The following is a 115343-nucleotide window of genomic DNA, read 5'->3' on the forward strand; positions in this document are numbered from 1 at the left end:
CTTTGCCATTGAACTCAATACCTAATTTTCTTAATTGACGTTGAATAATCGCGGCAGCATAAGCATCCGTATTTTGCACGGCAAAACTTAAGCCAAAAGGTTTATATTGACGGGCTAAACATCCTTTTACTTGATAGCGATTATTGTCGTGTACAACAACATCGAGCTGACAATAAGGCGCTTCATTGCTATCCACTACATAAACTTGTCCGAACACTTGAATTGGAAATTGTGCAGGCACATTAATTTTTACTATTTCACCTGGATTTTTATTCGCATCTAGTTCCGCATAGAAACAGTTGTTATCAATATTTGCAGCTGCTGGTGGAGAGTTGAAACACATTGTGAGATCGTTCCAAATCCAACCTAATCCTCGGTCGTGACTAGAAAAAACAGAGGTATCTAATACTAAATCGCCATTAATTTTTTTGATGCCTTGTTTTTTTAATTCTGCAAGTAAGCTATAAAGCTGACCTCTTGTGAGATCAGGATCGCCTGTGAAACGCACGATTAAGTGACCATCTAAATTCCCACTTTGAATTTTTCCATTACTCAAAAGTGCGGTCTCAAATTGGAATTGATCGCCTAATGCAAGTTTAGCGGCAACGGCTGTAAAAACTTTTTGTGTACTCGCAGGCAGCATAAAGGTTGAGCCATTATAATTAGCAATTATTTGATTTTGATTGATATTTTTAGCAATAACACCTGTGTTAGAGCCTTCAGGCAGTTTTTGTGTTAAATCTGAAACATTAATATTGGCGAAAGTTGGTAGACTAAAACTCACTGAAAGTAAAAAGGAACCAAGTGCGGTGGAAATTGAAGATAATTTTTTCATATTAGGTTTGTTATGGTTGCTATTTTTTTTTAGACGAACAATAATAAGCCCCGAATGAAATTGAGTAAATCATTTTCTCATTTCAAGTTTATTTTTAATAATACTGCAGTAAGATTTTAGAATTTTACTGTGGTTTTTGTTTTATTTAGTAAAAGGAAAAACAATGCAACAAATTCCAATGACTGTGCGTGGCGCAGAACAATTACGAGAAGAATTGGATTTCTTAAAAAATGTACGTCGTCCAGAAATTATTAAAGCCATAGCAGAAGCCCGCGAGCACGGAGATTTAAAAGAAAATGCAGAATATCACGCAGCGCGTGAGCAACAAGGTTTTTGTGAGGGGCGTATTCAAGAGATTGAAGGTAAACTTGGTAATGCTCAAATTATTGATGTCACAAAAATGCCAAATAATGGTAAAGTGATTTTTGGTGCAACAGTTGTACTTGTAAATACAAATACAGACGAAGAAGTCACTTATCGCATTGTAGGCGATGATGAGGCTGATATTAAATCTGGTTTAATTTCGGTAAACTCGCCCATTGCGCGAGGCTTAATTGGTAAAGAATTAGATGATACCGTTAATATTACAACGCCTGGTGGTGTCGTTGAGTTTGATATTATTGAAGTGAATTATATTTAAATAAAAAAAGTGCGGTTAAAAATGACCGCACTTTTGTTGTTATTTGCGTGGAAGCTGAATTTTTGCTTCTTCGCTTGGGCGATAAAGCACCAAAATATGCCCGATAGTTTGTACTTGTGCTGCTTTAGTTTCACGCACAATCGCATTGATAATAAGTTGTTTTGTTTCACGATCTGCACCAGCAACTTTTACTTTAATGAGTTCGTGATGATTAAGTGCATTTTCAATTTCAGCAAGTACGCCTTCGGTTAAGCCATTTCCACCAAGCATAACGACTGGGTTAAGATGGTGCGCAAGACCTTTTAAAAATTGTTTTTGTTTGGTTGATAAGGTTGTCATAAGGATCCCTAATAAAAAAGAGCGGTTGATTTTCTCAATGTTTTTTACTGATTTCAATCAGCCTCGACTTGAATTTGACAGATTGTACCCAAATATAGGCGAAACGACTACAAAAAATAGAAGATTATGGGAAAGAAAAAACGTTCAGCGAGTTCTTCTCGTTGGCTGAATGAACATTTTAGTGATCAATTTGTGCAAAAAGCACATAAGCAAAAGTTGCGATCACGCGCTTATTTTAAGATTGATGAAATTCAGCAAACGGATAAATTATTTAAACAAGGAATGACCGTGGTCGATCTCGGCGCAGCACCAGGTGGTTGGTCACAATACGTAGTAAGCCAAATTGGTGGCAAAGGTCGAGTGATTGCTTGTGATATTTTAGAAATGGATCCCATTGTAGGCGTTGATTTTCTGCAAGGCGATTTCCGTGATGAAAATGTTTTGAATGCTTTATTAGCACGCGTAGGCGAAGATAAAGTTGATGTTGTGATGTCTGATATGGCACCAAATTTTAGTGGAATGCCATCAGTGGATATTCCACGTGCAATGTATTTGGTCGAGCTTGCTTTAGATATGTGTAAACAAGTCTTGGCAAGCAAAGGAAGTTTTGTTGTTAAAGTCTTTCAAGGGGAAGGCTTTGATGAATATTTAAGAGAAATTCGTTCTTTATTTAATGTGGTAAAAGTGCGTAAGCCTGAAGCATCACGTGGACGATCTCGTGAAGTATATATTGTAGCAACAGGCTATAAAGGATAATTGCTTTGATAGCTTTTCATTGCTAATGATGTGTAGTATCTTGTGACGAAATTTTTTAACTTAGGAAAGGTAGGTTAGACTTTGAACGATATGGTCAAAAATCTAGTGCTTTGGGTGGTAGTGGCAGTCATTATGATGACAGCATACCAAAGTTTCAATTCATCTTCGGTAGAAAATTCTACTGATTATACAACCTTTGTTTACGATGTAAGCAACGGACAAGTAACAGCGGCACGTTTTGATGCCAATGAAATTACGGTAACGAAAACCGATGGTTCTAAATATTCAACCGTAATGCCACCACTTGAAGATAAAAAATTGCTTGATGATTTATTAAGCAAAAAAGTGAAAGTGGAAGGCACGCCATTTGAAAGACGTGGTTTTTTATCCCAAATTTTAATTTCTTGGTTCCCAATGTTATTCCTTGTTGGTGTATGGGTATTCTTTATGCGTCAAATGCAAGGCGGTGGCGGCAAAGCGATGAGCTTTGGTAAAAGCCGAGCCAAAATGTTGAATCAAGATCAGATTAAGGTGACTTTTGCGGATGTGGCTGGTTGCGATGAAGCAAAAGAAGAAGTGGGCGAAATCGTTGATTTCTTGCGTGATCCGAATAAATTCCAAAATTTGGGCGGTAAAATTCCAAAAGGTATTTTGATGGTAGGGCCTCCAGGTACTGGTAAAACTTTACTTGCTCGTGCGATTGCGGGAGAGGCAAAAGTTCCATTCTTCACTATTTCTGGCTCTGATTTCGTAGAAATGTTTGTAGGTGTTGGCGCATCACGTGTACGTGATATGTTTGAACAGGCTAAGAAAAATGCACCTTGCTTAATCTTCATTGATGAAATCGATGCAGTGGGTCGCCAACGTGGTGCGGGCTTAGGCGGCGGACACGATGAGCGTGAACAAACCTTAAACCAAATGCTAGTTGAAATGGATGGCTTTAGCGGTAATGACGGCGTAATTGTTATTGCGGCAACTAACCGTCCAGATGTACTTGATCCAGCTTTAACTCGTCCAGGCCGTTTTGACCGGCAAGTAGTTGTTGGCTTACCTGATGTGAAAGGTCGTGAGCAAATCTTAAAAGTGCATATGCGTAAAGTGTCTGTTGCGCAAGATGTTGATGCAATGACGTTAGCGCGTGGTACGCCGGGCTATTCTGGTGCAGATTTAGCAAATTTAGTCAATGAGGCGGCTTTGTTTGCTGCTCGAGTGAATAAACGTACGGTAACCATGCTTGAGTTTGAAAAAGCGAAAGATAAAATCAATATGGGGCCAGAGCGTCGCACTATGATTATGACGGATAAGCAAAAAGAATCCACTGCTTATCATGAAGCAGGTCATGCGATTGTGGGGTATTTAGTACCTGAGCATGATCCTGTACATAAAGTGACCATTATTCCTCGTGGTCGTGCCTTGGGTGTGACATTCTTCTTACCTGAAGGTGATCAAATTAGTATTAGCCAAAAACAATTAGAAAGTAAGCTTTCTACCTTGTATGCAGGGCGTTTAGCGGAAGATTTGATTTATGGTGAAGAAAATATCTCAACAGGTGCATCAAATGATATTAAAGTCGCAACTAATATCGCGCGTAATATGGTGACGCAATGGGGATTCTCTGAAAAGTTAGGTCCGATTCTTTATACAGAAGATGAGGGCGAGGTTTTCTTAGGTCGTTCAATGGCGAAAGCGAAACATATGTCAGATGAAACTGCACATTCGATTGATGAAGAAGTGCGTGCAATTGTAAATCGTAACTATGCGAGAGCAAGAGAGATTTTGATCGACAATATGGATATTCTTCATGCGATGAAAGATGCGTTAGTCAAATATGAAACCATTGAAGAAGAGCAAATTAAACAATTGATGAATCGCGAACCTGTCACACCGCCATCAGGTTGGGGAGAGCCGAAAACTCAGCAGGCTGCTTATGCAAATTCAACAACGAATGATACAAAGCCTGAAAGTGCGGTAGAAAATACCGACAATTTTAATGTTTAACTTATCAAAGCCTTTCTTCGGAAAGGCTTTATTTTTTCCTAATGATTTTTTTCTTGGATGTATTTCGCTATAATCGCCCACCAAAATCACTCTAAAAATTAACCGCACTTTATGAAACTTTACGCAAATAATAAATGTCTTGATTTAAGCGTGCCCCAAATTATGGGGATTCTTAATTTTACGCCTGATTCTTTTTCTGATAGCGGACAGTTTTTTAGTCTAGATAAAGCGCTTTTTCAAGTTGAAAAAATGTTGGAAGAAGGTGCGGCAATTATTGATATTGGTGGAGAATCCACTCGTCCGAATGCAGATGAAGTTTCTGAACAAGAGGAATTGCATCGTGTTGTACCAGTAGTGGAGGCGGTGCGAAACCGTTTTGATTGCTGGATTTCTGTTGATTCCTCAAAAGCAATTGTGATGCGTGAAGCGGCAAATGTTGGAATGGATTTGATTAATGATATTCGTGCTTTGCAAGAGCCAAATGCCTTAGAAACGGCGGTAAAACTGGCTTTACCTGTTTGCATTATGCATATGCAAGGGCAACCTCGCACGATGCAAGCAAATCCTTATTATGAAAATGTCGTGCAAGATGTATTGGCTTTTTTACAAAAACGTACTAATGAATGCCTTTCTGCTGGCATTAAAAAAGAAAATTTAATTTGGGATATGGGCTTTGGCTTTGGTAAATCTGTACAGCATAATTATCAATTATTACAAAATCTGAATGAATTTTGTAAGAATGGCTATCCAGTATTAGCGGGATTATCTCGCAAATCAATGATTGGCGCAGTGCTTGATAAACCTGTTGATCAAAGAATAATTGGCAGTGCGGCAGGCACGCTTATTGCAGCGCAAAAAGGTGCAAAAATTTTACGCGTACATGATGTTGCTGCGACATCAGATATGCTCAAAGTTTGGCAGGCAACAGAAAATGCCTGATGGCTTTAGAACGATAAAAAATTAAAGGAATTTTATTATGGCAAATCGTAAATATTTTGGAACAGATGGTGTACGTGGAAAAGTGGGTACTTATCCAATCACAGCAGATTTCGCATTAAAATTAGGTTGGGCTGCGGGAAAAGTATTAGCTTCCCAAGGTTCGAAAATGGTTTTAATCGGTAAAGACACCCGAATTTCTGGATATATGTTGGAATCAGCCCTTGAAGCAGGTTTGGCCGCTGCGGGGTTATCTGCTGCATTTACTGGCCCTATGCCGACACCTGCTATTGCTTATTTAACCAGAACTTTCCGAGCTGAAGCAGGTATCGTGATCTCAGCCTCTCATAATCCTTATTATGATAATGGGATTAAATTCTTTTCAGCAAAAGGCACTAAATTACCTGATGAAATTGAAGAAGCCATTGAAGCAATGTTAGAACAACCTATGGATTGTGTGGAATCTGCCGAATTAGGTAAAGCAAGCCGTATTAATGATGCAGCAGGACGCTACATTGAGTTTTGTAAAGGGACATTCCCAGCACACTTAGGCTTGGAGGGTTATAAAATCGTGGTAGATTGTGCAAATGGTGCAACCTACCATATTGCGCCTAACGTGTTTAGAGAGCTAGGTGCGGAAGTCATTGAAATTGGTACGGATCCAAATGGTTTGAATATTAATGAAAAATGTGGTGCAACTGATGTAACAGCATTGCAAGCTAAAGTTGTTGAAACGAAAGTTGATGTTGGCTTAGCTTATGATGGCGATGGTGACCGCATTATGATGGTCGATCATTTAGGAAATAAAGTCGATGGCGACCAAATTCTCTTTATTATTGCGCGTGAAGCATTGCGCTCAGGTCAATTAAAAGGCGGTGTCGTTGGCACCTTAATGAGTAATATGAGCCTAGAGATTGCGTTGAAAATGCTTGGTGTTCCCTTCTTACGTGCAAACGTGGGAGACCGTTATGTATTGGAAAAAATGGTTGAAAATGATTGGACGCTTGGGGGGGAGAATTCAGGACATATTATCATTGCGGATAAGAATACAACGGGAGATGGCATTGTTGCGTCATTGGCTGTATTGGCGGCGATGGCACAGCATAAATTATCATTAAATGAATTAGCAAGTGCGGTTAAATTATTCCCTCAAGTGTTAATCAATGTACGTTTTGCGGGTGGGGAAAATCCACTTGAAAGTGATGCTGTAAAATCTGTTGCCGCAGAGGTTGAAAAACGTTTAGAAGGTAAAGGTCGTATTTTATTGCGTAAATCGGGTACGGAACCACTTATTCGCGTTATGGTGGAATGCCAAGATGCTGAACTTGCACAACAATGTGCAGAAGAAATTGCAGAAGCCGTGAAAAAAATTAATTAATTTTTGACCGCACTTAGTAAAGTGCGGTTTATTTTTATAAAGTTTTTAGGAAAGCAAAATGAACATTTTTATTATGCGTCACGGCGAAGCGGAAGTAATGGCTAATAGTGATAAAGCTCGCCATTTAACTGTTTATGGTTCTAAACAGGCTTTTTTACAAGGGCAGTGGTTAAAACAGCATTTAAGCACGCTAGTAATTAATTCACTAGACCGTATTTTAGTGAGCCCTTATGTCAGAGCTCAAGAAACCTTTCATCAAGTTAATCAAGCGTTTGATTTGGAGTTAGAAAATAAATTTGAAATTTGGGAGGGGATTACGCCTTATGGCCATGCGCATTCAGTCATTGATTATTTAGAAGTGCTAAAAGACGAGGGCGTTAAATCTGTATTGATTGTTTCCCATTTGCCCTTAGTGGGAGAAATTGTTGCTGAACTGTATGGAAAACGAAATCCAATATCATTTTATCCTGCAACTATTGCTCAATTATTATGGGATGGTAATAAATCAGAAATATTGATGCATCAAGCATCTCCTGTAATTTATTTAAAATAAACTATTCTTTTTTTACAAAAAATAAAATTTTTATTGGTTTTTTATATAATCTATTAAAAATCAATATCTTAGATGTTGTTTTATAAAGTAATCTTTTTAAAGAAAGGTAAAATTTTACTATTACTGTTTTTCTTTTTATGAAAATTCCCGTAAACTAAACTGCATCAAAGTAATAGGGCTTTGTAATAATCAAATTATTCTATGGAGAAAATAATGAAAAAATTAACATTAGCATTGGTTTTAGGTTCAGCTTTAGCCGTGACAGGTTGTTTTGATAAGCAAGAAGCAAAACAAAAAGTTGAGGATACGAAACAAACTGTAGCATCAGTCGCATCAGAAACAAAAGATGCTGCAGCTAATACAATGACTGAAGTAAAGGAAAAAGCACAGCAGCTTTCTACAGACGTGAAAAATAAAGTAGCAGAGAAAGTGGAAGATGCGAAAGAAGTAATTAAATCAGCAACAGAAGCAGCATCAGAAAAAGCAACTGAAATAAAAGAGGCGGTTTCAGAAAAAGCAAGTGAGATGAAAGAAGCTGCATCAGAAAAAGTAGGCGAAATGAAAGAAACAGCATCAGAAAAAGCAAGTGAGATGAAAGAAGCAGCATCAGAAAAAGCAACTGAAATAAAAGAGGCAGTTTCAGAAAAAGCAAGTGAGATGAAAGAAGCAGCATCAGAAAAAGCAAGTGAAATGAAAGAGGCGGTTTCAGAAAAAGCAACTCAAGCAGTAGATTCAGTGAAAGAAGCGACAAAATAATAGGTTTAATTTAAATAACAAAATCCCTGTTAAAGAAATTTAACAGGGATTTTTTATAGATTAATCCAATTTGATTTTTACAAATAATATCCCGCCATTGAGCTATATACCGCATTTTCACTTTGCAGCACTTGATATTTTGCATTCAAAATCGCAAGTTGTGATGATTTTTCCGTATTGGCTGCAACTAACCATTCGCGCAATTCGGATACGCCCGCATTATAGCGGTTTCGATAATATTGCGTGATACGCTGATTGTAACTATGGGTTTGCTGTAAATTACTTAATGTACTTTGCGCTTGGGTAAATGCGAAATAGTTGGTATCCACATTATTGAGAGCGGTGGTAATACGTTGTTCGTAATTTAAACGTGCTGTTTCATAGTCAGCTTCAGAAATTTTAACGTTCCATTTTACGGTGTTCCAATTTAAGAACGGTAGGCTAATTCCTACTGTGCCAGCAGCCACAGGGTTATGTAACGCCGTACCAACCGTGCTTGCTGTTGAAGAAAGGCTTGCACCTAAATTAACCTCTGGGAACCAACTTTTTTGAGTTGCTTTGGCATTTTTGAATGCACTGCTTAAACGGAATTGTGCTGCTTTTACATCAGGACGATTTGCAATTACAGACACAGGCACGTTTAAGTTTACGCCTACCGTTTTCACATTCATAATGTGAGGGAACGTGATATTTAATGCTTCATTTGGTTTTAGGTTGAGAAGATTACGCAGTGTTTGTTCTGCTGTTTTGCGTTGGGTTTCAAAATTTAATTTGTTATTACGCGCCGTTAATATGGCTTGTTGTGCTTGATCAACGCTGGCTGCATCAGCCACGCCTTGCGCTAAACGCGTTTGCATAATATTGCCAATATCCGTGTAATATTTGATCGTTTCGTTGGTTGTGCTAATTGCATCATTTAAATAAGCAATTTGATAATAAGTTGTTACTACAGAATTGATTAATGATAAACGAGCCGATTCCATATCTTCTGCAGTTGCTTTGTGCGACCATTCCGCCGCATCAACAGTATTGGCCAAACGTTGCCACAGATCTAATGTATAGCTCACATTTAAAGAACCTTTGTGTGAAATGGCAGAGTTTGTACTGATATCAACTCGGCGTTGTGCTGCTGATGAAGTTGAACCATTAAATGCAGGCACTAAATTTGCACCCACTAAATTCGCACTATAAAGCGCACGGTTTACCGCTACAGCAGCTTTAGCTAAATCTTTATTGTTTGTTAAAGCTTGCTCTATAACACGATTTAATTGCGCATCATCATATAACGACCACCAATTTTCTTTTACATTATATTGCTTGGTAATTTCTTCATATTGCTTGTAATCTTCAAGGCTTGCTTGATAAGAATCGCCAATATTGGCACATCCCACCAATGCACCAGACATCAACAAAGCAAGCGTGATATTTTTCATTTTAAACATTGAATTTTCCTTTCTACGAACTAAAAAGTGCGGATGATTTTAACCGCACTTTTTTATTTATAAAATAAATATTGTGACTTTTATTTATAATGAATGTTTGTTCAGAGGCAAGTATTTTAAAGTTAAATATTGGAATTTGCACGAAAAAATTTGTATTTCCTTTACATATCAATTTATTTAACGTAAAGTCACGCTTCTTTTTTGTTTTATCCTAGGAGGATATAACATGTTTTATTACAATTCTGCAAGCAAGCAAGCAAGCAAGCAAGCAAGCAAGCAAGCAAGCAAGCAAGCAAGCAAGCAAGCAAGCAAGCAAGCAAGCAAGCAAGCAAGCAATGCTAATCTTTTCTTTTCATCTGTCAAGCTAACCACGACAGCTTAACTTATCAGCAGTTTGCTGATCTCTTCTCAAGCCTTTGCGGCGAGTGACAATTCAATTAGTACGAATTACGGCATTAAAGAATTTGGCGTATAGCCTGATCATTGGTAATTTAAAGAATAATACAATTAATAGTAAAATTTCCAATCAGGCTTTAACGAGTTAAATGGCAAAATTGGTAAGTTAGACAGCAAATTAGAACGTGGTTTAGCGGCGGCTAACGCCCTTTTTGGTTTAGTGTTACCACAAGTCGTTGGAAAAGCGAGTTTTTCTGCAGCGGTGGGCGGTTATGGCAGCCGCAATGCAGTGGCAATTGGTGTCGGCTACACACCAAGCAAATATCACGTTAAAAAGCGGTATCAATTATTCTTTTCTTAAACACCTGATTTTTTCCTAACTTCGCAAAATAGATTCAATATAAAATTTTTCATTTTAAATTTCCTTTTTTGAGTGTAAAAATAGCTACCTTAGTTTGTTAAAAGAAGTGAGTTTCATTTCTTACATAAGTTTTAAAGGAATTAAAATGAATGTTATTTCTGATCTTGAGCTTCAGCAAATTCGCACTCAAATGCTGACATTTGCACAATTGCAAGTAAATCAAGCCGATCTTGCTGAAGATTTAGTACAAGAAGCTTTTTTAAGTGCATTCAAAAATCTCGCTAATTTTAAGCGTCAATCTGCATTTAAGACTTGGATTTTTGCGATTCTTAAAAATAAGATTATTGATTATTTACGTCAGAAAGGGCGGTTTGTTTTAGAAAGTGAACTTGAAGATGAAAATACTAATAATTCATTTTTTGATGAAAAGGGGCATTGGAAACCAGAATATCACCCGAGTGAATTACAAGGCGAAGAAGAAACGGTTTATTCCGATGAATTTTGGCTGATTTTTGAAAGTTGTTTGACTTGTTTACCTGCTAAACAGGCAAAAATTTTTATGATGCGAGAGTTTTTAGAGCTTTCATCTGAAGAAATTTGTCAAGAAACACATTTAACTTCGTCTAATTTACATACCACCCTTTATCGGGCTCGTTTACAGTTGCAAAACTGTCTTTCAAAAAAACTTTAGGAGAAAATTATGCGTTGTCACCAAGCCACTCGAATGATTTCCGAATCGCACGAACGTTCATTAGATATACAAGAAAAAGTTGGGTTAAGAGTTCATTTAGTTACCTGCCCACATTGTCGTCGTTTTCAAAGAAATTGTAAAACTTTAAGTATGATGATGAAGAAATTTAAAGATTCACATTAAGAGTGATGAAAGTATTAAAAACACCGCTATTTTGACCGCACTTTATAGCGGTATTTCTAACTTATCCGTATGGCATTTTGTAATCTTAAAGGTTTTATTTCTTCAGTTTCGCCAATAAACTTACTGCTCCCACAATTACAATTGCACCGAACCAAAAATAGAGATTAGGCGTATGATGCCAAAAGAGCCAGTCGAAAACGCTAGAGAAAATTACGCCAGTAAAAGCAAAAGGGGTAATAACGTTGGCTGGCGCATATCTGAAAGCACGAGTGAGCAATAATTGGAAAATTAATCCAAATCCGCCCACTAATAGCAATAAACCAAGCTCATATAAATTAGGGATTTTCCATTGATTAATAAAGAAGATTGGTAACATGAACGTACCAATCAAGTGAAAATAAAATACGATATTTTTCGGTGTGTTGTATTTGTTTAATTCTTGTAAGCCAATAAATGCCATTCCTGCCAATACAGCACCAGATAATCCAATCAGCACATAAATAGGATCAACATTGCCATTGTGATTGGTGAGTAAAATAATGGAAACGCCAAGAAAGCCGATTAAGCTACACAAAAGCACATTAAGCGGTGTTTTTTGATGGAAAAAGAGCAATAAAATTGGGATAAATAGAGCAGAGGTATTCATCAATAAGACAGCGATGGAAAGCGGTAAGAACTTCACGACATAAAAGTTAATCAACATATTCGATACACCCGCGGCATTTCGCAGGATTAAAAATTTCCATTGACGAGTATCCACTTTAAAATCATGATCTTTAATTACAAAAGGCAGTAAGAAAAGCAAGCCGATTAAAAAGCGTGAAAATAAGGTTTCACTTGCAGGGATTGTTTCAGAAGCGGTTTTGACAAATACATTCATCAAAGTAATGGAAAAGTACGCTGACACCATAAAACTAATCGCTTTGTGATAAATCGAAGGAGTGGAATATGATTGCATATAGATTTTTTTACCTTAGAAAATAGGGATAAATAGTGTTTTAACGCTTTATTATTGGTTATAACAATGGATTTTAATCAATTTCTTTAAAAATTTTGCAAAAATCTGTAAGAAATCGAATTATCCGCCGTCTAACCTTATGTAACGTTAATTTTTACTTCATAAGGAAAAGCAATGAAACTATCAAAAACATTTCTATTTATTACCGCACTTTGCAGTGCTACACCAACTTTAGCAATACAAAATTCAACATCATCATCTGGAGAACAAAAAATGGCAATGGAAAATACACAAAACATCCGAGAAATTTATCTTGCTGGTGGTTGTTTCTGGGGTATGGAAGCATATATGGAGCGTATTCACGGTGTGAAAGATGCGATTTCTGGCTATGCCAATGGTAATACGGGGAAAACCAGTTATCATATGATTGGGCTAACCGATCACGCAGAAACGGTAAAAGTCACTTACGATGCAAACCAAATTTCGTTAGATAAATTGCTTAAATATTATTTTAAAGTGATTGATCCAACGAGTGTAAACAAACAAGGTAACGACCGTGGTAGACAATATCGCACAGGGATTTATTATCAAGATGGGGCAGATAAAGCAGTGATCGAACAAGCTCTCGCCCAGCTTCAAACCAAATATAAAAAACCAGTACAAATTGAGGTGCAGCCGATTAAAAATTACATCGTAGCAGAAGAATATCATCAGGATTATTTGAAGAAAAATCCAAATGGTTATTGCCATATTGATATTACCAAAGCAGATGAACCTGTGATTGACGAAAAAGATTATCCGAAACCGAGTGATGCAGAACTCAAAGCGAAATTGACACCGTTGCAATATTCCGTTACTCAAAATAAACATACTGAACGCTCTTTTAGTAACGAATATTGGGATAATTTCCAACCAGGTATTTATGTTGATGTCACCACAGGCGAGCCTGTTTTCTCTTCAAATGATAAATTTGAATCAGGTTGTGGCTGGCCAAGTTTTACGAAACCGATCATTAAAGATGTGGTGCATTATGAAACCGACAATAGCTTCAATATGCAACGTACCGAAGTGTTAAGCCGTGCGGGCAATGCTCATTTAGGTCACGTATTTGATGACGGCCCGAAAGATAAAGGCGGTTTGCGTTATTGCATTAACAGTGCATCAATTAAATTTATCCCGTTAGCAGAAATGGAAAAGGCAGGATATGGATATTTGATTCAATCCATTAAAAAATAAGGAGATGTAGGATGTTAGATCAACAACTCCTTATTGGAACTGTATTTTTAGCTGGGCTTGCTTCTTTTCTTTCGCCTTGTATTTTCCCGATTATTCCAATTTATTTTGGTATTTTGAGTAAAGGCGGTAAAAAAGTCTTAAATACTTTTTTATTTATTTTAGGGCTTTCCCTTACATTTGTCAGTTTAGGCTTTAGTTTTGGTTTTTTAGGGAATATTTTATTTAGTAACACCACCCGCATTATCGCTGGCGTTATCGTGATTATTTTGGGTATTCATCAACTTGGCATTTTCAAAATTGGTTTGTTGGAACGCACGAAATTGGTGGAAATAAAAACATCAGGAAAATCAACCGCACTTGAGGCATTTGTCCTTGGTTTAACCTTTAGTCTTGGTTGGACACCTTGTATTGGCCCGATTCTGGCTTCCGTGTTAGCTTTATCAGGCGATGAAGGCTCTGCACTTTACGGTGCATCAATGATGTTTGTTTATGTCTTAGGGCTTGCGACCCCGTTTGTACTGTTTTCGTTCTTATCTGACAGCTTGCTCAAACGTGCCAAAGGGTTAAATAAACACTTAGACAAATTTAAAATCGGTGGCGGAATTTTAATTATCGTGATGGGTATTTTATTAATTACGAATAATTTTTCGTAAAACATAACCTCAACAAAAGAAATTTATAAAAGGAAAAAAGCAATGAAAAAACTACTATCAATATTTCTAATGGCATTCAGCCTAAACGCTTTTGCACAAACTAATTTGGCAGATGTGCAACTCAAAGATTTAAATAATCAGCCAGTTACTTTAAGCCAATATAAAGGCAAACCTGTATATGTAAAAATGTGGGCATCTTGGTGTCCGATTTGCTTGGCTGGATTAGCTGAAATTGATGATTTAAGTGCGGAAAAAGATCGTAATTTTGAAGTGATTACCATCGTTTCGCCCGATCACAAAGGCGAAAAAGACACCGCTGATTTTATTGAGTGGTACAAGGGATTGGAATATAAAAATATCACGGTGCTTTTAGATGAAAAAGGAGAAATCATTGATAAAGCAAGAGTGCGTGGCTATCCGTTTAATCTCTTTTTAGATAGTGATTTAAACCTGAAAAAAACCGTACCAGGACATTTAGGTGCAGAGCAAATTCGAGTGTTTGCTGAAAAATAACGATGATAAGCGGCTTATTTTTAAGCCGCTTTTTATATTCCATTTTTACAGAGCAAAGAAATAAAGTATCTAAGATTGGCGTTTGTGCATTGAGCATTTGGTAGATTGATAAAAAAACTATATTATAAGCGGTATGATTTTATTGCTTGTATAATAGTTTTTTATTTTTACGTTATCGTTACTTTTTCCAAATAACGTGAAATTCGCGATCTTCTTCTCGGTGAGAAATTAAGAATTTAGCAAAGACATCATCCATTTCATCTTGTTCATTGACTAAACCCACCCACACTTCAGCGTATTCTTCAGGATCAATCAGTACACCAATTTCTTCTTCCCAATTATCGGCGGTTTCAACAAATTCCACACCACCGCGTTCTTCAAATTGTAAGTTGAATAAAAGAATATCGGCAGGATCTAAATTTTCTCCAGCCATTTCTAAGAAAATATCGTAAGCAATATCAATGGCTGTATCGGGATCAAGTTTTTTAATTTCTGTTGTCATAGTATTTTGTCGTAAAGGTTATGGTTAATAAAAGTGCGGTTAAATTTTTTTCTCTTTTTAAGGGTTTTATTCCATATTGGTTGGAAGTTTAATTTCTCGAATATTCATCGAAAAACCGTCAATCATCAATAAGCGTCCACACAAATTCTTACCGATTTTTAACCGCACTTTAATTGCTTCTAAGGCTTGAATGCAGCCCACAATACCGACGATTGGTGCAAGCACGCCAGCTTCCACACAGCTTAATACATTTTGTCCAAATAATTTGCTGAGATCACGATAAGTAGGCGTATTTGGTTCATAAGTGAAAACGGAAATCTGACCTTCCATCCGAATTGCGGCGCCAGAAATAAGAGGAATTTTTGCATGATTACATTGGCAATCCAATTGATTACGGATTTCCACATTGTCTGTACAATCTAAAACAATATCAAAGTGCGGAATGATTTCTGCGAGTTTTTCTTCGTCTAACTTTGCATTAATCGTCTCTATGTTTATATGTGGATTGATTTGTTCCAGTGCAATTTTAGCTGACTCCACTTTGGGCATATTCAAGCGAGCATCGCAATGCAAGACTTGGCGTTGAAGATTAGAAAGCGAAACTGTATCGAAATCCAACAGTGTTAAATTTCCAACGCCTGCCGCTGCGAGATATTGGCTGGCTGCACAGCCTAAGCCACCAAGCCCAACGATCAGCATTTTGCTTGCTTTAAGTTTTTCTTGCCCGTCAAAATCTACGCTTTTAAGAATAATTTGACGGTTATAACGCAATTCTTCTTCGTGACTAAGTTCGATCATTTTTTATCCTAATAAATGATTGAAAGGCTCAATTGTCACTGTTTCGCCCGCAGAGACATTGCCACGTTCTTGTTCTAACACGATAAAACAATTGCTTTTTACAAAAGCACTAAAGAGATGAGAACCTTGGAAACCTACTGATTGCACTTCAATTTGACCTTGTTCATTGATGTAATAAAAACCCCGTTGGAAGTCTAAACGTCCCACTGATTTTTTCAAATTCATTGTAGCAATGGCTGAAAAGTGCGGTGGATTTTTCCATTGTTTTTGTCCTTGCAGTTTAGCGATTAATGGCTGTACAAGTTGATAAAATGTTACTAATGCGGAAACAGGATTGCCGGGTAAACCACAGAACCAAGCATTTTCTAATTTACCAAAAGCGAATGGTTTGCCCGGTTTGATTGAAATTTTCCAGAAATTTACTTTGCCTACTTTTTCCAATACTGCTTTAGTGAAATCCGCTTCACCAACGGAAACACCGCCACTGGTAATCACTAAATCGGCTTGGCTTTGTGCGGCAATAAATGCTTTTTCAAATTCCACTTCGTTATCAGGTAATAGTCCTAAATCAATGACTTCACAGTTTAGTTTTTCTAGCAGTAATTTTACGGTGAAACGGTTAGTATCATAGATTTGCCCACTTTGTAATGGTTTGCCGACTTCCACAAGTTCATCGCCAGTTGAGAGTACGCCGACTTTTAATTGACGATAGCATTTTACTTCTGCAATGCCTAGAGAGGCTAATAACGGCAAGGAAACAGAGGTGAGAGGTGCGCCTTGTTCTAATACCACATCGCCTTTTTTTACATCTTCGCCAATACGGCGGATGTTTTGATTTGGTTTAGGCAATTCACTAAAAGTGACGGTGCCGTCTTCATTGAGTGTCACGTGCTCTTGCATTATCACTGCATCTGCGCCTTCAGGAATCATCGCACCAGTCATAATTCTGACCGCACTTTTTGATGGCCATTCCTCTTTGAATGGATTACCTGCAAAAGATTTCCCTGCCACTGAAAGGGTTAAAGATTGTTGTAAATCCGATAAACGTACAGCATAACCATCCATTGCTGAGTTATCGAAAGAGGGAACATTGATAGGCGAAATAATATCTTCTGCACAAATTCGATTGGCGACTTCTTGTAAATTTAGGCATTCAGTTTGAGTCGGGGAGGGAAGCTGTTCAAGCATTTTCGAGCGAGCTTGATCCAATGTAAGCATAGAAAATCCTTATTTGATAAAATTTGTCAGCTATTCTATATCTAAAGCCTAATTCATTCAAATTTGCAATTTTTCTCATTTTACCATCCTATTATCCTTTGCTAGAATAGCCGATTATTTTTTTAGGAAAGACTATTATGAGCAAAATTTCACTGGATGCACTGAATGTAAGAAATGCCTTGATTGAAAAAGGTATTGAGACACCCATGATTGATCCAACACAGGCTAAAAATGAACGTCGAGAAAGCATTGCAAAACACATGCATGAAGTAATGAAGCTGATTGGATTAGATTTGCGAGATGATAGTTTAGAAGAAACGCCAAATCGTTTAGCTAAAATGTTTATTGATGAGATTTTTAGTGGAATGGATTATGCGAATTTTCCAAAGATGACAAAAATCAAAAATCAAATGAAAGTCAGCGAAATGGTGCAAGTGAATGACATCACGCTAACAAGCACTTGTGAACATCATTTTGTGACGATTGATGGTAAAGTTTGTGTGGCATACTATCCAAAAGATTGGGTGATTGGTCTTTCTAAAATTAATCGAATTGTTTCATTTTTTGCGCAACGTCCACAGGTTCAAGAACGCTTAACTGAGCAACTTTTGACAGCATTTCAAACCATTCTTGAAACCGATGATGTGGCGGTATATGTGAAAGCGACCCATTTTTGCGTGAAAGCACGTGGTATTAGAGATACAAATAGTTATACTGTCACATCTGCTTATGGTGGCGTATTCTTAGAAGATAGAGATACTCGTAAAGAATTTTTAGCCACAGTTCAAAAATAGGAAATGATAAATTGTAATCCGCACGTAAAATGTGCGGATTTTTATTTCGGGAAATCAAATATGCTATGTGCCATTTATAAAAGTAAAAAGAAGTTAGGAAGTTACCTTTATGTTGCTAATAGAGAGGATTTTTCTTTAGTTCCCAGCGTTTTACTCGAACATTTTGGTAAACCAGAATTAGTGATGATGTTTAATCTGCTTGGGCGTAAAGCACTATACAATGTAGATTGTAATGAAGTATTGGAAACAATTAAACGCCAAGGATTTTACTTACAAATAGCAAAACAAGATGATGGTTTATTTAATAGCTTGAGTGAGATCAAATAATTTGTCTATTTATAAGATAAAAAAAGTGAAAATTTGCGTTATCTCAAATTATTAAATAAAAAATTCCTTTAAAATCCACCGCACTTTTTAAAGGAGAAAAAAATGAGTAGCTTTTTTGTCGCAGGGACAGATACGAATGTGGGGAAAACAACAGCAGCGCGCGCAATGATTCAAGCCTTGCAAGGGCAGGGAGTGCAAGTTGTCGGCTATAAACCTATTGCTTGTTGTGGAGAAGAGAGTATTTATCCCGTCGCGCAATCAGAAAATACATCTGATTATGATCATTTCGTAAATGCTGATGTATTAACGCTGATGCATTCAACAAAAGAAAATGTGTCTTATCAGGATATTAATAGCTATACTTTTAGTCATTGCGCACCCATGCTCACGCAAGATAAAATGCGAATTAAATTAGATAAAATTAATTATGATTTAACGCGTTTGAATCAAACTTATCAATCTGTTGTGGTGGAAGGATCTTTTGGTTTAATGACACCAATGGCAGAAGGAAAAAGTTTTGCAGATTGGATTACTCAACGAAAAATGCCAGTAGTACTTGTAGTTGGAATTAAAGATGGTTGTGTAAATCACGCTTTATTAACGGTAAAGGTTATCCAACAGTTGGGTGTGCCGTTATTAGGTTGGATAGCAAATCGAATTAATCCATTATTAAGCCATTATGCAGAAATTGTTGATTTACTTGTTGAACATATTGATGCGCCGCTTTTAGGTAAAATTCCTTATTTACATAAACCCGAAGAACAAGAATTAGGGCATTATTTAACGAATATAGATCGATTAATGTATATGCAAACAGAGTTCATAAAATAATAAAGTGCGGTTGAATTTTTTTAGTTTTGTATAAGGGCGAAATATCGCCCTTATTTTGTGTTTGAAAAGAAATATATTATTGTGATAATTAAGGTCTTACACCTAACATATGACAGATAGCATAAGTTAATTCACTACGATTTAATGTATAAAAGTGGAAGTCATTCACGCCTTCGCGAGATAAAATTTTTACCATATCCATTGCAACACTTGCTGCTACAAGATTACGTGTAGTTGGATCATCATCCAAACCATCATAGGCTTTAACTAACCACGCTGGAATTTTCACATTAGTGAATGATGCCATTTTTTGGAGTTGTTTAAAATTAGTAACAGGTAAAATACCGGGTACGATTTCAGTATCAATACCAATTGATGCACAACGATCACGAAAACGTAGGTAGTTTTCAATATCAAAGAAAAATTGCGTAATGACGTGGTTTGCACCTGCATCAATTTTACGTTTTAAATTAATTAAGTCTGCTTGTGCGGATTTTGCTTCAGGATGAACTTCAGGATAAGCGGCTACAGAAATATCAAAATCAGCGACAGAACGGAGTAATTCCACAAGATCTGACGCATAAAATGGTTTTTTCGCGTAACCTTTAGGTTCATCACCGCGTAACGCAACAATACGGCGAATACCACTATCCCAATAATCTCTCGCAATTTGTTTTAATTCTTCAGGTGTGGCATCAATTCCAGTTAAATGTGGTGCGGCTTCTAAGCCAGTTTCTTGTTTAATGGCTTTCACAATGCCGTGAGTGCGGTCACGTTCTCCCGAATTTGCGCCGTAAGTGACTGACACAAATTTAGGCTTTAATACTTTTAAACGATGAATTGAATCCCATAGAAGGGTTTCCATTTTTTCGTTTTTAGGTGGAAAAAATTCAAAGGAGACATTAATTTTTTTATTAAAATCTGCAATATGTTGATTTAATCTATCAATTTCTTTCGCGTAGCTCATAAGGCTTCCTTTAGGATTCTAAAATAGTATTTGTACAATAAAATAGGTTTTAATATGAGTCAATTTCAATTTATTCATTAAAAGTATGATTATTATTAATAATTCAATAAATGGATAATTATTGTTCAATAATAACTAATTTTTAGATCAACACATACTCAAAACTACCGCACTTTTGTTAGCAATGATTTATCCCATTTTACAACGAAAAAGAAAGTGCGGTAATTTTTTGTGTATTTTTATAGAAAGATAAATGCGTGTTAAATAAATACAATAGATTTGTTTTTTAGCGCAAAAAATTAGCATTTTATGAAAAAACGAGTATAATACGCCGACCCTGTAAATGTGCGAATTCCCATCGTACATTATTTTATCGAGATCGCACTCGAAGGGGTGATGATTAAGATTAATGGTTGTGTTCATAAGAACACTGGGTATCAAACTAATTTTTGGTAATTAATTAATGAAAACTTTTGTAGCAAAACCAGAAACGGTTAAACGCGACTGGTACGTAGTAGATGCGACAGGTAAAACTTTAGGTCGTTTAGCGACTGAATTAGCACGTCGTCTTCGTGGTAAACACAAGGCTGAGTACACTCCACACGTAGATACTGGTGATTACATCATCGTTATCAACGCAGACAAAGTGGCAGTAACTGGTCGTAAAGAAACAGATAAACTTTACTACTGGCACACTGGCTATGTAGGTGGTATTAAACAAGCGACTTTCAAAGAAATGATCGCTCGCCGTCCTGAAGCAGTGATTGAAATTGCGGTTAAAGGTATGTTGCCAAAAGGTCCATTAGGCCGTGCAATGTTCCGTAAATTAAAAGTGTATGCAGGTGCTGAACACCAACACGCTGCACAACAACCACAAGTATTAGATATTTAATCACGAGGTTTAGAAAATGGCAGAGAATCAAAACTACGGCACAGGCCGCCGCAAAAGCTCTTCAGCTCGTGTATTTATCAAACCGGGCAGTGGTAAAATCACTATCAATCAACGTGAATTAGATGTTTACTTTGGTCGCGAAACAGCGCGTATGGTAGTACGTCAGCCATTAGAGTTGGTTGAATTAACTGATAAATTAGATCTATACATCACAGTTAAAGGTGGTGGTATTTCTGGTCAAGCGGGTGCAATCCGTCACGGTATCACTCGTGCATTGATGGAATACGATGAAACATTACGCCCAGCACTTCGTGCAGCTGGTTTCGTTACTCGTGACGCACGTCGCGTAGAACGTAAAAAAGTGGGTTTACACAAAGCACGTCGTCGTCCACAATACTCAAAACGTTAATTTTTATTTTCGTTTCGAAAAAGAAAAGCAGAGAGAAATCTCTGCTTTTTTATTATTTGAGTTACTCTAACTTATTGATTATAAAACAATAAAAAAGATTATATTGGCAAATAGGTAATGCTTTATGGTAGAATATTGCCCCTTAAAAACCTAGAATATTTTTGGATCTTCGGAGGAATAAATGTCCAGCGCATCAAATAAACGTTCAGTAATGACCCTTTTTTCAAATAAAGATGATATTTATTGCCATCAGGTAAAAATTGTTTTGGCTGAAAAAGGTGTGCTTTATGAAAACGCAGAGGTTGATTTGCAAGCACTACCAGAAGATTTAATGGAATTAAATCCATACGGCACTGTGCCTACGTTGGTTGATCGTGATCTCGTATTATTTAATTCACGCATCATAATGGAATATCTTGATGAACGTTTTCCACATCCTCCATTAATGCAAGTGTATCCTGTTTCTCGTGCTAAAGATCGACTTTTAATGTTACGTATTGAACAAGATTGGTATCCAACCCTTGCAAAAGCAGAAAATGGTACAGAAAAAGAAAAAATTTCAGCATTAAAACAGTTAAAAGAAGAATTATTAGGGATTGCACCAATTTTTCAACAGATGCCTTATTTTATGAATGAAGAATTTGGTTTGGTTGATTGCTATGTTGCACCATTATTATGGAAATTAAAACATTTAGGTGTGGAATTTACGGGCACAGGAAGTAAAGCGATTAAAGCTTATATGGAACGTGTGTTTACACGCGATTCTTTTTTACAATCTGTAGGGGAAGCTGCACCAAAAAATTTAATGGATGATAAATAATGGAACATAAATCTTCTCCTAAACGCCCTTATTTATTACGTGCCTATTATGATTGGCTAGTAGATAATAATTTTACGCCTTATCTAGTTGTTGATGCGACTTACTTGGGCGTAAATGTTCCTGTCGAATATGTAAAAGATGGACAGATTGTATTAAACTTGTCTGCTAATGCTACGGGTAATTTACAACTTACAAATGATTTCATCCAGTTTAACGCACGCTTTAAAGGTGTTTCTCGTGAACTGTATATTCCAATGGGCGCAGCCCTTGCGATTTATGCTCGTGAGAATGGCGATGGCGTGATGTTTGAACCAGAGGAAATTTATGATGAACTTAACATCGAGCCAGATACTGAACAACCAACAGGTTTTTATGAAGCAGTAGATAAGCCTAAAAAACGAGAAGAAAAAAAGAAAACAAAATCAGTTTCCCATTTAAGAATTGTGGATTAATGATCTAAAAAATAAAAAGAGGCTATAGCCTCTTTTTTAATAATTAAAGCATTCGTTTAATTTCTGAAATATCTGTGTAGCCACGGTTTTTTAGTTCTGAATAAGCAACAGTTCTTGCTTTACCGTCTTTATTTATGGCAATGTGAGCCAATTCTCTATCTGATTTTCTAGACATTTCTTCTTTTAATTCTCTAATTTCATTTGCACTTTCTTGAATAGAATTTGCTGCGCTTTTGGCTACGCTACCAACAACATCCCAAAATCCCATATTTATTTCTCCATTGTTGAAATTGTTAATAATGTTATGTTTTAAGATTTTAACCCCAAAACAGGTTTATTATATATTGCACCTAAAATAGGTGCAATGGGAAATTTAAGATTATCAGTTCATTCGGCTGAACATACTTGGTTGAGAAAGTTATTTATTCAACGACGTAATGATTTAGGATTATCACAGCGTGCATTAGGTAAAAAAATGGGCGTGCTTGCGTCATTTATTGGAAAAGTAGAAACAGGTGACCGAAGACTAGATATTCTTGAATTTATTCAATATTGTAAAGGATTAGAGCTTGATCCCGTTCAGATATTAGATGATATTGAAAAACGATTTTATTCTACTTTAGAAACTAGAAAACACATCTAATCTTGACGGCACTTTAAAATTTAAGGAATGGGCGGAATTATTCCGCCCTTTTTAATTTGGAGTTTTCTGAATAAAAGAAAGAATTTTTTCTTCAATGCCTTTTGTATCTAATCCTAAATCTGCCAATGCTTCTTGCTGTGTTGCTTGGGGAATAAAATAATCGGGTAAACCAAGTTGTAAAAGTGCGGTTGATTTTCCTGATGAATTTAGTACTTCTGCCACCGCAGATCCCGCTCCACCTTGAATTGCATTTTCTTCTAATGTGACCAAATAATCGTGAGTTTGAGCAAGCATATTAATCATTTCAATATCAATCGGTTTCACAAAACGCATATCGACAACTGTTGCATTGAGTTTTTCTGCTGCCACTAACGCAGATGGTAACAGGGTACCAAAGTTTAAAATCGCAATTTTTTGACCCTCTCGAATTAAACGTGATTTACCAATAGGTAGCATTTCCAAAGGCGTTAGTTCAACACCAACGGCATTTCCGCGAGGATAACGCACTGCCGCAGGTTTTCCACATTGATAACCTGTATAGAGCATTTGACGGCATTCATTTTCATCACTTGGCGTCATAATGATCATATTTGGAATGCAACGCATAAAGCTGAGATCAAATGCACCTTGATGTGTCGCTCCATCTGCACCAACTATTCCCGCTCGATCAATCGCAAATAGCACAGGGAGATTTTGAATGGCAACATCGTGAATTAATTGATCGTAAGCACGTTGTAAAAATGTCGAGTAAATTGCGACAACAGGTTTGTATCCGCTAATTGCAAGTCCTGTAGCAAAAGTGACAGCGTGCTGTTCTGCAATTGCTACGTCAAAATATTGTTTTGGGAAGCGTTGGGAAAATTCTACCATGCCTGAACCCTCACGCATTGCAGGTGTGATACCTATAATTTTGGCATCTTTTTCTGCCATTTCGCATAGCCAATCGCCAAAAATTTTCGAATAAGTTGGTTTACTATTGTTTTTGGGCAATTCGCCACTGATTGGGTCAAATTTGGGTACACCGTGGAAACCAATCGGATCTTTTTCTGCGGGTGCGTATCCTTTACCTTTTTTCGTTTTTATATGCAAAAATTGTGGGCCTTTCAGATTACGCATATTCGTAAGCGTTGCCACTAATTCCTCAATGTTATGCCCGTCCACTGGGCCAATATAATTAAAACCGAGTTCTTCAAATAATGTACTTTCGGGCGAAAACATTACACCTTTCATATGTTCTTCGGTTTTTTTCATAAAGTTTTTGATTGGAGGAACTTTATCAAGGATTTTTTTACTGCCATCACGAAGTGTAGAGTAGAGAGAGCCAGAGAAAATACGCGCAAGATGATTATTTAATGCGCCAACGTTTTCTGAAATAGACATTTCGTTATCATTTAAAATAACTAACATATCTGTATGCAATGCTCCCGCGTGGTTTAATGCCTCAAATGCCATTCCCGCCGTAATTGCACCATCACCGATGACACATACCGTTTTTCTACCTGCATTTTCTCGTTCTGCAGCGACAGCAATACCTAATCCAGCACTAATAGAAGTAGAGGAGTGGCCAACGCTTAATACATCAAATTCACTTTCTTCACGCCAAGGGAAAGGATGAATACCGCCTTTTTGACGAATTGTGGACATTTGCTCTCGGCGACCCGTTAAAATTTTGTGTGGATAAGCTTGATGTCCCACATCCCAAATTAACTGATCAAATGGCGTCTTATACACATAATGCAGTGCAACTGTAAGTTCCACCGTACCTAAACCTGACGCTAAATGTCCGCTAGTTTGACTAACTGATTCTAAAAGATAAGCACGTAATTCTTGGCAGAGTTGTGGTAGCTGGTCTTTATTTAAAAGACGTAAATCTTCTGGAGAATTAATTAAAGATAAAAGAGGATAATTGTTCATATTGTTAGTCATTTTAAAAACGTTATAAATTTTGACCGCACTTTTGTGAGTGTTTAACTTTTTCTGGTAATAATAAATTCAGCTAATGCACGGAGTGCGGTCGTATCAAAAGGAATTTTTTCTAATTCAGACAAAGCACTTTGATATAGATCTTGCGCTTTTTGTTTTGCGCCACTTAATCCAAGTAATTTTGGATATGTACTTTTATCTAAATCAAGATCGGCGCCCACCTGTTTGCCAATTTCTGCACTATCGCCTTCAATATCTAAAATATCATCTTGAACTTGAAAGGCTAAGCCAATGGCTTCCGCATATTGTGTTAAGGATTGTTCTAACCTTTTGTCGGTAAAATGCGGAGAACAAATAAAACCTAATTTCAATGCGGCAATTAGTAATGCACCCGTTTTGTTACGATGGATTAATTCTAATTCCTTTAAACTAATTTGTTTATGTTCAGAAATAAGATCTAAACTTTGCCCTAAGCACATTCCTTGTACGCCAGCACCTTGTGCTAAAATTTGAATTAAAGCCAGTTTTTGTTCAGCAGAAATATTCGGAGTTTTGGTCAATATTTCAAATGCGAAACTTTGCAGTGCATCGCCCGCAAGAATAGCTGTAGCTTCATCAAATTGGATATGACAAGTAGGATGTCCACGACGTAGATTGTCATCGTCCATCGCAGGTAAATCATCGTGAATTAAGGAATAGGCGTGAATGGCTTCAATGGCAGCAGCAGCGTAATCTAAGGTTTGTTTCTCTGCGCCAAGCATTTGACCAGTTGCGTAAACCAAAAAAGGTCTAACTCGTTTACCACCAAGTAATAATGCGTATTTCATCGCATCAAGCAAAGGTGCATTATGACTTTCAATGCCCTCAAATTGAGCTTCTAAAAAGTGATTAATACGATTTTGAACCTGTTGTAATTCTTCAGAAAAGTGACCCATTAAGCATTCCCTTCATAATCATTCCCTTTATAATCATTCAGTGGAGCATCTTCTGTTTTTTGCAATAAGATCTGAATGCGTTGTTCTGCTTGTTGTAAACGTTCTTGTCCTAACTTAGCGAGTTGCACACCTTGTTCAAATTCTTTTAATGCTTCTTCTAACGGTAGATCGCCATTTTCTAAATGTGTAACAATATTTTCTAACTGCGCTAACGTTGTTTCAAAATCTTGTGAAGATGCAGGTTTACGCGCCATTTAATCGTCCTTTTTCACGGTAAAAATTGTTTGCCATTGTACTGTATTTTACTTGAGTTGTTAAAAAATTATTTCAAGCTAGGACCAGTGGACTTTTCACTATCTTTGCGTAAAATACTCGCCACTTTAAATACCCAAGAAATACTTAAGCTATTTATATGAAATTTATCGTTAAACTTTTTCCTGAAATTATGATTAAAAGCGAGAGTGTTCGTAAACGTTTCGCAAAAATTTTAACCTCTAATATCCGCAATATTTTACAGAAATATGATGAAGAAACTGCAGTTGTACGTCACTGGGATTACATTGAAGTGCGGTCAAAAAATGAAGAAAATCGTGAAGAATTAATCGCCTTGTTACAACGTATTCCTGGTATTCATCATTTTTTAGAAGTTGAAGAAAAATCCTTTACCGATTTACATCATATTTTTGAATTGACGCTTGCTGATGTCGCGCAACAACTTCAAGGCAAAACCTTTTGCGTTCGAGTAAAACGTAAGGGAAAACATAAATTTAGTTCGATTGAAGCAGAACGTTATATCGGCGGTGGATTAAATCAACATATTGAAAGCGCAAAAGTGCGGTTAAAAAATCCAGATGTGACTGTTCGTATTGATATTGAAGATGACAAAATGATGTTAGTTAAAGCACGTCATGCAGGGATTGGCGGTTATCCGATTGGGACGCAAGAGGATGTGCTTTCTTTAATTTCGGGGGGATTTGATTCAGGCGTATCGAGTTATATGTTGATTCGCCGTGGTTCTCGAGTTCATTATTGTTTCTTTAATCTTGGCGGCGCAGCCCATGAAATTGGCGTAAAACAAATGGCTTATCATATTTGGCAACGCTATAGCGCTTCACATAAAGTACGCTTTATTGCAATTAACTTTGAAGGCGTTGTGGGGGAGATTTTAGAGAAAGTTGATAACGGTCAAATGGGTGTTGTATTAAAACGGATGATGGTGCGAGCAGCAAGTAAAGTCGCTCAACGTTTTAATATTGAAGCGATTGTGACAGGGGAGGCATTAGGGCAAGTTTCTAGCCAAACTTTAACCAATTTACGCTTGATTGATGAAGCTGCTGATGCCTTAGTATTACGCCCGTTAATTACGCACGATAAAGAACAAATTATCGCGATGGCGAAAGAAATTGGCACTGACGATATTGCAAAATCTATGCCTGAATTTTGTGGTGTGATTTCAAAAAATCCTACGATTAAAGCTGTTCGCGAGAAAATTGTTACAGAAGAAGGGTATTTTAATTTCGAGATTCTAGAAAGTGCGGTGCAAAATGCGAAATATTTAGATATTCGCCAGATAGCAGAAGAAACAGAAAAAGAAGTCGTGGAAGTTGAGGCAATTTCTGTATTGGGAGAAAACGAGGTAATTCTAGATATTCGTAGCCCAGAAGAAACGGATGAAAATCCATTTAAATCGGATGCACATGAAGTCATTCAAATGCCGTTCTACAAACTTTCCTCTCAATTTGGTAGCCTTGATCAAAGTAAAAATTACGTGTTGTATTGTGAACGTGGTGTGATGAGCAAATTACAAGCCTTGTATTTGAAAGAAAATGGTTTTTCAAATGTGCGTGTATTTGCAAAAAACATTCATTAATTAGGATATAAAATATGCGTAATCAAACTAAACAGCATCTTGAACAGCTTCAAATTACCATGCAGCAGCTTAATTTATGGCAAACGATGCCCCCTGCTGCAGAGGCTTTTTTAAGTGAGGAGCCTTTTTCAATTGATACGATGTCTGCCGAAGAATGGCTACAGTGGATATTTATTCCACGCATGCAGGCATTATTAGAAAGTGGTTCAGCCTTGCCAAATAAAATTGCCATTTCGCCTTATATTGAAGAAGCAATGAAAGAATTTGATGAATTGCAAAAATTATTAGCCCCTTTGGTTTCTTTAGAAGAACTTCTGAACAAGAAAGAATGTTAGAAATTTTATATCAAGATGAGTTTCTTGTTGCAGTGAATAAGCCTGCTGGTATGTTGGTTCATCGCAGTTGGTTAGATCCTCATGAAACTCAATTTGTGATGCAAACTTTGCGAGATCAGATTGGTCAGCACGTATTTCCTATTCATCGTTTAGATCGACCGACATCTGGCGTGTTGTTATTTGCATTGAGCAGCGAAATTGCGAATTTAATGTGTGAACAATTTGAACAAAAGTGCGTTCAGAAATCTTATTTAGCTGTAGTGCGAGGGTATCTACAGGGAAAAGAGCGGATAGATTATCCACTAAAAATCCAATTGGATAAAATCGCAGATAAATTTTCTCAAGAAGATAAAGAGCCTCAAGAAGCGATTACTGATTATGAAGGATTAAAAATAGTCGAAATGCCTTATCCTGCTGGGCGTTATCAAACAGCACGTTATTCTTTAGTTAAATTAATCCCTCATACAGGCAGAAAACACCAATTACGTCGCCATATGAAACATATTTTTCACCCAATTTTAGGGGATACGCAATATGGTGACTTACATCAAAATCGTGCATTAATGTCACATTTAGGTTGTTCTCGATTATTTTTACATTCTAATAGTTTGTCTTTTATTCATCCAATAACGAAAGAGCAAATAACAATTACAGCAGGTTTAGATGAACAATGGCATCAATTAATGAATCAATTTGGATGGGAAAATGTTTGATATTAACTTAACACACGAACAGCAACAAAAAGCAGTTGAACAAATTCAAGAACTTATGGCAAAAGGGATTAGTAGTGGAGAAGCGATTCAAATAGTGGCGAAAGCACTACGAGAAATTCATAAAAATGATAAAAAAACTCCAGAAAATTAAATTTTTTGTGATCTACTTATCATTTTTGAATATTGCTCGTTGCATAACCGTTCAAAATATTTAAACATAGCGAACCTAATTAGTAGGTAATAAGGCGAGAGTCTTGTTGATTTATTGTTTTAATAGGCGAAGCCTAGAGAGGTCTTTTATGGAAATTGGTATTGTAAAATGGTTCAATAATGCAAAAGGATTTGGTTTCATTTCCGCAGAAGGTGTAGATGCCGATATTTTTGCACATTATTCAGTGATTGAAATGGACGGCTATCGTTCATTAAAAGCGGGTCAAAAAGTACAATTTGAAGTTCTCCACAGCGATAAAGGATCTCACGCCACAAAAATAATCCCAATTGCGGATACTCAAGAATAATAAATACCCTAAATTTTTTTCTATTAATCCTAACTTAAAAGACAAGAATTAAAAGTTAGAAAGTCAGTAAAGGACTAAGCTTTGTGATTAAAAAAAGCTTAGTCCTTTTAGTTCGTATTAAATAAGAAATCCGCCTTTAAATTTATAAGTCCATCACTTATTCATCAACAATATCAGTAAATTCTGCACCTAATACTTTTGCTAAATCTTGTGGCGCAATTTCTACGCTTAGCCCACGTTTTCCGCCTGAAACATAAATCGTTTCAAACTCAAGTGCGGTTGAATTTATTACGGTTTTCACGCGTTTTTTTTGACCTAGCGGGCTAATTCCTCCTACAAGATAACCTGTACTTTTTTGTGCTGCATCTTTATCCGCCATTTCCACTTTTTTCACACCGATAGATTTTGCTGCTTTCTTTAAATTCAGCATATTGGCCGTTGCAAGCACAAAACAAGCGAGTTTTTTCTGATCGCCATTTTCCGCCACAAGTAAGGTTTTAAAAGAGCGGTTAGGATCAATACCTAATTTTTCTGCCGCTTCATCACCAAAATGTTGATTATTCGGATCATGATCATAAGTGTGCAAGATAAAAGGAATTTTTTGTTTTTTAAGTAAATCAATTGCGGGTGTCATTATTTCGTTCCTGGTTTTGGTGTAAAATAATGCTGATTATTTTACAGCGGAGAGAAAAATGGACGCAACCTTAAATATTGCGATAGCAGCAGAATTTGAATTAAGTGAAAAAATTGTAGAGCGTTTAGAACAAAGTGCGCTTGAAATTAGCAGCGTTTCTATTGTTGAAATAACACCTTTTGAAGAAGAACAAAATATTCGTTTTCGCAATAAAGGCGTTGAACAACTTTCGCCAAATGAAGTAGAGTGGGCTGATTTTAATTATGTCTTTTTTGCAGGAAAACTTGAGCAAGTTGCCCATATTGCGCAAGCAGCAGAGCAGGGCTGTATTGTCATTGATATGTTAGGCGTTTGTAGTGCGCTTTCGGATGTGCCAGTTGTTGTTCCAACGGTAAATGAATCACAATTACTTGAATTGAGACAACGTAACATTGTTAGCTTGCCTGATCCTCAAGTAAGCCAACTTGCTTTAACGCTTGCCCCGATTTTACAAGAAACGAATCTCAATCAAGTATTTGTCACCTCTTTATTGCCGACTTCTTATACGGATGCGGAAACCGTGACGAAACTTGCGGGACAAACAGCCCGTTTATTAAATGGTATTCCATTGGATGAAGAAGAAACGCGCTTAGCCTTTGATGTCTATCCGTATCAAACACCTAATTTATCGAATCAATTACAACGAATTTTTCCGCAATTAGAGCGTGCTACATTTCATGCAATCCAAGTACCTGTATTTTATGGATTGGCACAAAAAGTCACCGCACTTTCAGATTATGATTTCGACTATCAGCCTCAAAATAGCGAGCTTGTCGCTTTAGAAGAAACCTTAATTACACCTGTGCTTAATGGAGAACAAGAAAATGGCGAAGAATCAGTAAAACTTCATTTAAGTCAAATAAGTGCGGTAGAAAATGGCGTAGAATTTTGGTCTGTGGCAGATGAACAACGCTTTAATCTCGCCTTACTTTCAGTGAAATTGTTGGAAGGAATTTATCAGCAAGGTTATTAATGAAATTAAGGAGAAGAGTATGCAAAATATTCTATTTATTATCCATTCATCCCCTTATGGTGGATGGAAGCTGACAAAGTATTAAATTTTTAATTTTCTCGATAAAAGAAACCCGCTGCAAGTGCGGGTTCTTTTTTGCTTGATGATGACAAAGCCTTGTAAAATTGTCGAAAAAGATAAAATTACTCGCCAATCACACTTTGATAAGTAGATAACTCACGATCAGCGTATTTAACGACATCGGCGATAACTAATTTCTGAACAGCTGAACCGATGATTTCCATTTGTTCATAATTTGGCTCACTATTTTTAATAGGTAAACTAATATTTAATTCATCGGCATCTTTGGCATAAAAGTTTTTAGCATAACTAAACTGACCTGCATTAGAAACTTTATGAATTGCTGATGTTAAAAAACAAACAGCCTCTTTGGTTAATTTATCACAGTGAACTACCGCAATATGATCATCTGCACCATATTGATAATTTCGATATTTTGCGGATCCGAACATATCGATAGTGATTGTATTCGCTTTAAAAAGCTCTACATCATTTCCAATAAACGCAGAAATACCAGTATCATTTTCCCCTGCTGTAACAAAAGGTAAATCGCCAGAAATTCTATCCGCACTTTTTAATCGTTTACCACGAGTTGCTTTGCCAAATAATTTTTCGATATTAAATGTTCCCCATTTAACGTTATCCAAATCATCTATCGCTCGTTGTTCTTCTTCGGTCAATGTATAGTTTGATAGCCCTGTTACTTTTAAATAGCCTTGCAGTTCCTGCAATCGTTCCGCTTGCAGTTCCTGCAATCGTTCCGCTTGCAGTTCAGTGATGAAATCTTCCATATAGGAAAATGCAGGTTTATTATTTAAAAGCGGGAGTGTAAATGGTTCATTTTTTATCCGCTCCCAACCTGCTTTATTAGACCAATCATATCTAAAACGGATACTTTTTTGTAATGCAGAAACTAAATATAAATATGCATTTTTAGAAGGAGTTTTATTTTTAAAACGAATTGCATAAGAATCCTGTAATACAGTAAATTCTTTTGGTTGGTAATACATAACACCTGTATTTGCACCATTTGCCGAAACACTAATCACATTCTTTAAAATAGTTGCACCTTTTCTAGGAACAAAAAATGCGAGTCCTTGATTATCTACTCCGGCGGTTAAAGCAGGTAAACAATATTCTTCATCATATTTACCTTTTAAATCATTAGCCGAATATGGCAAAGCATTTATTTTTATCTTTTCAAAGTACTGCTGAATAGATGTTTCTTTATATTCTCCCCCACTTGCCAAAAATTCTTCTTCCAATTTCTGCAAGCGAGGGTTTATTACTTTCCCTGTTCACTTTCCTTTTTTAATAATTGTGAAACTTCCCACGCTAAATAATCGGCAACGGTTTTCTTAAAATCAGCAAGAGTGGGTTTAGTATCAATTTTTTTGTGTTGAGTGAAGTTCCAATCGCAACCAGCATTATCGCCTGATACTGAGATTTTATCTTCAATATATTCATTTTCAGTAAAGTGATTTAATTCTCCTTTACCAAATTTCACTAAATTAACTAATTCCTGATAACGTTCTGTGGCATGATCAACATTACGTAAATTTGTACTGGCTTTCGCTTTTTTACGGCTTGAGCGTTTGTAACCATCATTTGTAAAATCAATAAATTTTACTAGTTGTTTTTCTTCATGTTTTTCGCCAACTTTAAACACATAAATTGCTGTTTGCACACTAGACTTACCAATAAATATATCAGCTGGCATTTTTATACTTGCAATCAAAGAATGTTTTTGCAGAATACGTTGATTAATTTCTTTTGCTTTACCTGTTCCAGCGGAATCTTGAATAATAACCGCTGCATAACCTTTGTTCATCATATTCAAGGCTTTTTCAACAAAGATCATACCATTACCTTCTTTAGAATAAGGAGGGTTTAGAATAAAGGCATCTGCTGGAAATGCTTTATCTTCAAATCCTTTTCCTTCAAAGTCAGATAATGAGTTTTTATTTAATACATTTGAGCTACCATCTCCCATTAAGATCATATTTAAAATGGCTAACATATATACGCTAGATAAGATCTCAACACCTAATAATTGATGGGCTTTGATATGGGCTTCTTTTTGGCGTAATTCATCTGGAGATGTAATGCTGTTTTTAGCATCAATTAGCATCTCATTCATTGCTGCAACAAGTAAACCTGCCGACCCCGTTGCAAAATCCCACACATAAGAATCTTTATTTACACGAGCTAATTTAGCTAAAAGCGTTGCAACATAAGACGGTGTCAAAACAACATCATTTAATTTATCTTGACTAAATCCAAGCCAAGAATACATTTCATTAAATAATTTTCCTGTAAAATCGGTAGTTAAGCCAATTTTGTAATAAATACCCAAATCATCAACAATTTTTATAAATACTCGTTTTAACTGACTTTCTCCATCAACAACTTTGTTGATATTCTCTGTCAAAACAGTATTTGATAATGTTCGAATAATTAAGTTTTTCTTTTCCTGAGGTAAATTTTTAGCTGATAAAAAAGCATTTATTTTTCTGATTAGAATATCACCATCTCTTTCCCCTTCTTCTGTTTTAGATTTTAAATCTTCTTTTTCAAGCGGAGAAACCTTACCTTGAACACCTAAAGTTGCCATAATAGATGCTGCAACTAAATAAACCCTATCATTCTCTCCTAATCCAGATTCATTCTGATAAATATCATTATTTAGTTTTGTCAAACTAGCATCTATTTCATTTTCACGTTTAGCTTTTATTCTTTCTAATTCATTTTGAGATAAAGAAAGATTATTTACTTGTGTAATAAAATCTTCAAAATGCTCTGGAGCTAAAAATGATAAATCTGAAAACTCCCCTATTTTTTGCCCAATACCTAAATTTGCTTTAGATACATAATATACGCCAATTTCATAGCACAGCTTATCTGTATGAGATTCTTTATAACCCGTCATACCAATCGCAATAATATCGGTATAGCTTGTATGATGTAATAATGCATTGGCATAATGCACGGCGCCATTTACTGCATATCCATTGATATTTTTAAATATAGGTTCATTCTTAGCCGAACGATTTTCAACATTGCCATCCGTATCTAGTTTGGCTAATTTATCTTTATAACCTTTATATTCAATAAGGATAGGGTAATCTTTTTGAGTAATGTTTGAACGCAATAATAATTTTGCATCGGGGCGATTTCCGCCAACACCTCCATTTTTGCTGAAGTAAGCATCTAAAGCTTTATCAATTTCCGTATTTAATTGTTCTTGCTCTAATTTATAGTTGAGTTTATACGAGGCTAACCAGCCGTTTGCTAAATTAGCAATGTTCGGTTCAACCGATTGAATTTTTGACGGAGACTTAGCCATTTAAGCCTCCGCATTTATTTAATATAGAAGTGAAAGCGGTGAGATTTTTTGAAAAATTTGCAATTTTTTGCTTGCAATTAACGTTAAGTTTGTGCAGTGCAGTGCAGTGGCATTTTTTCGTCCTTAATTTATGAATGTCAATAAAATTTTGAAATTATAAAGCAAAAACGGCTAAATTTCCTTAATCTTGTGATTCAAACTAGAAAATTTAACCGCTTGTTTTTCTTTACTTAATTTAGCCTTTGGTTGCTTGTTTCATTTCTCTCACAAAACCGCTAAGTTCTTCGAGCAATTTCGCTTGATTATCTAAATTCCGCTCAATAATTTTTACCGTTGCCGAACCTGAAATTGCACCAGCCGCTCCCAAAGCTAAGGCTTCTTTAACTTGTGCAGGCTGTGCAATACCGAAGCCTTGTAAAATTGGTGGGGCATTATGCGCCTTAAGTTGTTCTACAAGGGTATCTAAATTTGCTGCGTGAGCTTGATTTTCAGCACTGGTTACGCCTGCGCGTGAGACTAAATAGGTATAGCCTTCGCTATTTTTCGCTACGCCTTGAATAGTTTTCTCGTCTGCATTGGGTGGGCAAATAAAGACGGGTTGAATACCGTATTTTTTGGCCGCTTGTACATAATCTTCTTTTGCCAGTAACGGAATATCTGCTACAAGCACAGCATCAACACCAACTTCTGCACAGCGTTGATAAAAAGCATCTAAACCTTTAGCAAAAATTAAATTGGCACAAAGTAATAAGCTAATCGGAATCTCGGGATATTTTGACCGCACTTTTTCCAATAGTTTAAAGCTATCTTCACTGCTATGACCTGCAGTTAAAGCACGATTATTCGCGGCTTGAATAACTGGGCCATCGAGTAGCGGATCGGAAAAAGGAAAACCGAGTTCTAAAGCATCTGCACCGTTATCCACAAGTGTGCAAATGATCTCAAAAGAGCGGTCGAAAGTAGGATCGCAAAGGGTAACGAACGGCACGAAAGCCCCTTCATTTTTTGCGTTAAGTGTCGCAAATTGCGTTTCAAAACGGCTCATTAGTTCGTTCCTCCATTTAAAATTTTATCAACGGTAAAAATATCTTTATCGCCTCGTCCTGAAAGATTAACCACTAAAAGTTGTTCTTTTTCAGGATTTTGTTTAATCAATTTCAAGGCATAAGCCAAGGCGTGTGAGCTTTCTAATGCAGGAATAATACCTTCGTGTTTTGCCAATTCTTGGAATGCGTTAAGGGCTTCTTCATCGGTAATCGATACATAATCAGCACGACCAATCTCATTTAAATAAGCATGTTGCGGCCCGACAGAGGGAAAATCTAACCCTGCAGAAATGGAATAGGATTCCTCAATTTGTCCATCTTTATCTTGCATAATTGGCGATTTCATTCCGAAGTAGATGCCTGTTGTGCCGTGCTTGAGCGGTGCACCGTGTTCGCCCGTTTCAATACCTTTACCCGCAGGCTCAACACCAATTAAACGCACATTTGATTCATCAATAAAATCAGCAAACATACCAATTGCATTCGAGCCACCGCCAACAGCAGCAATGACTGCATCAGGTAAACGACCTTCCCGTTCGAGAATTTGACGTTTGGTTTCTTCGCCAATCATTTTTTGAAATTCTCTCACAATCGTCGGGAAGGGGTGAGGGCCTGCCGCCGTTCCAAGTAAATAATGGGTGGTTTCATAGTTTGCTGACCAATCACGCATCGCTTCACAACAGGCATCTTTTAAAGAACAAGAGCCTTTTTCTACAGGAATTACTTCAGCCCCCATTAAACGCATACGGAACACGTTTGGTGATTGACGCTCAACATCTTTTGCACCCATATAAACACGACACGGCATATCTAACATAGCACAAGCTAGGGCGGTCGCAACACCGTGCTGACCCGCACCTGTTTCGGCAATAATACGCGTTTTGCCCATACGTTTAGCCAATAAAATTTGCCCTAACACCTGGTTGGTTTTGTGTGCACCACCGTGTAATAAATCTTCACGTTTAAGATAAAGTTTAGTTTTTGTACCTTTGGTTAAGTTACGACAAAGAGTAAGTGCGGTCGGTCTGCCCGCATAATTTTTGAGTAAATCAGCAAATTCTGCTTGGAATGTAGGATCATTTTGAGCTTCCACAAAGGCTTGTTCTAATTGCTTTAAAACAGGCACTAAAATTTCGGGTACATACATTCCGCCAAATTCGCCAAAATAAGGGTTAAGAAGTGTGTCTGACATATTTTTTCCTATGATTTTATTTTTTCTTTTGAAACACTCATTCCTGCAAAAGATTGAGCGGTTGGCATTACTTCAATGCGATTAATGTTCACGTATTCAGGTTGTTATTCACTAATAAATCGACCGCTTGCCAACCTTCAGGAAGGGTATTTAGAGCGTTAATTGTGACTTGTTCATCACGAATATCAAAGGCAAGCGGTAGAAAATTATTGCCCAATTGTGAATGGATTTCTGCCAATCGATCTGCACGCCTACCCGTGCCAATCACTTTATAGCCTGTTTCGATTAATTTTTTACAGATCGCCAAGCCAAAGCCTGCGGTTGCACCTGTAACTAATGCAGTAGTAGTTTTCATTTTTTCTCCTAAATCTTGAGCTTATTTGTACTATTAAAGTAGTACAAATAAGTTTTGATTGCAAGCAATTTCATTTTAATTTTAAAAATGTCATTAAATGAATTAATTTAACAATATCGCAAACGTTTGCTTGATGGTATAATCTGCTCAGTTTTTATTTCAATTGATCGAGGTTAATCGTGAGCAACACACAACTGAGCTATAAAGATGCTGGCGTTGATATTCACGCTGGAAATGAATTAGTCGAACGTATCAAAGCCGATGTAAAACGCACTAACCGCTCTGAAGTCATGGGTGGATTAGGTGGTTTCGGCGCATTATGTGCTTTACCAACCAAATATAAAGAGCCAATTTTAGTTTCTGGTACAGATGGCGTTGGCACAAAATTACGCCTTGCGATTGACTTGAAAAAACACGATACCATTGGTCAGGATTTAGTGGCAATGTGTGTAAACGACTTAATCGTACAAGGGGCAGAACCGCTTTTCTTCTTAGATTACTATGCTACAGGGAAATTAGACGTTGATGTGGCAGCAAGTGTGATCAAAGGTATTGCAGACGGTTGCGAAATGTCTGGCTGTGCGTTAGTGGGTGGCGAAACCGCCGAAATGCCAGGAATGTATCACGAAGGCGACTATGATTTGGCGGGTTTCTGCGTAGGCGTGGTAGAAAAATCAGAGATTATTGACGGCACAGCAGTGAAAACAGGCGACACGCTTATCGCACTCGGCTCAAGCGGTGCACACTCAAACGGTTATTCGTTAATTCGTAAAGTGCTTGAAGTAAGTGGTGCAAATCCAACGGATTTATTAGAAGGTAAACCACTTAGCGAACACTTTTTAGCACCAACCAAAATCTATGTAAAATCGATTTTACAGTTGATCAAGCAGACCGAAGTTCACGCCATTGCTCACTTAACAGGTGGTGGTTTCTGGGAAAATATCCCGCGTGTATTGCCTAACAATACCAAAGCAGTGATTGATGAATCAAGCTGGCAATGGCCTGCGATCTTCAACTGGTTACAAGAAAAAGGCAACATCAGCCGTTATGAAATGTATCGCACCTTCAACTGTGGCGTAGGTATGGTAATTGCATTACCAGAAAAAGAGGTTGAAACCGCTCTTACATTACTTGAACAAGCAGGCGAAAAAGCGTGGGTTATCGGCAAAATTGAACATCTTGGCGAAGGCGAAGCACAGGTTGAGATTCAATAATAAAATCTTAAATTTAAATTCAGCCCTTTTGGGCTGATTTCTATAAGGAAGAAAATGAAAAAAATTGCCGTCCTTATTTCTGGTCAAGGAACAAATTTACAAACTATTATTGATGCCTGCCATTTAGGCGATATTCCCGCCAAAATTGCTTGTGTGGTAAGTAACAAAGCTGATGCTTACGGCTTAGTTCGAGCCAAACAAGCACAGATTCCGCAAGCGGTCTTTCTTCGCAAAAATTTTTCCAATAACCTAGAAATGGACGACGCCATTGGCGATTATTTGCAAAGCCTAGCCGTAGATTTGATCGTCCTTGCTGGTTATATGAAAATTCTTACCCCAAAATTTACCCAACGTTTTGCAGGGAAAATTTTAAATATCCATCCTTCTCTTCTTCCTAAATACGCAGGCTTAAACACCTACCAACGTGCGATTGAAGCAGGCGACAATGAACACGGCACAACCGTTCATTTTGTCAATGAAGAAGTAGATGGTGGTGCGATTGTCTTACAAGCAAAAGTGCCAATCTTCCCTGAAGATAGCATCAAAGAAGTGGAAGCTAGAACCCGTGAGCAAGAATACCAAATTTATCCGCTTGTGATTAAATGGTTTACCGAAGGGCGGTTAAGACTTAAAGATAATTTGGCATATTTAGATGGGAAAGCTCTGCCAAAATCTGGATATGCAAATGAATAACTTAGAATTTAGACAGACTATTTCTGTATTTTTTATTTAATTAGGATGTAAAAGTGCGGTGAAATTTTACCGCACTTTTAAAATTAGTGATGATGGTGTTCTGGTTTTGGAGGTAGTTTAGCTAATCCTTTACCAACCGGTAAAATTAATGTGCTATAGCTTGCAGATTGCTGACAAATTTGTTGATCTGCAAATGGTGTTTTATGAATAACTTTAATTTTCCAAATACCATCAATTAATGGAATGATATTCACACGTCCTTGACTATCTGTTTTACCTGAAAAACCTTGTGGTTCACGATGACCTGTACTTGCTTCAAGATCTTTCACGATAATAGTATCAGCGGTTGCGATGACAGTTTCGCCTGCTAATGGCTGATCTTGGTAGAAAATTTGAACAGGGAACGGTTCGCCTGATTTCGCTTTGCTAGGATCACGCAAAGGAACAATTTCCAGTGGTAAACCAACTCTTGTCATTGCCATTTCTGCATTTAATGGCTTTTTCCCTACAGTAATAAGACTTTTACCAAACATTTGAGTTTGTTCACAATAAGTGGGATTTTCTAATCCTTTCAAATTATCCATTTTCCAACCTTCAGCATTTTGTGACCAAAAAGTTGGTTTATAAGTGGCTGTTATCCAATAAGAACCATCAGACAATGCTTTCTCTGATTGATATTGATAGTTTTCGCCTTTTTGGATTAAGGTTTGTTTTTCTCCATTTTGATGAATAATTTCCATTGGTGCAAAAATTTTTAAGCGTGCTTCAGGAATTTTTTCTACATAAGGGTAATCCCCATAAGCTAATTCTGCTTTTAATACAGAACCAGATGCCAATTTTGCAGGTGCTTGAACCCAAACTTCATGAGCTTGCGCTGCACCAGCTAAAACCAATAAACTTGCAATTAATGTTTTTTTCATATATTTCCTTAATAAGAATGGGGGAGTTAAAAAATGAGTGCAAAATACTAAATGAAAATAGCTATCATTTAAATAGCTATTTAAATAAAATTTTAAGATTTGTGATCGAGATCACAAAATGAAAAATACCATAAGAAATAGTATAAAAATGCCCTAAATACAAAATATTTAGGGCGTCTTATAAATTGAGGAAAATGTTTTAATCGTCTTTTTTCGATGGTTTAATGCCTAATAAATTACAACTTAATTTACTAATTACATGTTCTGCAGTATTGCCTAATAATGCGGCAGATAAACCTGTGCGTCCCACTGTGCCTAAAATCACTAATTCAGCTTCAATTTCTTTCGCCACTTCAGGAATAACTTCCTCTGGGAAACCTTCGCGTACGTGAGTATGATCTTCATCAATCCCAAACTTCTGACGTAACGCTTTCATATTAATGAGATGCTGACCTCGAATACCGTTTTCATAACCTGAAGTATTAAATTCAGGCAAATCAATCGCCATATTAATTGGCGCGGAAGGGTAGGCTGCCACCAAATGGACATTACCACGATTTAGATTTTCCGCGAGTGAAATACCAGTTTCTACCAGCTCTTGATTAAATTCATCTTGATATTCTTGTTCTCCAGATACATTAACAGCCACAAGAATACGGCGTTGATGTTTCCAATCGCCATCACGAACCATTAAGACAGGAATAGGGCATTTACGAAGAAGTTGCCAATCAATGGGAGTAAAGATTAGAGACGTAAGTTTTTCTTCGTCTTTGGTATATTTTACGACTAGATCGTAATTATTATTTTCTACTTCTTCGTTAATTGCATCAGCTTCATTGCTATTCCACACAATATGAGATTGTAATTCAATTTCTGGATTTGCATATTTATCTAAGTAATATTGAACAGCGTGACGGTGTTTTTCTATTACTTGTTGATGCATTTCTGAACGTTCTTCAGAAGAAAGTAAAGCTGACATTTCATAAGATAAATCATAGACTGATAAAAGTGCGGTGATTTTTACCTTAGTTTCATTTTTTTGTTCTTCAACTAAACGCACTGCACGAGCTAGGGCGTACTGTTTTTCATTACTGGGATTAAGTACAACGAGAATATTTTTAAATTTCATAATAGCCTCCAAAATTGAGGCATAGGATAAAAAAGAATAGCAAAAATGGCAAGGTACAAGATTAATTTGGATAAATTTATTTTTATCAAGCACAAAAAGGCGTGATATTCACGCCTTAAATTTATTTAACTAATGTAATTTTTGTTTTATTCGTACCAGTTAATTCAATTAAACCATTTAAATCATTGATTGTAATATATTTGCCTTGTACGCTAATCACGCCGAGTTTTTGAAAGCGACCTAATAAGCGGCTGATGGTTTCTACTGTTAAACCTAGATAATTACCAATATCGCCACGTGTCATTGTTAAACGAAATTCTTTTGCTGAAAAACCTCGAGCAGAATAGCGTTTAGAAAGATTATGAATAAAAGCAGCCAAACGTTCTTCTGCATTCATTTTAGATAGCAATAAAATCATCTCTTGATCACTTTTAATTTCACTGCTCATCAAACGTAAAATTTGCTGGCGTAGTTTTGGCATTTTTCCTGCCAAATCATCTAAAATATCAAAAGGAATTTCACATACCATAGCCGTTTCTAGAGCTTGCGCAAAACTAGGGTGTTGCATTTGAGTAATGGCATCAAAACCAACTAGGTCACCGGGCAAATGAAATGAAGTAATTTGTTCTTCGCCAGATTCACTAATCGTATAGCTTTTTATTGTGCCTGAACGAATAGCATAAATTGAATTGAGAGAATCTCCTGCTTTAAACAATACTTGAGACTTTTGAATCGGTTTTTTTCTCTCTATGATATTATCAAGCTGATCTAATTCTTGTTCATTTAAGGTAAAAGGAATACAAAGCTGACTAATACTGCAATCCTGACAATGAATCGCACAACCGCCTGATTGAATTTTGCGCCCTGATTGAGCTCCTGCAACGAAATTTTTCATGTACGCCTCAAATATTGAAAAAAAATAGTGTAAAATTGATCTAACGCAAATATTCTACCACTAATTAGTCAGATTAAGAAGAGTAAAGCATTATGGCAGCTGAAAAATTAACAAAAAAACGTTTAGCTCAAATTTTAATTATGTTGTGCATTTTAATTATTGCATTTGTTTGGCGATATTTTTAGAAAACAGAAAATTCTTGCTTATTTTTAAAACAAATGGATTATTTCCAATAAATTTTGCTTGTCACATTCTTATATATACGTATAATTCAACCCCATTAAGCCTGGGTGGCGAAATTGGTAGACGCAGCGGATTCAAAATCCGCCGTTGAATAAACGTGTCGGTTCGAGTCCGACCCTAGGCACCACATACAAACCCTTGACCGTTGGTCAGGGGTTTTTCTTTTATGCATTTCAACCAGTAAAATCAATACGTTACGTTCACATCAGCCATAAACCCCTCATTAATTCCAACCTCAAATATTGCCATTTTTTAAGTATTTTTATGCATCGATTACGCCAATGCAACATTCCGAAAACTCAAAAAACTTGCCGAGCGAGAATATTTGCATTTTCACGACACACGGCGTGAGGCATTAACTAGACTATCTAAAAAAGTAGATGTGATGACATTAGCCAAAATATCTGGGCACAGAGATATTTCGATTTTACAAAATGTCTATTATGCCCCTGATATGGCGGAGGTGGCGGAATTACTTGATTAGCTAATACGTTTAGCATTGATCCGCCCCCAACGAACAACTTCGCCTGCGATATAGCGTGGGCGAGAATTTTGTTAATCGACCGTAACGGGGTTGGGAAAATTAGGCAGTTTTGAAATAATCTTGGCAACGGTTTGATAGTGTCGCCCAAAATATATTGCGATATCCTCAAGCGTAATTAAATTTTGGCTTTTTTCAGTCAAATTGGATAACGCTGCCATTCTTGCCGCATTCACAATTTCCTCTTCGGCTTTCTGCGAAAGTTTAATTGGTTCCATATTTCCTCCAATAAAAAATCGCCCATAAGAGCGGTGGTTTGTTAATATTGTTGTGTCTGTTCGGTGTGACAGATTTTGCCGTCACAGTCTTGATTAAAGTTTAGGGCGTGTGCCATATACACCACAAATGCACACACGAGCGTAATGATTAATTTGTTCATTTTCTGTTCCTTTTGTCGGATTTTAGGTGTGAGAATCCGCCGCAGGCTAAAAAAAGTGCGGTCAGATTTTGTGGTGTTTTATTGGGCGATGAGGTTTTTCGCTCTTTCCCAGTTAATTTGATTAGACGCTTTAAATGGTGCAATTAATTTCTGAGTTCTTTGCCCATATCGAGGGTGATGTGATATTCCTTGCGTGGGCGTCCATTGGTGCGTTCGGTAATGACGAGGTAGTCTTCATCTTGGATGAATCCATATTCGTTGATGCGGTTTTTGATCCAGTCATTGTAACGAGTTTGTATTTCTAGGAATGCGTGAAGTTCACGAGCGTTGCAAAGTTGAACAGGTTGATTTTGGATTAATCCGTTAAAAACAGGGATAAGATTTAAATGTGTCATTTTGTGATTCTCTTAAGTAAGTTTTAAAACTCATCACGAACCACTGCGAATAGTTGGTGATGAACTGAACGAGGTTCGCAGTACCGTACTTAAGAGCAAAACGGCGGATCTTTCGATCCCCTCATTCAGCTCATCATTGGACTTTTTCGGAAATTTCCGAAAAAGGTAGATTTGCTGTTTTACGGCTATAAAAAAAGACGCTTGAGCGTCTATCTTTTCACCGCTCCAAGTTATTCAGAAACTGCGACATTCCCGACTTTCTGTTGAAAGTGAGGGTATCTTAATCCGAAGTGAGGGCGGTGTCAAATAAAAAGCCCCGAATTTTCGGGGCGGATTTTTATGATTGATTTTTTGCTTTTTGGTAAGCTAAACGTGAAGCAAGCATAGCTTGACGTTTAAGTTCTTTTGCACTGGGTTTAGTTTCTGCCATTGCTTACTCCTTATAGTTTGGGGTTTTGATAATAAAACAATCAGAGTTTTCGCCTAGTTGCCCGATTGGTTGAAAGTCTATCATAAGTGGATGGCGATTGTCGCACATTTTTTGATACATTCGGCTCAATGAGGGGCGTTCAGCAATGAAAAAATAACATTCAGGCTGGTAAATTGAATAGTGCTTATAGAGCAATGTTTCAAGTTGTTCTTTTAAATGCTGAATATCGGTTTTCTTTAGCTGATGATTGATTGGTGGAGCGTATAGATCGATACTTGGTTCGGTGCTTTCGTAGTATTCTTTTACGCCAAATTTGACACTGTATGTTTTACGATTTTTTAATAGCGGCACTAAGCGTTCATCTAAAGAAAAGAGGCTTTCAATCACATCATTATCCGATGAGAAATCAATAATATAATCAACATTTGCTACACGAAATTCAGCAAATTGATGAGGAATTGAATGATATTCAGATTCAATAAATAATTCTGTCATATTCCACGCTTTGGGTATAAAAAAACCTCTAAAAGAGGCTGTTGAAAGTAGTACTATCCTAATTCGAAGCAGGAGCGGTGTCAAATATTTAAAAAAGACCGCACTTTTCAGGCGGTCAGTGGAGTAGTGCAATCAGTCTTTGCTGATTTTGTCTAGAATAAGGTGCCTTTCTTTATGCTTGTAAGGCTCAAGCCCTTATTGTTACCACAACACATAAGGAATATAATTTTCTCCAACCACAACACGAACAAGGAGAAATTATGGCTAATTTAATTCTTACCTATGATTTAAGAAATCAACGTGATTACAAATCATTAATTGAGGCAATTAAATCCTACGGAACTTATGCGAAGCTATTTGAATCGGTCTGGTATATTCGTTCAAGAACACATACGGCCGAGCAATGTCGGGATTATTTGCTTCAATTTATAGATAATGATGATCGTCTTGGCGTATTTGATTGCTCAAATAATGACTTTGCAACTATGAGAGCGTTAAATAAAGTTAGCAACCTATGGTCTAACTAACACGTAAACTTCACCAGTTTTATTATCAATTAGCTCTTCTTTTGTTTGGGCGTCACTAAATCGATTTATATAAGAAATTGCTTGGCATGCTCGCTCCTCTAAGCCAGGATGATAAGCACCGTTTTCAATCGCTTTCAAAATACAAGCGCGAATATGTTCTTTTTGAATTTCAGTTATGGTGTTGCTGGTAACACTGCCAGCCTCTGAATAGCGTTTTTCTTCCATTTTTAACCTCGTTTGTTTTATGTTTGCCATTTCAAAACACACTTCATCTATCATTCGCAACGGTTTCACATGCCGTTGTGTCTCTGTACTAGCAAATGTGTTTTGAAATATCCACATTGGGATATTCGCCTGCTTGAGCTCCACTTTCGGCAACTGCACCGTTTTTCACTGGCTTTGCATGGGCAGACTTTAAAACTCACTCTTAACTAAGTAGGTTAGGGCTTTCAATCTAACGACCGCTTAGCACCGTTGGGCTTCCGTCTGCGCTTCCGCCGAGTGAGTTTCTTTAACCAAATTGTTTAAAATTTGTGATGAAAGTCACTGACTTACATAAACTTTTTAGCTATTCTTGTAATCAACCTTGATACTTTCGATAGCGGATTTTCTGGGATGTGAATCTCAAATTTTAATTCGCCGTCATAAATAGCTTGGGACATTGCCTTTATTTTTTCTTTGGCTTCTTCCGGGTTATTTGCGTAAACATCGCATGCCCATTTGGTGCCTTGGAAGTAATAATGGAATAAATACTTTTTCATTGAGGAACCCCTTATGAAATTTGAAACTTATATGGACTCTCGCATTGAATGGCGATGGCGTCTAAAAGCGGATAACGGTAAAATCATTGCAGATAGCGGGGAAGGCTATAAAAACTACACTGATTGTTTACACGCTATTGACTTAGTTAAATCAACTAACCAATCAACTAAGGTTGAAACGGTTTAATTAACAAAGCTCCGAAAGGGGCTTTTTTCATCACAAATTTTTAAAGAGCATTGAGATTGTGTATCTCGTTTTGATGGGGTTATTACCACACTTTGAAATAATATAATCGACACAAATTGTGATTTTTTATCTAAAAAATTTCATAATGTGATTATATTGTTGATTTCTAAAGAAATAAATTTTTGAAAATGGCGTTTAATTGCTTGTTTTTTAATCAGTAGATGAGCAAGAATAGAAAAGTGCGGTTGATTTTTGAGGTGCTTTTGTGAGTGTAAGCAAGTTTTAGTTGTAATTAAGCAAGTATGATGAGGGTGGATTTTTAGAGAGTTGCAGTAAATTGAGATGGAGATAAGCAAGATTTGGCGAATTTAAGCAAGGTAGATTTGAGTAATAAAAAACCGCCAGAAGAGGCGGTTTATTGTGGTTGATATGTCTCCGACATTAATGTCGGAGACATCAGATGAGGCGGCGTTAGTGCACGGTTTAAAGGTTAGATTGCTTTGGCGAAATTAATAATTTGTTTATCTTCATTCCAGCTAATGTGTTGTAACTTGAAGTGATCAAATGTTCGCTTAATTGTGTCGAGAATATTAGCTTTATGTGCTGTGTTTGGTGTATCAAGCGCAAATAAAATATTCTCTCTTTTAATAAATCCTTCTTGCTCTGCGCGATTAATTTTCGCTACCCAACTATCACAATGTTCAATCATGCTCGGACTTTCAACCTGATCGAATGCAAGAGGTTTTACCGCTTTTAAAATATGTTTATCTTGTTGGTTTTTCAATGCCAAAGGAAGGGCAAATTTAGCAAAATCACCATTCACCATATATTGTTTGTATTGTGCAAGAACACTGTCGTTTTCTTGTCTAAACAAGGTTTTGTAATGTTTCAAAATCACTTGTTCTTGGCTTTCTGTTTTTACTCCAGCATTTTGGATAAATTGCGTATATAGCTTGTTAAAATAATCTTGCGGATCATCCACCATACCTACCGCAGCATTGCTATATTGAACAATACCTTCTTTTACATCAATGTAATGGTGAAAAAAAGTCGCTATATCCTGCGCACTTCCGTTAAATGGCTGATTAACGACATATTGTAATTCATCATTAATCGTTTCGCGGACAGTTTCAAACATTTTGCTTTTATAGAAAAAATCATTCACGCGCTTGTTATTTTTAGGTACAAGTTGATAAGTGAGTTTTTTCTTTTCGGGCTCGCACATCAATAAGCCAACATTGACGAACTCGCCTGTTTCAAAGTACGGACGATACCTCACAAAGCTGTATAAAATAGGTTGTTTCATTCTATGTTGTCCCAGTAATTTTCTTGTGTTATTCGGTTTAAAAGTGCTTTTATTCGGTTGATTTGGTGCTCAATTTTGTGAAATTCTTCGTCTCCAACAAACCAATCATCAGGAATGGACTGATAAATATTTCCTGTGCCGACTTGTGATGCGGTTCTGTCAGAATTTAAAATCCAACGATCAAACATATAGAGTAATTTTTGTTCTGGTTCCGATAAAAATGCAGGATTTTTGACTTGAACGGTTTTGGCAATTTTGGCATTTACCACAAATGATGATACGAATGCTATTCCTTTGGGCAAGTCTTGTCGCCACTCCGAAGAAACGTATTGGGTTGATTCCGGCGTTATTTCAACAAAATCAATACTTGGGCACGGGAGCCCTATTTCATGAGCCAGTGTTGAGCCTATGACTTCCGCTAATAATTGACTGGTTGGCATCATAGACAATGTTTTTATGATAAACCAATTCTCTTTATCTGTTTGACAAATAAAGGGACGGGTTATCCCCATTTCCATTCTTTCTCTGATAAATATGATTTTATCCATTCTCTTATCCAATAATACTTCCTCTACCGTTCCCATTACAACCCATTAAACCCACATTCTCACTCCACGCTATAACGTTTCTACACGCTCTCTTGCCACACCAATAATGCGGATCTCTTGGTTGAGCGAGCTTAATGTTGGGAACATAGGATTAAGCGGAACAAGCTCAAAGTGCGGTATGCCTTCTGGTGTTTTCGTGCCAAGCTCTTTGTATTGTTTAAATGTCGCCTCGTTGTCGCCATTAATTGCTGCCACGAATTTTCCTGGCGTTGGCACAATATCAGGATCGATTAAAACCAGATCGCCCTCGTTGAATCGGGGGAGCATAGATTTCCCTTCAATTCGTAGATAAAAGGAATTTTCAGAGGCGATGGCAGTGCTTGGGATCATCTCGTAACCGTCAAATCCTTCGAGCGATCTAATATCAGTCCATAGTCCTGCTTGGATTGGGCTTAATAATGGATAACGACAAATTGACTCTTTGATCTCGCTTATGTTTGAATCGAAGGCTAAAACCTCAGGCAGGATATTAAGTGCTTTACTTATGATAGATATATCTTCTAGGTCAGGCGTTCTATTGCCTTTTTCATAATTAGCAATTCTCGGTTGTCCCCAACGCGCATTCTCACTTTTGGTATCAATATTATTACATCTCTCAGCTAATTCCTTTTGACTGATTTTTAACTGTTCTCGATACGCTTTTATTCTTTCGCCAAGTGTAGCCATTTAATTTCTCCTTCTTTTAGTTCAAATAATAACACGTTACGTTATATTTAGATAATTTCAATTTGTGATTGATAGAAATTCCATTATGTGATTAAATAGATTATATAAAATCACAAAAGGAAATTTATCAATGAATAACCTTTCACAGATTCGAGGACAGCTTGGGATTACTCAGCGACAACTAGCCAACCATATCGGATGGAGCCAACCACGAATTGCTAATTATGAGACTGGATTACGTTCTCCATCGTTAAGTGTTGCTCAGAAGATTGTTCAAACTCTGAACTCACTTGGAGCAAAAGTTTGTATCGAGGATGTATTTCCGTCTCAAAGCTAATTTACCAACAGGAATACGCAATGGCACGCAATAAATTAACGCGATCCGCAAGAGTGCTTTCTGATCAGGTTATCGAAAAATATTACAAGCAAAAGCAATACGAGGTGGCGGAAGGTATGGAAACCACGCCTAGCACACTGAGTCGTTTTATTAGTAATGAAGAGTTTACTCAGACATTTAACTTTATCGCCGCTTGTCAATTTGGTGTTTTTGATACGGATACGCACATTGCGATTGAGAAAAGTGAATTTGAAATGTTACTCCTTGCGTCACAAGGCTTTGATAAGCGGTTACGTGAGAAGTATTTGGGTAAATAAAAAAGCCACGAGGAGATTTCGTGGCTAATTCATTAAGGAATATACAGATGAATAAATTATTAACGATGACGAAAGAAAACGCAAGTACTTTGACAATGAGTAGTCGGGAAATTGCGGAGTTGTGCGAGAAGCGTCACGATAACGTATTGAAATTAGTACGTGAATTGATTGAAAGGGGTCTCCTAAAAAATACGACACCCCATTCCTACATTCATCCGCAGAATAATCAACGTTATTTTGAATTTTTTTCAGATAAGCGAGACACCCTTGTAATTGTCGCTCGCTTATCGCCTGAATTTACCGCCGCTGTGGTCGATCGCTGGCAAGCGTTGGAAAATCAACAAAAACCAAACGCACTTATTCCGCAATCTTTTTCTGAGGCGTTGATGTTAGCTGCTCAGTTACAAGCAGAAAAAGAGCGTAATGCGCCTAAAGTCGCTTTTGTCGATCACTATGTGGAAGTGGGGACGAGTAAATCATTTCGTGAGACGGCGAAGATTTTAAAAATACCTGAGCGTGCATTGGTCAATCGCTTGGTGGAAGATAAATATTTGTATCGTCAATCAGGCGTGCTTTTGCCTTATCAATCGGCTCACACGAAAGATCTTTTTACGGTTAAAACAGGCACCGCTGAACACGGTCACAATTACACTCAGACGCGTGTAACAAGCAAAGGCATTGAATTTATCGCGTCACGTTATGCTTCGGAGTTGATGCTATGAGTATGCGATTAATGGTTCAAGCAATGAATTGTAAAGTTGGTAATCCTGCTAGAAAACTTGTGCTTTTAAAACTCGCTGATAATGCCAATGATGATGGAATTTGTTTCCCAAGTTATCAATACACTGCCGATAAATGCGAGATGACCCGACGTAGTGCAATCAATCACATTGAATATTTAATCAAAATGGGATTAGTAAGCAAAAAAGAACGTAAAAATAAAGATGGTTCCATCTCAAATTTATACTTTTTACACCTTGAACAAGGTAGTGAAAATTTTGCACTGGGTGGTGAAAATATTTCACTAGGTAGTGAAAATTTTGCACTAGGGGGTAGTGAAAATATTTCACCCATAACCAGTCACTCTTTAGAACCAGTCAATGAACCTAAAAAAACTACGCAAAAAAGCGAATCCGAAATGTTGCTTGAGCGGTTTGGCATAACAGGACAGCTTGCTAAAGATTTTATTGCGCATCGTAAAACTAAGCGAGGGGCAATTAGCGAAACGCAACTTAGCCGTTTGCAAAAACAAGCGGACAAAGCAGGAATTTCGATTTGTGAAGTGGTGGAGATTTGCATCGAACGCAACTGGCAGGGATTTAACGCATCTTGGGATTGGCGTGATGAGAAACTGCGACCAAATTCACCGCACTTAGGGCAATCACACCCCAATAAACCCAAATTTGACGATACGCAGACAGGCTGGTCTGCAGGAATGAATTTCACAGTGGACGGTACGCAATGGAAAATTCCATAACACAAGACCAAATTAACACGCTCCCGCCAGAATGTGCACAGTGTGCGGAAGAGACGATTAACTGGCTCTTTCAAGAGCTTAAATCGATTTTTCTTGGTTGGCGTGCAGCCTTTGAAACCGAAGCGGATTATCTTTCTGCTAAAAAAACTTGGTTGCGTGTGTTGGTACGAGAAAAAATTACGAGACCTCAGTTGGAGAATGGGATTTGTGAAGCGGAAAAATCGCTTGATAAATTTTTACCTAGCGTAGGGTTGTTTGTGTTTTGGTGCAAAGCCTATGACTATCACGCACTGGGCTTACCGAATGAAGCGGAATTATACCAACGTTATAACACTTTCTTAGGCTATGCCCGATTCAATCGGGATGAATTTCAATATCGTTCAAAAGTGGAATTTTGGTTGCTTAAAAATCTGTACGAAAAGTGCAAGAAAAAATCGGAAGAGGACACGTTGAAAGCTATTCCGAAATTACTCACAAAAGCGGCAGAAAAAGTGCGGTCGAATTTTCCTTTTGAGGATATTCCGAAAATGATTCCAACAAAGCCACGTTTTTACGATAAAGCGAAGGCTGATAAGGCACGCGATAGCTTGATGGCAATGATGAAAGGGAAAGGGGCATTGCAATGACAAGCTATAAATGCCCAAAGTGCGGTGCGGAATTAGAGGATTTTTATACGCCAGATTATTTTATATCGAGCAGCGAATGGGATGACGATCGTTTTCGTTGTAACGGTCACTTAATTGAGCCGATACCGTTTCCGCAGGTAAGCAAATACAGCGCAGTAAATCGAACAAAATCTTGCGGTTATTTTGGGTTGGAAGATTTAGGCGTGGAGTACAAAGAATGAGTATTGCGATGTTATTTAAGCGTTGGGAATGATGTGATGAGCCAATACAAACCTTTCTTTTTACGCGATCAACGCATTAAAAATAATTGCTTGGATTTAATCAAAGAGCTGCCAACAGACGATAAAAAGCCGTTGGTAGTCAAAATCCAACCAATAACACGAAACCTTGAGCAAAACGCCAAGTTTCACGCTATGTGCCAAGATGTTGCAAATCAGGCTGAATTTATGGGGCGTAAGCTCACAATGGAGCAATGGAAGGTATTGTTTATTTCGGGTCACGCAATCGCCACAAACCAAAAAGCAGATGTTGTGCCAGGTCTTGAGGGGGAATTTGTGAATATCCGTGAAAGTTCGGCTCAAATGAGCGTGAGCAGAATGGCGAGCCTTATCGAGTATGTGACCAGTTGGGGCGTGCAAAATGGCGTGAGATTTAACGATAGATGGGGATTTAAATGAAACGCTTAAACGATGATGAGATTTTGGAGTTAAAAATTGTACTTTTGATTGCGGCAGTTTGGGTTATTTTTAATATGGTATTTGGCTAATGGCGAAAGAGTATAAATGCAAAGTTTGCGGCAAAGCGTTTGTAAAAACCTTTAGCTCGACACAGAAAGTTTGCTCGCCTGAATGTGCGATTAAATTAGCCCGAGATAATGCGAAAAAAGCGCAAGAACGAGCAGAGAAGAAAAAGCAAAGGGAACGTAAGGCTAAATTAAAAAGTCGTTCAGAATGGCTGAAAGAAGCGCAGGCGGCATTTAATAAATTTATCCGATTACGGGATAAAGACCAACCTTGTATCAGTTGCGGTCGCTATCATCAAGGTAAATATGATGCTGGGCATTATCGGAGTGTTGGGGCTTGCCCGGAATTAAGATTTTGCGAAATTAACTGTTTTAAGCAGTGCGTACCATGCAATCAGCATAAAAGCGGTAATGTCATTGAGTATCGAATTAACCTTGTGAAGCGTATCGGTGAAGATAAGGTAGCTTGGTTAGAACGGCAAGACCACGAACCGAAGAAATACACCATTGAAGATTGCAAGGCGATGATTAAGTATTACAAGGCAAAAATTAAGGAGCAGGAAGGAGAGTAGAATGTCGTATAGCGTTGAGAGAGTGTTGGTAAAGTGGGGTAATTGCTGGGGTAGAGACAGAATTGGCACAGAATACCCAAGCACCACAATTTCTATTCCTGTTTTACCTACCGTGCGCAAGGCTCACATTCCATTCTTAACTGATGACGAATGCTTAAAAATTGAGGAGCAGATTATGAACCTTCATAAGGATAGTTTGCTGCAATACCAAATTTTAATGGCACTATACGTTCAGCAAGCAAATGAACGAGATATTTGTACCGCACTTCATATTTCCCCTGCTTATATGTATCGTGAGCGTGTTAAGGGCGTAAGATTCCTAAAAGGTGCATTTACTGGGGCGAAGATTAAGTTCATGTTTTTAGGGTAGGGAAGTGCGGTCGATTTTGACCGCATTTTTCTTACATTCATTCTTGATTTGTGTGTATTTGTGTATTATAATTCGTTTTGATTAAGACAAAGGAGGATGCATGCACTCAGGTGACTTAATCAAGGAACTTAAAGCAAATGGTTGTTATTTTGTTAGGCATGGAAAAGGTGATCATCAAATTTGGTTCTCGCCGAAAACTGGAAAACGATTTCCAGTTCCGCACCCAAAACAAGATTTAGCAATCGGAACTTTAAAATCCATTAAAAAATCGGCAGGGCTTTAAGCTCTGCCGAGCTTAGTAGGAGGAGTATTAAATGATTTTTACCGTAGGTGTTGAAACCCCAGAAAATGAAAACCAAGCATACGGAATGATTGTCCCTGCACTTTGCCAATTAGATTATGGTTGTTTTAGCGGTGCTGATGATGTCGATGATTTATTACCAATGGTAACAGAAGCCATTACAATGATGCTTGAAGCGATGGTTGAAGATGGTTTTGATCTTACCACGCTAAAGGATAAAGGCGTAACACACTATAAAGCCGATCCTGAATATGCTGATTTTGATACTTGGCTTTTAGTTGATGTCGATATTTCAGAATACTTAGGTAAGAAACAGCGTATTAATGTATCTTTACCTGAATATTTATTAATGCGCATTGATCGCCGTGTTGCAGCAATGGGTAACTACTATAAAGATCGTAGCCATTTCTTAGCAAATGCGGCGCACCGCGAATTGCATGCGCATTCAGATAAAGAAATGTAATCTCTGACTACCCTTGACAATCTCCTATTTCAAGGGTAGTTCTTTTATTTATAGTTTTTCTCCATCGCTAAAATCCCTTCCGTTACAATCGCCGTTTTAGATTTGCCTGTTTTCTCGGAAAGTTCAGCAAGCAGCTTGGGCTTTCTAAAACTTTCCGTAAATATTTCCCAGACCCTCTTACAGCGAAGAAATATGAGCGCAAACCTGAACTTATTGCCAATCGTATTTATGCTAATCGTTTGGGTAATGGCGATGAGCAAAGCGGAGATGGTTGGAAGTATCGTGGTCGTGGACTGATTCAGATTACAGGTAAGGATAATTATGCCGCGTTTAGAAAATGGTTAGGTAGAGATATTGAGCCAGACGATGTGGCAAGTAATTTAGACTTATCTGTTAAAACTGCCATCTGGTATTGGAAATGCTGCGAATTGGCTGATCTTAATTCTGTCGAAAAAGTCACGCGAAGAATTAATGGTGGACTAAATGGCATTGATGAGTGTTGCAAGCTCTATCGAGCATTAATGGTAACGGATAATGACTAAGTACATTTACATGGCGTTAGCGGGTGTTGTCGTGGTTTTGATTGGCGCATTGCGTTACCAGTCTGGCGTTATAGATGAGTTGGAAATAACGACAAAGCAACAAGAAAATACTATCCAGCAACAAGAAGATGCTAACAAATCATTAAGTCTTGCGTTACAACAAGAGCGTTATGCCATTATTGAGCAACAAGAGCGTAATAATGAGATAGAAAGGATAGCAACAGAAAATGCTGAATCAGTTAAAACAATCATTAAGACTCAACCTTGCGCTCACACTCGTTTGCCTCAGTCTGTTCTTGACCGCTTGCACAAAGAAAATCACGACTAAAGCAGAATATATTTACCCGCCTCAAGCCTATACTGCACCTTGTGTCAAAACAGCATTTACTGGGGAAACATACGGCGATGTCGTCATACAGCTTGTTAAGGTAACCGCAGAGCGAGATAAGTGCGCAAGCCAAGTAGATCATCTCAATAAGTGGATTAATCAAGCAAAAGGCGGCAAATAGGGCTTATAAGTTTTATTCAAGTATTTTAAGGATTTTCTATGTCAGACGTGAAAGGAAAATCTACGTCTGGTCGTGGATTAACACCTAAACAAGAAAAATTTTGCCAGCTTTATATTGAGCTGGGGAATGCCAGTGAAGCATATCGGCAGAGTTATGATTGCCAAGATATGAAGTCCGAAAGTATAAACCGATTGGCTAAAAAAGAATTAGATAAGATCAAGATTAGATCAAGGGTTGATGTGCTTCAACAAGAGCACCGACAACGCCATAATCTTACCCTAGATAATATCATTGCGGACTTGCAAGAGTATCGTGATATTTGTATGGGAAGAAAGCCACTTACTATTACCACTGTGGTAAAAAATGCTCAAGAAGGAACGGCACAAAGCGTTAATACCGAATGTTTCGTTTTTGAACCGACAGGTGCAAATAAAGCCCTTGAATTGCTTGGTAAGCATTTAGGGATGTTTACCAATAAAGTTGATGTAACAACCGATGGCAAGCCATTACCTACTGTGATTAATGTGACATTTAGCGATGAGCCAGCTTAATATTCAATTTCCTACGAAATTCCGACCGCTCTTTGAATCTATTTGGCGGTTTATTATTTTCTACGGTGGGCGAGGTTCAGGTAAAAGTTTTAGTATCGCTAGAGCATTAGTATTGCGAGCCTATCAATCGCCTGTTCGAGTTTTGTGTTGCCGTGAAATTCAGAAATCGATTTCTGATTCGGTTATTCAGATGTTGGCAGACCAAGTTGAAATGTTAGGTCTGCAAGATTTTTTCGATGTTCAGAAAACGCAAATTATCGGGCAAAACGGTTCACGCTTCACGTTTGCGGGGCTGAAAACTAACATTACTTCGATTAAGTCGATGACGGGCATTGATGTAGTTTGGGTAGAAGAAGGCGAGAATGTTTCAAAAGAAAGTTGGGATATATTGATTCCAACAATTCGTGAAGACGGTTCGCAGATTATTGTGAGCTTTAACCCGAAGAATATTCTTGATGATACCTATCAGCGTTTTGTGATTCATCCGCCTGAGCGGTGTAAATCGGTCTTAGTGAATTGGCAAGACAACCCATATTTTCCGAAAGAATTAATGGAAGATATGGAGCAGATGCGTGAGCGTGATTACGAGCTTTATCGTCACGTTTATGAGGGCGAGCCTGTGGCTGATTCCGATTTAGCCATTATTAAGCCTGTATGGATTGAATCTGCGGTGGATGCGCATCTCAAACTTGGTTTTACTACTAAAGGAATGAAGAAGGTTGGTTTTGATGTGGCAGATGAGGGGGCAGATGCGAACGCGAATGCCTTTGTTCACGGTTCTGTGGTGCTTGGTGTTGAAGTTTGGAAGAATGGCGATGTAATTGATTCCGCCAACCGAACAAATCAAAGTGCGGTCAAATTTAAAGCTGATTTGATTATATTCGATAGTATTGGCGTGGGGGCAGGAGTAAAAGCTCACTTTAAACGCTTGCCAAAATCTTTACAAGTGGAAGGATTTAATGCTGGTGGTGCAGTTGCTTATCCTGAGCGTGAATATATCAAAGACAAAAAGAATCAAGATATGTTTTCGAATATTAAAGCCCAATCTTGGTGGGCGTTGCGAGATAGATTCTATAAAACCTATCGAGCAGTAAAGTATGGGGATGTTTATCCTGACGATGAACTGATAAGCCTATCGAGCAAAATCAAAGAGCTTGAGTATTTGAAAGCAGAATTATCACGTCCTCGTGTTGATTATGACAATAACGGGCGGGTAAAGGTTGAAAGCAAAAAGGATATGAAAAAACGTGGCATACCTTCTCCAAATATGGCGGATGCTTTAGTTATGTGCTACGCCCCGACAAAACCTAAATCACTACTGGATTTATAAGATGAATATTTTAGATGGCATCAAATCACTTGCGCTAAAGTTAGGTAGCAAACAAGACCAGACATATTATGCTCGTGGGCTTAGTTTAACGGATGACTTAATGCAAATCGAAGCATTATGGCGTGATAACTGGATTGCAAATAAGGTTTGTATTAAACGTTCGGAAGATATGGTGCGTAATTGGCGTGATATTTTCTCGAATGACTTGAAATCTGAACAGCTAGACGAGTTCACTAAGCTCGAGCGCAGATTAAAACTGCGTGAGACATTAACTAAAGCGTTGCAATGGTCTAGTTTGTATGGGGCGGTGGGTTTATTACTTGTCACTGACACAATTAACATCACTTCGCCATTGCAGCCTACAGAACGATTAAAGCGGTTGATTATCTTACCTAAATGGAAAATCTCACCGACAGGACAACGAGATGACGATGTATTTTCGCCAAACTTTGGTCGATACAGTGAATATACCATTACTGGCGGCACACAATCTGTTTTAGTGCATCATTCACGTTTATTAATTATCAATGCCAATGACGCACCTTTATCTGATAACGATATTTGGGGTGTATCAGACCTTGAAAAGATTATTGATGTACTTAAACGCTTTGATAGTGCCTCAGCGAATGTCGGCGACCTTATTTTTGAAAGTAAAATCGATATTTTCAAAATTGCAGGGTTATCTGACAAGATTTCAGCAGGCTTAGAAAATGATGTGGCTCATGTCATTTCAGCGGTGCAGTCGATTAAATCAGTAACGAATAGTTTGTTGCTTGATGCGGAAAATGAGTACGACCGAAAAGAGCTATCTTTTGGTGGGTTAAAAGACTTACTGACAGAGTTTCGCAATGCGGTGGCAGGTGCGGCAGATATGCCAGTCACCATTTTGTTTGGGCAATCTGTTTCGGGATTGGCAAGTGGAGATGAGGATATTCAAAACTATCACGAATCTATTCATCGATTACAAGAGACAAGATTGCATCCTGTGCTTGAAGTGCTTGATACATTGCTATGCAATGAATTATTTGGTGCGCAGCCTGATGACTGGTGGTTTGAATTTTTACCATTGACGGTGGTTAAACAAGAACAACAAGTCAATATGCTTAATACCTTTGCTACAGCGGCAAATACGTTAATTCAAAATGGCGTAGTAAATGAATATCAAGTAGCAAACGAACTCCGAGAAAGTGGTTTATTTGCTAATATCTCTGCTGATGACATTGAGGAAATGAAAAATGTTAATGAATTTGCCGGAAATTTTGAAGAGCCAGAAAACACGGAAGATGCGCAAGTTCAAGCCAGTGAAGATGAGCAAGAGAACGGAGCTTTGGTATAGACAACAGCTTAAACAGTTCGTCAAAACGATGACCGATGATGTAGAAAGAGCTATGCAACAACCGCAAGGCTCTTTTTTTATGGATGATGCGAAAGGGTTCCAGGCGATTAGTGCGAAAGCGCTGATGAAAGTATTAGAAAAGTACGAAAAATCTGACCGCACTTCTCAAGCTGAAAATATCGCCAATGGCTTCGTTGGTCGTGGTGATGCACAAAACCATGCTGAAGTATCAACCAATTTGAAAAACCAAACTGGCATCGATTTATCCGCTTATTTACGCAATAGTCCAAATATTGCTGAAAGAGTGAATGCATTGACCGCTGATAATATCCAGTTAATCAAGTCTATTCGCTCGCAATATCTTGATAAAGTGCAAAATACCGTCATGCAAGCAATGGTTCGGGGTTCTTTAAATAAAGACCTTGCAGCACAAGTAAAAGACTTAGGTAAAACAACCGAAAAACGAGCGATGTTTATTGCTCAAGACCAGTCCTCAAAATTAAATGCCGCCTTAACGCAAGCGAGACATGAAGAGGTTGGTATAAAAAAATACATGTAGTCAACATCGGGTGATGAGCGTGTGCGAGAAAGCCATGCGGAAAAAGATGGGCAGATATTCGAATATGCCAATCCGCCTGCCGATACTGGTCACCCTGGTCATGATGTTAATTGTCGATGCGTTCAGATTCCAGTGCTTGATGATGTAGTTAACTTAAAATCAGAAGAAACCGAATTAAGCTACCAGGCCGCAGAACCTAATAAGACAGGGAAAATGGATCTCGATGAGTTATTTGAAAGCTCTATCGGTGGAGGTGGTAATAAGTCATTTTCTAACTTTGGTGGGGTTAATTCTGAATTAATTACGTTAGCGAAAGAGAGTATTGGTTTGGATATTACAGATTGGCAACACAGTATTGATGAATCAAGCATCCGACACATATTGAAACAACATGGAAACGAAAAAGCGGAAAATAAACGAGGGCAAAGAGCCGTTACAAAAAAAGACATTTTATTATTGCCTTTGGTTGTCTCCGCATTTGATAGCATTGAGTACACTGGGACAAGCGATTCAGGGAATGAAACGTTTTTGATTAAAAAAGAGATTGATGACGAAATATTCAGCGTGCAGGAAGTTAGGAAGAGACACAAGAAGATTGCAGTTAAAACAATGTGGATTAAAAGGAAAAAGAAAGCCACAAGCTCCGCATAGTGCTTGACTCACAAATGGCGTCTGCTTAACGTCCGAAACGTGCTATGCCCTATTGCCTGTGGCTTGGCTTATTTTATCACTCTTAAGATACTAAATTCAACTCGGCCTGAAATTGCCGAGTTTTTTATTGGGGTAAATAAATGAAATTTACAGAAAAAACAAATTGAGGACGAAGAAAAGTCTGGTAGTGAAGAAGGTAAGAGCCAAAAGGCGAACAACCAACCAAACCAAAAGAAAAAAAATCTGAACCTGAAAATAAAAAGGAAGATGACGTGGAAAAAGAAGAGCTTGAAAAAAGCCTTAAAGCTAAAGATGAAGAAATTCAACAGCTAAAAGATGCACAAGCAAAACGTGACGCAGAAGTAAAACAAGCTGCCGTGTTGGCTGATGCTAAAACTGCATTTAAAGAAGTCAATTTTGCGGATAACGCGACTGTGCGTGAAATCCAAGAAAGTGCGGTAGTTGCGCAGGGCATTTTTACTAAAGATGAGGCAGCCAAATTATCCGATGAGGAAATTTCTGGTGCATATCAAACAGCAAAAGCGGTCGTGGCGAAATTAGCGGATGAACGTAAATCACTCGGCAGTATTTTGCTTGGTGATGCGGAGTCTAAAGCTGCACCAAAAATAGATTTCAACAAAACTTACAACAGTTAGGAGAATAATGAAATGAGTTACGCTTACGAACAAGCACCTGCGCGTGCAGGCGAAGTAGGTAAACACGTCGGGCAATTTCGGGTTATTAATGGCTATCAATTACGTAAATTTTTCGGTTTCCGCAATTCGTCCAATGCACTTGGATTTAGCCAAAAAAGACTAGGTGGTGCTCAGTGGTATCGCAAACGAGACCAGCTGTCTGATTCCGTCAAATTATCCGATGATGATTATCGGTTCCTGATTAAATGCAGAATCCTTAAAAACTACCAAATAGGCACGCTACCAAACTTAATTGAGGCGTGCCTATTTATTTTCGGAGAAGGTTGTCACATTGTCGATAACTACGATATGACCGTCTCTATCTCTGTTCCAAGTGCGAACACATCTGATTTTAAGAAATTCGCAATCAATCATTTAGATATATTGCCACGCCAAGCAGGTGTGCAATATCTTTTCAACTTAACATAAGAGGTCATATATGGCATTAGTAAATACGCCAGATGAAAGCATTTTTGCATCATCTGCAAAACGAGGCGAAGTTGATAATTTCCCCGACTTATTGCGTGGATGGGGAGTTTGCCTTAAATGAAATTGCACGGGCAACGTTACAACAATATGGGATCGTGCAACTAAGCTCAGCCACTAACAGCGACAGCGAAACCGAAGCCGCAACATCAAAAGCCGTAAAAACCGCCTATGACAAAGCAGTAGAAGCCAAAACTGCCGCAGATGGAAAGGTTGGTTTAAATGGTAACGAAAGCATTAATGGCGAGAAATCCTTTGAAAATCGTATTGTGGCAAAAAGAAATATCCGTATTTCAGACAGCCAGCACTATGCTTCACACGGAGACCATTTAAATATCGGGGCAAACAATGGCGATTGCTGGTTCGAATATAAATCAAACAACCGAGAGATTGGCACACTTCGTATGCACGCTAACGGCGATTTAACCTACAAACGCCAAAAAATCTACCTAAAAATGGATTTCTGGCAGGCTATCCACAAACGGAAATTGAAAGTTTTTACCGACAAGAGAAAGAAGCGTTAGCGTGGCAGGCGGATAATTCAACAGAACCCCCCAATGCTCACACAAATCGCCCAAAATAGTGGTGTGCCGTTTGAAATATTGGTAGAAAAAGTGATTGAGAAATCCGCCCAGTTTGCTGTCGTGATTGGCATCATTATCGGACAACGTCAAGCATTTGAAGACCGCTTACTGACATTTAAAACCCCCGAAGAATTAACCGCACTTGAACAGGAGATTGAACAATGGCAATTCCCAACATAAAGAGAAAGACCCTAGGCACCATAAAAATAAAACTAGCCGTTTTTTATACATAATTAAAATGTATTAATGATCGTGTAGAGCTTAATTTTACAATATTTTCCATTAATTATTTCTTTATTATTTGCACATCATTTTTGTTCCTCGTAGAATACGAGCAACCTTACCTTTAAAGTGCGGTGAAATTTTACCGCACTTTTCTTACAGTAAACTATCCTGAGAGATAAACGAGTATGTATCAATTATTCCGTCACGGCATTTTCCAAATGGATGCTGAAAAGGCTCATAATTTCACGATTCAATGCTTGAAATTAGCCAGTAATCCTTTATTTCAACCGATCTTAAAATCTATTATTCATGCTCCCAACGGCTTTCCGAAAACGGTAATGGGTGTGAATTTTCCTAATCCCATTGGATTGGCAGCTGGGGCGGATAAAAATGGCGAGGCGATTGATGGCTTTGGTGCATTGGGTTTCGGTTTTCTTGAAGTAGGAACTGTCACGCCCATTGCACAAGATGGGAATGCAAAGCCACGCCAGTTTCGCTTGATTGAAGCTGAAGGTATTATTAACCGTAATGGCTTTAATAATAATGGTATTGACTATCTTATAGAAAATGTGAAAAACGCTCGTTATCAAGGCGTGATTGGCATCAATATTGGTAAGAATAAATTTACGCCTTTGGAACAAGGCAAAGATGATTATATTTTCTGTTTGAACAAAGCCTATAACTACGCAGGTTACATTACGGTGAATATTTCATCCCCCAATACACCAGATTTACGTCAGTTACAATATGGTGATTATTTCGATGACTTATTGCGAAGCATCAAGGATCGTCAGGCTATTTTGGCAAACCAATACAATAAATATGTGCCGATTGCGGTAAAAATTGCACCAGATTTAACCGAAAGTGAATTAGTGCAAATTGCGGATACATTGGTTCGTCACAAAATGGATGGCGTTATTGCAACGAATACTACAATTTCTCGTGATACTGTGATGGGGATGAAAAATGCGGAACAGCAAGGCGGATTAAGTGGAAAGCCGTTACAGCATAAAAGTACAGAGGTTATTAAGCGATTACATCAAGAACTGAAAGGTCAGATTCCGATTATTGGTAGCGGTGGCATTGATGGGTTGCAAAATGCACAAGAGAAAATTGAGGCTGGCGCCGAGTTGTTGCAAGTTTATTCAGGATTGATTTATCACGGTCCAAAATTAGTAAAAGAATTAGTAAAAAATATTAAATAATGACAAAAAAATACGACTTACATTGTCACAGCTCCGCATCAGATGGAGTGTTGAGTCCAACTGAATTAGTGCATCGTGCTTATGCGCAAGGCGTGAACGTGCTTGCATTATGCGATCACGATACGATTGCGGGTATTGATGAAGCTGAGATTGCAGCGAAAGAAGTAGGCATTGAATTGATTACTGGAGTAGAAATCTCGACAAATTGGGAAGGGCGAGGGATCCATATTGTAGGATTAAACTTCGATAAAACTCATCCAAAAATGACCGCACTTTTGCAAAGTCAAAAAGCATTACGGGAAAAAAGAGCGGTGGAAATTGGCGATAAATTAGAAAAAGCAGGGATTCCTAATGCTTATGAAGGTGCGAAAGCCTTAGCTGATGGTGAAGTTACACGTGCTCATTACGCACGTTATTTGGTGCAGATTGGTAAGGTATCTAATGATGGTCAGGCCTTTAAACGCTATTTAGGGCAAGGAAAATCGGCATTTGTTAAAGCTGAATGGGCTGATATTCCCACAGCGATTGAGACAATCCATGCCGCAGGCGGTATAGCTATTATTGCACATCCATTACGTTATAACATGACGGGGAAATGGGTGCGTAAGCTGATAGTCGATTTTAAGGCTTGGGGCGGTGATGGCATGGAAATGGCGGATTGTGGTCAGACAAAAGATCAGCGTCAAATGCTTGCTCGTTGGGCAAAAGAATTTGATCTGCAGGGATCCGTTGGTTCAGATTTTCATTTCCCTTGTGGTTGGGTTGAGTTAGGAAAAAATTTAGATTTAGTTGATAGCGTTATCCCAGTTTGGGAAAAATTTTAGTCAGATAGAGAATGTTCAAATAATAAATACCTGTTTCCTTGATAATAATTTATTCGGAAACAGGTATTTTTTATGGTGCAAAATATAAAAAACTGAATTTATCCTTGAGATTTTTTCTGATTATCTAATAAATAATTTGGCGGTAATTCAGGTGTAGAATCTTGTTCATCAAAGGATTCAATTTCAGGTTTGAGATAAAATTCAGCCGCTTCATGATTACTTTTCGTTTTGCCTAATAATTGTGGCTGAAGTTTTACAAAAGTACTATTTGGCGCAAGCCAGATACCGATAAATGCCTGATTAAATTTAGCATCAAAATCGTGTTCTAAAACTGTATCATTTAAGACGAAGTAGCCTCTATCTGGTAAGGCAATATAGTTCAAAATATCGTTTGGGGAAAAATCAGGAAAGGTCGCTTGCATTTCTTTAAGCCAGCTTTGAGTATCGCCATCATTAAGTTTTAAAGTTTCGATTTCTTTAATGAGCGTAATCGCAAAATTTTTTCCTTCAATGGGTTTTTCATATTTGAAAGAGAGCATTAATGGGCGTTCATTTTCTTGATAAGTGCCCGTTTCAGAAAACAAACCAATGGTATAAACATGGAACGGCCCCCAAGTGTATTCGGCATTTCCGATGGGTTGCCAATGAGCAAAAGGTGCGGCAGAAAAAAACGTTATCATTGCCACAAAAAGGGATTTCATTTTCATAATAAATTGCCGTGAATAAAATTGTGTTGATTATAACAAACCGCATTAAAAAACAAATGAGAAATCAGTAAAAAGGCGAGTAATTTTACTCGCCTTTAATATTACTGATGTTAATTTGTGCGATGAATTATTTTAGGCTACCCACCATATCTTCTGGGCGAACCCATTTATCAAAATCTTCGGCAGACACTAAACCTAAATTAATCGCTTCTTCACGTAATGTGGTGCCATTTTTGTGTGCGGTTTTTGCAATTTTAGCTGCATTTTCATAACCGATATGCGTATTAAGTGCGGTCACCAGCATCAATGAATTTTCAAGTTGTTGTTTAATGCGTGGATAGTTTGGCTCAATACCCACTGCACAGTGTTCATCGAAAGATACGCAAGCATCGCCCAATAATTGAGCAGATTGTAAGAAGTTTGCAATCATCACAGGGTTGAACACATTTAATTGGAAGTGACCTTGTGAACCCACAAATGCGATTGTAGTGTCATTACCAAATACTTGTGCGCAGACCATTGTCATCGCTTCGCATTGAGTTGGGTTTACTTTACCTGGCATAATTGAAGAACCTGGTTCATTTTCAGGAATTAAAATTTCGCCAATTCCCGAACGAGGGCCTGATGCTAATAGACGAATATCGTTCGCAATTTTAAATAAACTCATTGCTAATTGACGTAATGCACCGTGAGTTTCAACAATCGCATCATGAGCGGCTAATGCTTCAAATTTATTATCTGCTGTGACAAACGGAAGTGCGGTGAATTTTGCAATGTAATCTGCCACTTTCACATCATAGCCTTTCGGCGTGTTCAAACCTGTGCCAACCGCAGTTCCACCCAATGCTAATTGGCTTAAATGTGGCAGCGTATTTTTTAATGCTTTTAAGCCGAAATCTAATTGAGCTACATAAGCCGAAAATTCTTGACCTAATGTGAGTGGCGTTGCATCCATTAAGTGAGTGCGGCCAATTTTTACCACGTTTTTGAAGGCTTCAGATTTTGCCGCAAAAGTTTTTTGTAAACGTTCAACACAAGGAATGGTGTGCTCAACTACTTTTTTATATGCCGCAATGTGCATTGCCGTTGGGAAAGTATCATTTGAAGATTGTGATTTGTTCACATCATCATTTGGGTGGATAATAGATTTTTCACCTAATTTTCCACCATTTAGCACATGCGCACGATTTGCAACCACTTCATTCACATTCATATTGGATTGTGTGCCAGAACCAGTTTGCCAAATAACAAGTGGGAATTGATCATCTAATTTATTTGCTAAAATTTCGTCACAAGCCTGAGCAATTAAATCACGTTTTTCAAGAGGTAATACACCTAAATCATGATTAGCAAATGCGGCTGCTTTTTTCAAATAGCCAAAAGCTTCAATAATTTCATGTGGCATTGATGCGGCTGAACCAATTTTAAAGTTATTGCGTGAACGTTCAGTTTGTGCAGCCCAGTATTTATCTGCTGGAACTTGAACTTCACCCATTGTGTCTTTTTCAATACGAAATGCCATTCTGTACTCCTATGAATTGAATGAAAATTAAAACGCAAGTGATTTTAACACTTCCGAGTTATGAGTGGAACGTAACAAAAACGTTAAAAATCAGTTTTGTGACATAGATCATAAAAGTGCGGTGGATTTTCAGACATTTGTAATAATGCATATTTAATTATTTATTTTTTAGGTTTTTTTCGTTAAAATTTTGCCCTTTTTTATAGGGCAAGATTGAGAAAATAACGGGGCTAAAATGGCAAAAACTGCACAATTTTATATTCTTACGGAAAATTGTACTTTAACTGTCGAAGAAATAGCCTGCAATCTTGCTGCTTCAATATGGCGTTCAGGGAAAAAAGTACTAATTAGTTGCGAAAGTGAGAGCCAAGCATTAGAAATTGATGAACTTTTGTGGCAACGAGATCCTAATGAATTTGTTCCACATAATTTATCGGGTGAGGCAACACAATATCCCACACCGATTGAGATTTCATGGCTTGGGAAACGAAATTTACAACGCCGTGATGTGTTAATTAATTTGCAACAAGAAATTCCAGATTTTAGCCATAGTTTTACCCAAATTATTGATTTTGTGCCGAAAGATGATGCGTTAAAAACACAAGCTCGAGAACGTTATAAACAATTACGTCTGCAAGGTTGGAATCTTTCTACTGAAAACGTGGGTTAATAAATGAACGATATTACCTTTTATCAACGCTTTGAAGCCGATATTCTCGCAGGGCGTAAAACCATCACCATTCGAGATAAATCCGAAAGCCATTTTAAAGCAGGCGATATTTTACGTGTGGGGCGGTTTGAAGATAATCAATATTTCTGCACGATTGAAGTGTTAAGTGTATCGCCGATTACCCTTGATGAACTGACGGAACAACATGCGAAGCAGGAAAATATGGGATTGGAAGAATTGAAAGAGGTGATTTTTGGGGTTATACGAGTGAGATTTATTTTTATTTAATTCAATTTGTTTTCAGGTATATATGCTAAAAGTAAAAACATTCTTTGAACTATCTCAAATGGACGTGATTGATATTATAAATATCAATCAAATTTGTTTATATGAGGGTGAGGTTTTATATTTTTTTGATGATAATTTTATTGAGGATCAGGAGAACTATTATGTTTTTGCAGAGAATCATAAATATAAGTTTGATCAAAGAATAAGACAAGATATTTACGCTTTTTTTAAGGCTGTCGTTAAACCTGACTCCATTACATTAAGCCATTTTTATTATGATAAAAAAAGTCCTAAAGACGAGTTGTATAAAAGAAATTCCTATGGTGAAGATTGCCTTTATCCTGACATTGGAGAATTAAGAACTAGTAGAGTTATTGAATTTATAATAGATACTATATCTTTTTTTAAGAGATTTAATAAAAAAATAATAGTATCAACTCGCTCTTGGGATAATGATTTTTCGATTTTATCTGAAGCAATAAAACTTTCAGAATTTGTACCTAATTTACCTGATATTTATTTAGATAAAAGTTTTGAGATTTTTTTTGAACAACTTTTTAAGTTTGACTCAAATTCGTGGAGAGAAGGCGAGTTTATTTTTTATCCCTCTAGCGAGCACTTATTAAATAATTCTATAAATTCGCTTTTAGATATAGAAGAGTCAAATTTTTTATGGGAAAATTATTGTGAGCTAATAGATTTTGAAGAGAGAGAAAAGAGATTAATAGAAGAAGAAAAGAATAGGAGAGAGTTAGAATACTTGCCAGGAGAATGGGAGGCAATGCAAGCAGTTTGGCAATTAGAAGAAGCTGGAAGTACTCAAATAACTTCCAGAGGTTAGCGATGTCTAATTTTAGAATGTCTATATGGAAAAAGTCAGTAGTGCAGTTTCAGGGGGGGCATCATTGACAGTTTTTTTGAATGATGTATCAAATTTTTATATGAGCCAGTAAAATAATTTGGAGCAATGATTAATCGAACAGCACGCAAAGCAGGAATATACGAGCTTGGCGGAGTTGAAAGAAGTGACTCAAGGGATTTATCCGAATGAAATTTCGTTTTAATTTAATTAAATTCATATTAACTAAATATATAGTAGAAAAAAATGATTAGTAAACTTTTTGCTAAAGTAGCATCATTAGGCGATTCCCTAGATCGGGGCATAAATTCTTTATCTAAATATGCTAAAGAATTGGAAATTAAATCCTATCAGGACTTGATGAAGAGTTGTATTGAATTACTTGAAAGTAATGGAATTGATACTACTAATAAAACACCTGAAGAAATTTATCAGCTTGCAGAAGTTGAATTGGAAAAGATAAGAAGCCTAAGCAAAAGATTATCAAAAAAATAATGTTTTAGCGTGCCACCTTGTTGCTTCCATTATCATTTTAATCAAACGATGCAACAATTCGCACCCTACCAAGAGAAAAATAAATGACACAAAAATTCGAAATGGCAGACCGTTTTAATCCGTCTGCGGTAGAACAAGCCCTTTATCAACATTGGGAAGAGAGCGGTTATTTTAAACCGTCTGAAAATGAACATGCGCCGAGCTATTGCATTGCGATTCCGCCGCCGAACATAACGGGTTCTTTACACATGGGGCATGCTTTCCAACAAACCTTAATGGATACCTTAATCCGTTTTAACCGTATGGAAGGGCATAACACCTTATGGCAAGCGGGGACAGACCACGCAGGTATTGCAACCCAAATGGTGGTGGAACGTAAAATTGCGGCTGAAGAAGGCAAAACTCGCCACGATTATGGTCGCGAAGCGTTCATCAATAAAATTTGGGATTGGAAAGCCTATTCAGGTGGCACAATCAGCCAACAAATGCGCCGTTTAGGGAACTCAATCGACTGGGAACGTGAGCGTTTCACGATGGACGATGGTTTATCTAATGCGGTAAAAGAAGTGTTTGTTCGTTTGCACGAAGAAGGTTTGATTTACCGTGGCAAACGCTTAGTAAACTGGGATCCAAAACTTCACACCGCAATTTCTGATTTAGAAGTGGAAAATAAAGAGAGCAAAGGTTCCCTTTGGCATTTCCGCTATCCATTAGCTAACGATGCAAAAACGGCAGATGGTAAAGATTATTTAGTGGTCGCAACCACACGTCCAGAAACTATGTTGGGCGATACAGCGGTGGCGGTGCATCCTGAAGATGAACGCTACAAAGATTTGCAAGGTAAGACAGTAATTCTACCGCTTGCAAACCGTGAAATTCCGATTATTGCCGATGAATATGTGGATCGTGAATTCGGTACAGGTGTCGTGAAAATCACCCCAGCACACGATTTCAACGACTATGAAGTGGGTAAACGTCATAATTTACCAATGGTAAATGTATTGACGCTGAACGCAAATATTCGTGATGAAGCGGAAATTATCGGTACTGACGGCAAACCACTTGCTGGCTATGAAGCGACAATTCCTGCGGATTACCGTAGCTTAGAACGTTTTGCTGTGCGTAAGAAAATTGTCGCAGATTTTGAAGCGCTGGGTTTATTAGACGAAATTAAACCACACGATTTGAAAGTGCCTTATGGCGACCGTGGCGGTGTGCCAATTGAGCCGATGCTAACTGACCAATGGTATGTGAGCGTAAAACCGCTTGCTGATGTGGCAATTAAAGCGGTGGAAGATGGCGAAATCCAATTCGTGCCGAAACAATACGAAAACCTTTACTTCTCTTGGATGCGTGATATTCAAGATTGGTGTATTTCTCGCCAACTTTGGTGGGGACACCGTATTCCAGCGTGGTATGACGCAGAAGGCAACGTGTATGTCGCGCGTAACGAAGAAGAAGTGCGGTCAAAATATAACTTAGATTCTGCGGTTGAACTCAAACAAGATGAAGACGTGTTAGATACGTGGTTCTCATCAGGTTTATGGACGTTCTCTACTTTAGGTTGGCCAGAGCAAACTAAAGAGCTCAAAATGTTCCATCCAACGGATGTGTTAATTACCGGCTTTGACATCATTTTCTTCTGGGTTGCACGTATGATTATGTTTACGATGCACTTCGTGAAAGATGAAAACGGCAAACCGCAAGTGCCATTCAAAACCGTGTACGTAACAGGCTTGATCCGTGATGAACAAGGTCAAAAAATGTCGAAATCGAAAGGCAACGTGCTTGATCCTATTGATATGATTGACGGCATCAGCCTTGAAGATTTACTTGAAAAACGTACTGGCAACATGATGCAGCCGCAATTAGCAGAGAAAATTGCTAAAGCAACGCGCAAAGAATTTGCTGAAGGTATTGCGGCTCACGGTACAGACGCATTGCGTTTCACATTAGCTGCGTTAGCTTCAAACGGTCGTGACATCAACTGGGATATGAAACGTTTAGAAGGCTACCGTAACTTCTGTAATAAATTATGGAATGCAAGCCGTTTCGTCTTAACGAATGAAAAATTAGATTTAAGCCAAGGCGAGATCGAGTTCTCATTAGCGGATCGTTGGATTCAATCTGAATTCAATCGCACAGTGGAAACTTTCCGTAGCTCATTAAGCCAATATCGTTTCGACCTTTGTGCCAATGCGATTTATGAGTTTACTTGGAACCAATTCTGTGACTGGTATTTAGAATTGACTAAACCAGTATTTGCAAACGGCAACGCAGCACAAATCCGTGCGGCAAGCCAAACCTTGGTTCACGTGTTAGAAAAATTATTACGTTTAGCACATCCGCTGATTCCATTTATTACCGAAGAAATTTGGCAAAAAGTGAAAGGATTTGTCGGCATTACTGCTGACAGCATTATGTTACAACCTTTCCCACAAGTGGAAGAGAACGGCTTTGATCCAGAGGCGGAAGCTGAAATTGAGTGGTTAAAAGAAGTGATCGTTGCGGTGCGTAATATTCGTGCAGAAAGCAACATCGCACCAAGTAAAGGTTTAGATCTGTTATTTCGTAATTTAAGCACAGAAAATGCAAAAATTCTCGAAAAACAGACCGCTCTTTTAAAAGCAATGGCGAAATTAGACAACGTTCAAGTGTTAGCCGCAAACGAAACCGCACCACTTGCCGTAGCGAAATTAGTCGGCAATGCTGAATTGCTTGTGCCAATGGCTGGATTTATCAATAAAGAAGCAGAGCTTGCCCGTTTAACCAAAGAGATTGAAAAATATCAAAATGAAGTTAAACGTATCGAGAACAAACTCAGCAACGAAGCTTTTGTGGCTAAAGCACCTGAAGCAGTGATTGCGAAAGAACGTGAAAAACAAGCGGAATACCAATCTGGATTAGAAAAAATCCAAGAGCAGTATAAAGCGATTGAGGCGTTGTAACAAAACATAAAAAGTAGGCATTATGCCTACTTTTTATTTTTGATTTAGTCCTAAAAAATCTCCAACTTCATGTTCGAGTTGGCTCATTGTGATCAGAGCCTCTTGGGTTTTCTTAGCTTCATCTTCATCAATAACACTCATTGCAAAGCCCACATGAACAAGCACCCATTTGCCAAGTAAATCGGCTGGATTTCCCGTGCAGATTAGTGAAATATTTACTTCACGTTGTACGCCACATACATCTACTGTGGTAAGTTGAAGAGAATTTTCATCAATTTTGACAATTTGACCGGAACGCCTAAACACATAATATTTTTACTCCTATTAGTATTTAAGCTGAAATTTAGTGATTTCTATGTTATTAAAATTAATAAATATTATTAAAAACTAACCGCACTTTTTCTTGATCTTTTACGCCCGCAGAACTTTCCACTCCAGAATTAATATCCAAGCCTAAGCAATTTTGTTGAATGGCTTGTTCTACGTTATTTGGCGAGATACCGCCAGCTAAAATAATCTTGTGCTTAAGATGTTCGGGAATTAATGACCAATCAAAAGTTTTTCCTGTGCCACCTTGCTGGTTCGCTATTTGGCTATCAAAAATATAACGATCCACATTCAAATCATCAGTAAAATTGACCGCACTTTGGGTTTCAGTATTGACAGAAATCGCTTTCCAGATTTGCGTGTTTTTTGGTAGCTGCTGGCGAAGTGCGGTAATAAATGCCTCATTTTCTGCACCATGTAATTGCACCGCATAAAGCTGTAACTGGTTGGCTATTTTTACGATAAAGTCAATTTCTTGATTCTGAAAAACACCAACAAATCGAAGTGGATCAGCGGTTACTAATTCTTGCGCTTGGCGTAAACTCACACAACGTTTTGAATGTTCTACGAAGATTAATCCACCGTAAAGCGCACCATTTTCGTAAACGATTTTGACATCTTGTGCACGCGTTAAACCGCATACTTTATTTTCTCCAAAAATCACTTCACGCACCACATTATTCAAATCTTGGTTGCCCATTAAGCTGCTCCCAATTAAGAAACCATGTGCCACTTTTTGTAATTGATGAATTTGCTTGTGATTGTAAATGCCTGATTCGCTAATAATACGTACATCAGCAGGGATTCGGTCGGCGTATTTTTCAGTGAGTTCAACAACACGATTTAAATCCACAGTTAAATCGTGCAAGTTACGATTATTGACACCAATAATTTTCGCACCAAGCGCAAGGGCGCGTTCAAATTCTTCTTCATTGCTGGTTTCTGTCAATACGCCCATACCAAGAGAATGTGCAAGATCTGCCAGTACACGATAAGTTTCATCATTTACCACAGAAAGCATTAATAAAATCGCATCCGCTTGATAGTAGCGAGCAAGGTAAACCTGATATTCGCTGATCATAAAATCTTTGCAAAGAACAGGTTGGCTCACGATATTGCGAACTAAAGGCAAGAACTCAAAATTCCCTTGGAAGTATTTTTCATCTGTCAGCACAGATATAGCGGACGCATAATGTTTATAGACATTGGCGATTTCTTCTAAATTAAATTCAGCACGAATTAATCCCTTGGACGGGGAGGCTTTTTTACATTCCAAAATATAGGCGGGCTTTTGATGCGTACCTTTTGCTAACGCGGCATAAAAAGAGCGGTCAGATTTTTGAATGTTTTGTTTAAACTGAGAAAGGGGAAATTCCTTTTTTTTTGCTTTAACCCATTGTGCTTTGTCTAAGACGATTTTTTGTAGCACCGTAGCAGAGTCAATCGGTTTTGTGAAATCTTGGGTAATCATAGTTTTCTTCTAGTTGTAGTTATCGCAACATTAATATTTCGTTAAGTTTTGTAGCGTTTCAAACGCTTTACCTGATGCAAGATGCACCAATACACTTTGCACATTTTGTTTTAAGTCATCATGCCCGAATAATTTCAATAATAATGCCGTGTTTGCTGCCACAGCATTTGCATGTTCAGCTTTTCCTTTGCCTTGTAAAAGTGCGGTGAGCATTTGGGCATTTTCTTGCGGTTCCCCCCCACGAAGGCTTTCGAGAGATTGCGTTTTTAAGCCAAAATCTTCAGGCGTTAAAGTGAAATATTCAATTTTGCCATTTTTAATTTCTGCCACTTGCGTTTCACCGTGCAATGCGACTTCATCTAAGCCAGAACCATGTACAACAAAGGAATGTTGATGTTCTAAGGCAACTGCGGTTTCAGCATAGGTTTTCACTAATTCAGGCACATATACGCCAAGTAAATGATAAGTTGGGCGAGCAGGATTGATAAGCGGCCCTAAAATATTAAAGATAGTGCACGTTTTTAAAGATGCACGGACTGGCGCAACATGGCGGAAACCAGAATGATATTGTTGAGCAAATAAAAAGCAGACACCAATTTCATCTAATGCTTGTCGAGCTTGCTCTGGTGTGACGTTCACATTAACGCCAAGTGCCGTTAATACATCACTGGCACCTGATTTACTTGATACGCTACGATTGCCATGTTTTGCTATTTTTGCTCCCATTGATGCCGCAACAATCGCACTGGCAGTGGAAATATTAATAGTGTTTTGACCATCGCCTCCTGTTCCTACAATATCCGCAAAAGGATAATCTGGACGTGGAAATGCTTTGGCATTTTGTAATGAGGCGGCAACCGCACCCGAAATTTCCTCAGTATTTGCTCCCCGCACTTTTAAAGCAATAAGCATTGCAGCAATTTGTTCATTGGAAAGCTCACCTTGGATGACTGCATTAAAAAGAGCAGTGCTTTCTGAGGTTGAAAGTGAATGTCCGCTATAAAGTTGTTCTAATAATTGGTTGTGTTGCATAGTCTATTCCTGTTTTTCTTTGTATGTGGATTTGTTAATTTTCTATATTTTATTAAACATAAATATCGTAATCTAAATCGCGCGCCTCATCGCCTGTCATTCCTCGGAAACCCCAGCAATGTGCCGGTTGTTCTTTAATCGTAATTTCCACATCGTGAGCTCGAATACCGAGTTTGTACTCTAATTCGCTAAATAGCATTTTTATCAAGCGTTTTTTTGTGCCTTCCATACGACCAGCCATCAGGTTAATTTCGATGACCGTGTAATCATCGCTACGATCAAAAGGGTAGTAAAAATCTTCTTTTTCTAAGCACAAAAAGCGAATCGCGTGCTTGCCTTTTGGAATGTCTAATCCGAGATGAAGACTGTTATAAATTACTTCCGCGAGTTGTTCACGACGTGGTGCGAGTTTGGATTTAAGTCCGAATACAGTGATCATTTTTTCTCCTTTAAAGTGCGGTTAAAAATCACCGCACTTTTTTCTGTCTTATCTATTTAACAACCATTCAATTGATTGTTGTAATAATTGCGAACCTTGCACAGTTAAAATACTTTCAGGGTGAAATTGGAATGCGCAAATGGGTAAATCACGATGACGAATTGCCATGATAATGCCATTATATTCCGCATTGACGATAAATTCTTTTGGTAAATCTTGTCCCATTAAAGAATGATAACGCGCCACAGGCATTGGATTTGCAAGATCTTTAAACATAGCTTCGTTATCATGGGATATACGAGAAACTTTACCATGCAACACTTCGCCAGCGTGAACAACCTTACCACCAAAGGCTTGAATCAACGCTTGATGACCTAAACAAATTCCAATAATCGGCACTTTATTTTTTAAGCGTTCGATCAATGGCAGTAAAATCCCAGCTTCTGATGGCGTTCCTGGCCCTGGAGAAAGTGCAAGAATGGTATCAAGTGTATTGAGTGCAGTTTCTACCAGTTTTTCTAAGTCGCAGTCATTACGATAAATTGTGACGTTGTGACCTAATACACGAAATTGATCCACAAGATTGTAAGTGAAGGAATCGAAGTTATCTAAAAATAAAATATTAGCCATAATAATTCTTCCTTATTTTGCTTGTGTATTAACTTGACGAATTGCTTTTAAGACAGCCGCGGCTTTGTGGCGTGTTTCATCAGCTTCCATTTGTGGATCAGAATCCAATACTTCACCGCAACCTGCTTGTACATGGGCTATCCCATTTTGTACGAAAGCAGAACGAATCACGATACAGGTATCAAAATGTCCATCAGACGTGAGATAACCCACCGCACCGCCGTAACTATGGCGTTTTTGTTGCTCAAATTGATAAATAAGCTGCATTGCTTTAATTTTGGGGGCTCCAGTTAATGTGCCCATATTCATACAGGCTTGATAGGCGTGAAGTGCATCTAATTCAGGGCGTAATTTACCCACCACACGAGACACTAAATGCATAATGTGAGAATAGCGATCCACTTGCATTAATTCTGCCACTTTACGGGTACCACTTTGGCAAACTCGAGCAATGTCGTTACGTGCTAAATCAACTAACATTAAATGTTCTGCTTGTTCTTTATGATCAAGGCGAAGTTCTAGTTCTAAATGCGCATCCAATTCAGGATCGATGTTGCCGTGAGCATCAAAACCACGAGGGCGTGAACCTGCGATTGGGTAAATTTCTAACTGACGATTTTCTGGTGCATATTTCAGCGCACTTTCTGGCGATGCACCAAACAAAATAAAGTCTTCATCATTCATATAGAACATATAAGGGCTTGGATTATTTTGTTTGAGTTGGGCATAACTGGCTAATGTATTCGGGCAAGCAAGGGAAAAACGACGAGAAGGCACAATTTGGAAAACATCACCAATGTTAATATGGTGTTTTAAGGCTTTCACAATGCCAGTAAATTCAGGATCGTCAAAGTTTGTTTTAACTTCATCACTTGCTGATTTAATAGAAAGAACGTGATCAATATTTTTTAGTTTTTGTGCGATAGAAAGCGAGGTTTTCGCAATATTAACTTGTTCTTCTTGAGCAAAACAGAAACTTTTAAGTGTCGCTTGTTGATTTTGATGGTCGATAGTAATTAAGTGTTCGGCAAGATAGAAACTGTAATCAGGGCAGTTGATACCATCATTTTTTAATGTAATGCCATCCATTGGAATGAAATTTGCGACGAGATCGTAAGCAAATAATCCGCCTAAGAAAATAGGCGTTTGGCTATATTGATAAAGAGTAGAAACTACACGCAGTCCATCAAAAATAGTAACAGATTGTAATTTATTATCTTCATCGAGTTGATTATCAAGTGGCGAAAATTGTACAGAAAATTCGTCTTCAAAATTGACCGCACTTATTTTTCCAAGTGCGGTTAATTTTGGATGAATTTCTTTTAAAACTTGTTTTCCATTCTTATTTAAAGCTTTAAATGTGACGTTGTGACCTAAACAAGTTATCTTAACCGCAGCATTAACTAAAATAAGACTTTGTAAACTATTTTTACTCCCTATTTCGGCAGAGTCGAGTAGAAGAGAATTTGAATTAGGTTGGCAAAGTGTATTAAAAATAGCGGTGGTATCAGCATAATAGGGAATTGATTGAGCTGTCACCGCAATAAAGGCTTGAGTTTGAATGTTCATATTTATCCTTTTGGAAAATTTTGTACTATTAAACTAGTACAAAAGAAATAAGTCAAGCCTGATTTTTATTTTTTATACTTTTTGATTAAAAATTGTATTTTTTATTCCTTTGCCCAAGGGCGACCTCCATAATATTCTATATTTTGCTGATTTATCACTTCTAATATTTTTGCAGAAATATTATTGTTATCTTCATCTGACAAGGATAATTGAGGAAAAACACGACGAACAGCAATTAGTTTATTGAAATCTGCCCTATATTTAACGGTATATTTTCCTGAAGTTTGACCTATTAACCCCAAACTTTTTAAGGCAGATAAAAAGCTGCGATCACCAATTAATGGCGTGTTCCAACTATATGAAGTTTTTTGTGCAATCTCACGAGGTACGGCGTAACAATAAGATTACGAGATGTAATTATGCAATAGAAAATATTTTTGGAAAATTTGGAATAAAATAATCTGGCAGACACATTATTTTAAATAAAAGATCTGCCAGATTTGATAATCTATAATTAGGCTTTAGTAGAGAGATTACCTAAATCCTTATCAATTAGGAACAAGCCTTTGCCATCTTCTCCAAGAAAATTTAATTTATCTAAAATACTACTAAATAATTTTTCTTCTTCATGTTGTTCTTCCACATACCATTGTAAGAAATTAAATGCAGAGTAGTCTTTTTCTTCAAAGGTTTTACCTACTAATTCATTGATTTTACTGGTAATTAATTTTTCATGCTCATAGGTAGCTTCAATTACTTCTTTTAATGATTTATATTCATGTGCAGGTGCTTCAATTGCAGAAATTACAGCAAGTGAGCCAGTTTCATTTAAATAAGTAAATAATTTACGCATATGTTGCATTTCTTCAGCAGCATGAACTGATAAGAATTTTGCAGTGCCTTCAAAGCCTTGCTGATCGCACCAAGCACTCATTTGTAAATATAAATTAGAAGAATAAAACTCTAAATTCATTTGATCGTTTAATAGTTTTACTACATTTTCTGATAACATACTATTTTCTCCTATCTATTCCAAAGTTGCGAGTTCACGATCAATAAAGAATAATCCTTTACCATCTTCGCCAACAAGATTAAATCTATCAATAATTCCACTAAATAATTTTTCTTCTTCATGCTGTTCTGCTACATACCACTGCAGGAAGTTAAAAGTAGAGTAGTCTTTGCTTTCAAAAGTAACTTCAACTAATTCATTGATTTTTGACGTAACTAATTTTTCATGTTCTAAAGTTATTTCAAAAACTTCTCTTAATGAAGAATAATCATGTTTAGGAGCATCAATTTTGCCTAAAATAGGCATACCACTAGTTTCACTTACATAATTAAACAGTTTTTGCATATGTTCTAATTCTTCATCAGCATGACGAAGTAAGAAGGTAGCAGCCCCCTCATAACCGTGTTTTGAACACCATGCACTCATTTGTAAATAAACATTAGAAGAGTAGAACTCTAAGTTAATTTGGTCGTTCAGCTTGTTTATGATTATTTGATTAAGCATAACTAATTCCTTTCCATTTTGATTGATAAAATGCAATAAAGCGTAATTTGCGGCAATCATTTTAAATTCACAAATGATAATTGCAAGTTTTTTATCAAAAATTTTGATATAACTAATTAATTTTAAAAAGAAAAATAAAAAACAATTATTATCATTTACATAATTCTATATAAATTAAACGTGACGTTGTCACAATAAAACTAACAAATTTTAAATTAGTATTAGATATGTCTTTATTTTCCTCCTTAGATTTGGATGAAAATTTAGATTATCGAGTAAACATGAAAACTTACCAACTTTTATTAAACCTAAAGATCGTTATCAATTAATTGACAAATGTAATATCATTCTGCTAGAAAAACACGGTCAAATTTACCTGTACTTTTCTTATAACTACTTTCTTTTGATTATCCATTTAAAATTTTTCATATTGTCATCAAACTGTCACAATTATTTTCTACACTTCGCTACGCAATCTAAATAACACTCAAGGAGAATTTGTTATGTTTATGCATAAAATGAAAAAAAATCTTATTATCGTTTTAACCTTAGGTACGTTACCTTTTGCTCAAGCTAATAGCATCACTGGTGCTGGAGCGTCTTTCCCTTATCCAATTTATGCGAAGTGGGCATCTTTATATGAGAAAGAAACTGGGAATAAAGTTAATTATCAATCCATCGGTTCGGGCGGCGGACAACAGCAAATTATTGCAAAAACGGTTGATTTTGGTGCCTCTGACGATCCAATGAAATCCGAATTATTACAACAACACCAACTAGTCCAATTCCCTGCGGTTATCGGTGGTATAGTGCCTGTTGTTAATTTGCCTGAAATTAAACCTGGTAAATTAAAGTTATCAGGTAAGCTGTTAGCAGAAATCTTCCTTGGTAAGATTAAAAAATGGAACGATCCTGACTTAGTTGCATTAAATCCAACGCTTCCTTTACCAAATAAAAACATTATTGTGATTCATCGTTCAGACGGCTCTGGAACAACATTTGGCTTCACTAATTATCTATCTAAAGTTTCGAACGATTGGAAAAATCAAGTTGGTGAAGGTAAATCAGTGAAGTGGTTAACAGGTCAAGGTGGAAAGGGGAATGAGGGAATTGCTTCTTATGTTCGCCAAATGAAATACACCATTGGTTATGTAGAGTATGCCTATGCCAAACAAAATCAGCTTGCTTGGATTTCATTACAAAATCAAGCAGGGCAATTTGTACAGCCTTCTAATGAAAGTTTCATGGCAGCTGCAAGTCACGCAAAATGGCACGAAAAGGCGGGAATGGGTGTTATATTAACCAATGAAACGGGGGAAAAATCTTGGCCAATTACGGCAGCGAGTTTTATTTTATTAAATAAATATTCTGACAACCCTGAAACAACTAAAAATGTATTAGCCTTTTTTGATTGGGCATTCTCAAGAGGGCAAGATGCGGCAACTGAATTAGATTATGTGCCAATTCCAGCTGATGTGGTATCTACCATTAAAAGTCAATGGAAAACAGAGCTAAAACAATAAAAATCTCTTTATTTTATACCGCACTTTATACAAAACCTAGCACTTAACATTAATAAAGTGCGGTTATCTTAAATAATTTTGGAAAATACTTATGCTCACAAAAAGTCGGAAATATTTTAATCAAACATGGATTGAATCATTATTCAAACAGACTACGGCATTGTTTGCTTTGCTTGTGTTTATTTTACTTGCTGCTATTTTAATTTCTTTAGTCATAGGAAGCTGGGAAAGTATTAAACGTTTTGGTGGGAGTTTTCTATTAGAAACATATTGGGATCCTGTACAAGAACAATATGGGGCAATTATTCCTATTTTAGGTACGCTTATTACGGCGGGTATCGCATTATTTATCGCAGTACCCATTTCATTTGGTATTGCTATTTTTTTAACGGAGCTAGCTCCCAATTGGCTAAAACGTCCTATAAGCATTGCGATTGAAATGCTAGCTGCAATTCCTTCTATTATTTACGGAATGTGGGGGTTGTTTGTTTTCGTTCCATTATTTCAAGAACATATTCAGCCAGTACTAATTGACAATTTGGGTAGTTTACCTGGATTAGAATTATTTTTTTCTGGCGTACCTTTTGGTGTTGGTTTATTTACGGCAGGATTAGTGCTTGCCATAATGATCATTCCTTTTATTGCATCCGTAATGCGGGATGTCTTTAGTATAGTACCACCAATGTTAAAAGAAGGTGCTTATGGATTAGGTGCAACCACTTGGGAAGTGGTTCGACAAGTGATTGTACCACACACTAGAATAGGGCTTGTTGGGAGTGTGATGCTAGGATTGGGAAGAGCATTGGGCGAAACAATGGCTATCACTTTTATTATAGGTAATTCGTTTCAATTGCCTAATTCCTTATTTTCACCTTCTACCTCAATCGCATCTGCTATTGCTAACGAATTTAATGAAGCAGGTGGATTACAAAAATCTGCATTGATGGAATTAGGATTACTTCTCTTTGTTATCACAACTATGGTATTGATTTTATCAAGATTAATGATTACAAAAATGCAACAAACAAAAGGGAAATAAGATGAAAACTAATCAAAACTTGCGTTTTTATTGGCGTAAAACACACAATAAATTAATGTTAGGGCTTTCCTATATTTCAGTAATTATCGGCTTATTTTGGTTGTGTTGGATATTATTCACTCTAATTACCAAAGGCATTCCAGCTTTATCAATTGATTTATTCACACAATCTACCCCTGCCCCTAATGAAAAAGGGGGATTGTTAAATGCACTGATTGGTTCGTTTTTTATTGTCGGTGCGGGTACATTGATAGGCACGCCTATAGGGGTATTGGCAGGAACGTATTTGGCAGAATATGGTCGTTATAGCCGTTTCGCACAAATTACCCGTTTTCTTAATGATATTCTTCTTTCTGCCCCTTCTATTATTATTGGTTTGTTTGTTTACAGCTTGTATGTATCAAAAATCGAGCATTTTTCAGGGTGGGCTGGAGCATTCGCATTAGCTTTATTGCTTATTCCTATCGTGGTACGCACTACGGACAATATGTTATTACTTGTACCAAATAATTTACGTGAAGCAGCGGCAGCTCTTGGTTGCTCTCAATGGCAAGTTATTATGATGATTTGTTATCGAGCAGCTAAATCAGGGATTTTAACTGGCGTGCTATTAGCAGTTGCCCGAATTTCAGGAGAAACTGCACCGCTATTATTTACCGCTCTGTCTAATCAATTTCTATCTTGGAATATGAATGAACCTATCGCAAATTTACCTGTAGTTATTTATCAATATGCAGCAAGTCCTTTTACAGATTGGAATAATCTAGCTTGGGCAGGTGCAGCTCTAATAACATTATTTGTGCTTTGCTTAAACATTTTCACTCGACTCTTCTTTCAACATAAAAAATAATGAGGCAATATGATTAGTCTACAAGAAACCAAAATAGCTGTGCAAAATCTAAATTTCTACTATGAGGATTTTCATGCATTAAAAAACATTAATTTACGTATCGCTAAGAATAAAGTGACCGCCTTTATTGGTCCTTCAGGTTGCGGTAAATCTACTTTATTGCGGAGTTTTAATCGGATGTTTGAACTATATCCAAATCAAAAAGCTACTGGTGAAATTAATTTAGACGGTGAAAATTTACTCACAACAAAGATGGATATTTCTCTGATTCGTGCTAAAGTTGGTATGGTTTTCCAAAAACCAACGCCATTTCCAATGTCGATTTATGATAATATTGCATTCGGTGTTCGTTTGTTTGAAAAATTATCAAAAGAAAAGATGAATGAACGAGTAGAATGGGCATTGACTAAGGCCGCTCTTTGGAATGAAGTGAAAGATAAATTACATAAAAGCGGAGATAGTTTATCTGGCGGACAACAGCAACGCTTGTGCATTGCTCGAGGGATTGCTATTAAACCTAGTGTGTTGTTGTTAGATGAACCTTGTTCGGCATTAGATCCTATTTCGACTATGAAAATTGAAGAACTCATTACGGAGTTAAAACAAGATTATACTGTGGTTATAGTAACTCATAATATGCAACAAGCTACACGTTGCTCCGACTATACGGCATTTATGTATTTGGGTGAATTAGTTGAATTTGGTCAAACACAACAAATTTTTGATAAACCCAAGATACAACGTACAGAAGATTATATTCGCGGTAAAATGGGGTAGTTATTTTGAGCTCACTCTTATTAAAAAGTAAAAGTTTGGTGAGAATGTATTATTTCTCACTTCACTTTTATGCCATAAATCAAATGAAGGAGTATTATGACGAGAAAAATTCTGATAGTTGAAGATGAATGTGCAATCCGTGAAATGATCACACTGTTTTTATCTCAAAAATACTATGATGTGATTGAAGCGAGCGATTTCAAAACAGCGATAAACAAGATAAAAGAAAATCCTAAACTAATATTATTGGATTGGATGCTACCTGGTCGTTCAGGTATACAATTTATACAGTATATTAAAAAGCAAGAAAGCTATGCTGCGATTCCCATTATTATGCTCACAGCTAAAAGTACAGAAGAAGATTGTATTGCCTGTTTAAATGCAGGGGCTGATGACTACATCACTAAACCCTTTTCACCTCAAATTTTATTAGCTCGCATTGAGGCAGTATGGAGGAGAATTTATGAACAACAAAGTCAATTTATACAAATCGATGAACTTTCCATTGATGAAAATGCTCAGAGAGTGTTTTTCCAACAGCAGGAAATTAATTTAAGTAGTACAGAATTTAAATTGTTACATTTTTTTATGAGGCACCCTGAAAAAGTTTATTCTAGAGAACAATTGTTAAATCGTATTTGGCATAATGATCTAGAAGTTGAATATCGCACTGTTGATAGCTATATTCGCCGTTTACGCCGTAATTTAGCTCCTTTTCAATGTGAAGATTACATCCAAACAGTTCGAGGATCTGGTTATCGATTTTCTAGTTATTTACGAGATAAACAATGAAAAAAATATTGAATTTTATTGTTGAAATAAATTTGGCAATCATTATTTCCTTATTTACTTCTGATTTTATTCTTTGGTTTGCAATAATACTTTTATTAATTTTAGCTTGGCATCATATTAATGAATATCGTTTACTTAAATATCTCAATTTAAAGCAAGATAATAAATTCTCTTTATTACAATTAGGGACATTCTCTCAAACTGAAGCCTACCATCGTCATCAAATTTACAAAGAAAAATGTGCAAGTTTACGTTTGTTATCTCAAATAAATAAAAATATTAAGTATTTACCAGATGCAATTATTATCTGTCAGCATAATGGTAATATTTCTTGGTGTAATTCAATTGCACAACAGATGTTTGATTTTTGTTGGAATAAAAAAGTCCAGAAAAATATTTTTGATGTTATTTTTTATGAACAATTTAAACATTATTTTTTCAGTCAAAAAAAAAGACGACCGTTAGTACTATTAACTTATAATCAACGTTATATTGAGGTGCAGTCGCACGCTTATAATTCTCATATGATTTTAGTTGTCGCTCGAGATATTACAGATATGATTCATTTACTTAATTCACGCCAAAAATTCTTGAGTAATATTAATCACGAGCTACGTACTCCATTAACCGTATTACAAGGTTACTTAGAAATTCTTGCAGATAATAATATTCAGAACCCTCTACAAAAAAAGGCTATTTTTGCAATGCAAGAGCAAAGCCAACGAATGGAACATCTATTACAACAATTTAATTTTTTAGCAAAAATAGAAACAACTTCAGATAAGGATTTTCGTACATTTGATATGTCAGCCATGATAAATTCTTTAAGAAAAGATACAGATATATTAAATACTTATAATCATCACATTGAATTTATTATTCAGCCTAATATCATTATTTTTGGAAATGAATCTCAACTAAGAAGTGCCGTTTCAAATTTAATTTATAATGCTATTAAGCATTCTGGCAAACAGTGTCATATTCAAATTCAATGGGAAACTTGTGAACAGGGTATTAAATTTAACGTGATAGATAATGGTGTTGGCATATCACCACAGCATATTCCACATTTAACAGAACGTTTTTATAGAGTTGATGAATCTCGTAGCCATTTAACTGGTGGAAGTGGTTTAGGACTAGCTATTGTGAAGCATACTTTATTACAATATCATTCTCATTTAAATATTGAAAGTACTGAAACGAAGGGTAGTAGTTTTTCGTTTATCATACCTAAACGCTTTGTCATATCAAAAAATAATAAAGAAATTCAATGATAATACACGTTGCAAGTATTAGCTGACACGGTAGTAAATAACACATCAGAAAATCGAAAATAGCGGGCTAGTGGAGAGCTTAGATACATAAAAAACACAGCTTGGTAGTTTTTCACCCATCTAAACTTATATTATTTAGATTATGTAGCAGTTGCTAAATCACCTAAATCTTTATCAATCAAGCATAAATCTTTAAATGCTGCAGTACTTTCACACCCATGAATCGAACACTGTAAATAAACATCATAGTATGGCTCTAAATTAATTTACTCGTTCATCTTATTTGATTAAGTATAACTAATTAAGAGAGAAGAAATAATCTCTTTATAACCTATAATTAAAGTTACTTTGTATTTTTTTATAATTTAACATAATATACATTATGCGAAATTAGTTATCAGGTTAGCGGGAACTACGGATTAAATAAATCACAGAGTTATACACAAGTTACAAGTACTAGCAAAACAAGACAAAATAAGGCTAGATAACACGTTGTAACGCGTCATTTTATAGAGTTATTGAACGGATGAATTTAAATGTAAAGGAAATGTAAAGTGAAATAAGCTTAAATCTATGTGATTACGCTACGTAAAATCTGGAGAATTTCTTGGATATTTTCTTCCCAGAAAAACAACAAAAAAAGCACGTTTTTATTAAAACGTGCTTTTTGACGAAATGTGACAACGTATCGACTAACCTAGTAATTTTATACCATATTCATATACTTGTTGTAGCAAAGATAGTTTTTCAGAATTATCTGAATGTTCCTCAGCTAAACGTTGTAAACTTGATTCAAACTCTACCGCACTTTTTTCAAGTTTATTCTGCCGGTATTTTTTCCATTTAATTTGTTCAGCGCGTGTGAGGGTTTTATAAAAATGACGAGCGCGATAATGGAACAATAATTCAAGGATACGTTTATCTTCAAAAGCTAAACCATGTTCAGATAATTTTTCTGCAGGTAAACTACGTAAAATAGCCATATTATTTTTATCAGCATTGCTAAAAAAGCCATTGTATAACTCAGTTTCTACATTATCATTCGATGCAAATTGACGTTCTTCATTAAAAATATCCGCCACTTTTTCACGAATATCAAAAGATGCTCGTAATTTTGCAAGATTATCCAAGCATAATTGTCGATCAATACCCAATCGATTTGCTGTTTCTGGTAACAAAGTTTTAGCTGGTGCTAAAATAGGACATTTATTGATATGCACAAGCTTTAACGGAACAGATGAAACTCCTCTTTCTTCTAATTCAGATTTTTTAGTATATAAATCTGTCCGTAATTCATCCGCACTTTTGGCTAATAAATTATCGATATCGCCAGTTAAATCACAAACAATGAGTGCATTTTGATTTGTCGGATGCCAAGCTAAAGGTGCAACCCAAGTGCAATTTCCACGATAATTCCCTAGCATTCCAGAAACATGCACTAAAGGTGTCATTGCGCCTGTATCAACTAATTTTTCGATTTCTTTTTTACCTCGGTTTTCAAAGAAATATTGGAATAATTTAGGCTGTTTTTCTTTAATTAATTTCGCCATAGCAATAGTTGCATATACATCCGCCATGGCATCGTGAGCATTTTCATGCTCAATACCATTTGCTTTAGTGAGTTTTTCTAAGCGGAAACTTGGCATTCCATCATCGTCATAAGCCCAATTAATTCCTTCTGGACGCAAGGCATAACAGGCTCGCACTAAATCTAACAAATCCCAGCGTGAATTCCCGTTTTTCCAGCTGTATTCATAAGGATCAATGAAATTACGATAAAACGTATAACGCGTCATTTCATCATCATAGCGAATATTGTTATAACCCATGACACAAGTATTGGGTTGGGAAAATTCTGCTAAGATATTTGCGGCGAATTCAGGCTCTGAAAGCCCCTTTTCATTACATTCTTGAGGCGTAATTCCTGTGACCATTACGGCTTCAGGAGCCGGTAAATAATCGTTGGTTTGTTTACAATAAAACATTATTGGTTCGCCAATGATATTAAAATCAGCATCTGTACGAATACCCGCAAATTGCGCAGGGCGATCTGTTGCTGGATTTACACCAAAACTTTCATAATCGTAAATAAAAAAGCTGAAATCTTTTGCCATGACTAGTCTCTTTTACGCGATGATTTTATCTAAATAATATAGGCAAAAAATAGCCGACAAACTGAAAATAATACCTAGCCAATTTAGCTTACTGATTTTTTCTTTAAAAGCTGATGCGCCAGTTAGCGTGCCTAAACAAATCACGCCAATGTTCATTCCCGCGAAAACAAGCGTTGGATTTCCAGCAAAACTTTGATGTGCTTTTATATAGAATAAAATATTAAAGAAATTCAATACACCTAAAACGATGCCGCCAATTACACTTGATGATGTCCATTGCGCACGTTTTAAGAATAAATAGATAAACATAACGCAAGCTGCAAGCGAGAAAGAAATAAACAATGTTGCAGGAAATGCACCGCCGCTTTTCGCCACTTGTTTGAATAAAATATCAATGATGCCGTAACCAAACCACACACCGATTAATCCTAAAACACCTTTAAAATTGACCGCACTTTGCCCTTGAGTTGGCTTAGTTAATAAACAAAATAAACCAATAAAAGCTAATACAACGCCAATGATTTTAGATTGGCTTAGTGTTTCATGAAAAATTAAAAACGCAGCTAAAATGGGAAGAAACAACGAAAGACGTTGCGCTGCGTCAGAACGTATAATTCCAGCAAACCCCACTGCTTTTGACATAATAATAAATACGCTAGGTAGCAATAAACCTAGTGCTAAAAAAATGGGTGAATTTTCGCTTTGTGCAATGTAATCAGTAAACTCTAAGCCTTTAAAATCAGGTTTAAGTAAGAAATAACTGAAAGTGATGGCTGTAATGTAGTTGAATGCGATAGCTTGTTCAATAATGATATTTTTTTTACGGGCAATTTTCAGTAAAACTGAAACTGCTACGCTGCAAAGAATGGCAAGAATAAGATTGTGCATTTTTAATCCTTAATAGCTTGTTTAATTAAACTCATAACGTATTCAAGATATTGGGTACTTTCAACAGCAATTTCATAATCTCCATTTCCCCAGTGACCAGTATTAGATACATTTTTGGCTAAATTTTTAGGATCATCTAATTCTCCATAAGGAAGATTAATCCAAATTTTTAAATTCTTTTGTTGAATACGAATATCTGCAATATTTCGATCTTTTTTAAATGCAATGTAAAGTTTACGTACATTAATTTCTATATTTTGATCTAAGTTTAAAATTGCTTGCCTAAATGACTCATATAATTCCTGAATAAAATCAGTTTTATCAGCTAAGTGATCAGATTCTTGATAAACTTTTATTTCTTTTAATATTGAGAGTTCCTCTCTCTTTTCATTAGAAACTGCTTTAATATTAGGTGCTGATTTTAATTTATTAATAATATTGAGCGTAATAATATCATTATCAAAGCGATTAACTTCCCATAATTCAATAGGTAAATCTTTAAAATTCGTGGCTTGAATTTGGAAATCATTAAAAGCAGGTGAAACAAAAATCACCTTAGATTGTGACCAATCCACATCATTTCTTTTAAGTGGGACTTTTTGCTTTTCATTATATTCCACAATAAAATCAGCTTTATATTCAAGCATCAAATTAAGATAAGAAATCCCTTGATCAACCACACTAGAATTTTGTTGTCTTTTATATTCAATAATGACAAAGGCTTGAGTTTCAGGATCAAAAGCTAAGGTATCAATACGTGAATTTTTAATAGAAAATTCCGAACGAATAAAAATATAGCCACTTAATAAGGTAAGATTTTCTTCAAATAAACGCTGAATATCCTTTTCCAGCTTAAATTTTTGCTGCTTCAGCTGTGATAATTGTCCTTTTTTTGATGTAAAGATTTTCATTATTCCTTCCTTAAAGGCTTAAGTGCGGTCAAAAACACCGAAATTTTCAACCGCACTTCCCTTCTATTTTTTAATCTGTCGCACCGAATCCGCGTAAACCAACAACGTGTACGTGCTCTTGGTTGCCTGCGATTTTACGCACGAGTTTATAAGTGGTGCCTTTTTCCGGGCTGATATTTTCAGGTGCAGCGATAAGCAACTGCATATCCAAACGTTCGCAAAGTTCGAATAAGGTAGAAATAGATTTACCATCTAAACGTGCCGCTTCATCTAAGAACAACAAGCGACAAGGCACAATATCTTTACCACGAATTCGACGGCTTTCTTCTTCCCAGCTTTGAACAACCATTAAGAGAATTGACATACCTGTACCGATAGCTTCACCAGTAGAAAGTGCACCACTTTCTGCACGTAACCAGCCATCAGCACCACGGAATACTTCCACTTCAAGCTCAAGATAATTACGGTAATCTAACAATTCTTCACCAATTGTTTGCGCTGTGCGTTGTCCCATATCAATATGTGGATTAATGCGTTGATAGAGCTTCGCCATAGCTTCAGAAAAAGTGATGCGATTATCGTTGAATAAATCTTGATATTCATTTTGCTGACCAGAAAGTGCGTCCAACAACATGGCATGGGTATCACGAATATTCACTACCAAACGAACAGATTTCACCTGACCAAACGCAATGTTTTGTAAGCCTTGGTTAAGCATACGAATGCGATTTTGTTCACGCTGAATCGTTTTACGCATAATATTTGCAACACTTTCAGAACTGATTGCCAATTTTTTCTCACGGCCAGTTAATTCAGCCGTTAAACGAGAAAGCTCAATTTCCATTTGTTCAATGGCATCAATTGGATCATCCGTTTTAATAATGTCTTGGCGAATACGTTCACGTAGGTGCTGATATACCGCGATAAAGAACCGCACTTTATTTTCAGGTTTGCGACTATCTTCAGACACTCTTAGGCTATCACGTAAATATTCATTATCCGCCACTGCTGTACGTAACGCACCTAACGCTTTATCTGACATTGAACGTAATTCATCTGCAGATAAATAAGCGAGCTCTCGGCGATTGAGGCGTTTTTCCATATCAGAGTTACGTGATAAGCGTAAAACCACACACCAACTCACTTTTGCTGCTACAACTAATTCACGTTGAGTTTTATAATCACGTTCAGTTTTGCGGATTAGACGATTTAAGTTGTCCGCTTCGCTTTCAATTAATGTCAGTTGTTTTTCTACATAAGAACGACGCTGACGGCTTGTTGAAAGTTGTTGATGTAATTCATCACGACGGATACGCGCGCGTTCTTCAGCACCATCATCAGCTCTCACGCCAAGATCGCTAATTTCCCCAATCAATTCATTTAAGAGTTGATATTTACTATCGTAAGAACTTTGTAACTGAATCAATACGCAATTATATTCGGCAAATTGACTTTGTTTTTGACGAACTTGCTCACGTTGTGTATCTCGCTGTGCTTGCATTTGTTCTAAACGTTGGCGAAGTTTTTCATTGAGTTCAGAAGTTTCAGCCTGCCCTGCATCTTCATAACCAAAATGCGGTTTACGTTGTACAACATCAGCTAACGCAAATACACGTTGTTGAACTTGTTTTTGACGCTCAATCGCTTGAGTTAATTCATTTTTTAAGCCTTCGTAATTTTCTGGATCACTTTGTAAACTATTGGCTATAGGCTCTAATTGTGACAACGTTACGCCATATTGACGAATAAAATATTCATCTTGCTCTGCAATATCTAATTGCTCACGACATTCTTCAATACGATCAATTAAATCTTCATTAGCTAATACATTGAGTTGTGGAATTAACTTATTGAGTAATTGCAGTTTTTCTTTTGCATTATCTAATTGAATGCGTAATTGTTGTTCGCCGTTATTAAATTGGTTTAATTCACGATCAATTTCATTGCGTTCGCGATTAATCTCAGACATTAACTCTTCTGGATTTGGCTGGAACGCCAGTGCTAAATGTAACCCAACAAATTGGCTGAAATGTTCGTGTAAACGTTGGCATTTTTGTACATCAAACGCAATTTGTGCATGTTGTTCTGCCACTTCATCACGTTCAATTTGTAATTCTTCTAAACGTTTTTCACGTGCTGCACGCCCAAATAACGGGATTTCAGGGAATCTTGAATAGCGTAATTCACGATCTGAAACTTGCACTACAACACCCAGCTCAAGTTCTTGTGCAGATAATACGCTATCGTCAAATGCGGTAGGATCGCCTTCAATTAAATACAAATCATCAGGGCAATCTTCTAATTGCGCAAGTTGTTCACGCACAGCATTGAGATCACGCACAACAATAGCATGACGCACAGGTCCGTAAAGTGCGGAGAAATAAGGCGCATCTTCAATGGTTACATCATCGTAAAGCTCTGAAAGCAGCACACCACCAAAACGTTCTGCCAGCATATTTAAACGTGAATCTTCTGAACCATCTGGCTGACTTAAACGAGAAATTTGTTCATCTAAATGCAAACGTTTTTGTTCAAGTTGATCACGCTGCATCGTGAGTTCACGTTCTTTCACAAGTTGTGATTGCATAAAATTCATCACATCTTGGCTATGTTCAAACGTCTCGCCACTTTGTTGTTCTAGACGTTCCAATGCAGCTTGAGCCGTCAGCCATGCTGGTGCTTTACGCGCATTTTCATCATAAAGTGCGGTTAAATTTTCACGTTTTTGACGAAGCGTAGAACGGTTTTCCACTTGTTCTGAAAGTCTTGCTGAAATGTCTTCAATTAACGCTTCTTGCTCGGCGTGATAATCCTCTAATTCTTCTGCTGTTTGTAAACTTAAATTAGCACGTTGATTAAAATCATTAAGTAATTTGACCGCACTTTGTTGTTGTGCATAACGTTGCTCAAGTTCATGTAATTTTGTGCGAAGTTGTGGCGTTTGTTGTGCCTGCAATTTTTGGCTTGGATATTCACGTAATAATTCTTTGGCACTTTCCCAGGCTGCAGAACGAGGCATTTCACCCGCAATTTTGCATACTAATTGATACGCTTTATCGAACTGAGATTTTGCCGCTTCAGAAATAGACATTTTGTGCTCAAGCTCAAGTACGGTTTCCGTTAAACTTTCAGCATGGGCTTCAAATTCTGCGTGATAATCTTCTACATTTTTAACACTTAAATCCGCTAAACCGCATAATGTTTTCGCTTTTTCAAGGGCTGCAATGGCTTGTTGATATTGAAGTGCGCGAGTTTGTTGGGCATCTAATGCTTTTTGATAGTCAGCTAATTGGGATCGTACAGCGTCAATTTCAATTTCAGTTTGCTCAAATTGGGCTTGGCTTTCTTCTAACGCATCATTCGCATCTTCAACCACCATTTTTTGTTCTTCTAAACGCTCGGTGAGTTCTGCAATATCTTCTTGATAACGCGTAATTTTTTCTTGGTGACGCAAAGCGTTTAACACTAAGTTAAGATGATCAACCGCACTTTGGTGATCAACTTCTAAAGTACGTTCACTTTCTGCCAATTCAGCCACTTCTCGACTTAAATCAACTAAACGATGTTGGGATAAATTCTGCTCTGCTTTTGCTTTATACCACTCACGACGAGATTCTAATGCAGCCTCAATATTGACACGGCGTTCATTCGCATTACGCATATAATCCGAAGCAACATAGTTGGTGGTTTCAGTAATTAAATGTTTGAATAAATCGCGATCTGATTGAGTGACCTTAATCGCTTCTAAAGTCATACGGTTTTCACGTAATGCACTTTCCATATCTTGGAAAGCTTTACGCACACCTAAATTTTCTGGCAATAAATAGTCACGTAAAGAGCGTGTGATTGCGCTAGAAATACCGCCGTATAAAGACGCTTCGATAAGTTTATAGAATTTGCTTCGGTCTGATGCTGAACGTAAACGTTTCGGAATAATACCTAAATCGAACATCATGCCGTGATAATCGGTGATGGAATGATATTGTTTAAATTGCGCACCGATGTTTTCAATTTTATCTTTAAGTTCGTTTAAATTAAGGACACGTGCTTGACGTTCGTCCACGATTTCAGTGAAAAGTGCGGTTGGATTTTGAGATAATTCGACACCTTGAATTGAGAACGTTTTTAAATCAACCTTTTTATCACGACCTGCAATTTGTTGCAGACGCACACCAACAAGAATACGTTGATGACGTGAATTAATGGTATCTAATACTGCGTAACAAACACCCGGGCGTAATTTACCATGTAAACCTTTATCGCGAGAACCGCCTGTAGAGCCAGCCTCTGTTGTATTACGGAAATGTAAAAGGGTTAAATCGGGAATTAATGCGGTCACAAATCCAGCCATTGTGGTTGATTTCCCCGCACCGTTACCCCCAGAAAGTGTGGTAACTAATTCATCTAAATCAAAAGTACGGGCAAAAAAACCATTCCAGTTAATTAAGGTTAAAGAACGGAATTTACCACGCTCTACACCATTGTTTGCAGTCATGCTAAAAGGTATAGATGCATCAACGATTTCTTCGACGTTTTCATTTTCCATAATGACTTCATCGCTCTCTAATTCGATTTCATTTTCTAATTCAAAAACATCAGACATTATTCTTGTTCTCCGTCAAATTCTTCGTCAATTTCATCCGCACTTTTCGTATCGTTTTCCATTAATTGCGCTTGTTTTTCCAACGCTAAGGATTCTGGTGTTGCCACTTCCCCATCACGAATAAGTCGAGCTTGTGCTTCTAATGGATCATCTCCGCTACGCACTTCTGCACCAAAACGAAATACAGATTCAGAAATCGTAAATTTCCCACTATTTTGTTCGCCAACAGTTTGAATCATACCTAAACGACGTAAACGACCAATTGCAGCCCGCACTTTTTCTACCAATTTTTGTTTATCTAAGTCAGAACCACTTGAACGCTGATTAACTGCTTTTAATAATTTTCCTTCATCGGCAAGATTTAATAATTCATCATACACTTCTTGCGTACTAAAAATGCCCTGTTGAGCTAAACGTTCTGGGCTTAAATAAAGATAACAAAGCACTTTACCAACAAGCATTTCCAACTCAGAAAGTACTGAACGCGCAATTAATGTCGTTGCTTTCGGGCGAAGATAGAAGAATCCTTCTGGCGCACGAATTAGTTCCACGTTATAGCGACGATAAAATCCGTCTAATTCATTTTGGAAATCCATTAAAAATGCGTGATTATCTAAATGCTCCGTGCTGATATGGCGACCGGAACGTAACAGGCTATCTACCGCTGGAAATATTGGATTTGCAATCGCCACAGCGAGTTTTGGGGAAATTACATCTTGAAGGTTGTCTGTCATAGGTTATTTCTCTATTAAAACTTTATTCAGTTACTTTCTTCGTTAATCATTATTGCCAAATCTCCCCTGGCCCCTCTTTGCTAAAGAGGGGGATATTCTTTAACAAATCAATTCTTGCTGATTACTTCAGCATTTTTTAACACAATGAAATAATCTCAATATCGATTATTTCATTATTATTCCCCCATTTAGCAAAGAGGGATTGGGGAAATCTAACAAAAGTAATTCCGTCGAAATTAGCTTTTAAATTATCTTAAAATCAATACTTATCAATCACATGCGCTTGCACTTCTGCGCCACGTTTATTAATTGCTTGCCAAGCTGGATAAATACCCGATAAATCATCATTTGCCATACCAAGACGTACGGCTTGATCAACAATGATTCGAGCCACATCAAAATGACGAGAAAGTGGATAATTTTCCAGTTGTTCTTTTAACACTAAACTCAAATCAATCGGACGGTTATTTTCACGATAAGCAATCAGTAAGCCTTGCATATGCTCTACAATTTGATCATGTAAATCAGAAAGGGATTCGTATTGCAATTCTTCCGGCAATTCACCTAAAGCATCATCTTCACGCAACACCATTTCTTCATCACGTAGATCAACTAAACGCTCAGCTTGCGCTGTCCATAAGAACCAAGGATGCTCAAAATAATGATGAATAGAATTACGTAAACGTTGTGAGAATACACGATTTTTATCCATATCAATGGCAGTTCGGATAAATTTATGCACATGGCGGTCATAACCAATCCATAAGTCTATGGCTTGTTGTCCCCAGCTAATAATTCGGTCAAGTTTAGATTGTAAATCGGTAATTAATTGATCAATAAAATACAAATCATCTCGCCCAATCACACAATCTTGAATACGCAATAATTGCGCTTGAAGTTTATCCCCTGCCGCATTTAGCGTATCTTGCAATTCACGTAAATTCCCTGATGTTTCATCTAATAAACGTTCACAGCTTGAAATCGCCGCTTGCCAATCTTTAGTAAGAAGCTCTGCAATTTCATCTTTAATACTTTGCTGGTTTTCATCCATAATACGTTGTGAAAGATCGATGCTATCAAAAATCTCTGCAACGGAATATTTTAATGGCGCAAACACATTGCGACGCCAATAATGTTCACTTTCATTACTCTCCACCCCCTCTTCCGCAGAATCAGAAGCGCGTTGAATTTCATCTGCCACAATGGAAAGTTGCACTGAAAGACGCAATGCAGAAAATTCACGCTGACGAATGTAATAATCAGACACGCCAACACCTAATGGTGTTAAACGATAAATCGCCAAGCCTTCAGTAAATTCGCTACTAAAACGGTTTAACAAACGTTGTTTCACTAATTCATTAATTGCATTATTCGCTCGTGTTGCAATGGCATCGGTGGATTGCTCAAAAGCATTCATCGTGTGGCGGAAAATATCCACAAGATCGGTTTCTAACATTTCGCCGTCTAAACGTTCGTTGTTATAAATTGCAATCGCCAGCAGGAAAACCAAGCGTTCGGTAGGTAAATTCAAAGAAAACTCGCGATCTTTTGCCCAAGAGACGAGTTCAGGAATAGTTTGGGATGTTTCAATCATTGAATTGCAAAGCGTTAAAATTGAACAAAAAATTGGAAAGATTATACAGGATTTTTTGCGGATCTTAAAAATCTTCTTTTGAATTGACCGCACTTTTCCTATTTTTCACGTATAATGTGCACCTTTCATGAATAACTAAAGATAACAGAATGAGCGAATTAACCCAGTTAGCCCAACAAGAAAAAAAACAAAGCTATAATTTCAATAAATTACAAAAACGTCTTCGCCGTAATGTAGGCAACGCCATTGCAGATTTTGGTATGATTGAAGATGGCGATAAAGTCATGGTGTGTTTATCTGGAGGCAAAGACAGTTATACGCTTCTCGATATTTTGTTGAATTTACAGCAAAGTGCACCAATTAAATTTGATATTGTTGCGGTAAACCTTGATCAAAAGCAACCAGGTTTTCCAGAGCACGTATTGCCTGAATATTTAGAAAGCATTGGCGTAGATTACAAAATCGTACAAGAAAATACTTACGGAATTGTGAAAGAAAAAATTCCAGAAGGAAAAACCACTTGTTCACTCTGCTCTCGCCTACGCCGTGGAATTTTATATCGTACCGCCACAGAACTTGGTGCAACCAAAATCGCTTTAGGACACCACCGAGACGATATGTTAGCGACACTATTTTTAAATATGTTTTATGGCGGCAAAATGAAATCCATGCCACCTAAATTGATTTCTGACGATGGTAAACAAATTGTGATTCGTCCGCTTGCTTATTGCAAAGAAAAAGATATTGAGAAATATGCCATCGCGAAGGAATTTCCGATTATTCCTTGTAACCTATGTGGCTCACAACCAAATCTTCAACGCCAAGTGGTAAAAGAAATGCTTAATACTTGGGATCGTCAATATCCTGGACGCTTAGAAACTATGTTTAGCGCAATGCAAAACATTACATTGTCACATATGTGTGATCCGAAATTATTTGATTTCAAAGGCATCAAACATGGCCAACTAATTGATGGCATTGAGGGCGATACCGCATTTGATGAAGAACGAATCACGCCAATGCAATTTGAGGACGAAGATCAAACCGATTTTTCAAACAAGGAAATGATTAACTTTAAAGAAGTGAATTAATATGTTGAATATCAATGGAATTGAAGTTGAAACTGACAAAGACGGTTATTTACTCCATAGCCAACAATGGAACGAAGATGTCGCTCAAGCTATTGCACAGTTAGAAAATATTGAATTAACAGATGCCCATTGGGAAGTGATTTATTTTGTGCGAGACTTTTATCAAGAATATAACACCTCCCCAGCCATCCGTATGTTGGTAAAAGCCATAGCTGAAAAGCTTGGTGCGGATAAAGGTAATAGCCGTTATCTGCAACGCTTATTTCCTGAAGGCCCAGCAAAACAAGCCACAAAATTAGCAGGCTTGCCGAAACCTGCAAAATGCCTATAAAAGTGCGGTCAATTTTCTGAAAGTTTTAAACTCTGAGTTTATTTACGACTTGTTTTTTGTAAGATAAAATACAGGCTCTTTTAAACCCTAACTAACAAGGAAATGTTATGAAAATTAGTGCTAGAAACCAATTAAAGGGTAAAGTTGTTTCAATCGAAAACGGTTCAGTAAATGCAATCGTTCACATCGATATCGGTGGCGGTAACGTACTTTCTTCTACTGTGTCTTTAGCAGCAGTTAAAGAATTAAACTTAGAAGTTGGTAAAGAAGCATACGCAATCATCAAAGCAACTTCTGTAATGGTTGGCGTAGAATAATTTCTTCCATACAAACAGAATTGAATATAACCGCACTTTTAAAGTGCGGTTTTTTATTTATTTGATACCTATTTTAAGTCGAATTCCCCTTGCATTCATAAATTTTAAAAATAAAATAATAATCATTCTTATTTGCATCTTTATTTTAGGGAACTATACTATGTATCAAAAAAAGCCATTAATGTTATTATTCTGCCCAACATTTGTCAGTCCATTTGTTATGGGGAAAACTATTGAAACAACCAACAAAAATATATTGCCCGAAATTGTTGTTTATGGCGACAATAATAAATCGCTTTCTTCCGTTAAAACGCTCTCTTCTGACGAGATAAGTAAAACTCCTACATCAAACGGTAACATCACTGATTATCTTCGTTCCAATCCCCATATTCGTTATGAAAATAGCGACCAAAATGGTTTTCAACGTGGTGAAATCAAGCCTGAAAATATTTCAATTAACGGCGCCGATCCAAATCAAACCGCCTACTTTGTTGATAATGTCAATATAAATAATGATCTTGCTATTGATAGCAGTATTTTTGACGGTGCTATGCAAGTTGTGCCAGGAATTAGTCACACTCAAGCTTATTTTTTTGATGCGACTATGCTTTCTAAAGTGGAAGTACAAGATAGTAATATTTCTGCTAGCTTAGGTGGCTTTATGGGTGGTGCCGTTATCGCTAAAACGAAACAATATAGTGGCACTGATAGCATAAAACTTAAATATCGCACGACAAATTCCTCTTGGGCAAAAATGGAAGCTGGAGACTCAGTACAAAAAATACTGAAGTTGGTACGTCCAGATGATGTCGGAGTGGCAGAGTTACAACCTAAATACAATAAACAAACATTCAATATTTTGGCTGAAAAAAGGCTAAATGATAATTTAGGAATGGTTTTTGGCTATAGCCGTAGAACATCATCTATTGAACAAAATCGTTTAATTGGCTTTGATAAAAATGCCAAGAATAAAGCACAACTAGATAAGCAAAATCATCAACGACTTTCCGATAATCTTTTATTAAATTTCAATTGGACACCGCAAGAAAAAGAACGAATTGAATTTGGTTTACGTTATTCAAATTATAAGGAATTGAAATATTTCAAGGAAAATATAAATAACAACGTAAGCGATTATCATCAAGCATTGGGATCAACGCTTGCTTGGGTACATTCATTCAACTCTGGCGTTTGGACAAATACCTTAGCATACGATCGTTTTCAGGATAAGCGTAAATCATCCTCGAATAGTGTTGAAACAACATCGGTGTCAGATGAAAATGATGATCCACTTTATAATTTCGAAAAAGGCGGGTATGGTAATAGCCATTTAACCCAAGATAATTTGCATTTTTCAACTGAATATGTAATGGATCCTTTTTATTTAGCTTCTACGGAGCATTCTATTTCTATTGGAGGAATTTATCAGGCAACTAAATATCAATTCTATCGTCCACAAGATGTTCACCAAAAAGTAACCCTAATTATGCTTAATAAAGACGGAAACCCTATAAAAGAAATACCATTATCAAATAGCACAACATCAAAAGGTCGTGTAAAAACCACCTATCAGAATATCGTGGCTTATGCTGAAGATCTAATAAAATGGAATAAATTTGAATTTCGACCAGGTATTCGTATTGAACGTGATGATTATTTAAAAAACAATAATATTGCCCCGCGCTTTGTTGCTCGTTACCGTCCTTGGGATAATACAGGATTTACACTAGGTTTAAATCGTTATTACGGTCGTTCTTTTGCTTCGTTAAAATTAGCGAATGGTATTTTAAAGCTCAATAATGATTCAACACGTCAGCATCAGAACTTTTCATCCCTTAAAACGCCTTATGCAGATGAATTAAGCTTAAGTTTTGATCAGAATATGGGTAATTTAGCACTAAAACTTGGTTATATTCATCGTGATAATAAGAATCGTATCATATTGAAACGAGATCCTATAAGGGGTAAAAGAAAAACTAGTTATATCAATGGACGTCCGTTTGGTGTTGATATTTATACTTTCCAACTTAATAATATTGAACCTTGGAAATTAGGTAAAACTTATTGGACTACGTCACTTGGTTTTGATTGGTTAAATACAAAACGAGCCGATGGCGAAGAATTTGATCTAAATAAACTTGTTTCTTTAGATGGTAAATTAATGCCTTATCGTGAAATGTTACGACAAGTTAATAGTAACACTGAAGATTGGATTGCTCGTTTAGGTATTGATATGACGATACCAGATTACGATATTACTTGGTCAAATAAAGTGTATATGAAAGCCCCAATTCGTAGCTATGAGGAACTTGATAGCGATAACGATGATGGCATTTCACGCTTCCGTAGCTATCACTATGGCAGACATACACAATGGGACAGTAGCATTCGTTGGCAGCCAACCATTCGAGGTAAACATAGCGTTTATATGCAAGTAGATATTTTAAATGTTCTCAATAAAACACGTAAAAATAAAGTCACTACTATTTCCACCAGCGATGAATATGGTGTTTATACGCCTGGGCGTGAATTTTGGCTAGAAGTTGGCTATCAATTCTAATATTCTTCAATGTATAGGGCTTGTGGGCTTTTGCAACATCCACCAGCCCTACTCTACGCTTATTTTTACTTAGCATAGAGTTTTCTTTTTTCTAGGTAAAATAATGAAAAAAACAACCGCACTTTTTTTACTTATCTTTTCACTAATTGCTTGTCAATCATTGGAACTATCGCCCAATAATAATTTACCTTTTGATCCAAATATTCAGCACGGTAAACTATCAAATGGTCTGCAATATTTTGTATTAAAAAATACTGAACCCAAAGAACGCGTTTATATTCGATTAGTGATCAATACTGGATCTATGCACGAAGATGACGATCAAAAAGGCATTGCTCATTTAGTTGAGCATATGGCATTTAATGGCTCAAAGAAATATCCAGAAAATCAAATTATTAATGCGTTAGAAAAACTTGGAATGAAGTTTGCACGAGATATTAATGCTTTCACCGATTTTGAAAATACAGTCTATACTTTAAATTTAGATAGCAACAATCAGCAAAAATTAGAATTGGCGTTTGATGTCATCAATGAATGGATGAATAATATTACTTTTTTGCCTAAAGATGTGGATGGCGAACGTGGCGTAGTACAAGAAGAATGGCGGAGACGTTTAAGCCCAATGCTACGTATTGGCAATAAGAAAAGTGCTATTGAAATGGCTGGTTCTCGTTATGTGTTGCGTGATCCTATTGGAGATATGGATATTATTAAAACAATTTCAGCTAAACGCGTCGCTGATTTTTACCACAAATGGTATCGACCAGATAATATGTCAGTAATTATTGTAGGCGATATTGATACAAAACAAGTAGTAAAACTATTAAAACAAAACCTATCTCAAGAAAACCCAATTACTAAAACAACATTGGAAAAAATTGATTTTAATATTCCTCTTATCAACAAATGGCGATTAGATTCTATTTCAGAACAAGGCACAACAATTCCGAGTATTGAATTAAGTTTTTTTGAAAATACAATTGAAACCAATACATTAGCGAGTTATAAACAGGAATTAATTCAGCAAATTACCACTCGATTGCTTAACTTACGTTTACAGCAATGGGAAAAGGAAACAGAAAATGGCGTAGATTCTGCAAATTTTTATCGCACTCATTTAGGTAAAGAAACACTACAAAGCATTTTTTCTCTCCAGCTTATAGATACACAATATTCAAAAACGATAGATAAATTATTTGCCTTTATTGCCAGTATAAAACAACAAGGTTTTACTCAAAATGAATTAAACGGCGAAATTAAACGCGTAACTCAACTCAATGAAAAACAATTAAATATTCGTTCTGGTAGCTTAAAAATTGCCGATGATCTCATTACTTCTGTGGCAAATAAGCAAGTGGTATTGAGCGTAAATGATCGTTATGAACTCAATAAACGTTTTTTATCTCAAATTACATTAGCTGATTTACAACGCACGTTAAACCAAACCTTAGCATTAAAAGCAAAATTATTATTAATCACTCAACCTTTGCCACAAAAAGCCTTGCCTTTTGATGTTGCAGAAATAGAAACTCGTTGGAACAATGCAATGGAAATGCAACAACACCAATGGGATGAAAAAAAACAAATCGAAAAATTACCGCACTTCACATTTAACACAGGCTCACTTTCTCAAGAAAAATATTGGGATCGCGGCGATATTTATGAATTTCGTTTAAGTAATGGAAGTAAATTGATCTATCACTATAGTGACAAAACTCCAAATCAAGTACATTTTCGTGCTGTTACTCAAGGTGGTTTACGTTCTATCCCAAATAAGGACTATCACTTATTACGTGCTGCCGTTAGTGTAGTTGATGAAACAGGTGTTGGAGAACTTTCTCTTTCTGCGGTTAATCAAATTTTTTCGCGCGATCCATTGGTAATTGCAACTGTGATTGATGATGATAAACAAGGCTTTACTGGTGTATCTAAACCTAAGGATTTGGAAAATTTACTGACATTGTTCCGCTTAAAATTACGTTCTTCTCCTATATCCGATCTTGCCTTAGAAAAATATCGACGTGAAACCCGTGATTATTTCAAACAGATTGATTTAGAAACACAATTTATGCAAGCCGTTTCAAAACTACGTTTTCCAAATATTGAAACCGTCTATACTCAAAAACAAGCACAGCAATTAGCATTTGATAAAAACCAATTAAGTAACGCTTATCAACGTTATATTTTAGATAAAACAGATTTTACCTATTTTATTATTGGCGATATTGAACTTAATCAAGTAAAGAAATTGGCAGAACGTTATTTAGCTTCTGTTGAATCGAAAACTCAGATCCGCCATTTTGTCCCGACTATTATTCATACACCAACTCAATCATTTATTATGAATGGTTTGAAAGAACCGAGAGCTGATGTAGAAATATACCTTACCGCAGATAATACTTGGCGAACAGAACAAAAATATTTATTCAATATTCTTGCGGATATTGTGCAAGAAAAATTACGCTTAATTCTACGTGAAAAAGTTTCTGGTATTTATTCTGTAAATAGTTGGTTTATACAAGATGTTCATGCACCACAAATTGAGGGAAAAATTGAATTTAGTTGCGACCCTAAGCGCGTGGAGGAACTTACGCATCTTACAAATCAGGTACTAGATGACATTATAAAAAATGGCATTGATGAAAACTTATTACGTAAAAAACTAGCGGAACAACATACTCAGATTCGACGTGAATTTGATTCTTTAGTTTCAATTGCTTCAATTATTGAAGAAAGTTACTGGCAACAAGATAATCCAGATGCCATTTATACCTATCAACATTTAGATCAGTTAGCGACAAAAGCCACAATAGATGCGTTGGCGCAAAAAGCCCTAAAAAAATCAGGCAGATTTATCAGCGTATTAAAAGCAGCTGCTTATTAGAAAATAAATGAAATCTCAACAGATCTGAAACAGATAAAAATAACGGTGATCGCTTAAACGATCACCGTTAAATTAAAATCACTGTTGAAACAATAAATTATATTGGTTATTTTCGAGAAGTATTACTCTTCATTCAATAACTTTAATTCACGGCTTCTTACTTGATTTTTCAAGATTTCCGCAAATTCTTCCACGGTAAATGTGCCTAAATCAGCACCTTTACGGGTACGTACTGCCACTTTGCCTTCTGCGATTTCTTTATCACCACAAACAAGCATATAAGGCACACGGCGTAAAGTATGTTCACGAATTTTGAAGCCCACTTTTTCGTTACGTAAATCAGTTTTCACACGTAAACCTACATCAGAAAGCTGTTTTGCGACTTTCTGTACATAGTCTGCTTGGCTATCAGTGATATTCATTACAACTGCTTGGGTTGGGGCTAACCATGCAGGGAAGAAACCTGCATATTCTTCAGTAATAATACCAATGAAACGCTCAATAGAACCTAAAATCGCACGGTGAATCATGACAGGGGTTTTACGGCTATTATCTTCTGCTACATAAGTTGCATCTAAACGACCTGGTAATGCGAAGTCTAATTGCACGGTACCACATTGCCATTCACGACCTAAACAATCTCGTAGTGCAAACTCAATTTTTGGACCATAGAATGCACCTTCACCTTCTTGAATTTCATATTCAAGACCGTTGTGTGCTAAGGCTGCAGCAAGACCTGCTTCCGCACGATCCCACATTTCATCTGAACCGATACGATTTTCAGGGCGAGTAGAAAGTTTTACTGCGATATTAGTGAAACCAAAGGTGCTATAAATGTCGTACACCATTTTAATACAGCTAGTTACTTCGCTCTCAATTTGATCTTCAGTACAGAAAATATGCGCATCATCTTGAGTAAAGCCACGCACACGCATTAAACCGTGTAAAGAACCCGATGGCTCATTACGATGACAAGAACCAAATTCTGCCATACGGATTGGTAAATCACGGTAAGATTTTAAACCTTGATTAAAAATTTGAACGTGTCCTGGACAGTTCATCGGTTTAATTGCGTATTCACGGTTTTCAGATTGGGTTGTGAACATTAAATCTGCGTAATTTTGCCAGTGACCTGTTTTTTCCCACAACACGCGATCCATCATAAACGGGCCTTTTACTTCTTGATAATCGTATTGTTTTAATTTAGTACGCACGAACGTTTCAAGCTCACGGAAAATTGTCCAGCCATCATTGTGCCAGAATACCATACCTGGCGCTTCTTCTTGCATATGATATAAATCTAATGCTTTACCAATTTTACGATGATCACGTTTTGCCGCTTCTTCTAAGCGTGTTAAATATTCAGCAAGTTGTTTTTTATCCGCCCAAGCCGTACCATAGATACGTTGTAACATTTTGTTTTTGCTGTCGCCACGCCAGTACGCACCAGCGACTTTTTGTAATTTGAAATGCTGACAGAAACGCATATTTGGCACGTGTGGGCCACGGCACATGTCAATATATTCTAAGTGATGATATAACGCAGGCATTGCAGTACGTTCAATGTTTTCATCTAAAATTGCCATTTTGTATGGCTCGCCGCGTTTTTCAAAGGTATCACGCGCTTCTTGCCAAGTAACACGTTTTTTCACGACGTCATAATTGGTTTTTGCCAATTCCAACATACGTTTTTCGATTGCATCAATATCTTCTTGGGTTAAAGAGCGATCTAAATCTACATCATAATAGAAGCCATTTTCAATGGTTGGGCCAATTGCCATTTTTACATCTGGGAATAATTGTTTAATAGCGTGTCCAAGCAAGTGAGCGCAAGAATGGCGGATAATCTCTAAACCGTCTTCATCTTTTGCAGTAATAATTTCTAACGTTGCATCTTGCTCGATAATATCGCACGCATCGTGACGTTCTCCATTTACACGGCCTGCGATAGTGGCTTTAGCAAGACCCGCACCAATATCTTGTGCGACTTCAAGAACAGAAACAGGATTATCGAATTGACGTTGGGAACCGTCAGGTAAAGTAATAATTGGCATTGTTTTTTCCTTATACAGTGGTCACCCATACGAAAGGTGACGTGTTCGTTTAAAATTCTATAAAAATTAACCGCACTTTTGCCCTACTTGGCTTCATTCCTACCATTGAACGAGCGAAATTAGGCAAAAAATGCGTGGCGAATTCTATCACTTTCTTAAGGTATTGTTAAATAAATGCACATATTTTACAGAAAGGAAATAATGTTTTTCTGACTAGGGGCTTTATATCCTAAAAATAAAGGCTAAAATAACCGCACTTTTAAATACACTGTTAAGGAATAAAAATGAGCAACGTATTAGTATTAAAATCTAGCATTTCAGGAAATAACTCTCAGACTAATCAATTAGTTGATTATGTTATCGAAAAATTACAAGGTAATAACATTGTAGTACGCGATTTATCCCAACAACCTCTTCCATATTTTGATACCGCAGCCGCAATTGCTGTGCGTGGAGAACCAAAAACAACAGAAGAAAAACAACTTCTAGCGTTGTCTGATAAACTAATCGAAGAATTAAAAAACGCACAAACATTGATAATTGGTGCGCCGATGTATAATTTAAACGTTCCAACACAATTAAAAAGCTATTTTGATTTTATCGCACGTCCGCGCGTTACTTTCCAATATACAGCAAACGGCTCTGAGGGTTTATTAAAAGGCAAAAAAGCCATTGTGTTATGTGCATTTGGTGGATTGTATGATGAAGAAAATCTAGTGACACAATATATGAAATCAATTTTAGGTTTTATCGGTATCACAGATGTGCAATTTGTTTATGCACAAGGCATTGGATTCGGGCCAGAGGCGATTGAAAAAGCCCAAGCGTCCGCAAAAAATAAAATTAATGAAATTGTAGCAAACCTTTAATCCTCAGATAATCTACAAAACATAAGAAAATGTATTAAAAACAAAAAAGTGCGGTAATTTTACCGCACTTTTCTTCTTATTTCTTTCGTTCAACCCATTTTCCATTGGTGAAATCAACAATCCATTTCGTCGCTTTTCCCTCTTTTTCAGAAGTGACATATTGTTTTTTCTCTTTGCGACTAAAACGAACAATCGCTTCATTCTCTTCTGGGTCTTTTTGTGGAGCATCGGCTAAATAAGCTAATTTTTCAGGTAAACGCTCGCGATATTGCACTAGTTCAGCGATTTTAACTGGGCGTGTTTCGCGTGATTTAGGGAAGTTATGGGCTGACATAAATACACCACTCGCACCATCACGCAATACAAAATATGCATCAGATTTTTCGCATTTTAACTCAGGGAAATGTACTGGCTCTTCTTTCGGTGGTGCGACCTCGCCATTTTTCAAAATTTTGCGCGTGTTATCACAATTTGTACATCCCATATACTTGCCAAAACGACCAAGTTTTAGATGCATATCGGCACCGCATTTATCACACTCAACAACAGGGCCATCATAACCTTTAATTTTGAATGAGCCTTCTTCAATTAAATACCCATCACAATTTGGATTATTACCGCAAATATGGATTTTACGATGGGCATCGATTACATAGCTGTCCATTGCCGTTCCACATTTTGTGCAACGTTTACGATCCATTAATGCTTTAGTTTCTGAAGATTCATCTAAAACATTTAATAATTCCGCTTCAGGAATTAAATTAATCGTCGTTTTACACCGCTCTTTTGGCGGCAATGCATAACCCGAGCATCCTAAAAATACCCCCGTACTTGCCGTACGAATGGCCATATTTCTGTCACAGGTTGGGCATTTAATATCGGTTTCCACGAGATTATTCGGGCGCATACCGCCTTCAAGTTCATCTAATTCAGCTTTAGAAAGCTGGCTAGAAAAATCCTTAAAGAATTGATTCAATTCAGTTTTCCAATTTACTGAACCAGAGGCAATTTTATCTAAAGTATCTTCCATATTCGCGGTGAAATCGTAATTCATTAATTCACCAAAAGACTCATTGAGGCGATCAGTCACAATTTCGCCCATTTTTTCTGCATAGAAACGACGATTTTCAGTACGAACATAACCACGTTCTTGAATAGTGGAAATAATTGCCGCATAAGTGGAAGGTCTGCCAATACCACGTTTTTCCAATTCTTTTACTAAAGCCGCTTCAGTAAAACGAGCAGGTGGTTTGGTAAAGTGTTGTGTTGGTTGCACTTCTTTTAAAGCAAGTTTTTCTGACACAGTAACTGAAGGCAATTCTTGATCTTCAGGATTTTTACCTATCTGTGGCAATACTTTTGTCCAACCATCAAAACGTAAAATTCTTCCCTTTGCTTTCAAGGTATAATCGCCAGCGGTAACGGTCAGCGTGCTACTATCATATTGTGCAGGTGGCATTTGACATGCTAAGAATTGACGCCAAATTAAATCATAAAGGCGTACCGCATCTTTTTCCATTCCCTCTAAAGATTCAGGCAATGCTCGAATATCCGATGGACGAATAGCCTCATGCGCCTCTTGCGCATTTTCTTTACTAGAATAGAAATTTGGTTTTTCTGGTAAATATTGTGCACCAAAATGATTTTCAATATAGCTACGCGCCATATTAAGCGCATCTTGACTCAAATTGGTTGAATCCGTACGCATATAAGTAATGTAACCCGCTTCATATAAACGTTGAGCTAACATCATTGTCTTCTTAACGCCAAATCCCAAGCGAGTACTTGCAGTTTGTTGAAGCGTTGATGTAATAAATGGTGCTCGAGGGCGAGAACTTGTTGGCTTAGTTTCTAAATCTGTGACAACGTAATCTGAAACATTCAGAAAATCTACCGCACTTTGTGCTTCTTTTTGATTTTTTGGATCAAATTTCTTGCCTTTATAATCCGTAACATCCAAGCGTATAGCTTGTTTATTTTGATTATTTGTAAGGACGGCAACTTCCCAATATTCTTCAGGCTGGAACGCTTTAATTTCACGCTCGCGTTCGACTAATAATTTAACCGCAACCGATTGAACTCGACCAGCAGAAAGCCCGCGTGCCACTTTTTTCCAAAGTAATGGCGACACCATAAAGCCCACTACTCTATCTAAAAAACGACGAGTTTGTTGAGCATTAACACGATCCATATTTAATTGTTCAGGCTTTTCAAAAGCCTGTTTAATGGCATTTTTAGTTATTTCGTTAAACACCACGCGACTAAAACGATCATCGTTACCACCAATCACTTCACGTAAATGCCACGCAATCGCTTCCCCTTCTCTATCCAAGTCGGTTGCGAGATAAATGTGATCTGCTTTTTTAGCAAGCGACTTTAATTCGGAAACCACTTTTTCTTTACCAGGCAGAATCTGATAATTTGCTTTCCAATCGTGATAAGGATCAATCCCCATACGTTTAACTAAGGCGTTACGTTCCTTTTCTGCCTTAATTTTTGCTTTTTCTTCGGCATCCATACCTTTGGTTGAAATTGGTTTAGCTTTTTCACCTGTACTAGAACCAACCGTCGGCAAATCACGAATATGTCCCACGCTCGATTTCACGACATATTGGCTACCTAAATACTTATTAATAGTTTTTGCTTTTGCTGGCGACTCCACAATCACCAAGGATTTACTCATTTGATTACCTAATATTACTAGAATTTTGTAAAATTGGCGGTATAGTGCAAAGTTATGTTGGCAAAATCAAGCATTTTTTCAAAAAAGGTCTATAAATGGATAAACTCAACGCGATTTCTATTTTCTGCAAAGTCATTGAAACCCAAAGTTTTACTTTGGCAGCAAAGCAACAAAATATTTCTGTGGCGATGGCAAGCAAATTAGTTTCACAATTAGAAGAACATTTAAAAACACGATTGTTACAACGTACCACCAGAAAAATTATGCCTACTGAAGCTGGAATGATGTATTATCAACGTTGCCAAGGAATTTTGCTTGATTTAGATGAAGCAGATTCCAGCATCACCCACCTTACCAGTTCATTACAAGGAAATTTACTGATTTCCGTTCCTCGTGATTTTGGTTTACTTTTTATTGCACCAAATTTACCCACTTTTATGGCTAAGCATCCTCATTTGCATATTGAAGTTGAATTTAATGATAAGAAAATCGATTTATTATCCGAAGGCTATGATCTTGCTCTTCGTATTGGTTATATGGAAGATAGCTCGTTGGTTTCACGTAAAATAGGAACTACTACTGTTCATTTTGCAGCGTCGCCTAATTATCTTGAAACGAATGGTATTCCACAAACGCCTGATGATTTAGAACATCACAATGGCTTACTTTATAAAAATGCAATGAATCAGGTAAATTGGGTTGGTTCACGTATAAATCAAACCCAACGTTTCAAAATCCAATCCAAAGTGGTAAGCAATAGCGGTTTTGCCTTATTAAATATGGCAAAAGCGGGACTAGGTATTGCTAATTTACCAAAATTTATTTTAGGTAGAGCCTTTGAAAAAGGCGAGCTTATTGAAATATTGCCAGAATATAAACAACAAAAATTAGAAATTCATGTGGTCTATCCAAACAGAAGACATTTACCAATAAAAGTGCGGGCATTTATTGAATTTTTATCTGGATTGGGCTTGTGTTCAGAAATTTTGGAAAATCATGAAGATAATATTTAAATGCTATAAATAAAAATACCGCACTTAAGCAACCCAAAGTGCGGTTATTTTTATGCGTGTTTTTTATAATGCTTTTAAGATATCTTCAACGCGATCTTTTGCATCACCAAAGAGCATTTGCGTATTCTCTTTGAAGAATAATGGGTTTTGTACGCCAGCGTAACCCACTGCCATTGAACGTTTGAACACAATCACATTTTGTGCTTTCCATACTTCTAACACAGGCATTCCCGCGATTGGGCTATTTGGATCTTCCATCGCCGCTGGGTTTACCGTATCGTTCGCACCTATAACCAATACCACATCGGTATCAGCAAAATCATCATTGATTTCATCCATTTCAAGTACGACATCGTAAGGTACTTTCGCTTCAGCTAAAAGCACGTTCATGTGGCCCGGTAAACGTCCTGCAACAGGGTGAATACCAAAACGAACGTTCACACCACGTTCACGCAATTTTGCCGTAATATCAGCGACTGGATATTGTGCTTGTGCAACAGCCATACCATATCCCGGCGTGATAATCACAGAACTTGCATTTTTCAACAACTCAGCTACTTCTTCTGCTGTAGTTTCACGGTGTTCGCCTTGTTCTTCGCTTGAAGAAACTTGAACATCGTTACCAAAACCACCCGCAATGACGCTCACAAATGAACGGTTCATCGCTTTACACATAATGTAAGAAAGAATTGCACCAGAAGAACCAACAAGCGCACCTGTAACGATCAGCAAATCATTATTCAACATAAAACCTGCCGCAGCTGCTGCCCAACCTGAATAAGAGTTAAGCATTGATACTACAACTGGCATATCTGCCCCACCGATTGATGCCACTAAGTGCCATCCAAATGCAAGCGCAATCGCTGTCATTAATAACACAGGGAAAATGCTTTCTGGATTATTCAAGAATGCAACCATCAATAATGCAGATACCACAAGTGCGGCTAAATTTAATTTATGGCGATGCGGTAACATTAATGCTTTTGAATTAATTTTTCCGCTTAATTTACCAAATGCAACAACAGAACCAGTGAAAGTTACTGCACCGATAAAAATACCTAAAAATACTTCAACATTATGAATATTCGTTAATACTACTTGCTCTGCTACAAATGCGGCTTGTGCTGCTGCATCTAATCCTTCTGGCATTAACGCCTCATGGTGTAAACCATAGCTATTAAAGCCAACGAGTACAGCTGCTAAACCGACAAAACTGTGAAGAATCGCCACAAGTTCTGGCATTTCAGTCATTTCTACTTTTAATGCACGTTGAACACCGATTGCTCCACCAATGATCATCGCAATAATGATCCAAAATGTTCCTTCAGAATGAGGGCCAAAAATGGTTGCGATAAGGGCAATTGTCATACCAACAATACCGAACCAACAACCTGCTTTAGCAGTTTCATGTTTAGAAAGTCCTGCCAAGCTCATAATGAAAAGTAATGCTGCTAAAATATACGCAGCCTGTACTAAACCTTCAGACATTGTGCGCTCCTTAACCTTTTCTAAACATTGCTAACATACGTTGTGTGACACGGAAACCACCAAAAATATTGATGCTTGCCACCAAAATCGCCACAAAAGCTAACGCATCGATAAATAGATTGCCTGTTGGCTGACGAATTTGTAATAACGCACCTACAATAATAATGCCTGAAATTGCATTTGTTACTGCCATTAATGGTGTGTGAAGTGCATGGCTAACATTCCAAACCACGTAATAACCCACCACACAAGCTAAAACAAATACGGTGAAATGTGATAAAAATGCAGCTGGCGCCACAGAAGCTAACCAAAGGAATAACACGCCAACACCAGCCATCACACCGTATTTCACACGAGGATCTGTTGGTTTAGATTCTTTTTTCTCTGCCACTGGTGCAGCTTTGGTTTCTTGTTTTGGTTGTGCAGACACTTGAATTTGTGCTGGTGGAATTTCTTCCCCATCACGAACAACGGTTACACCGCGAAGAACCACATCTTCAAAATCAATATTAATATTGCCATCTTTCTCTTTGCACAAAAGTTTTAATAAATTGACTAAGTTTGTGCCATAAAGTTGAGAAGATTGCGTTGGTAAACGGCTTGGGAAATCTGTATAACCAATCACTTTCACTTGGTTTTCAGTTGTAACAACTTTCCCTGCTTGCGTATATTCACAGTTACCGCCAGTTGCAGCTGCTAAATCCACAATCACCGAACCTGGTTTCATTGAATCCACCATTTCTTTGGTGATTAAACGAGGCGCTGGTTTACCCGGAATGGCTGCCGTAGTAATAATAATATCGACTTCTTTAGCTTGTTCTGCATAAAGCTCCATCGCACGACGGTTAAATTCTTCCGACATCACTTTCGCATAACCATCGCCACTGCCACCTTCTTCTTTGAAATCAATTTCTAAGAAGCTCGCACCCATACTCTGAACTTGCTCTTTCACTTCAGGACGAGAGTCAAAAGCACGAACAATCGCCCCAAGGCTATTTGCTGCACCAATTGCCGCCAAACCAGCCACACCCGCACCAATAACCAACACTTTTGCTGGTGGAACTTTACCTGCTGCAGTAATTTGCCCAGTAAAGAAGCTACCGAATTCATGTGCAGCTTCAATGACAGCACGATAACCAGAAATATTCGCCATAGAAGAAAGCGCATCCAATGCTTGCGCACGAGAAATACGAGGCACCGCATCCATTGCTAACACATTAATTTTCTTCGCGGTGAGTTTTTTCATTAACTCAGGATTTTGCATGCGCCAAATAAAGCTCACGAGAGTTGCCCCTTCCTTCATTTGAGCGATTTCTTCATCTGTCGGTGCATTTACTTTGAAGATAATATCCGATTGCCAAATTTCAGCCGACGTACCGATCTTCGCGCCTGCCTCTAAAAATGCTTGATCTTCAAAACTAGCTTTAAAACCTGCATCGTGTTCAACGATCACGTCAAAGCCCAATTTCAATATTTGCTGAACCGTTTTCGGCGTTGCCGCCACACGGCTCTCATTCTCAAGCAGCTCTCTAGGTACACCAATTAACATACTGTTTCCCTCTGATTGATGATTGGGTTAATGAAATTAATGAACAAACCTTCGCCTATTCATCGTTAAAATGACAAAAAGTCAAACGGATGCAAATGTATCATTAATTGAATGAAAATAGGTAACGTTTTTAAGTGGTTTTACAAGATATTGTGATAGGGATCACGAAAAATCCCACATAAAAACATCTCAAAAATTTACCGCACTTTCCATAAAAAAACACCACAAGTAAAAAACTTGTGGTGCTTTTAATTTTATTATTAATCACCTAATTGAACAGGCTCAACTTTCCAAATTCTCTCCGCATACTCTTTAATTGTGCGGTCAGATGAGAAGAAGCCCATATTCACGATATTTTGGATGGTGCTTTCAATCCATTGGTCGCGTTGTTTATATTTTTCATCTACGGCTTTTTGAGTTTCTACATAACTACGGAAATCAGCGAACGCTTGATAATAATCGTGGTATTGCAAGCCTTGTAATAGTTGATGATAACGTTGAGGATCTTCTGGTGAGAATTTACCTTCAATAATTTGATCCACGACGGTGCGTAATTGAGCATCATTTTGATAGTATTCAAATGATCGATACCCTTCTCGACGAAGTTGCTCAACTTGCTCCACAGTGTTACCGAAAATAAAGATGTTATCTTCACCCACGTTTTCCAAGATCTCTACGTTCGCACCGTCAAGTGTACCGAGTGTCAATGCACCGTTAAGGGCAAATTTCATATTACTGGTGCCAGAAGCCTCTGTACCTGCAAGTGAAATTTGCTCTGAAATATCTGCTGCTGGGATGATAAGCTGTGCAAGGCTTACGCTGTAGTTCGGGATAAACACTACTTTCAAGCGGCCTTTCAAACGTTCATCGTTGTTGATTACATTTGCCACATCATTGATTAAGTGAATGGTTTGTTTCGCCGCATAATAAGCTGAAGCCGCTTTACCTGCTAGAATAAATACGCGAGGTTGCCAATCTTTTTCAGGGTTGGCAAGCATTTCATTGTAGCGAGCGATAATATGCAACACGTTCAACATTTGGCGTTTGTATTCGTGAATACGTTTTACTTGAACATCAAATAAAGCGTGCGGATCAAGCTCTACCCCTAACTCGCATTTTACGTACTCCGCCAATTTCACTTTATTGGCAAATTTAATGTCAGCGACAGCCTCTTTAAATGCTTTTTCTTGTGCGAATGGTTTAAGTTTTGCGATTTGGCTTAAATCGCAACGCCATTCTGAGCCGATATATTTATCAAACAATGCGGCTAATTGTGGATTCGCAACGGCTAACCAACGACGCGGTGTGATACCGTTTGTTACATTGGTAAAGCGTTCTGGGAAAATACGAGCAAAATCGGCAAAGGTTGAAGTTACCATTAAATCAGAGTGGATTTCGGCAACCCCGTTAATTTTGTGTGAACCTACAACGGATAGCCATCCCATACGCACTTTGCGTTGGTAGCCTTCTTCGATAAGAGAAACGCGACGGATAAAATCGTTGTCAGTCGTCACATAAGTGCGGACATATTCCAAGAAATGATCGTTAATTTCAAAAATCATCTGTAAATGACGCGGTAAGATTTTCGCCATCATTTCCACTGGCCAAGTTTCTAACGCTTCGGACATTAAAGTATGGCAGGTGTAAGAGAAAATATTATGCGTCATCTCCCACGCTTTTTTCCATTCAAAACCTTCATCATCCACTAAAATACGCATTAATTCAGGAATCGCTAACGCTGGGTGAGTATCGTTTAGGTGGATCGCCACTTTATCTGCCAAGTTTTCAAGGCCATCGTGGGTGCGTTTGTGACGGCGTAAAATATCTTGAAGTGATGCAGAGACTAAGAAATACTCTTGACGTAAACGCAATTCGCGACCATTCCACGTAGAATCGTCAGGGTAAAGCACGCGTGATAAGTTTTTATTTGCGGAGTGTTCTTCTAATGCGGCTAAATGTTCGCCACGGTTGAAGTCGGCAAGGTTAAACACTTCCCCTGCGTGTGCCGACCATAAACGTAATGTCGCAGCAGAATTATTTTGATAACCTGGAATCATTTGATCGTAAGCAAGTGCGGTCACTTTTTCGGTATCTTGCCAAATACATTTTTTGCCCTCGAAATGAATGTTTCCGCCAAATTCTATAGTAAAACGTTTTGATGGACGAATAAATTCCCAAGGTGCTCCTTTTTCAAGCCACGCATCTGGGCGTTCTACTTGCTGACCGTTTTCAATTTTTTGGCGGAACATACCATATTCATAACGAATACCGTAGCCCATACCTGGTAAGCCAAGGGTCGCAATCGAATCCATAAAGCACGCCGCTAAACGGCCTAAACCGCCATTGCCCAAGCCAGGATCAACTTCTTTTTCCAACACTTCTTCTAAATCCACATTTAATTCAGAAAGTGCTTCCTGTGCTAATCCATAAATGCCTTCTGCAATCATCGCATTAGATAGCGTACGTCCGATTAAAAATTCCATTGAAAGGTAGTAAACACGGCGAGAATCTTCCGCACGAGTTTGGCGAGCAGTAGTGATCCAACCCTCTGTTACTAAATCACGCACAGCGTGGAGTGTTGCATTTAGCCAATCGCGTTGGCTCGCTTCACGTGGAGAGCGACCGATTAAGAAAATGAGTTTGTAAACGATTGATTTTTTAATCGCTTCAACGGTCATTTCAGGACGATTATATTGGAATGGAGAATCAAAGTTATCCATTATCATAGGTAAAACCTCTATTAGAATGCTAAGAAATGATTAACGTAGGGTGTGTGAATTTGCAAAAATCAATCAAAATTTGACCGCTCTTTGAGTGCGTGAATGTTGTTCAAACACCCTACAAAAGTAGTTTGAATTTTATGCTTATCTTTGTAAAAAACAAGCCTAATCACACCGCTTGCAAAAGATTCTTTCACAAGCGGTGTGATTGTTAAGAAAGTTTACGAATAAAACTACAAGCATTCATAAAGCGTTCTATATTGCTCTGCAGCTTTACGCCAGCTGAAGTCTTGTTCCATTGCATCGGTGCGAATCATCGCCCACGCACGCGGTTTTTGCCATAAGGCAAAGGCACGTTGCAAGCAATGGCGGAGAGCTTCAGGAGTTGCACTTTCAAACACAAAACCTGTTGCGGTGCGAGCTTTAATACTTTCTGAAGTGCTATCCACCACCGTATCTGCCAAACCACCCGTTTTACGAACAAGTGGAAGTGTGCCATATTGCAAACCATAAAGTTGGGTTAAGCCACAAGGCTCGAAACGGCTTGGCACTAAAATCACATCGCCACCCGCCACCATTAAATGCGAAAGGGCTTCATCGTAACCGATTTTTACCGCAATATTGTCAGGATATTGTACTGCAAGCTCACGAATACCTTGTTCTAAGTGCGGTGCACCAGAGCCCAAAATCATCAACTGTCCGCCTTGTTTAACGATTTCGTCTGCACTTTCGATTAATAAATCGACACCTTTTTGTTCGGTTAAACGGGTGACCATCACAAATGCCAAGGCAGATTCATCTTGTGGCAAATTGAAATACGCTTGCAATTCAGCTTTGTTTTTCTTTTTGCCTGTCATATATTTCAGCTTGTAATGGTGTGGGATGTATTGATCCACGTTCGGATG

At 37.3% G+C, this 115343-nt stretch carries 120 protein-coding genes, 1 tRNA gene and 9 pseudogenes (2 of these 130 running past the window's edge); 77 read left to right on the forward strand and 53 right to left on the reverse strand.

Annotation, left to right across the window (positions count from 1 at the left end):
- A protein-coding gene (dacB, locus tag K6J66_RS06855) for a serine-type D-Ala-D-Ala carboxypeptidase (RefSeq protein ID WP_038439788.1) crosses the window boundary here: on the reverse strand, window positions 1-835 show its 5' portion. It extends 605 nt beyond the left edge of the window; the window shows 835 of its 1440 coding nt (coding positions 1-835); its start codon is at window positions 833-835; the stop codon falls past the left edge of the window.
- Between the two features lie 163 nt (window positions 836-998).
- Here dacB and greA point away from each other — a divergent pair, with 163 nt between their 5' ends.
- Complete coding sequence (greA, locus tag K6J66_RS06860; RefSeq protein ID WP_005650402.1) at window positions 999-1475, forward strand: transcription elongation factor GreA; 477 nt, start codon at window positions 999-1001, stop codon at window positions 1473-1475.
- Between the two features lie 39 nt (window positions 1476-1514).
- Here greA and yhbY read toward each other — a convergent pair whose 3' ends face one another.
- Window positions 1515-1814: a ribosome assembly RNA-binding protein YhbY gene (gene yhbY / locus K6J66_RS06865; protein ID WP_005650404.1), complete on the reverse strand. Its 300-nt coding sequence runs from the start codon at window positions 1812-1814 to the stop codon at window positions 1515-1517.
- A gap of 126 nt (window positions 1815-1940) precedes the next feature.
- Here yhbY and rlmE point away from each other — a divergent pair, with 126 nt between their 5' ends.
- The 6 genes from rlmE (at window position 1941) to K6J66_RS06895 (ending at window position 8191) form a co-directional block, all read left to right on the forward strand.
- Window positions 1941-2570, forward strand: coding sequence for a 23S rRNA (uridine(2552)-2'-O)-methyltransferase RlmE (rlmE, locus tag K6J66_RS06870; RefSeq protein ID WP_005691617.1), 630 nt, complete (start codon window positions 1941-1943; stop codon window positions 2568-2570).
- A 90-nt stretch (window positions 2571-2660) separates the two neighbouring features.
- Entirely contained in the window at window positions 2661-4568 is a 1908-nt protein-coding gene (ftsH, locus tag K6J66_RS06875) for an ATP-dependent zinc metalloprotease FtsH (RefSeq protein ID WP_011962130.1), read from the forward strand.
- A 111-nt stretch (window positions 4569-4679) separates the two neighbouring features.
- The gene (gene folP / locus K6J66_RS06880) at window positions 4680-5507 is read left to right on the forward strand and encodes a dihydropteroate synthase (RefSeq protein ID WP_110442482.1); all 828 of its coding nucleotides are present in this window, start codon (window positions 4680-4682) and stop codon (window positions 5505-5507) included.
- A 37-nt stretch (window positions 5508-5544) separates the two neighbouring features.
- Entirely contained in the window at window positions 5545-6882 is a 1338-nt protein-coding gene (glmM, locus tag K6J66_RS06885; RefSeq protein WP_110442481.1) for a phosphoglucosamine mutase, read from the forward strand.
- A gap of 58 nt (window positions 6883-6940) precedes the next feature.
- Window positions 6941-7435, forward strand: coding sequence for a phosphohistidine phosphatase SixA (gene sixA / locus K6J66_RS06890; protein ID WP_005652786.1), 495 nt, complete (start codon window positions 6941-6943; stop codon window positions 7433-7435).
- 213 nt (window positions 7436-7648) lie between these two features.
- A complete protein-coding gene (locus K6J66_RS06895; RefSeq protein WP_042593393.1) occupies window positions 7649-8191 on the forward strand; it encodes a histone in 543 nt (180 codons plus the stop codon).
- Window positions 8192-8268: 77 nt separating this feature from the next.
- On the opposite strand, the gene tdeA is transcribed toward K6J66_RS06895, so the two are convergent.
- The gene (gene tdeA, locus K6J66_RS06900) at window positions 8269-9633 is read right to left on the reverse strand and encodes a toxin/drug exporter TdeA (protein ID WP_038439793.1); all 1365 of its coding nucleotides are present in this window, start codon (window positions 9631-9633) and stop codon (window positions 8269-8271) included.
- Between the two features lie 226 nt (window positions 9634-9859).
- Here tdeA and K6J66_RS06905 point away from each other — a divergent pair, with 226 nt between their 5' ends.
- The 4 genes from K6J66_RS06905 (at window position 9860) to K6J66_RS06920 (ending at window position 11264) form a co-directional block, all read left to right on the forward strand.
- Window positions 9860-10015 carry a hypothetical protein gene (locus K6J66_RS06905; protein WP_162683543.1) on the forward strand — a complete coding sequence of 52 codons (156 nt, stop codon included), beginning with the start codon at window positions 9860-9862 and terminating at the stop codon, window positions 10013-10015.
- Window positions 10016-10249: 234 nt separating this feature from the next.
- Window positions 10250-10390, forward strand: coding sequence for a YadA-like family protein (locus tag K6J66_RS06910; protein WP_162627412.1), 141 nt, complete (start codon window positions 10250-10252; stop codon window positions 10388-10390).
- A gap of 145 nt (window positions 10391-10535) precedes the next feature.
- Complete coding sequence (locus K6J66_RS06915; RefSeq protein WP_005666857.1) at window positions 10536-11081, forward strand: sigma-70 family RNA polymerase sigma factor; 546 nt, start codon at window positions 10536-10538, stop codon at window positions 11079-11081.
- A 9-nt stretch (window positions 11082-11090) separates the two neighbouring features.
- A complete protein-coding gene (locus K6J66_RS06920) occupies window positions 11091-11264 on the forward strand; it encodes a zf-HC2 domain-containing protein (RefSeq protein ID WP_038439795.1) in 174 nt (57 codons plus the stop codon).
- A 94-nt stretch (window positions 11265-11358) separates the two neighbouring features.
- On the opposite strand, the gene K6J66_RS06925 is transcribed toward K6J66_RS06920, so the two are convergent.
- Entirely contained in the window at window positions 11359-12222 is an 864-nt protein-coding gene (locus K6J66_RS06925) for a DMT family transporter (protein ID WP_038439796.1), read from the reverse strand.
- Between the two features lie 174 nt (window positions 12223-12396).
- Between K6J66_RS06925 and msrAB the strand changes: the two genes are divergently transcribed.
- The 3 genes from msrAB to K6J66_RS06940 are packed head-to-tail and all read left to right on the forward strand — an operon-like array spanning window position 12397 to window position 14624.
- Window positions 12397-13458 carry a bifunctional peptide-methionine (S)-S-oxide reductase MsrA/peptide-methionine (R)-S-oxide reductase MsrB gene (msrAB, locus tag K6J66_RS06930; RefSeq protein WP_105894234.1) on the forward strand — a complete coding sequence of 354 codons (1062 nt, stop codon included), beginning with the start codon at window positions 12397-12399 and terminating at the stop codon, window positions 13456-13458.
- 11 nt (window positions 13459-13469) lie between these two features.
- Window positions 13470-14111, forward strand: coding sequence for a cytochrome c biogenesis protein CcdA (locus K6J66_RS06935; protein WP_005656594.1), 642 nt, complete (start codon window positions 13470-13472; stop codon window positions 14109-14111).
- Between the two features lie 42 nt (window positions 14112-14153).
- The gene (locus K6J66_RS06940; protein WP_005652758.1) at window positions 14154-14624 is read left to right on the forward strand and encodes a redoxin domain-containing protein; all 471 of its coding nucleotides are present in this window, start codon (window positions 14154-14156) and stop codon (window positions 14622-14624) included.
- A gap of 178 nt (window positions 14625-14802) precedes the next feature.
- On the opposite strand, the gene K6J66_RS06945 is transcribed toward K6J66_RS06940, so the two are convergent.
- The 3 genes from K6J66_RS06945 to moeA form a co-directional block, all read right to left on the reverse strand.
- Window positions 14803-15126: an HI1450 family dsDNA-mimic protein gene (locus tag K6J66_RS06945; RefSeq protein WP_005641855.1), complete on the reverse strand. Its 324-nt coding sequence runs from the start codon at window positions 15124-15126 to the stop codon at window positions 14803-14805.
- Between the two features lie 66 nt (window positions 15127-15192).
- The gene (moeB, locus tag K6J66_RS06950; protein ID WP_061720876.1) at window positions 15193-15924 is read right to left on the reverse strand and encodes a molybdopterin-synthase adenylyltransferase MoeB; all 732 of its coding nucleotides are present in this window, start codon (window positions 15922-15924) and stop codon (window positions 15193-15195) included.
- Window positions 15925-15927: 3 nt separating this feature from the next.
- Complete coding sequence (gene moeA, locus K6J66_RS06955) at window positions 15928-17142, reverse strand: molybdopterin molybdotransferase MoeA (protein WP_110442480.1); 1215 nt, start codon at window positions 17140-17142, stop codon at window positions 15928-15930.
- A 137-nt stretch (window positions 17143-17279) separates the two neighbouring features.
- On the opposite strand from moeA, the gene folE reads away from it, so the two are divergent.
- The 3 genes from folE to bioD all read left to right on the forward strand — a co-directional run bounded on the left by folE (window position 17280) and on the right by bioD (window position 19094).
- Window positions 17280-17936 (forward strand): GTP cyclohydrolase I FolE, encoded by a 657-nt coding sequence (gene folE, locus K6J66_RS06960; protein ID WP_005666869.1) that lies wholly within the window; start codon window positions 17280-17282, stop codon window positions 17934-17936.
- A 60-nt stretch (window positions 17937-17996) separates the two neighbouring features.
- On the forward strand, window positions 17997-18263 hold the full coding sequence (locus tag K6J66_RS06965; RefSeq protein WP_005666870.1) for a YcgL domain-containing protein: 267 nt from the start codon (window positions 17997-17999) through the stop codon (window positions 18261-18263).
- A 102-nt stretch (window positions 18264-18365) separates the two neighbouring features.
- Window positions 18366-19094, forward strand: a complete 729-nt coding sequence (gene bioD / locus K6J66_RS06970) for a dethiobiotin synthase (RefSeq protein ID WP_005692505.1) — start codon at window positions 18366-18368, stop codon at window positions 19092-19094.
- An 88-nt stretch (window positions 19095-19182) separates the two neighbouring features.
- Here the strand turns inward: bioD and metF are convergent, their stop codons facing one another.
- Window positions 19183-20061, reverse strand: coding sequence for a methylenetetrahydrofolate reductase (metF, locus tag K6J66_RS06975; protein ID WP_105873256.1), 879 nt, complete (start codon window positions 20059-20061; stop codon window positions 19183-19185).
- A 463-nt stretch (window positions 20062-20524) separates the two neighbouring features.
- On the opposite strand from metF, the gene rplM reads away from it, so the two are divergent.
- The 4 genes from rplM (at window position 20525) to K6J66_RS06995 (ending at window position 22634) form a co-directional block, all read left to right on the forward strand.
- Window positions 20525-20953, forward strand: coding sequence for a 50S ribosomal protein L13 (gene rplM / locus K6J66_RS06980; RefSeq protein WP_005628896.1), 429 nt, complete (start codon window positions 20525-20527; stop codon window positions 20951-20953).
- A gap of 16 nt (window positions 20954-20969) precedes the next feature.
- On the forward strand, window positions 20970-21362 hold the full coding sequence (gene rpsI, locus K6J66_RS06985; RefSeq protein WP_005631594.1) for a 30S ribosomal protein S9: 393 nt from the start codon (window positions 20970-20972) through the stop codon (window positions 21360-21362).
- Between the two features lie 181 nt (window positions 21363-21543).
- Window positions 21544-22182, forward strand: a complete 639-nt coding sequence (gene sspA, locus K6J66_RS06990) for a stringent starvation protein SspA (RefSeq protein WP_005688426.1) — start codon at window positions 21544-21546, stop codon at window positions 22180-22182.
- Complete coding sequence (locus K6J66_RS06995; protein ID WP_005688427.1) at window positions 22182-22634, forward strand: ClpXP protease specificity-enhancing factor; 453 nt, start codon at window positions 22182-22184, stop codon at window positions 22632-22634. The genes sspA and K6J66_RS06995 overlap by 1 nt, the downstream gene beginning before the upstream one ends.
- Before the next feature lie 43 nt (window positions 22635-22677).
- Here K6J66_RS06995 and K6J66_RS07000 read toward each other — a convergent pair whose 3' ends face one another.
- Entirely contained in the window at window positions 22678-22902 is a 225-nt protein-coding gene (locus K6J66_RS07000; protein WP_105880627.1) for a hypothetical protein, read from the reverse strand.
- A 96-nt stretch (window positions 22903-22998) separates the two neighbouring features.
- On the opposite strand from K6J66_RS07000, the gene K6J66_RS07005 reads away from it, so the two are divergent.
- Window positions 22999-23277 carry a helix-turn-helix domain-containing protein gene (locus tag K6J66_RS07005; RefSeq protein WP_105880628.1) on the forward strand — a complete coding sequence of 93 codons (279 nt, stop codon included), beginning with the start codon at window positions 22999-23001 and terminating at the stop codon, window positions 23275-23277.
- A 51-nt stretch (window positions 23278-23328) separates the two neighbouring features.
- Here K6J66_RS07005 and dxs read toward each other — a convergent pair whose 3' ends face one another.
- Genes dxs through xseB form a run of 3 tightly spaced genes read right to left on the reverse strand, consistent with a single transcriptional unit; the run spans window position 23329 to window position 26389 of the window.
- Window positions 23329-25203: a 1-deoxy-D-xylulose-5-phosphate synthase gene (gene dxs, locus K6J66_RS07010; protein ID WP_110442479.1), complete on the reverse strand. Its 1875-nt coding sequence runs from the start codon at window positions 25201-25203 to the stop codon at window positions 23329-23331.
- Window positions 25204-25244: 41 nt separating this feature from the next.
- The gene (gene ispA, locus K6J66_RS07015) at window positions 25245-26135 is read right to left on the reverse strand and encodes a (2E,6E)-farnesyl diphosphate synthase (protein WP_110442478.1); all 891 of its coding nucleotides are present in this window, start codon (window positions 26133-26135) and stop codon (window positions 25245-25247) included.
- Window positions 26135-26389, reverse strand: a complete 255-nt coding sequence (gene xseB / locus K6J66_RS07020) for an exodeoxyribonuclease VII small subunit (protein WP_005656614.1) — start codon at window positions 26387-26389, stop codon at window positions 26135-26137. The genes ispA and xseB overlap by 1 nt, the downstream gene beginning before the upstream one ends.
- 158 nt (window positions 26390-26547) lie before the next feature.
- On the opposite strand from xseB, the gene thiI reads away from it, so the two are divergent.
- From thiI to cspD, 5 genes are all read left to right on the forward strand, one after another.
- Window positions 26548-28005, forward strand: coding sequence for a tRNA uracil 4-sulfurtransferase ThiI (gene thiI / locus K6J66_RS07025; RefSeq protein WP_110442477.1), 1458 nt, complete (start codon window positions 26548-26550; stop codon window positions 28003-28005).
- 14 nt (window positions 28006-28019) lie between these two features.
- Complete coding sequence (locus K6J66_RS07030; RefSeq protein ID WP_050848202.1) at window positions 28020-28340, forward strand: YqcC family protein; 321 nt, start codon at window positions 28020-28022, stop codon at window positions 28338-28340.
- Window positions 28334-29053 carry a tRNA pseudouridine(65) synthase TruC gene (gene truC, locus K6J66_RS07035; protein ID WP_110442476.1) on the forward strand — a complete coding sequence of 240 codons (720 nt, stop codon included), beginning with the start codon at window positions 28334-28336 and terminating at the stop codon, window positions 29051-29053. The genes K6J66_RS07030 and truC overlap by 7 nt, the downstream gene beginning before the upstream one ends.
- Entirely contained in the window at window positions 29046-29204 is a 159-nt protein-coding gene (locus tag K6J66_RS07040; RefSeq protein WP_005628875.1) for a YoaH family protein, read from the forward strand. Before truC ends, K6J66_RS07040 begins: the two co-directional genes overlap by 8 nt.
- 148 nt (window positions 29205-29352) lie before the next feature.
- Window positions 29353-29571, forward strand: a complete 219-nt coding sequence (gene cspD / locus K6J66_RS07045) for a cold shock domain-containing protein CspD (protein WP_005652728.1) — start codon at window positions 29353-29355, stop codon at window positions 29569-29571.
- Between the two features lie 157 nt (window positions 29572-29728).
- Here the strand turns inward: cspD and ybaK are convergent, their stop codons facing one another.
- A complete protein-coding gene (gene ybaK / locus K6J66_RS07050; RefSeq protein ID WP_005631703.1) occupies window positions 29729-30205 on the reverse strand; it encodes a Cys-tRNA(Pro) deacylase in 477 nt (158 codons plus the stop codon).
- A 58-nt stretch (window positions 30206-30263) separates the two neighbouring features.
- Between ybaK and K6J66_RS07055 the strand changes: the two genes are divergently transcribed.
- Window positions 30264-31217, forward strand: a complete 954-nt coding sequence (locus tag K6J66_RS07055; RefSeq protein WP_038439810.1) for an oxidoreductase — start codon at window positions 30264-30266, stop codon at window positions 31215-31217.
- A 182-nt stretch (window positions 31218-31399) separates the two neighbouring features.
- On the opposite strand, the gene K6J66_RS07060 is transcribed toward K6J66_RS07055, so the two are convergent.
- The 5 genes and pseudogenes from K6J66_RS07060 to K6J66_RS07080 all read right to left on the reverse strand — a co-directional run.
- Entirely contained in the window at window positions 31400-32542 is a 1143-nt protein-coding gene (locus K6J66_RS07060) for a restriction endonuclease subunit S (protein ID WP_229380840.1), read from the reverse strand.
- 20 nt (window positions 32543-32562) lie between these two features.
- Complete coding sequence (locus K6J66_RS07065) at window positions 32563-34623, reverse strand: N-6 DNA methylase (RefSeq protein ID WP_110442475.1); 2061 nt, start codon at window positions 34621-34623, stop codon at window positions 32563-32565.
- Window positions 34624-34858: 235 nt separating this feature from the next.
- Window positions 34859-35668 carry a tryptophan synthase subunit alpha gene (gene trpA, locus K6J66_RS07070; protein WP_038439813.1) on the reverse strand — a complete coding sequence of 270 codons (810 nt, stop codon included), beginning with the start codon at window positions 35666-35668 and terminating at the stop codon, window positions 34859-34861.
- The gene (gene trpB / locus K6J66_RS07075) at window positions 35668-36861 is read right to left on the reverse strand and encodes a tryptophan synthase subunit beta (RefSeq protein ID WP_005692490.1); all 1194 of its coding nucleotides are present in this window, start codon (window positions 36859-36861) and stop codon (window positions 35668-35670) included. The genes trpA and trpB overlap by 1 nt, the downstream gene beginning before the upstream one ends.
- A gap of 103 nt (window positions 36862-36964) precedes the next feature.
- A pseudogene (locus K6J66_RS07080) lies at window positions 36965-37216 on the reverse strand (SDR family NAD(P)-dependent oxidoreductase); the annotation flags it as partial.
- A 179-nt stretch (window positions 37217-37395) separates the two neighbouring features.
- Here K6J66_RS07080 and purM point away from each other — a divergent pair.
- Both purM and purN read left to right on the forward strand, forming a co-directional pair.
- Window positions 37396-38430, forward strand: a complete 1035-nt coding sequence (gene purM, locus K6J66_RS07085) for a phosphoribosylformylglycinamidine cyclo-ligase (RefSeq protein WP_038439814.1) — start codon at window positions 37396-37398, stop codon at window positions 38428-38430.
- A gap of 54 nt (window positions 38431-38484) precedes the next feature.
- Window positions 38485-39123, forward strand: a complete 639-nt coding sequence (gene purN / locus K6J66_RS07090; protein WP_038439815.1) for a phosphoribosylglycinamide formyltransferase — start codon at window positions 38485-38487, stop codon at window positions 39121-39123.
- Between the two features lie 83 nt (window positions 39124-39206).
- On the opposite strand, the gene K6J66_RS07095 is transcribed toward purN, so the two are convergent.
- The 3 genes from K6J66_RS07095 to fnr all read right to left on the reverse strand — a co-directional run bounded on the left by K6J66_RS07095 (window position 39207) and on the right by fnr (window position 42067).
- Complete coding sequence (locus K6J66_RS07095; protein WP_038439816.1) at window positions 39207-40043, reverse strand: DUF4198 domain-containing protein; 837 nt, start codon at window positions 40041-40043, stop codon at window positions 39207-39209.
- Between the two features lie 199 nt (window positions 40044-40242).
- Window positions 40243-41172, reverse strand: a complete 930-nt coding sequence (gene uspE / locus K6J66_RS07100; protein WP_005656626.1) for a universal stress protein UspE — start codon at window positions 41170-41172, stop codon at window positions 40243-40245.
- 121 nt (window positions 41173-41293) lie between these two features.
- Window positions 41294-42067 (reverse strand): fumarate/nitrate reduction transcriptional regulator Fnr, encoded by a 774-nt coding sequence (fnr, locus tag K6J66_RS07105; RefSeq protein WP_005650484.1) that lies wholly within the window; start codon window positions 42065-42067, stop codon window positions 41294-41296.
- Between the two features lie 284 nt (window positions 42068-42351).
- On the opposite strand from fnr, the gene K6J66_RS07110 reads away from it, so the two are divergent.
- Both K6J66_RS07110 and K6J66_RS07115 read left to right on the forward strand, forming a co-directional pair.
- Window positions 42352-42437, forward strand: a tRNA-Leu gene (locus K6J66_RS07110).
- A gap of 153 nt (window positions 42438-42590) precedes the next feature.
- Window positions 42591-42794, forward strand: a pseudogene (locus K6J66_RS07115) (tyrosine-type recombinase/integrase); the annotation flags it as partial.
- Window positions 42795-42865: 71 nt separating this feature from the next.
- On the opposite strand, the gene K6J66_RS07120 reads toward K6J66_RS07115, so the two are convergent.
- The 4 genes from K6J66_RS07120 to K6J66_RS07135 all read right to left on the reverse strand — a co-directional run bounded on the left by K6J66_RS07120 (window position 42866) and on the right by K6J66_RS07135 (window position 44550).
- Window positions 42866-43069, reverse strand: coding sequence for a hypothetical protein (locus tag K6J66_RS07120; protein WP_005650488.1), 204 nt, complete (start codon window positions 43067-43069; stop codon window positions 42866-42868).
- 304 nt (window positions 43070-43373) lie between these two features.
- Window positions 43374-43625 carry a phage antirepressor Ant gene (locus tag K6J66_RS07125; RefSeq protein ID WP_005650489.1) on the reverse strand — a complete coding sequence of 84 codons (252 nt, stop codon included), beginning with the start codon at window positions 43623-43625 and terminating at the stop codon, window positions 43374-43376.
- 337 nt (window positions 43626-43962) lie between these two features.
- Complete coding sequence (locus tag K6J66_RS07130; protein ID WP_005656638.1) at window positions 43963-44055, reverse strand: hypothetical protein; 93 nt, start codon at window positions 44053-44055, stop codon at window positions 43963-43965.
- 3 nt (window positions 44056-44058) lie between these two features.
- The gene (locus K6J66_RS07135; protein ID WP_005687155.1) at window positions 44059-44550 is read right to left on the reverse strand and encodes a hypothetical protein; all 492 of its coding nucleotides are present in this window, start codon (window positions 44548-44550) and stop codon (window positions 44059-44061) included.
- Between the two features lie 260 nt (window positions 44551-44810).
- Between K6J66_RS07135 and K6J66_RS07140 the strand changes: the two genes are divergently transcribed.
- Entirely contained in the window at window positions 44811-45077 is a 267-nt protein-coding gene (locus tag K6J66_RS07140) for a hypothetical protein (RefSeq protein ID WP_005687157.1), read from the forward strand.
- On the opposite strand, the gene K6J66_RS07145 is transcribed toward K6J66_RS07140, so the two are convergent.
- Together K6J66_RS07145 and K6J66_RS07150 are read right to left on the reverse strand one after the other, a co-directional pair.
- Window positions 45063-45461, reverse strand: coding sequence for a hypothetical protein (locus K6J66_RS07145; protein WP_080281386.1), 399 nt, complete (start codon window positions 45459-45461; stop codon window positions 45063-45065). The genes K6J66_RS07140 and K6J66_RS07145 overlap by 15 nt on opposite strands.
- Window positions 45462-45628: 167 nt before the next feature.
- Window positions 45629-45838: a hypothetical protein gene (locus K6J66_RS07150; RefSeq protein WP_038439818.1), complete on the reverse strand. Its 210-nt coding sequence runs from the start codon at window positions 45836-45838 to the stop codon at window positions 45629-45631.
- Between the two features lie 13 nt (window positions 45839-45851).
- Here K6J66_RS07150 and K6J66_RS07155 point away from each other — a divergent pair, with 13 nt between their 5' ends.
- Window positions 45852-46025: a YegP family protein gene (locus K6J66_RS07155; RefSeq protein ID WP_080281387.1), complete on the forward strand. Its 174-nt coding sequence runs from the start codon at window positions 45852-45854 to the stop codon at window positions 46023-46025.
- 490 nt (window positions 46026-46515) lie between these two features.
- On the opposite strand, the gene K6J66_RS07160 is transcribed toward K6J66_RS07155, so the two are convergent.
- From K6J66_RS07160 to K6J66_RS07170, 3 genes are read right to left on the reverse strand one after another with little or no spacing between them, the layout of a single operon-like run.
- Window positions 46516-47331: a DUF3037 domain-containing protein gene (locus K6J66_RS07160; protein ID WP_005656648.1), complete on the reverse strand. Its 816-nt coding sequence runs from the start codon at window positions 47329-47331 to the stop codon at window positions 46516-46518.
- Window positions 47328-47915 carry a HipA family kinase gene (locus K6J66_RS07165; RefSeq protein ID WP_080281388.1) on the reverse strand — a complete coding sequence of 196 codons (588 nt, stop codon included), beginning with the start codon at window positions 47913-47915 and terminating at the stop codon, window positions 47328-47330. The genes K6J66_RS07160 and K6J66_RS07165 overlap by 4 nt, the downstream gene beginning before the upstream one ends.
- 33 nt (window positions 47916-47948) lie before the next feature.
- Window positions 47949-48605 (reverse strand): LexA family protein, encoded by a 657-nt coding sequence (locus K6J66_RS07170; protein WP_038439820.1) that lies wholly within the window; start codon window positions 48603-48605, stop codon window positions 47949-47951.
- 130 nt (window positions 48606-48735) lie between these two features.
- Here K6J66_RS07170 and K6J66_RS07175 point away from each other — a divergent pair, with 130 nt between their 5' ends.
- The 25 genes and pseudogenes from K6J66_RS07175 (at window position 48736) to rnm (ending at window position 63307) form a co-directional block, all read left to right on the forward strand.
- Window positions 48736-48942: a helix-turn-helix transcriptional regulator gene (locus K6J66_RS07175; RefSeq protein ID WP_005662314.1), complete on the forward strand. Its 207-nt coding sequence runs from the start codon at window positions 48736-48738 to the stop codon at window positions 48940-48942.
- 20 nt (window positions 48943-48962) lie between these two features.
- Window positions 48963-49259 (forward strand): hypothetical protein, encoded by a 297-nt coding sequence (locus K6J66_RS07180; protein ID WP_005662312.1) that lies wholly within the window; start codon window positions 48963-48965, stop codon window positions 49257-49259.
- Window positions 49260-49306: 47 nt separating this feature from the next.
- Window positions 49307-49981 carry a phage antirepressor KilAC domain-containing protein gene (locus K6J66_RS07185; RefSeq protein ID WP_038439821.1) on the forward strand — a complete coding sequence of 225 codons (675 nt, stop codon included), beginning with the start codon at window positions 49307-49309 and terminating at the stop codon, window positions 49979-49981.
- The gene (locus tag K6J66_RS07190) at window positions 49978-50736 is read left to right on the forward strand and encodes a helix-turn-helix domain-containing protein (RefSeq protein ID WP_038439822.1); all 759 of its coding nucleotides are present in this window, start codon (window positions 49978-49980) and stop codon (window positions 50734-50736) included. Before K6J66_RS07185 ends, K6J66_RS07190 begins: the two co-directional genes overlap by 4 nt.
- The gene (locus K6J66_RS07195) at window positions 50721-51362 is read left to right on the forward strand and encodes a replication protein P (protein ID WP_038439823.1); all 642 of its coding nucleotides are present in this window, start codon (window positions 50721-50723) and stop codon (window positions 51360-51362) included. The genes K6J66_RS07190 and K6J66_RS07195 overlap by 16 nt, the downstream gene beginning before the upstream one ends.
- The gene (locus tag K6J66_RS07200) at window positions 51359-51583 is read left to right on the forward strand and encodes a hypothetical protein (RefSeq protein ID WP_005633909.1); all 225 of its coding nucleotides are present in this window, start codon (window positions 51359-51361) and stop codon (window positions 51581-51583) included. Before K6J66_RS07195 ends, K6J66_RS07200 begins: the two co-directional genes overlap by 4 nt.
- A 36-nt stretch (window positions 51584-51619) precedes the next feature.
- Window positions 51620-52039: a recombination protein NinB gene (locus tag K6J66_RS07205; RefSeq protein ID WP_005656663.1), complete on the forward strand. Its 420-nt coding sequence runs from the start codon at window positions 51620-51622 to the stop codon at window positions 52037-52039.
- An 88-nt stretch (window positions 52040-52127) separates the two neighbouring features.
- Window positions 52128-52676: a recombination protein NinG gene (locus K6J66_RS07210; protein ID WP_006996393.1), complete on the forward strand. Its 549-nt coding sequence runs from the start codon at window positions 52128-52130 to the stop codon at window positions 52674-52676.
- Between the two features lies 1 nt (window position 52677).
- On the forward strand, window positions 52678-53046 hold the full coding sequence (locus K6J66_RS07215) for an antiterminator Q family protein (RefSeq protein ID WP_006996392.1): 369 nt from the start codon (window positions 52678-52680) through the stop codon (window positions 53044-53046).
- 100 nt (window positions 53047-53146) lie between these two features.
- A complete protein-coding gene (locus K6J66_RS07220; RefSeq protein WP_005653907.1) occupies window positions 53147-53329 on the forward strand; it encodes a type II toxin-antitoxin system HicA family toxin in 183 nt (60 codons plus the stop codon).
- 31 nt (window positions 53330-53360) lie between these two features.
- Window positions 53361-53810, forward strand: coding sequence for a type II toxin-antitoxin system HicB family antitoxin (locus tag K6J66_RS07225; protein WP_038439825.1), 450 nt, complete (start codon window positions 53361-53363; stop codon window positions 53808-53810).
- 134 nt (window positions 53811-53944) lie between these two features.
- Window positions 53945-54352 (forward strand): annotated as a pseudogene (locus K6J66_RS07230) (glycoside hydrolase family 19 protein); the annotation flags it as partial.
- Entirely contained in the window at window positions 54345-54680 is a 336-nt protein-coding gene (locus K6J66_RS07235; RefSeq protein WP_038439826.1) for a DUF2570 family protein, read from the forward strand. The pseudogene K6J66_RS07230 and the gene K6J66_RS07235, both read left to right, overlap by 8 nt.
- Window positions 54580-54861, forward strand: coding sequence for an Rz1-like lysis system protein LysC (lysC, locus tag K6J66_RS07240; RefSeq protein ID WP_038439827.1), 282 nt, complete (start codon window positions 54580-54582; stop codon window positions 54859-54861). Before K6J66_RS07235 ends, lysC begins: the two co-directional genes overlap by 101 nt.
- A gap of 38 nt (window positions 54862-54899) precedes the next feature.
- Complete coding sequence (locus K6J66_RS07245) at window positions 54900-55412, forward strand: terminase small subunit (RefSeq protein ID WP_011272619.1); 513 nt, start codon at window positions 54900-54902, stop codon at window positions 55410-55412.
- Window positions 55399-56742, forward strand: a complete 1344-nt coding sequence (locus K6J66_RS07250) for a PBSX family phage terminase large subunit (RefSeq protein WP_005650545.1) — start codon at window positions 55399-55401, stop codon at window positions 56740-56742. Before K6J66_RS07245 ends, K6J66_RS07250 begins: the two co-directional genes overlap by 14 nt.
- A 1-nt stretch (window position 56743) precedes the next feature.
- A complete protein-coding gene (locus tag K6J66_RS07255; RefSeq protein WP_038439829.1) occupies window positions 56744-58078 on the forward strand; it encodes a DUF1073 domain-containing protein in 1335 nt (444 codons plus the stop codon).
- Window positions 58079-58202: 124 nt separating this feature from the next.
- Window positions 58203-58754, forward strand: a pseudogene (locus tag K6J66_RS09675) (phage head morphogenesis protein); the annotation flags it as partial.
- Between the two features lie 96 nt (window positions 58755-58850).
- On the forward strand, window positions 58851-59288 hold the full coding sequence (locus tag K6J66_RS07265) for a PBECR3 domain-containing polyvalent protein (protein ID WP_038440248.1): 438 nt from the start codon (window positions 58851-58853) through the stop codon (window positions 59286-59288).
- A 272-nt stretch (window positions 59289-59560) separates the two neighbouring features.
- On the forward strand, window positions 59561-59944 hold the full coding sequence (locus tag K6J66_RS07270) for a hypothetical protein (RefSeq protein WP_038439831.1): 384 nt from the start codon (window positions 59561-59563) through the stop codon (window positions 59942-59944).
- 12 nt (window positions 59945-59956) lie between these two features.
- On the forward strand, window positions 59957-60412 hold the full coding sequence (locus tag K6J66_RS07275) for a baseplate wedge 1 family protein (protein WP_038439832.1): 456 nt from the start codon (window positions 59957-59959) through the stop codon (window positions 60410-60412).
- A 143-nt stretch (window positions 60413-60555) separates the two neighbouring features.
- A pseudogene (locus K6J66_RS07280) lies at window positions 60556-60918 on the forward strand (phage tail protein); the annotation flags it as partial.
- Between the two features lie 2 nt (window positions 60919-60920).
- A pseudogene (locus K6J66_RS07285) lies at window positions 60921-61233 on the forward strand (hypothetical protein); the annotation flags it as partial.
- A 230-nt stretch (window positions 61234-61463) separates the two neighbouring features.
- The gene (pyrD, locus tag K6J66_RS07290) at window positions 61464-62483 is read left to right on the forward strand and encodes a quinone-dependent dihydroorotate dehydrogenase (RefSeq protein WP_038439836.1); all 1020 of its coding nucleotides are present in this window, start codon (window positions 61464-61466) and stop codon (window positions 62481-62483) included.
- Window positions 62483-63307, forward strand: coding sequence for an RNase RNM (gene rnm / locus K6J66_RS07295; protein ID WP_038439837.1), 825 nt, complete (start codon window positions 62483-62485; stop codon window positions 63305-63307). Before pyrD ends, rnm begins: the two co-directional genes overlap by 1 nt.
- A 98-nt stretch (window positions 63308-63405) precedes the next feature.
- Here the strand turns inward: rnm and K6J66_RS07300 are convergent, their stop codons facing one another.
- Window positions 63406-64014 (reverse strand): chalcone isomerase family protein, encoded by a 609-nt coding sequence (locus tag K6J66_RS07300; protein ID WP_038439838.1) that lies wholly within the window; start codon window positions 64012-64014, stop codon window positions 63406-63408.
- Window positions 64015-64141: 127 nt separating this feature from the next.
- Entirely contained in the window at window positions 64142-65536 is a 1395-nt protein-coding gene (fumC, locus tag K6J66_RS07305) for a class II fumarate hydratase (RefSeq protein ID WP_038439839.1), read from the reverse strand.
- Between the two features lie 235 nt (window positions 65537-65771).
- On the opposite strand from fumC, the gene K6J66_RS07310 reads away from it, so the two are divergent.
- From K6J66_RS07310 to valS, 5 genes and pseudogenes are all read left to right on the forward strand, one after another.
- On the forward strand, window positions 65772-66206 hold the full coding sequence (locus tag K6J66_RS07310; protein WP_038439840.1) for a DNA polymerase III subunit chi: 435 nt from the start codon (window positions 65772-65774) through the stop codon (window positions 66204-66206).
- Window positions 66207-66209: 3 nt separating this feature from the next.
- Window positions 66210-66523 (forward strand): annotated as a pseudogene (gene yqfB / locus K6J66_RS07315) (N(4)-acetylcytidine aminohydrolase).
- A complete protein-coding gene (locus K6J66_RS07320; RefSeq protein ID WP_038439841.1) occupies window positions 66517-67335 on the forward strand; it encodes a hypothetical protein in 819 nt (272 codons plus the stop codon). Before yqfB ends, K6J66_RS07320 begins: the two are co-directional and overlap by 7 nt.
- Before the next feature lie 264 nt (window positions 67336-67599).
- Complete coding sequence (locus K6J66_RS07325; protein WP_038439842.1) at window positions 67600-67848, forward strand: hypothetical protein; 249 nt, start codon at window positions 67600-67602, stop codon at window positions 67846-67848.
- Window positions 67849-67931: 83 nt separating this feature from the next.
- Entirely contained in the window at window positions 67932-70796 is a 2865-nt protein-coding gene (valS, locus tag K6J66_RS07330; protein ID WP_038439844.1) for a valine--tRNA ligase, read from the forward strand.
- 33 nt (window positions 70797-70829) lie between these two features.
- On the opposite strand, the pseudogene hybG reads toward valS, so the two are convergent.
- From hybG to ftnA (K6J66_RS07375), 9 genes and pseudogenes are all read right to left on the reverse strand, one after another.
- Window positions 70830-71104, reverse strand: a pseudogene (gene hybG, locus K6J66_RS07335) (hydrogenase maturation factor HybG).
- Between the two features lie 59 nt (window positions 71105-71163).
- The gene (trpCF, locus tag K6J66_RS07340; protein WP_038439846.1) at window positions 71164-72594 is read right to left on the reverse strand and encodes a bifunctional indole-3-glycerol-phosphate synthase TrpC/phosphoribosylanthranilate isomerase TrpF; all 1431 of its coding nucleotides are present in this window, start codon (window positions 72592-72594) and stop codon (window positions 71164-71166) included.
- A gap of 30 nt (window positions 72595-72624) precedes the next feature.
- Window positions 72625-73626: an anthranilate phosphoribosyltransferase gene (gene trpD, locus K6J66_RS07345; RefSeq protein WP_038439847.1), complete on the reverse strand. Its 1002-nt coding sequence runs from the start codon at window positions 73624-73626 to the stop codon at window positions 72625-72627.
- Between the two features lie 52 nt (window positions 73627-73678).
- Window positions 73679-74065, reverse strand: coding sequence for a tautomerase family protein (locus tag K6J66_RS07350; RefSeq protein ID WP_005662273.1), 387 nt, complete (start codon window positions 74063-74065; stop codon window positions 73679-73681).
- A gap of 48 nt (window positions 74066-74113) precedes the next feature.
- Window positions 74114-74695 carry an aminodeoxychorismate/anthranilate synthase component II gene (locus K6J66_RS07355; protein ID WP_005662272.1) on the reverse strand — a complete coding sequence of 194 codons (582 nt, stop codon included), beginning with the start codon at window positions 74693-74695 and terminating at the stop codon, window positions 74114-74116.
- A 12-nt stretch (window positions 74696-74707) separates the two neighbouring features.
- A complete protein-coding gene (trpE, locus tag K6J66_RS07360) occupies window positions 74708-76264 on the reverse strand; it encodes an anthranilate synthase component I (protein WP_038439850.1) in 1557 nt (518 codons plus the stop codon).
- A gap of 101 nt (window positions 76265-76365) precedes the next feature.
- Window positions 76366-76662 (reverse strand): annotated as a pseudogene (locus K6J66_RS07365) (glycosyltransferase); the annotation flags it as partial.
- A gap of 116 nt (window positions 76663-76778) precedes the next feature.
- Window positions 76779-77276: a non-heme ferritin gene (ftnA, locus tag K6J66_RS07370; RefSeq protein ID WP_005656740.1), complete on the reverse strand. Its 498-nt coding sequence runs from the start codon at window positions 77274-77276 to the stop codon at window positions 76779-76781.
- A gap of 15 nt (window positions 77277-77291) precedes the next feature.
- Window positions 77292-77780 (reverse strand): non-heme ferritin, encoded by a 489-nt coding sequence (ftnA, locus tag K6J66_RS07375; protein ID WP_005650594.1) that lies wholly within the window; start codon window positions 77778-77780, stop codon window positions 77292-77294.
- Window positions 77781-78298: 518 nt separating this feature from the next.
- Between ftnA (K6J66_RS07375) and pstS the strand changes: the two genes are divergently transcribed.
- The 6 genes from pstS (at window position 78299) to phoR (ending at window position 84035) form a co-directional block, all read left to right on the forward strand.
- A complete protein-coding gene (gene pstS / locus K6J66_RS07380) occupies window positions 78299-79303 on the forward strand; it encodes a phosphate ABC transporter substrate-binding protein PstS (protein WP_014550746.1) in 1005 nt (334 codons plus the stop codon).
- Window positions 79304-79394: 91 nt separating this feature from the next.
- Window positions 79395-80342, forward strand: a complete 948-nt coding sequence (gene pstC / locus K6J66_RS07385) for a phosphate ABC transporter permease subunit PstC (RefSeq protein ID WP_005666943.1) — start codon at window positions 79395-79397, stop codon at window positions 80340-80342.
- A gap of 1 nt (window position 80343) precedes the next feature.
- On the forward strand, window positions 80344-81192 hold the full coding sequence (pstA, locus tag K6J66_RS07390) for a phosphate ABC transporter permease PstA (RefSeq protein ID WP_005650601.1): 849 nt from the start codon (window positions 80344-80346) through the stop codon (window positions 81190-81192).
- Window positions 81193-81201: 9 nt separating this feature from the next.
- The gene (gene pstB / locus K6J66_RS07395) at window positions 81202-81969 is read left to right on the forward strand and encodes a phosphate ABC transporter ATP-binding protein PstB (RefSeq protein ID WP_005662257.1); all 768 of its coding nucleotides are present in this window, start codon (window positions 81202-81204) and stop codon (window positions 81967-81969) included.
- A 96-nt stretch (window positions 81970-82065) separates the two neighbouring features.
- The gene (phoB, locus tag K6J66_RS07400) at window positions 82066-82761 is read left to right on the forward strand and encodes a phosphate regulon transcriptional regulator PhoB (RefSeq protein ID WP_005662255.1); all 696 of its coding nucleotides are present in this window, start codon (window positions 82066-82068) and stop codon (window positions 82759-82761) included.
- Window positions 82758-84035: a phosphate regulon sensor histidine kinase PhoR gene (gene phoR / locus K6J66_RS07405; protein ID WP_005662253.1), complete on the forward strand. Its 1278-nt coding sequence runs from the start codon at window positions 82758-82760 to the stop codon at window positions 84033-84035. The genes phoB and phoR overlap by 4 nt, the downstream gene beginning before the upstream one ends.
- Before the next feature lie 692 nt (window positions 84036-84727).
- Here phoR and sbcB read toward each other — a convergent pair.
- The 6 genes from sbcB to mukF all read right to left on the reverse strand — a co-directional run bounded on the left by sbcB (window position 84728) and on the right by mukF (window position 94879).
- Window positions 84728-86149 (reverse strand): exodeoxyribonuclease I, encoded by a 1422-nt coding sequence (gene sbcB / locus K6J66_RS07410; RefSeq protein WP_038439851.1) that lies wholly within the window; start codon window positions 86147-86149, stop codon window positions 84728-84730.
- A gap of 12 nt (window positions 86150-86161) precedes the next feature.
- Window positions 86162-87037 carry a hypothetical protein gene (locus K6J66_RS07415; RefSeq protein WP_038439852.1) on the reverse strand — a complete coding sequence of 292 codons (876 nt, stop codon included), beginning with the start codon at window positions 87035-87037 and terminating at the stop codon, window positions 86162-86164.
- Between the two features lie 2 nt (window positions 87038-87039).
- Window positions 87040-87948 (reverse strand): DUF5655 domain-containing protein, encoded by a 909-nt coding sequence (locus K6J66_RS07420; RefSeq protein ID WP_005662245.1) that lies wholly within the window; start codon window positions 87946-87948, stop codon window positions 87040-87042.
- 70 nt (window positions 87949-88018) lie between these two features.
- Window positions 88019-92551 carry a chromosome partition protein MukB gene (gene mukB / locus K6J66_RS07425; protein WP_038439853.1) on the reverse strand — a complete coding sequence of 1511 codons (4533 nt, stop codon included), beginning with the start codon at window positions 92549-92551 and terminating at the stop codon, window positions 88019-88021.
- Window positions 92551-93285, reverse strand: coding sequence for a chromosome partition protein MukE (gene mukE, locus K6J66_RS07430; protein ID WP_038439854.1), 735 nt, complete (start codon window positions 93283-93285; stop codon window positions 92551-92553). The genes mukB and mukE overlap by 1 nt, the downstream gene beginning before the upstream one ends.
- Window positions 93286-93544: 259 nt before the next feature.
- Window positions 93545-94879: a chromosome partition protein MukF gene (mukF, locus tag K6J66_RS07435; protein ID WP_038439856.1), complete on the reverse strand. Its 1335-nt coding sequence runs from the start codon at window positions 94877-94879 to the stop codon at window positions 93545-93547.
- 149 nt (window positions 94880-95028) lie between these two features.
- Here mukF and ttcA point away from each other — a divergent pair, with 149 nt between their 5' ends.
- The 5 genes from ttcA (at window position 95029) to K6J66_RS07460 (ending at window position 102062) form a co-directional block, all read left to right on the forward strand.
- A complete protein-coding gene (ttcA, locus tag K6J66_RS07440) occupies window positions 95029-95970 on the forward strand; it encodes a tRNA 2-thiocytidine(32) synthetase TtcA (RefSeq protein ID WP_038439857.1) in 942 nt (313 codons plus the stop codon).
- 1 nt (window position 95971) lies between these two features.
- Window positions 95972-96301, forward strand: a complete 330-nt coding sequence (locus K6J66_RS07445; RefSeq protein WP_038439858.1) for a TusE/DsrC/DsvC family sulfur relay protein — start codon at window positions 95972-95974, stop codon at window positions 96299-96301.
- A 107-nt stretch (window positions 96302-96408) separates the two neighbouring features.
- The gene (locus tag K6J66_RS07450; RefSeq protein WP_005631673.1) at window positions 96409-96618 is read left to right on the forward strand and encodes a TOBE domain-containing protein; all 210 of its coding nucleotides are present in this window, start codon (window positions 96409-96411) and stop codon (window positions 96616-96618) included.
- Window positions 96619-96778: 160 nt separating this feature from the next.
- Window positions 96779-99178: a TonB-dependent receptor plug domain-containing protein gene (locus tag K6J66_RS07455; RefSeq protein ID WP_162629714.1), complete on the forward strand. Its 2400-nt coding sequence runs from the start codon at window positions 96779-96781 to the stop codon at window positions 99176-99178.
- Window positions 99179-99281: 103 nt separating this feature from the next.
- Window positions 99282-102062: a M16 family metallopeptidase gene (locus K6J66_RS07460; RefSeq protein ID WP_110442473.1), complete on the forward strand. Its 2781-nt coding sequence runs from the start codon at window positions 99282-99284 to the stop codon at window positions 102060-102062.
- 122 nt (window positions 102063-102184) lie between these two features.
- On the opposite strand, the gene thrS is transcribed toward K6J66_RS07460, so the two are convergent.
- Window positions 102185-104116, reverse strand: coding sequence for a threonine--tRNA ligase (thrS, locus tag K6J66_RS07465; protein WP_011962039.1), 1932 nt, complete (start codon window positions 104114-104116; stop codon window positions 102185-102187).
- A 284-nt stretch (window positions 104117-104400) separates the two neighbouring features.
- Between thrS and K6J66_RS07470 the strand changes: the two genes are divergently transcribed.
- Complete coding sequence (locus K6J66_RS07470; RefSeq protein WP_038439863.1) at window positions 104401-104985, forward strand: FMN-dependent NADH-azoreductase; 585 nt, start codon at window positions 104401-104403, stop codon at window positions 104983-104985.
- A gap of 76 nt (window positions 104986-105061) precedes the next feature.
- Here K6J66_RS07470 and topA read toward each other — a convergent pair whose 3' ends face one another.
- Complete coding sequence (gene topA / locus K6J66_RS07475; protein WP_038439864.1) at window positions 105062-107668, reverse strand: type I DNA topoisomerase; 2607 nt, start codon at window positions 107666-107668, stop codon at window positions 105062-105064.
- A 95-nt stretch (window positions 107669-107763) separates the two neighbouring features.
- Between topA and K6J66_RS07480 the strand changes: the two genes are divergently transcribed.
- A complete protein-coding gene (locus tag K6J66_RS07480) occupies window positions 107764-108681 on the forward strand; it encodes a LysR family transcriptional regulator (RefSeq protein WP_042594642.1) in 918 nt (305 codons plus the stop codon).
- Window positions 108682-108744: 63 nt separating this feature from the next.
- Here K6J66_RS07480 and pntB read toward each other — a convergent pair whose 3' ends face one another.
- From pntB to glgA, 4 genes are all read right to left on the reverse strand, one after another.
- The gene (gene pntB, locus K6J66_RS07485) at window positions 108745-110169 is read right to left on the reverse strand and encodes a Re/Si-specific NAD(P)(+) transhydrogenase subunit beta (RefSeq protein WP_005650651.1); all 1425 of its coding nucleotides are present in this window, start codon (window positions 110167-110169) and stop codon (window positions 108745-108747) included.
- Between the two features lie 10 nt (window positions 110170-110179).
- Window positions 110180-111718, reverse strand: coding sequence for a Re/Si-specific NAD(P)(+) transhydrogenase subunit alpha (pntA, locus tag K6J66_RS07490; RefSeq protein WP_005631652.1), 1539 nt, complete (start codon window positions 111716-111718; stop codon window positions 110180-110182).
- A 260-nt stretch (window positions 111719-111978) separates the two neighbouring features.
- Window positions 111979-114444 (reverse strand): glycogen/starch/alpha-glucan phosphorylase, encoded by a 2466-nt coding sequence (locus K6J66_RS07495; RefSeq protein ID WP_038439866.1) that lies wholly within the window; start codon window positions 114442-114444, stop codon window positions 111979-111981.
- A gap of 227 nt (window positions 114445-114671) precedes the next feature.
- Window positions 114672-115343, reverse strand: partial view of a glycogen synthase GlgA gene (gene glgA / locus K6J66_RS07500; RefSeq protein ID WP_038439867.1) — the end only. The gene runs 759 nt beyond the window's last position; 672 of the gene's 1431 nt are visible here — the last part of the coding sequence; its start codon lies beyond the right edge, outside the window — the gene reads right to left on this strand; the stop codon is at window positions 114672-114674.

It is taken from the genome of Haemophilus influenzae (assembly GCF_019703545.1).
GTDB lineage: Bacteria > Pseudomonadota > Gammaproteobacteria > Enterobacterales > Pasteurellaceae > Haemophilus > Haemophilus influenzae_E.

Excerpts from the sequence above, each read along its gene's own strand:
- K6J66_RS07470 (WP_038439863.1), top strand. The coding sequence starts at position 104,401 with ATGAGCAACGTATTAGTATTAAAATCTAGCATTTCAGGAAATAACTCT.
- rpsI (WP_005631594.1), top strand. The coding sequence starts at position 20,970 with ATGGCAGAGAATCAAAACTACGGCACAGGCCGCCGCAAAAGCTCTTCA.
- mukF (WP_038439856.1), bottom strand. The coding sequence starts at position 94,879 with ATGATTGAAACATCCCAAACTATTCCTGAACTCGTCTCTTGGGCAAAA.
- moeB (WP_061720876.1), bottom strand. The coding sequence starts at position 15,924 with ATGATCGAACTTAGTCACGAAGAAGAATTGCGTTATAACCGTCAAATT.
- K6J66_RS06905 (WP_162683543.1), top strand. The coding sequence starts at position 9,860 with ATGTTTTATTACAATTCTGCAAGCAAGCAAGCAAGCAAGCAAGCAAGC.
- pstA (WP_005650601.1), top strand. The coding sequence starts at position 80,344 with ATGAAAACTAATCAAAACTTGCGTTTTTATTGGCGTAAAACACACAAT.
- trpE (WP_038439850.1), bottom strand. The coding sequence starts at position 76,264 with ATGAACATTCAAACTCAAGCCTTTATTGCGGTGACAGCTCAATCAATT.
- thrS (WP_011962039.1), bottom strand. The coding sequence starts at position 104,116 with ATGCCAATTATTACTTTACCTGACGGTTCCCAACGTCAATTCGATAAT.
- rlmE (WP_005691617.1), top strand. The coding sequence starts at position 1,941 with ATGGGAAAGAAAAAACGTTCAGCGAGTTCTTCTCGTTGGCTGAATGAA.
- K6J66_RS07165 (WP_080281388.1), bottom strand. The coding sequence starts at position 47,915 with ATGGGAACGGTAGAGGAAGTATTATTGGATAAGAGAATGGATAAAATC.
- K6J66_RS07180 (WP_005662312.1), top strand. The coding sequence starts at position 48,963 with ATGGCACGCAATAAATTAACGCGATCCGCAAGAGTGCTTTCTGATCAG.
- trpCF (WP_038439846.1), bottom strand. The coding sequence starts at position 72,594 with ATGATTACCCAAGATTTCACAAAACCGATTGACTCTGCTACGGTGCTA.
- trpD (WP_038439847.1), bottom strand. The coding sequence starts at position 73,626 with ATGCAACACAACCAATTATTAGAACAACTTTATAGCGGACATTCACTT.
- glmM (WP_110442481.1), top strand. The coding sequence starts at position 5,545 with ATGGCAAATCGTAAATATTTTGGAACAGATGGTGTACGTGGAAAAGTG.
- trpB (WP_005692490.1), bottom strand. The coding sequence starts at position 36,861 with ATGTCAGACACACTTCTTAACCCTTATTTTGGCGAATTTGGCGGAATG.
- K6J66_RS07185 (WP_038439821.1), top strand. The coding sequence starts at position 49,307 with ATGAATAAATTATTAACGATGACGAAAGAAAACGCAAGTACTTTGACA.
- xseB (WP_005656614.1), bottom strand. The coding sequence starts at position 26,389 with ATGGCGCGTAAACCTGCATCTTCACAAGATTTTGAAACAACGTTAGCG.
- pstS (WP_014550746.1), top strand. The coding sequence starts at position 78,299 with ATGAAAAAAAATCTTATTATCGTTTTAACCTTAGGTACGTTACCTTTT.
- uspE (WP_005656626.1), bottom strand. The coding sequence starts at position 41,172 with ATGAAATTTAAAAATATTCTCGTTGTACTTAATCCCAGTAATGAAAAA.
- K6J66_RS07200 (WP_005633909.1), top strand. The coding sequence starts at position 51,359 with ATGACAAGCTATAAATGCCCAAAGTGCGGTGCGGAATTAGAGGATTTT.
- ftnA (WP_005656740.1), bottom strand. The coding sequence starts at position 77,276 with ATGTTATCAGAAAATGTAGTAAAACTATTAAACGATCAAATGAATTTA.
- folE (WP_005666869.1), top strand. The coding sequence starts at position 17,280 with ATGAGCAAAATTTCACTGGATGCACTGAATGTAAGAAATGCCTTGATT.
- fumC (WP_038439839.1), bottom strand. The coding sequence starts at position 65,536 with ATGGCATTTCGTATTGAAAAAGACACAATGGGTGAAGTTCAAGTTCCA.
- bioD (WP_005692505.1), top strand. The coding sequence starts at position 18,366 with ATGAGTAGCTTTTTTGTCGCAGGGACAGATACGAATGTGGGGAAAACA.
- ttcA (WP_038439857.1), top strand. The coding sequence starts at position 95,029 with ATGAGCGAATTAACCCAGTTAGCCCAACAAGAAAAAAAACAAAGCTAT.
- lysC (WP_038439827.1), top strand. The coding sequence starts at position 54,580 with ATGCTGAATCAGTTAAAACAATCATTAAGACTCAACCTTGCGCTCACA.
- moeA (WP_110442480.1), bottom strand. The coding sequence starts at position 17,142 with ATGCTTACATTGGATCAAGCTCGCTCGAAAATGCTTGAACAGCTTCCC.
- K6J66_RS06920 (WP_038439795.1), top strand. The coding sequence starts at position 11,091 with ATGCGTTGTCACCAAGCCACTCGAATGATTTCCGAATCGCACGAACGT.
- K6J66_RS07095 (WP_038439816.1), bottom strand. The coding sequence starts at position 40,043 with ATGAAAAAAACATTAATTGCAAGTTTATTGGTTTTAGCTGGTGCAGCG.
- truC (WP_110442476.1), top strand. The coding sequence starts at position 28,334 with ATGTTAGAAATTTTATATCAAGATGAGTTTCTTGTTGCAGTGAATAAG.
- K6J66_RS07480 (WP_042594642.1), top strand. The coding sequence starts at position 107,764 with ATGGATAAACTCAACGCGATTTCTATTTTCTGCAAAGTCATTGAAACC.
- pntA (WP_005631652.1), bottom strand. The coding sequence starts at position 111,718 with ATGTTAATTGGTGTACCTAGAGAGCTGCTTGAGAATGAGAGCCGTGTG.
- K6J66_RS07000 (WP_105880627.1), bottom strand. The coding sequence starts at position 22,902 with ATGGGATTTTGGGATGTTGTTGGTAGCGTAGCCAAAAGCGCAGCAAAT.
- sspA (WP_005688426.1), top strand. The coding sequence starts at position 21,544 with ATGTCCAGCGCATCAAATAAACGTTCAGTAATGACCCTTTTTTCAAAT.
- K6J66_RS07160 (WP_005656648.1), bottom strand. The coding sequence starts at position 47,331 with ATGAAACAACCTATTTTATACAGCTTTGTGAGGTATCGTCCGTACTTT.
- rnm (WP_038439837.1), top strand. The coding sequence starts at position 62,483 with ATGACAAAAAAATACGACTTACATTGTCACAGCTCCGCATCAGATGGA.
- K6J66_RS07225 (WP_038439825.1), top strand. The coding sequence starts at position 53,361 with ATGATTTTTACCGTAGGTGTTGAAACCCCAGAAAATGAAAACCAAGCA.
- K6J66_RS07415 (WP_038439852.1), bottom strand. The coding sequence starts at position 87,037 with ATGCACAATCTTATTCTTGCCATTCTTTGCAGCGTAGCAGTTTCAGTT.
- K6J66_RS07275 (WP_038439832.1), top strand. The coding sequence starts at position 59,957 with ATGAGTTACGCTTACGAACAAGCACCTGCGCGTGCAGGCGAAGTAGGT.
- ybaK (WP_005631703.1), bottom strand. The coding sequence starts at position 30,205 with ATGACACCCGCAATTGATTTACTTAAAAAACAAAAAATTCCTTTTATC.
- K6J66_RS07140 (WP_005687157.1), top strand. The coding sequence starts at position 44,811 with ATGGCTAATTTAATTCTTACCTATGATTTAAGAAATCAACGTGATTAC.
- purN (WP_038439815.1), top strand. The coding sequence starts at position 38,485 with ATGAAAAAAATTGCCGTCCTTATTTCTGGTCAAGGAACAAATTTACAA.
- ftsH (WP_011962130.1), top strand. The coding sequence starts at position 2,661 with ATGGTCAAAAATCTAGTGCTTTGGGTGGTAGTGGCAGTCATTATGATG.
- K6J66_RS06995 (WP_005688427.1), top strand. The coding sequence starts at position 22,182 with ATGGAACATAAATCTTCTCCTAAACGCCCTTATTTATTACGTGCCTAT.
- K6J66_RS07125 (WP_005650489.1), bottom strand. The coding sequence starts at position 43,625 with ATGACACATTTAAATCTTATCCCTGTTTTTAACGGATTAATCCAAAAT.
- K6J66_RS07355 (WP_005662272.1), bottom strand. The coding sequence starts at position 74,695 with ATGGCTAATATTTTATTTTTAGATAACTTCGATTCCTTCACTTACAAT.
- K6J66_RS07205 (WP_005656663.1), top strand. The coding sequence starts at position 51,620 with ATGAGCCAATACAAACCTTTCTTTTTACGCGATCAACGCATTAAAAAT.
- K6J66_RS07235 (WP_038439826.1), top strand. The coding sequence starts at position 54,345 with ATGACTAAGTACATTTACATGGCGTTAGCGGGTGTTGTCGTGGTTTTG.
- K6J66_RS07255 (WP_038439829.1), top strand. The coding sequence starts at position 56,744 with ATGAATATTTTAGATGGCATCAAATCACTTGCGCTAAAGTTAGGTAGC.
- pyrD (WP_038439836.1), top strand. The coding sequence starts at position 61,464 with ATGTATCAATTATTCCGTCACGGCATTTTCCAAATGGATGCTGAAAAG.
- K6J66_RS07155 (WP_080281387.1), top strand. The coding sequence starts at position 45,852 with ATGAAATTTGAAACTTATATGGACTCTCGCATTGAATGGCGATGGCGT.
- phoR (WP_005662253.1), top strand. The coding sequence starts at position 82,758 with ATGAAAAAAATATTGAATTTTATTGTTGAAATAAATTTGGCAATCATT.
- K6J66_RS07320 (WP_038439841.1), top strand. The coding sequence starts at position 66,517 with ATGCTAAAAGTAAAAACATTCTTTGAACTATCTCAAATGGACGTGATT.
- K6J66_RS06935 (WP_005656594.1), top strand. The coding sequence starts at position 13,470 with ATGTTAGATCAACAACTCCTTATTGGAACTGTATTTTTAGCTGGGCTT.
- K6J66_RS07135 (WP_005687155.1), bottom strand. The coding sequence starts at position 44,550 with ATGACAGAATTATTTATTGAATCTGAATATCATTCAATTCCTCATCAA.
- K6J66_RS07265 (WP_038440248.1), top strand. The coding sequence starts at position 58,851 with ATGGATCTCGATGAGTTATTTGAAAGCTCTATCGGTGGAGGTGGTAAT.
- K6J66_RS07445 (WP_038439858.1), top strand. The coding sequence starts at position 95,972 with ATGTTGAATATCAATGGAATTGAAGTTGAAACTGACAAAGACGGTTAT.
- K6J66_RS07170 (WP_038439820.1), bottom strand. The coding sequence starts at position 48,605 with ATGGCTACACTTGGCGAAAGAATAAAAGCGTATCGAGAACAGTTAAAA.
- K6J66_RS07120 (WP_005650488.1), bottom strand. The coding sequence starts at position 43,069 with ATGGAACCAATTAAACTTTCGCAGAAAGCCGAAGAGGAAATTGTGAAT.
- K6J66_RS07055 (WP_038439810.1), top strand. The coding sequence starts at position 30,264 with ATGGACGCAACCTTAAATATTGCGATAGCAGCAGAATTTGAATTAAGT.
- metF (WP_105873256.1), bottom strand. The coding sequence starts at position 20,061 with ATGAGCTACGCGAAAGAAATTGATAGATTAAATCAACATATTGCAGAT.
- K6J66_RS07190 (WP_038439822.1), top strand. The coding sequence starts at position 49,978 with ATGAGTATGCGATTAATGGTTCAAGCAATGAATTGTAAAGTTGGTAAT.
- sixA (WP_005652786.1), top strand. The coding sequence starts at position 6,941 with ATGAACATTTTTATTATGCGTCACGGCGAAGCGGAAGTAATGGCTAAT.
- K6J66_RS07420 (WP_005662245.1), bottom strand. The coding sequence starts at position 87,948 with ATGAAAATCTTTACATCAAAAAAAGGACAATTATCACAGCTGAAGCAG.
- K6J66_RS07065 (WP_110442475.1), bottom strand. The coding sequence starts at position 34,623 with ATGGCTAAGTCTCCGTCAAAAATTCAATCGGTTGAACCGAACATTGCT.
- thiI (WP_110442477.1), top strand. The coding sequence starts at position 26,548 with ATGAAATTTATCGTTAAACTTTTTCCTGAAATTATGATTAAAAGCGAG.
- cspD (WP_005652728.1), top strand. The coding sequence starts at position 29,353 with ATGGAAATTGGTATTGTAAAATGGTTCAATAATGCAAAAGGATTTGGT.
- K6J66_RS07030 (WP_050848202.1), top strand. The coding sequence starts at position 28,020 with ATGCGTAATCAAACTAAACAGCATCTTGAACAGCTTCAAATTACCATG.
- folP (WP_110442482.1), top strand. The coding sequence starts at position 4,680 with ATGAAACTTTACGCAAATAATAAATGTCTTGATTTAAGCGTGCCCCAA.
- K6J66_RS07150 (WP_038439818.1), bottom strand. The coding sequence starts at position 45,838 with ATGAAAAAGTATTTATTCCATTATTACTTCCAAGGCACCAAATGGGCA.
- K6J66_RS07455 (WP_162629714.1), top strand. The coding sequence starts at position 96,779 with ATGTATCAAAAAAAGCCATTAATGTTATTATTCTGCCCAACATTTGTC.
- mukB (WP_038439853.1), bottom strand. The coding sequence starts at position 92,551 with ATGTCTGATGTTTTTGAATTAGAAAATGAAATCGAATTAGAGAGCGAT.
- K6J66_RS07325 (WP_038439842.1), top strand. The coding sequence starts at position 67,600 with ATGATTAGTAAACTTTTTGCTAAAGTAGCATCATTAGGCGATTCCCTA.
- K6J66_RS07175 (WP_005662314.1), top strand. The coding sequence starts at position 48,736 with ATGAATAACCTTTCACAGATTCGAGGACAGCTTGGGATTACTCAGCGA.
- K6J66_RS06940 (WP_005652758.1), top strand. The coding sequence starts at position 14,154 with ATGAAAAAACTACTATCAATATTTCTAATGGCATTCAGCCTAAACGCT.
- tdeA (WP_038439793.1), bottom strand. The coding sequence starts at position 9,633 with ATGTTTAAAATGAAAAATATCACGCTTGCTTTGTTGATGTCTGGTGCA.
- ftnA (WP_005650594.1), bottom strand. The coding sequence starts at position 77,780 with ATGCTTAATCAAATAATCATAAACAAGCTGAACGACCAAATTAACTTA.
- K6J66_RS07250 (WP_005650545.1), top strand. The coding sequence starts at position 55,399 with ATGAGCCAGCTTAATATTCAATTTCCTACGAAATTCCGACCGCTCTTT.
- topA (WP_038439864.1), bottom strand. The coding sequence starts at position 107,668 with ATGAGTAAATCCTTGGTGATTGTGGAGTCGCCAGCAAAAGCAAAAACT.
- K6J66_RS07495 (WP_038439866.1), bottom strand. The coding sequence starts at position 114,444 with ATGATAATGGATAACTTTGATTCTCCATTCCAATATAATCGTCCTGAA.
- trpA (WP_038439813.1), bottom strand. The coding sequence starts at position 35,668 with ATGAGCCGTTTTGAAACGCAATTTGCGACACTTAACGCAAAAAATGAA.
- K6J66_RS07350 (WP_005662273.1), bottom strand. The coding sequence starts at position 74,065 with ATGATCACTGTATTCGGACTTAAATCCAAACTCGCACCACGTCGTGAA.
- K6J66_RS07220 (WP_005653907.1), top strand. The coding sequence starts at position 53,147 with ATGCACTCAGGTGACTTAATCAAGGAACTTAAAGCAAATGGTTGTTAT.
- K6J66_RS07040 (WP_005628875.1), top strand. The coding sequence starts at position 29,046 with ATGTTTGATATTAACTTAACACACGAACAGCAACAAAAAGCAGTTGAA.
- dxs (WP_110442479.1), bottom strand. The coding sequence starts at position 25,203 with ATGACTAACAATATGAACAATTATCCTCTTTTATCTTTAATTAATTCT.
- K6J66_RS07460 (WP_110442473.1), top strand. The coding sequence starts at position 99,282 with ATGAAAAAAACAACCGCACTTTTTTTACTTATCTTTTCACTAATTGCT.
- K6J66_RS07210 (WP_006996393.1), top strand. The coding sequence starts at position 52,128 with ATGGCGAAAGAGTATAAATGCAAAGTTTGCGGCAAAGCGTTTGTAAAA.
- K6J66_RS07300 (WP_038439838.1), bottom strand. The coding sequence starts at position 64,014 with ATGAAAATGAAATCCCTTTTTGTGGCAATGATAACGTTTTTTTCTGCC.
- K6J66_RS07450 (WP_005631673.1), top strand. The coding sequence starts at position 96,409 with ATGAAAATTAGTGCTAGAAACCAATTAAAGGGTAAAGTTGTTTCAATC.
- pntB (WP_005650651.1), bottom strand. The coding sequence starts at position 110,169 with ATGTCTGAAGGTTTAGTACAGGCTGCGTATATTTTAGCAGCATTACTT.
- msrAB (WP_105894234.1), top strand. The coding sequence starts at position 12,397 with ATGAAACTATCAAAAACATTTCTATTTATTACCGCACTTTGCAGTGCT.
- K6J66_RS07130 (WP_005656638.1), bottom strand. The coding sequence starts at position 44,055 with ATGGCAGAAACTAAACCCAGTGCAAAAGAACTTAAACGTCAAGCTATG.
- rplM (WP_005628896.1), top strand. The coding sequence starts at position 20,525 with ATGAAAACTTTTGTAGCAAAACCAGAAACGGTTAAACGCGACTGGTAC.
- mukE (WP_038439854.1), bottom strand. The coding sequence starts at position 93,285 with ATGACAGACAACCTTCAAGATGTAATTTCCCCAAAACTCGCTGTGGCG.
- pstC (WP_005666943.1), top strand. The coding sequence starts at position 79,395 with ATGCTCACAAAAAGTCGGAAATATTTTAATCAAACATGGATTGAATCA.
- pstB (WP_005662257.1), top strand. The coding sequence starts at position 81,202 with ATGATTAGTCTACAAGAAACCAAAATAGCTGTGCAAAATCTAAATTTC.
- yhbY (WP_005650404.1), bottom strand. The coding sequence starts at position 1,814 with ATGACAACCTTATCAACCAAACAAAAACAATTTTTAAAAGGTCTTGCG.
- K6J66_RS07215 (WP_006996392.1), top strand. The coding sequence starts at position 52,678 with ATGTCGTATAGCGTTGAGAGAGTGTTGGTAAAGTGGGGTAATTGCTGG.
- K6J66_RS06925 (WP_038439796.1), bottom strand. The coding sequence starts at position 12,222 with ATGCAATCATATTCCACTCCTTCGATTTATCACAAAGCGATTAGTTTT.
- K6J66_RS06895 (WP_042593393.1), top strand. The coding sequence starts at position 7,649 with ATGAAAAAATTAACATTAGCATTGGTTTTAGGTTCAGCTTTAGCCGTG.
- K6J66_RS07245 (WP_011272619.1), top strand. The coding sequence starts at position 54,900 with ATGTCAGACGTGAAAGGAAAATCTACGTCTGGTCGTGGATTAACACCT.
- fnr (WP_005650484.1), bottom strand. The coding sequence starts at position 42,067 with ATGAAAAATTTCGTTGCAGGAGCTCAATCAGGGCGCAAAATTCAATCA.
- K6J66_RS06945 (WP_005641855.1), bottom strand. The coding sequence starts at position 15,126 with ATGACAACAGAAATTAAAAAACTTGATCCCGATACAGCCATTGATATT.
- sbcB (WP_038439851.1), bottom strand. The coding sequence starts at position 86,149 with ATGGCAAAAGATTTCAGCTTTTTTATTTACGATTATGAAAGTTTTGGT.
- K6J66_RS07005 (WP_105880628.1), top strand. The coding sequence starts at position 22,999 with ATGGGAAATTTAAGATTATCAGTTCATTCGGCTGAACATACTTGGTTG.
- K6J66_RS06915 (WP_005666857.1), top strand. The coding sequence starts at position 10,536 with ATGAATGTTATTTCTGATCTTGAGCTTCAGCAAATTCGCACTCAAATG.
- K6J66_RS07310 (WP_038439840.1), top strand. The coding sequence starts at position 65,772 with ATGGCAAAAACTGCACAATTTTATATTCTTACGGAAAATTGTACTTTA.
- phoB (WP_005662255.1), top strand. The coding sequence starts at position 82,066 with ATGACGAGAAAAATTCTGATAGTTGAAGATGAATGTGCAATCCGTGAA.
- greA (WP_005650402.1), top strand. The coding sequence starts at position 999 with ATGCAACAAATTCCAATGACTGTGCGTGGCGCAGAACAATTACGAGAA.
- K6J66_RS06965 (WP_005666870.1), top strand. The coding sequence starts at position 17,997 with ATGCTATGTGCCATTTATAAAAGTAAAAAGAAGTTAGGAAGTTACCTT.
- K6J66_RS07195 (WP_038439823.1), top strand. The coding sequence starts at position 50,721 with ATGGAAAATTCCATAACACAAGACCAAATTAACACGCTCCCGCCAGAA.
- ispA (WP_110442478.1), bottom strand. The coding sequence starts at position 26,135 with ATGGGTCACTTTTCTGAAGAATTACAACAGGTTCAAAATCGTATTAAT.
- valS (WP_038439844.1), top strand. The coding sequence starts at position 67,932 with ATGACACAAAAATTCGAAATGGCAGACCGTTTTAATCCGTCTGCGGTA.